Raw genomic sequence first — 81,034 nt, 5'->3', positions numbered from 1 at the left:
AGGCAGGAACTGTGGGGTATCCTGCTGAGTTATAACCTTATTCGTTACCAGATGATCAAGATGGCGTTCAGCCTGAAGGGAGATTATCTGCCTTATCAGCTGAGTTTTAGCGGTGCAGTGTCGGAGATATTACGGTTGTTAATCGGGCTGCCGTGGGCATCAGCGGGAGCCATCCCGGGTCATCTGAAGCATTTTTACAGCAACGCAGCGATGCTAAAGCTGCCCTCGAGGCGTGAGCGTGAATATGCGAGGGAAGTGAGAGAAAAAAGGTCAAAATATCCCTTAAAAAACAATGCCGGTCACCTTAAGTGACCGGCATTAGGCTAAAGCCCCTTAATCATAAAGCCATTTACCCGCCTTAGCCGATTCTGCGAACATTCTTACAGTTAAGGGCTTTCTGGTCTTTTCTATGTCCTTACGCTTAACCTTAAACCAGCGAGTGAAAAACGGAAGGTTTTCCCAGGGAAAGTAGAAGGACCAATTTACGACTGACAGGTCCACTTTAAAGGTTTTTTCATAAGCTTCGAGGGCATATACGAAATCATCACCTGGAGCAAAATCTTGTAGCTCGGTATCAAACTCAAGCGGAACCTCTCTTTTCAAATCGAAATCGTAGTAGCCAGGTATTTCCTCGCGGAACATTGATAAGACTTTTTCTTCCATTAAAAGTATGTCCATGCAATACGATCTTCTGGACGGGCTATTAAATTATATTTTGATCTGGTTTCGGCGGCCACCTGCTGGATTAATATGACCGCCATTGCATATCCAACAAAGGGGACATATCTATCTATCAGTGCAGCCCATTTTGTGGTTTTTCGCATAGTCAAGGTATTGAACGACTTACCAACCGGCGTCCACGCTTTAAGGCCAAAGGGCAGTTTCGCTTGCTTTAAAAGGGCCCTCGATAGCTTTGACGCCACGCTTGTTCCCGGTATTGCAGTTACCATCTTGCCCGGAACCGGAATGTAAGGCTGCCCTGTAATAATGAGAACTGTAGCCGTAGTATCTAACCCGAGGTGATTTGATAAGCTTTCAATAAAAATTAGACCAAATAACTCTTGATTACTCAGATTGGCGTGGCCGTGATAAAAGTACGTTCCGTTTAGCTCTTCAATAGTATCCATTTCAATATCCTTTTGATTAGAAGGGCTTTAGGATACTGCCGCATTTATTAGCAGGCAATATGCCCCCTCGCACTGGATATCATCATTGTTCCTTCCGTCACGTTAATCGCTCCGTTGATACCAGAAACTGGCAACGGTTTCTCAGACCCACGCACCCGCGGGCTATTTTCGCGAAGGTAACATCCGGATTAGCGTGTTATCGCGCCGGCGATAGTGATGCCAGAGGGCAGCCAGAGCATGTAATCCGATAAGATAATACCCGGCGTTCGCGAGCCATTCATGCAGCGTTTTAAACTGTTTCTGTAAAGGGAGATCCGGAAAAACACTTTTAGGCATAAGGATGTTAAACATCGTCCAGTCATGGCCGCCATAATAACGTGACAAGATGCCCAGCACCGGCAAGCTTAAAAACATCAGATATATAAGTACATGAGCCGAACCTGACAAATAATGCTGCCAGCGCGGCAACGCGGGTTTAACCGGCGGAGTGACATACATTGCGCGAACAAACAGACGCATACACATCAGGAATAATACGCAAAATCCCAGGCTGTAATGCGTAAGGGCTAATAACTCCCTCGCTGGCGTGCCTTTTGCAAACCACCCTTTTATATCCATCGTGGCATAGGTCAGTACGACTAACACAAACACCAGCCAGTGGAGCATAATTTGAACGAAAGAATATCGGGTACGCATAGAAGTTCCGGTAAACGAAGAGACGTTAACCTTACTTATGCAGACTTAAGCTTACCTTAAGAACAATGACGGAGAGTAATGAAAAGGAAAAAATCCCCAGAAACGCGAGAATTTTTAAAAGGGGGAACAGCAGAATAAAAACTGGCGGTGAAGTACGTTTTTCTGCCCGGCTAAAAAGCGGGGCAGAAAAGCGCAGCACATCAGCCGTGAGGTCAGCGCGCGATCAGGAAGCTTTCAAGTGTCGCGCCGCCATCCAGCGCTGCTTTAATGGCAGAAGGCGTGCGACCCTGACCCGTCCAGGTCTTTTTAGAACCGTCAGTGTCTGTGTACTCATAAATGGCCGGACGTGGCTTACGTTTGGCTTTAGTGGTTTCTTTCGCGCTCTGGTGGCCCAACAGGTCATCAATCGCGATGCCATCGTTTGCCAACATTTCGCGGTATTTCAGTAATTTTTCGTCGCGCTCTTGTTGCTGCGCACTGCGCGCTTTGGCATTTTCGCGAGTTTCTTCAACAATGGCAGTCAGTTTCTCAAGAATTTCTTCCAGAGTACTCAAAGGCATTTCGCGAGCCTGAGCCCGAAGTGTACGGATATTATTCAAAACGTTTAATGCGTTGTCCATGATGTGCTCACTTTAGATATGTGCCATTAAATTAGTGACTCTGATTCTACACAAACCAATATTGATATCAATTGCGTCAGGATAATATTACAACCTATTACACAATTCCTGCGTGAGCCTCTTTGGTTTATTGCGTTTTAATGCGTTAGTTTTATAAGTAATTATTGACTCTGGGTTAATAAATTTTCAGCGCACAAATCACCTGCAGAACTTCAAAATAAGCAGGAAAACATTATTAAGCTAAATTTACCTCTCTTTATAAGAGTATCAGTGCGTGAATAACATATGTTGCTATTATGTACAAATCGGGCCAGTTCTTTTCTTTTGATGCGGATCTCACGCTTACTCTTATTCATTTCGCTAAAAATTTTCCTGCCGGAAATCGACGAAAAGCATCTTCTGCACAAAAAATTTAAAGCGGTTTACGCAGCATCGCTTTAAAATGTGACTCACGTCACACAGGATGTTTATTTACCCTATGTTTAAGACCATTTTTATTGTTTGCGCCGCGTGTGTGGCGCTGAAGCTCGCACTGGACTGGCAGATTATTTTGCAGGTGGCGGAAGGTTAACCGTTAACTGAGAGGCCAGAGCCGCAAATTCTGTCAGATTGCGGGTTAATGCGCCGCGCCGCCATATCAGCCACGTTGTCAAAAAACGATAATTGTCGGCCAGCGGCCAGATGCTCACCGTGCTGCTGCCCGGCATACTTTCCAGCATACTGCGCGGCATCAGCGCCAGCCCGCCGCCGGCTATCACACAAGCCAGCATGCCGTGATAAGACTCCATTTCGTAGATTTTCCCCGGCGCAGCGCCATCATCCGCAAACCAGCTTTCGAAATGGCGACGATAAGAGCAGTTCGACCGGAACGCATACAGAATCTCCCCGTTAACCTCCTGCCCACGAGTCACAGGCGCGTGATGTAAGGGGGCGACAATCACCATTTCTTCTTTATACACTGGCACGCCATCCAGAACCGGATGCAGCACAGGGCCGTCGACAAACGTCGCTTCCAGCGCCCCTTCCAGCAATTTATCCAGCAATTCCCCTGAAGGGCCAGTGCTCAGCGCCAGTTCAACCTTGCTGAATTGCTGGTGATAACGCGCCAGTAAAGTGGGGATCCGCACCGCTGCAGTGCTTTCCAGCGCGCCCAACGCAAATATCCCCTGCGGTTCTGTGCCCGCCACGGACACCCGCGCTTCTTCGACTAAATCGAGAATACGGTTGTTGTAACTGAGAAAGTTTCGCCCTGCTGGCGAAAGGCGCAGACGCTGATTCTCGCGGATGAATAATTCGACGCCCAGTTCCGCCTCAAGCTGTTTAATGCGTGTTGTCAGATTCGACGGGACGCGATGCACCCGCTGGGCGGCGGCGCTGATACTGCCGGTTTCAGCAACGGCGCGAAACATCTCGAGCTGTGACAGATTCATAGTCTTTCTCAAAAAGTGAACGGTTTACTTATTTTTATTCATTTTTATTCATCTTCGCAAGTCTCTATGCTGAACGGACTGGATAAATGAGGAGCACATAATGACAACGCCCGACACACACGCAATTTCGCTCAACCCGTTCAACGGCCAGCGTATCGCAGAGTATCCTTTCGACACCGCACTGACTCTTGAGATGGCAGTCACACAAGGCAGCGCGGCCTATAAGCAGTGGCGCAAAACGGATATCGCTCAGCGCGCATCCCATCTGCATAATCTGGCGACTGAACTTCGCGAAGCCAGTGAAGATATCTCCCGCATGATCAGCCGCGAAATGGGTAAACCCATTAAACAGGCGCGCGCTGAAGTGGAGAAATCCGCAAGCCTGTGCGAATGGTATGCCCTGCAGGGCCCGGCGATGCTCGCACCTGAACCCACCATCGTCGATAACGGCGAAGCGCATATTCATTACCGCCCTTCCGGCATGATCCTGGCGGTTATGCCGTGGAATTTCCCGGTCTGGCAGATCCTGCGCGGCGCGGTACCTGCGTTACTGGCGGGAAATACGTTCCTGCTTAAACCTGCCCCTAACGTGATGGGTACGACCCGTCTGGTGAAACAGGCTGCGCTGAAAGCCGGTTTTCCGGCAGGGGCCTTTGGCGTAATTAATGTCGGGAATGCAGATGTTGCCGGGTTGATTGCTGATCCGCGCATTGTTGCCGTCACGGTAACCGGCAGCGTGCGTGCCGGTGGTGCTATTGCGGAGCTGGCAGGTAAATCACTGAAGAAATGTGTGCTGGAGCTGGGCGGCTCTGATCCATTTATCGTGCTCAATGACGCCAACCTCGATGAAGCGGTGAAGGCGGCTGTTGCGGGCCGCTATCAGAATACCGGACAGGTTTGCGCCGCCGCGAAACGTATGATTGTTGAAGAAGGTGTGCTGGAAGCCTTTACCGAGAAATTTGTGGCCGCCACGCGGGCACTGGTCATCGGCGACCCGCAGGACGACGACACCTACATCGGCCCGATGGCACGCTACGACCTGCGCGATGAGCTGGACAGGCAGGTTCAGGAAACGCTGTCAGAAGGCGCAACGCTGTTGCTCGGTGGTGAGAAAATTGCTGGCGAAGGTAACTTCTATGCCCCCACTATTCTGAGCAACGTGACGCCACAAATGACCGCATTCCGTCAGGAGTTATTTGGCCCGGTCGCAGCGATTACGGTTGCACGCGATGCTGAGCATGCGGTCGAACTGGCGAATGACAGTGATTTTGGTCTGAGCGCGACGATTTATACCGCCGACCTGGCACGGGCAGAACAGATGACTGGCGAGCTGGAAACCGGCGGCGTATTTATTAACGGCTACAGTGCGTCAGACCCGCGCGTAGCGTTCGGTGGCGTGAAAAAAAGCGGCTATGGTCGTGAGCTTTCACACTTCGGTTTACGCGAGTTCTGTAACGTGCAGACCGTGTGGAGCAACCGTAAATAACCGTTAACCGGTGGAGGTTTAAACTAATCACAGGATTTTATAATCCTGTGATTATTATTTTTTGCCAGCCTGTGAGTGAGGCCGGGCATCAATCGCCGTGACGGCCTGCTGATAACGAGACGCCTTTGTGGTTACTTAAACAGCCCCATCAGATGGTCCAGAATCAGCGAAGAGAGGGTGAAATCAGGGTCAGCAAATGTGACACCCTGCGCACCAAGATGTGAGAATAATGGCAACGTCAGTGCAGGTAACACACATAACAGCAGTCCGTTGATACCACTGGCAATAATCGCGCCACGGAAACCGCCGGTGGCGTTACCGAAGATGGCCGCCGCGCCTCCCGTAATAAAGCTCGCCATAATGCCCGGAACAATAATGGGCAATCCGACAAACGGGAAAATGAGAATACAGGCCAGTTCCACAGAGAAGCTCACCAGAAAACCAATCAACGTGGCATTTGGCGCTTTAGTGAAAAGCACCATGACATCCACCGCCGGGACCGCGCCAGGTGCGAAAACTCGTGAGAATCCTTTAAACGCCGGTACGATTTCCGCCGTAAATAAATTAACGCCCGCTTTGGCGAGATACAGACCGCAAGCAAATACAGCCGACTGCTCAAGAATAAAAATAATCGTATTTTTATCTGCCGCACCGGCGCCATACACAAGCGTCATCGCCGTTTTGATCTGCGGTTGCGTAGCGAATACACAGGATATCAGCAGAAGAACCAGCATCGTTAAAAGCGTGGCGATATTGGGTTCACGCAGGAAATCAAACTTGTTACTGATTTTGAGATGTTCTGTATCGGTCTTTTTATTACCGAACCATTTTCCCATATATGAACCGATGATATATGAAGAAATGGCTGCGTGAGAAATGGCATATTCGTCAGAACCGATGATTTCACGGCTAAATCTGTTCAGGAAAAACGGAGAAGCGGCCATATAAAGACCGATGAAAATCGACGAGATGATAATAATGGGATAATAGCTATAACCCAGTTGCATCAGCACTGCTGTTAATGCAAAGGACATAAACAGGACAAGATGCAGCGAGAGATAGATAAATTTCAGACGCGTAAAGCGGGCCAGAAGAATATTAATCACCATAGAGAACAACAGAATTATCGCTGCCGTTGAACCAATCTGATCGATGGTTGCTGCCATGATGGCTTCATTACTCGGCACCACACCAACAATGTTAAAGGCGTTAGAAAACAAGGTGCTAAAAGCCGTTAACACTTTCATTAAGATTGAGCCACCGACCTTTATCATGGTAAATCCGATAAAAGAAAGTGCCGTTCCGGTGATGATTCTTGATACCGATGCTTTTTGAAAAACCAATCCCAGAAATGCGATAATCGCAATGATAACAGCCGGTGTTTTAACCAAACTCAGAAATATTTCCATCTTCCCCTCTTTCATTGAATTTATATTGATTGAAAGTTGCGGCCTTTTTATAAGAAACTTTATCGTTACATTTTTTCAACATTCCTCATTCATCCTTGCTCAGACGTCATTCGAAATTTGTTTTTATGAAACAATGTTTCTTTTTATTTGGCACGGTGTTTTATATAGAGTTCGTGAAAGGGATGATGTGAAGTGACTCGCAATTAGTGGAGCAGAAGGCATTTTTTAACGTGTTTTGGAATGGACATAACAAGAGGACACCGGTCTGGCGCTAGCGCAATGCTGGCCGCCGCTTCCCGCGCCGTGGGTCTGAATCCTTCGACGCTATCCAGCGCACTCTCCGGACCGTGGACGAAAGGTGAAATGCGCATACTGCAGACAGGGCGTGAAATGTGCCCCTTCTTGCACTCATTTCAAAAATACATGACCTGTAACCAGGTGAAAATATCCTCTGTTACTTTCGTGTTAATTGTGGCGGGAGGTTGCCTAACAAAGAATTAGCAATTAAAGCTAAAGGTCATTACATGAAAAGGTATTTATTAACCTCACGCCCGTTAAATATCTCAGATGCGTCATCACACCGATCGATTAACGGTGCGGCTTAATATCCGATTTAGAAAAATGACCTGATGAGGAGTAAATCCATGAAAGGCTTAGTGAATGATGTCTTATCCATATTCTCACCCAAAGCGGTTAAGCCTGTTTTGGTCCGCTCAGGGTTATCACATCGCGAGATCGCCTCGCTGCAAGCTGTCGGCGTGAGCACGGTGTCCTGGGCTACCTCCATGGAAGAACTCAACAATGCATTTGTTAAAAAAGCACTGGATGCAGGCGCTGTCGGCTACCACATTACCAATGTGGAATCGCACAAACCGGGTAAAGAGCAGCAACACGTTATGGCTGCCACCGCGACCTTTTACCATATCAATCACAAAGTGGCCTATGGCTGATGTGCAGAGCAGAGTGTCATGAAATAAGAACGCCGCAGGCTTTAGGGTTTGCGGCGTTATTTATTGATGAGAAAGCATATTGAAGACCATTCATTAGCCGCGCGGTACACGGGTGGAGCGCCGCCCCATCAGCCTGGAGCATCATCATTCTCTTTTTCTTAATGATAATTACGGGTAAGATTAGTCCGAATAATAACATGTAAGGAAATAGAAATGGGATCTATGGTTTTTTGTAGAGGATGCGGAAAGGAGATCCACGAGTCGGCTAAATCATGCCCTCATTGTGGCGCCACTCAAAGTATTAATCCTCAGGGGACTAAAAGCAGGGTTGCTGCAGCATTGTTAGCTTTCTTCCTGGGTGGTTTTGGTGTTCATAAGTTCTATCTGGGTAAAATCGGGCAAGGGTTCTTATACCTCATCTTCTGCTGGACGTTTATTCCTTCAATAATTGCATTCATTGAATTCATTATTTATCTGTGCGATTCAGATGAAAACTTCGCCAAAAAATACGGTTGAGTTTAGCTATCTGATTATAAAAGCCGCTTTCAAAGTGGCTTTTTGAAATCTACTAAACATTAAAAAACCCACACCCACCTTTCGGCAGATGCGGGTTCGCATAATCTCTGTACGCTAAATCAGATTACATCTGAATCAGATGTTTGATTTTCACGTCAGGATTGGTGTCGGCAGCATAATCAACACCGTTCAGGCCAAAGCCGAACAGACGCATAAATTCGCTTTTGTAGCCTGCAAAATCAGTCAGTTCCGCGATGTTATCGTTGGTGACTTCATTCCACAGTTTACCCACTTCAGCCTGCACTTCTGGCGCGATCTCTTTCAGGTCAGCGCGCAGACGGCCTTCGTTGTCGACCAGCGGCTCAGCGCCGTACAGGCTGTCTTTGTACAGACCGTAAACCTGCTCGATACAACCTTCGTGCGTGCCCTTCTCTTTCATCACTTTGAACAGCAGTGACAGGTACAGTGGCATCACAGGAATAGCAGAACTCGCCTGCGTCACAACGGCTTTCAGTACGGAAACGCGTGCGTCGCCGCCCTGCTCTGCCAGTGTGCTACGGATATCCAGAACACGTTTGTCCAGATCCTTCTTGGCTTCACCGATAGAACCGTTCCAGTAAATGTCCTGCGTCACTTCTTCACCCAGATAGGTGAACGCGGTAGTTTTCGCGCCTTCAGCCAGCACACCGGCAGCCTTCAGATCGTCGATCCACATCTGCCAGTCTTCGCCACCCATCACTGCCACGGTGCCCGCGATTTCTTCAGGCGTTGCCGGTTCCAGCGTGGTTTCGTTGATGGTTTCTTTGTCGGTGTTGATGCCACGAATAGTGACTTGCTTACCGATTGGTTTCAGGGTGGAGTTGAACACTTCACCGGTTTTAGGATGGGTGCGACGTGGCGCAGCCAGGCTGTAAACCACCAGATCAACCTGACCCAAATCTTGTTTGATCAGCTCAATGGTCTTTTGCTTCACTTCGTCAGAGAACGCATCGCCGTTGATGCTTTTTGCGTACAGACCTTTGGCATCAGCAAATTCTTCGAATGCGGCTGAGTTATACCAGCCCGCAGTGGCGGTTTTGGATTCATCGCCCGGACGTTCGAAGAAGATACCCAGCGTTGCTGCGTCAGAACCAAAAGCAGCTGAGATGCGGGCAGCGAGGCCGTAACCGGTAGAAGCGCCGATCACCAGGACTTTTTTAGGACCGCCTGCGATTTTGCCTTGCGCGGTAACGTAGTCGATTTGTTCTTTAACGTTCGCCTTGCAACCTTCCGGATGGGCAGTAACACAGATAAAGCCACGGATGCGTGGTTTGATAATCATATAGACCTCATTGCAACTGTCTCAGTAAATTGGCCGATAGAATATAGGTTTGCGCCGTTTCAGGCAAAACCTGACGCTTCTTCGCCGTGTAAACAGAGTTCTCTGACCCGAAAACAGGCTCTTTTTCGGCAGAAAGCATAAAATTTGAGCCAAAAATTATCTCTGTAGTGTAACGCAGTCCCGCCGGGATGTTCATTTCAGGCCTCACGCATTCCAAAAGCATGGCGGCGGCATACCGCACATTCATTATCCTGCGCAGACCAGGCGGGAAATATGCAGCCACACACCCGGCATTGTGCTTGTTCAAGCCTGGAAACGGTTAACGTACTTTCACTGTTTTCACGCGCGGATACGGAGATAGCGCCATCAAAGCACACCGCCTCGCAGTTGCCACAACCGGTACATTTCACAGGATCCAGCGTTAATGCCAGATTATCCAGGCGGATGGCTTGTTCGGGACAGACACGGCTACAGGCGCCGCAGAGTACGCAACGGTGTTTATCGAGATCAACGTGATATTCACTGATCTGTGTAAAACGGGCGCGCCTGAACCGACGCCCGACAGGTACGTTACCGGCAGAAGCGCCTTCGTTTTTAAGATGCAACCACCGGCGGCGTGAACCGTTCATCGTTTGCCGGGACGGTGGCACAATATTCCACAGCGGTTCCTGCATTCGTTTCAGGCGAACATTCAGCGTGGCGATGGCCTTAAACCAGCCAGCCGCGCTTTCCGCTTTCATCTCAACAAAACGGATGCCGTATTCGCTGTGCCACATCAGCAATTCTTCAGTACAGGGCGCAACGCGAGTCAGCGGCATCACCAGCCGGTCAGCGCGATAATGCCTTTGCGGCGGTGCAATGCCCTCCGGCGCACCGGTGGGGCAGTTAAAAAGACAATAACCGCAGCCGATACAGGCCTGCGGATCCATCTCTATCATGCCTTCTTCATTGAGCGTAACGGCCCCTGTCGGGCAAACATCTGCACAGGCCACGCAGCGGCTATTTTTCACCGTATTGCGCACGCATGCCCGTCCGGCGCACATCATGCGCGGACTGGCATGAAGCGAAAACACACGCATCAGTGAATGCTGAAGAAGTTAAAACGCAGCATGATTTCTGCCAGTAACACCGCCGTCCCGCCCGTCACCAGCAGTAAGCGGCCAATACGGTGCGTTTGCAGGCTGCACGCCGTGATAATCGTGCCTACAGTCAGTATCACCCACGCCATCAACCGCAACCTGCCGGACTGTGCGAAAGCTATCAGCGGCTGATGCGGGAATGTCACCGCATCGCGGCTCACACCGTTCAGAGACTCAAGGTAGATCGGTTGTTCCAGCAGGCGCGCCAGCGTAACGGCGATCAGCGCGCCACCGCAGATAACCGAGATCCTCCTCGCCTGTTTCCAGGGCAGCCACGGGCAGCGGGAAAGCCGCCACAGCGCGGTGATGGCCCCCAGACTCAGCGCGGTTGCGTAAAACATCACGTAAGTATTGATGTGCATCCAGGTCGCGACAGACGCATGGACGTAAATCGCGCTCATGCAGAAGAGATCAATCAGGCCCAAAAGAGAAGCGAGCAGCATAAGAGAAGTCGCGACGCGTTTTGCTACCAGCCCAATCAGCGTGGTCAACCCCAGAATACCGAGATAAAGACTGGCGAAAACGATTTCCCGGCTCAGCCAGGAACTGCTGATATGACTCAGCGCATGAAAGGCATTCAGCGGATAGCCCAGATGCGCGGTTGAAGCGACAAGGCCCAGCGCACCGGCGACAAAAGCCAGCAACATGGCAGGTACTGCAACGCGCCATTTTTCCTGCGTATTCAGGCTGTCAGCGGCATACATCAGGATAAATGTGGTGAAAAGCGTGCTGCCTACGGAAAGCTGGATCAGCAACGTAAAGACGATCAGTGGCCATTCCTGCATGATTATTGACTCCCTTTTTCTGCACCCTGGTGCGGTTTGATGACCAGATTGGGGTGAGTGAGCGCTGAATCTGGCAATCCCTGAACATCACAGAGGCTGCCGTATTTCGTCCGTAATTCATCGATCGGACCAAATTTGATCGCACCTAACGGACAGGTTGAGACGCATACCGGCTGCTGACCGCTTGCCTGCAAATCGACACAGAAATCACATTTCGACATCTGACCGGTCTGCGTATTCAGCTGAGGAGCACCGTACGGGCAAGACCACGCACAGTATCCGCAACCGACGCATTTATCGGTATTCACCCGCACAATGCCGTCACCAGGACGTTTATGCATGGCCTTGGTCGGGCAATTTTTAGTACAAACCGGGTCTTTGCAGTGATTGCAGGAAATAGACAGCGTATAGGCGTACACGTTGTTGATCATTCCGCCCATGCCTGTGGGGATGAAACCGCCCCCTTTGATTTCATAGATACGGCGAAAACGCCTGCCCACTTCAAGATTGTTTTTATCTTTGCAGGCGACCTGACAGGCTTTACAGCCGGAACAACGTGAGGAATCGATAAAGAAGCCGAGCTGGCGGCCGCTGACCGGTGGATAATCAATAAACTGGCTCATGCCTTAACAACCTCCACAAGCATGGTTTGATGGGAATTCCCTTTCGCCAGCGCGGTAATACGCGCCGAACTGAGTACGTTGGCGCAACCGCCGTGATCGACACCGCTGGCATCCGGCTGCCACCAGGCACCAGCCTGCATCGCCACCACACCGGGCATAATCCGCTGAGTCACTTCCGCCGGAATTTGCGTCACACCACGGTCATTGTGAATACGTACGCTGTCGCCCTGCGCGATACCGCGCCGTTGGGCATCCAGCGGATTGATCCACAGTTTTTGTGTCTGCACTTCCTGCAACCACGGGTTGGCATACTGCGTCGAGTTCGCCCGGTTTTTGCCTTTCCAGGTAATCAGCTGCAACGGGAATCGCGCCGACAGTGCATCCTCCGGCCCTTCGTGAGCGGGCACATAGTGCGATAACGCCGGGATTTCCGGGTGATTCATGTCATAAAGCCTGCGCGAGAAAATCTCGATTTTGCCGGAAGGTGTCTGGAAAGGATGGTTTTTCGGGTCGCGGATATTATCTTCAAACGCCACATGCGGCGCGCTTTTGAAAAGATGTCGGCGGGTGACCTGCAATTGTTCAAAGGTCGGCAGTTCCTCCTGCGGCATCGCCTGACGGGTTTTCTCCCAGATGTGGACAATCCATTCTTTCTCCGTACGCCCCTGACTGAATTCCTGTTCGACGCCCAGTTTTGCTGCCACCTCGCGTAACCAGTCGTAATCCGACCGGCTTTCAAATGGGGGTTCAATCAGTTTTTCAGACAACATCAGATAATTGCCGGTGCCCCAGGTTTCACCGATATTCCAGCGTTCCATAAAGCTGGTTTCCGGCAGCAGCAGATCGACATATTTAGCGCTTGGCGTGAGGTAAAGATCGCTGGCAACAATGAATTCAATTTTCGATTCATCTTCGAGCACCTTTACGGCCTGATGGATATCCGGGTTCTGGTTAGCCAGATAATTACCCGCGAGAGAGAAAAGAATGCGGATATTGCTGTCGAGTTTTTCCCCGCCGGTCAGCCCGTCCTTTGGTGTGACAAGGCTCGCGTCATCGGCTGCCTGTACCCAGTTCATCACCGAGATTTTTTGTTTCACCGGATTGTCCGGCATCTCCGGCCCCGTGGTGAATTTACGGTTGCCAATGCCGCCGTAACCGCCCGCCCAGCCACCTTTGACCCCGACATTGCCGGTAAGGGTGGCCAGCAGCGTCGAGCCGCGCGCGGTACGTTCGCCACAATTATGCCGCTGTGGCCCCCAGCCCTGGATCAGTGCGGCAGGTTTGGTTGTTGCATACTCTCTGGCCAGCCGGCGGATGGTCTGAGCCGGAACATGGGTGATCACTTCCGCCCATTCTGGCGTTTTTTTCACGCCATCTTTAGCACCTGTCAGATACGCCATCAGCGATTCGTTCGGCGGCACGCCTTCCGGCATTGAGCTTTCATCAAATCCGAGCGTATAGCGCTCAATGAAGGCTTTATCGTGCAGATTTTCGCTGACGATGACGTACATCATCGCATCCATAAGCGCGTTATCTGTTGAAGGACGCAGCGGGATCCATTCATCCGCCAGCGAAGAAGCGGTATCTGAATAGCGCGGATCTACCACAATGAAGCGCGTGCCGTTTTGCTTCATCTGCTGAAAATAGTGATTGGTGTGACCAAAAATGGTTTCAGTCGGATTATGCCCCCACAGGATCACCAGCGGCGTATCTGCCAGCGTATCCAGCGTGTTACCGCTCGCCGCCGTGCCGTAGGTGTAGGGCGTCGCCGCCGCCGTATTTCCCATACTGACAGAATGGTAGGAACTGAGATGACCGCCGGTCAGATTCAATAACCGGCGGGCCATAGTATCGCCGGAGAATGCGCCGCCGCTGACTGCGGTCCCGACATGCACGTAGCGCGATGACGGGCCGTATTTTGCAGTAATACGTTGCAGATTTTCAGCAATAAGCGTCGTCGCCTCATCCCAGCTTATCCGGACAAATTTGCCTTCACCGCGTTTGCCAACGCGCTTCATCGGATATTTCAGACGATCAGGATGATAGACAAACTTCCGGTAACTCCGTCCACGGACACAGGCACGCATCACCGGCATGGCAGGGTCAAGTTCTGCATCAGGCCGCGTGGTAATTTGAATAACTGCGCCGTCCTGAACATGCGCCCGGATATCACATTTTCCACCGCAGTCAAACGTACTACATGTCGCCACCACGTTGACCGGAGATGGCGCTAATCCTGAAGGGGTAACAGAAGATTTATCGACGGCATGACTGAATTTGAATCCGGCCAGAGGAAGCGCAGCCACCATGCTGCTGACCTTGACGAAATCACGCCGGGTAATATTTGAAATTATGTCACATTTATTTTTCATAACATTGGCTCAAAAAGGAAAAGATCTTCCCACGCTTAACTCAAATTATTCCTTGTGGGATATCAAACCAATGCGCGCTGTGACTCACTTTTAGGTAAGAATAGAGGCCTCATCATCGTTTGATGGAGCCTGACATTTTTGATGTTTATTTGTTAAGCATTACTAATCACTTTTACGAATATCTCGTCACAAAAAAGTAATATTTCCCCCGTTAAATTCAGCGCCACCAGCCTTCGTTTCCCTTCATTTTTCCCGTTTCCTTTCAATATCCGGATTATGCGTTAGATTTATAATGTGTGACATGAGTCACACAAAAACCATAAGAAAAGTAATGATTAGGGAGCATCTGTGAGTGAGAAAATAAACAGTGGCGGTCGGGATGATGCGGCGAAAGCCTCGCAACCGACCGAACCGCTGGTGAAAGTAATTGCCTTTATTGCCACCCTGGGTGGCTTACTTTTTGGTTACGATACCGGGGTGATTGCCGGTGCTTTGCTGTTCATGAAGCACGATCTGCATCTGACATCGTTAACAACCGGGATGGTCACCAGCTTCCTGATACTGGGTTCGGCTGTGGGTGCAGTCTGTGCTGGTCGCGTGGCTGACCGTTTCGGGCGTAAGAAAGTCATTCTGGTGATGGCACTGATCTTTATGGCCGGTTCGCTCGGTTGTGCCACGGCGCCCAACGTCGTGATAATGATTATCTGCCGGTTTATTCTGGGGCTGGCAGTCGGTGGCGCGGCAGCGATTGTGCCCATCTATATCGCGGAAATCGTCCCCTCTCATCGCCGCTGGCAGTTCGTTACATTACAGGAACTGATGATCGTCTCCGGCCAGCTGATTGCGTATACCAGTAATGCGGCCATCAACGAAGTGTGGGGTGGCGAAACCACCTGGCGCTGGATGCTGGGTGTCGCCTGCGTTCCGGCGGTGGTGTTGTGGGTCGGGATGCTTTTCCTGCCTGATACTCCGCGCTGGTATGCCATGCACGGCCGCTATCGCGAAGCGCGTGACGTGCTGGAGCGTACCCGTAAGGCAGGCAGAGTAGAGAAAGAGCTGAGCGAGATCCGCAGTTCCATGAGTTCCAAAAGCGAGAAGCATTCCCGCCGCCAGAAGACTATCTCCGTGTGGATGAAACGTCTGGTGTTTCTGGGGATTGGTATCGCCATGCTGCAACAACTCTCCGGCGTGAACACCATTATGTTCTACGCACCGACCATGTTGCAGGCCACGGGGTTAAGCACTAATGCGTCTCTGATGGCGACTATCGCCAACGGGGTCATCTCAGTGATCATGACGTTTGTGGGCATCATGCTGCTCAGCCGTTTCGGGCGCCGTCCGCTGCTGCTGACCGGTCAGATCGGCTGTACCCTGACGCTGCTTGCCATCGGATTAGTCACCTGGCTGATGCCCGAAACAGTCAACGGTCATCCCGATGCGGTTCGCAGCTATCTGGTACTTGGCGGTATGCTGATTTTCCTGTGCTTCCAGCAGGGCGCGTTGTCGCCTGTTACCTGGCTGCTGCTGTCGGAAATGTTCCCGATGCGCATCCGCGGCATGGCTAACGGCGTATCGGTATTTGCCATGCAGATGACCAACTTCTCCATCGCCTTTATGTTCCCGATCATGCTGGAGTCTATCGGGCTGACGATGTCATTCTTCTGCTTTGCCGCCATCGGTGTCGCAGGCGGAATATTTGCCATTATCTTTGCGCCTGAAACGCAGGGTAAAACGTTAGAACAGATTGAGAAACACTTTAAAAAGCACTTGCAGGATGACCCTGCTCCGCAGGAAGCAGGAAGTTAAGCTGGTCATGTAATAACCCTGCCTGGTCAGCATGATATCTGGCCAGGCAGTCGCTTCAAAAGAAAGAAAAGGCTGCCCCCGCCATCCTCACATTTGATGCATCATGTTGTATAATCGTTTTCCACGGCCTCTTCCCAACTCCGGGTATGCGCACTCTCATTGCTACGGTGAACTTTTGAATTATCCCATCAACTCAATTAATCACGCCTATCTGGGCAGCAGCGTTTACGCCACCTTGCGCGAGGCACTGATTACCGGCCGCCTGAAACCTAATGATCGTTTACGTATCCGCGAACTGGCCGAACAGGTGGGTACCAGTGTCACGCCGGTGCGGGATGCGATTTTACAGCTGGCCAAAGAACAGGCGCTGGAAATGCGTACCCCGAAAGACATCCGCGTACCGCAGCTCGATGAACAGCAATATCAGGAAATTCGCACCTTACGGCTGGAACTGGAAGGTCTCGGGGCGGAGAAAGCAGCGCAATCGGTAACGGAATATGAGTTGCAACGGATTACGCAGAATATTAAAGATAACCGCAAAGCCATCAGCAGCGAAGATTTGCCCGAAGCACTGCGCCTCAACAGCGAGTTCCATCTGATGCTGTCACAAAGTGCGCGGATGCCCCTTTTAAGCAATTTCATCGACAGTTTATGGATGCGCACCGGCCCGCTGATTGCACAGGCTTATGCTCATTTCTCACAACGTATGGCCATTGAACATCACGAAGAGATTTTGATTGCACTGCGTAAAGGCGACGGCGCAACCGCCAGGCGTGCCATTCAGGAAGATATTCTCGACGGCAGCCAGAAGATGGTCGAGTTTCTGACCGTGAGTCGCGAAGTCCTGTAGCGTGCGTGCTAACGTATGCGCTGAGAAAAAAGGGTATTCAGGGGGTCTGAGATTATCTCGCAGAGTCTGTTTAATGTATTAAGTGAAATATCACTTATTTGACATATAGAAGAAAACATCAGCCAGTAGTAACTGGCATTATGTAACAACAGAAATTACCTGAGGATATCATTTTCAAAAACAACTTCATTTCTCTGACGCTTTGCCAGATAGAGATTCGTATCGGCTTTAGAAATGATTTCTTGTAATGTTGCATTCTGTTTCTCACACTGAGAGATACCGATACTTACTGATAAAGATAAATCATCAAGTTTTAAACTCTTCACTGAATGACGGATCCTGTTTGCGATTAATAATGCATCTGCAGGTGTGGTATCTTTAAGTATAACGATAAATTCATCGCCTCCCACCCTGCCAACAAAGTCAGTTCCACGTAAGCTCTTAAGTATTGTTTCAGCAATCAGAGAAATAGCCGTATCACCTTTGGCATGGCCATAGGTGTTATTCACGTCTCTTAAATGATCGAGGTCGATCACTAAAACACTAAAAGGCACGTTATTTTTCTTGGATTTTTCTAATTCGCAACTTGCTTTCGCGTAAAATGCCTCCCTTCGTAAACATCCTGTTAATCCATCTTTAGATGCATATTCATTGAGGACCCGGAGATATCCTCCTGCTATTAATGACAGTAAGTAGCTAATAACCATTGATAAAATGATAATAATTAATGCAGGCCAGACGTTCGAAAAATTCATTATAGATTTCGAGAAAGCGGGTTTTCCCAGAATGGAGTATTTACGTATTTTAACCCCGACTAAACTGTAGCCTTTATCATGCAAGGGTAAAATAGAAATGATGGTATTCTCATCAGCAAACCTTCCGATAGCAAATCCACGATTAGCACACACTTTATTTAATACAACGGGAATATTATGAGGCTGTATTTTTTTGACTGAAGTTAAAAACTCTCGGATTTTGGCGTTACATTCTTGCGGATTTCCTGACTTAGAGAACAGTAAAGTCTTAACTTGCACCTCAGTGTATTGTGAAGGATTCCTGATATAGTTTCCTGCTGAGATATCTCCTTGCAAATTATCTGAATCATAAAAGCTGCCCATATTTTGAATGTTATTAATATTGCCTTTCCACTCCTGAACATCCTGGCTGTACAATAAAGGGAAAATAATAAGTGAAGAGACCACACCACCAAATAAAACAAATGAAACAGGTTTTGTAAGTAACGGGAGTAATACTACCCACTTCCAACTTGAATAAATCATTCTTTACTCCCTGAGTAACCATCACATTCTTAATACATTCAAGTAATTTATAATTCCCTCATGTGATTTTAAAATACCACTCACCAGGTCTTCAACAAAGATCTTTTTGATAAAGAGTTAACTCTGTTTTTGTTATGAATTGACTAAGATTTTTAAATCGCTACATTCAAGACCCGACATTCAGTACCTCATCAGCTAAAGGCGCATACATTACGCGGATAGCCGATGTTCCTGAATTCTATAGCACATTCGGTTTCGCAAATGTGCGTTCATTATCCCGGCATCTCCGCCAGCACGCTTGCCAGTGTTTGCAGCAACAGCGTCGCGTGTTCCGGCTGGAAGACCAGCGGCGGGCGAATTTTCAGGACATTCGCCGCCGGTCCCGTAGCACTAATCAAAACCTGTTTCTGGCGCATTTCATTGACGATAAATGCCGCCAGTTCCGGCGCAGGCGTATTGCGCTGATCGCTCACCAGTTCCACACCGATAAACAAACCGTCGCCGCGTACATCGCCGATGACCGGATAACGTTGCGCCAGTTTTTGTAGCCCTTCACGCAAGATTGCGCCGGTCATCTGCGCGTTCTGCTGCAACTCTTCACGACGCAAAATCTGTAAAACGGCATGCGCGGCGCGGCAGGAAACCGGGTTACCGCCGAAAGTATTGAAATAGCGCTGACGGCGGCCAAATTCCGCGAACAGTTCCGGTCTGCCGACCAGCCCGGCGACCGGATGACCGTTACCCATCGGTTTGCCCAGACTGACCAGGTCAGGCGTCACGCCGTAGCGGGCGAATCCCCAGCGCTGGCTGCCGGTACGGCCAAAACCGGGCTGCACTTCGTCTGCGATAAATAATCCACCCGCCGCACGCACCAGCCCGACGGCGCGCTGCATGTCCAGCGGGTCCGGGCTGAATACACCATCACTGGAGAAAATCGTGTCCACTAACAGCGCCGCCGGTTTCACGCCCGCGTGTTTCATTTCTTCCAGCGCGCGCTCCACGCCCGCAGAGAATACGCCGGGATGGCGGAACGTGTCCGGCGCATCAGTCAGCCAGACATTTTTGCCTTGCTCAAACCCGTCACCAAGCGAGGGGGAAAGTTCTGCCAGCGCGCTGGTCACACCGTGATACGCCCAGCTCGTCACAATAACGCCCTGCCCGCCGGTAATTTGTCGTGCGACACGCAGCGCCAGATCGTTGGCTTCGCTGCCGGTGCAGGTCATGGTCAGGTTGCGCAGCTCAGGAGGAAACTCGGTCAGGAAATCTTCAGCAAATTCGACAATCGCATCATTCAGATAACGCGTGTGTGTATTGAGTTGCGCGGCCTGCGTGGTGATGGCTTCAACCACCGCCGGATGGCAATGACCGACAGACGCAACATTATTGTAAGCATCCAGATAGCGCCGCCCTTCGCTGTCATATAACCAGACGCCTTCGCCGCGCACCACATGCAGCGGTTCCTGATAAAACAGCCGGTAACCGCCGCCAAGAAATTGCTGACGACCTTCTAAAACCTGTTTCGGAGTGAGCATATAACGGCCTCTTATTTCTGTTCAAACGCGCATGACTGACGAAATATCAGGTCAGTCTGCGAAAACGGCAGCGCCATCAGACGCGATAAACTTCCCCATGCATGCACCTGATTACGCAAAATATAATCACGGTTTTGCGGATACAGCACCGCACGATGCTGGGCAATCAGCAGACTCAGCGCCAGCCGTGACGCCACCAGTTCCGGTAAAACATCCAGCTCGGCACCGGTGAGTTGCAAACGCGCGGTATACGCAGCAATCATCGGACGGCAATAGAGGAAAAGATCGTCGCCGTCGCTATCGAGCTGATAAGCCAGGGCGGTAGCCAGTTCGTTAATCAGGGGCGCGTGAAGGGCGTCACCGAAATCAATAATGCCCGCGAGACGCTGCGGATCAGCGCTGTTTACCAGAACGTTATGGGCATTCAGGTCATTGTGGATCACTTGTCTGCGCAACCGCTGGCTGGCCGGAACCACTTTTTGCCGGTGGGTTTCCAGCACGCGGGTAATGGTGCGGCGCTGCTCAGGGTCAGTGAGTTGCGTTAACCAGCCCTCGAGGCGTGACATGTCGCTGATGTCCCACAGCAGATCACGCTGTGCGCCGGGATGGTTAAAATCGCTCAGCGCGATATCCAGCCGTGCCAGCGTGTCGCCAATTTCCCGCATCAGCACCGCTGAACGCGACACCTGATATTGCGCGATACCGGGCAGATAACTGACGGCACGCAGCGTCAGCATTTGTCCGTCAACCATCACTTGCGGCGTAAGTTCACCGTGGCGACTTTCCTGCAACCGAGGCACCGGCAACTGGCTGTCGCGTATCGCCAGATGGCTGAGAATGGCGGTCTGGAAAGCCACTTCTGCGGGCACTTCCGCCGGATTAACAAACCGCAACATGTAAGCGTGGCCAGGCCCCGTGGTCAGGCAAAAATTGCTGTCGCGTTCGCCGCCCAGCACCTCCGCTTTGCCTTCCAGCCCGTAAACCTGCGCAGCAATATTTTCTGCCTGCGACCTGCTGACACGCGGTACCTCCGTGGTGAGCAATGACGGCGCTTCAGACATGCTGACCGCCGTTCACATGGATTTCAGCGCCGTTCACGTAAGAAGCGCCCGATGTGCACAGGAAATGGATCAGTGAAGCGACTTCTTCAGCCTTACCCAGTCGCTGCAACGGCACGCTGCGCTCGACAATTTCCTGCGTGCCCGGCGAGAGGATCGCGGTATCAATTTCCCCCGGCGCAATGGCATTTACCCGTATGCCGTGCGGGCCGAATTCGTGTGCCATTTCGCGGGTCAGCGTCGAGAGCGCCGCTTTAGAACAGGCATAGGCCACACCGGCAAACGGATGCACTTTGCTGCCCGCAATCGAGGTTACGTTGATAATGCTGCCCTGTGCGGTTTTCAGTTCATCAAATAATCCGGTTGCCAGAATGGCGGTTGAAAACAGGTTGACGTTAAACACCTGCAACCAGGTGGCGTAATCACTGTCGAGCACACCGAGACGGCCACCGGTGGGGGTTTTCGGTGAAATACCCGCGTTATCGACCAGCGCATCCAGCCGCCCGCCGAGGCGTTCTTTGATCATCGGCAGGGCTTTCTGCACGCTGTCGATGTCTTCCAGATCCAGGTGAATATGATTGAGAAACCCCTCTGCCCACGGACATTCATCCACCCAGTTCTGCCGCGATGCGGTGAAAATCTGCCACCCCGCGGCATAGAAATGTTTGACCGTCGCGTGACCAATGCCACGGCTTGCGCCGGTCAGCAAAAGCGTTTTTTTCTGAGTTGTGTCAGTCATGAGAAATGGCTCCCGTTACTTTTGATATTTGATGCATCAGGAATAATCAAAAAAAGAGGACCTGTAAAGTCCTCTGATGAATTTAACGTCAGTGTGTTGCCGTCGAATGACGCAGGCGTTCGCCACGGCGGCGCAGCAGTTCCATCACCAGCAGCAAAATCAGCGATGCACCGACCATCAGCGACGCCGCCGCCGCAATGGTCGGGTCGAGGTTTTCACGAATACCGGCAAACATCTGGATAGGCAGCGTGCGCTGACGCGGGCTGGCAAGAAATAACGTCACCACCACTTCGTCGAATGACGCCGCAAACGCAAACAGCGCTCCTGAGAAAACACCCGGCGCAATCAGCGGCAGCGTAACTTTACGGAATACGGTCCACGGCGACGCGCCGAGGCTGGCGGCGGCGCGGGATAAATTGCGGTCGTAATTTTTGAGTATCGCCACTACCGTGATCACCACAAACGGCACGCCAAGTAATGCATGTGCCAGCACCAGCCCGAGATAACTGTTGAGCAGCGATACGCGGGCAAAGAAGAAGAACATGCCAACGGCGATAATCACTACCGGCGCGATCATCGGCGAAATCAGAATGGCCATCACCAGTGATTTACCGCGAAATTCACCGCGCACCAGCCCGACCGCAGCCAGAACGCCGAGAAGAGTGGCGAGCAAAGTCGCCAGTGGCGCAATCAGCAGGCTGTTACCCAGTGAACTCAGCCATTCATTGGAATGGAAAAACGTCTGATACCAGCGCAGCGAAAACCCTGTCAGCGGATAGCTGAGAAACGAACCGGCGTTAAATGACAGCGGCACGATGATCAGCACCGGCACAATCAGAAACAGCAGGACCGCCGCACTGTAGAAATTAAAACACCAGCGCCATAACCGCAGGATTAACGCCCCTTTTTGTCTCATTGCGTGTTTCATCTTCGGGCTCCTTAATGCGCTGCAATTTCAGCTTTGGTGCGCGTAACGCGGATGTAAACGATGTACAGCAGCACCACAATCACCAGCAACTGACTGCCCAGCGCTGCGGCCATGCCCCAGTTCATGGTCGTATTGGTAAAGAACGCCACGAAGTAACTGACCATCTGATCGCCCGGACCGCCCAGCAACGCAGGCGTGATGTAGTAACCAATCGCCATCATAAACACCAGCAATGCACCGGCAGTGACACCCGCGTAGGTTTGCGGCACGTACACCCGCCAGAAGGCGGAGAAAGGATGCGCACCCAGTGAAATCGCGGCGCGAACATAATTAGGCGAAATGCTTTTCATCACCGCATATAAAGGAAGGACGATAAACGGCAGCATGATGTGCGTCATCGAGATATAAACGCCGAGGCGGTTGAACACCATCACCAGCGGGTGATCGATAATGCCGGTGGAAAGTAACGCGCGGTTAATCAGGCCGCCCGATTGCAACAGCACAATCCAGCTGGCTGTGCGGACAATCAACGACGTCCAGAACGGCAGCAACACCAGAATCATCAGCAAATTCGCGCGTCCGGAAGGTTGTTTTGCCAGCCAGTACGCCAGCGGATAACCCAGCACGACGCAGCAAATCGTCACCACCAGCGCCATCCACAATGTGCGCAGCAGCACGTTGACGTACAGCGCCTGATCCGGTGGCAGTGCGACAATTTTGCCAGTATCCACGTCTACCTTCCGGTCGAACGCCGACAATAAATAGAGAGAAGTCACCGGCCCCGAAGCACGTTGCAGCGTCTGCCAGGTGCTGAGTTCACCCCACAGCGGCATGCTCTGGATTAACGGTTCACGGATCGCGCCCCCTCCCGCGGGTACTTGACGTAATGTGCCAGTGATCAGGCTGCGGTAACGGTTATCTTCGTAGCTTAAACGCTTGGCAATGGTTGCCATCTGACCGCTGCTGCGGGCATGACGCAAATCGGTGACCAGTGCAGTAAACGTCGCTTCATCCGGCACGGTTTTGCCGTCCCAGTGTGCAAGCTGCGCCACAGTTTCCGGCAGGGTTGCGCCCAGTTCCGGATTAGTCACACTCTTGCCCAGAATGGACGCAATCGGGAACAGAAAACTGACAATAACAAACAGCAACAGCGGCGCGATCAGCAATAAAGAACGACGCGTATACGCCGCTTCCACTTTACGCAGACGCTGACGCAATGTTGGCCCTTCTGCTGATCCCTCCGTCACCGGTGTGGTCAACATTTCGGTTTGACTCATGTTTTTCTCCCGCTGCGAGGTTTTTATGCTTTTATCGGGCTCACAGCCCAAAATCATTCGAGTTGCAGCAAGGCGGCGAACGAGACGGATCCCCGGGAGCATACTTGAGTATGTGACCGGGGTTCACGAGTGAAGCCAGCGCAGGTGCAGCTTGAAGGATGAAGGACCGACTACTTAGAAGACCAGGCGTTGAACCGTTGCTCGAGATCTTCACCATGCTCAATCCAGAAGTGAGTATCTACCTGCAAAGCGCCTGCCAGATTTTTCTCAGCAGTTGGCAGATTCTGAGCATATTTCGCGTCTATCATGCCGGTGACCGACTTCTCGGTCGGGCCATAGGGGATGGTTTCGGCAAAGACTTTCTGGTTTTCAGGTTTGTTGGCGAAGGCTATAAACTGTTCGGCCAGATCTTTGTGTTTGGAACCTTTGACAATGGCCCAGCTGTCGAGGTCGTAGAGACTGTTGTCCCAGACCATTTTGAAATCGTGGCCTTCACCTTGCGCGGCGCTGACGCGGCCATTATACGCAGAGGTCATGACCACATCGCCGGACACCAGCCATTGCAACGGCTGTGCACCGGATTCCCACCACTGAATGTTCGGTTTGATCTGATCAAGTTTTTTGAAAGCACGTTCAACGCCCGCAGGGGTTGCCAGAACTTTGTAAATATCTTCACGTTTCACACCGTCTGCCAGTAAGGCGATTTCCAGCGTGAATTTGGCGCTCTTGCGCAGTGCGCGTTTGCCCGGAAAATCTTTCACGTCCCAGAAGTCGGCCCAACTGGTTGGCGCTTTTTTCAGTTTACTGGCGTCATAAGTCAGCACGGTTGACCACAGGAAGATGCCCGCACCACATTCGGTGACCGCGCCCGGCACGTACTGCGTTTTGTCGCCCAGCTTGTTCCAGTCCAGCGGTTCGAACAGCCCTTCATCACAGCCGCGGATAAGCTCCGGGCTTTCCACTTCCACGACGTCCCAGCCAACCTGTTTGGTTTCAACCATGGCACGGATGCGCGCCATTTCGCCATTGTATTCTCCTGGCTCAATCGTGCCTTTTCCTGCTGCCGCAAAAGGTTTGTAAAATGCTTTGTCCTGGGCGTCCTTATTCAGGCCACCAAAAGAAATCACGGTCAGGGATTCCGCCTGAGCCTGAAACACCAACCCTGCTAGAAGCGTGGTAAGGGCTATTTTCTTGAACATGCTGTGACTCCTGGGTTAACGAAAAAGTAAGGAAAAACGCTAAGAGAACGGCATTGTTAAAAATATGATGCATCATATTTTATAATGAAGCATAAACCATGCCATTCCGGTTGAGTCCATCCGCCACGCACAGAACGGCGGGCGGACAGGGATTGAAGAGGCGTTATGTGATTTTTTTATGCCTCATGACACTCAGTTTCTTATTATTGGCACTGCTTTCGTGCATCTGTGCACTCTGTCTGAACGGCTAATCACTCAGCCCGATGCACAGGTTTCCTCAGTCAGCCAGCACACGGGACAAAATTGCCAGGGCTTCTTTAAACTGCACATCAGGAATGGTCAGCGGATAAAGGAAACGGATCACGTTGCCATGCACACCGCAACTGAGCATCAGCAATCCGGCGTCCAGCGCTTTGCGCAGATACTGTTTGGTCAGTTCAGAAGAAGGTTTTCCGGTCACGGGATCGTTAAATTCGGCCGCCACCATTGAACCACGCGCACGGACATCCACCAGTGCCGCACAATTCGCTTTGGCTTTCCCGAGTACTTCAGTCAGCTCTGCACCGAGACGATTTGCGCGCTCGCACAATTTTTCTTCTTCGATGATATCCAGCACTGCCAGCGCAGAGGCCACGGCCAGCGGATTACCCGCGTAAGTACCGCCAAGGCCGCCCGGCTCCGGTGCGTCCATCAGCCCGGCGCGCCCGGTTACGCCCGAGATCGGCAAACCGCCGCCGAGGCTTTTCGCCATCGTGACGATGTCCGGTTTGGCATCGGGATAGTATTCTGACGCGAACATTTTACCGGTACGCGCAAAGCCGCTCTGTACTTCGTCGGCAATCATCACGATGCCGTGACGGTCACAGATTTCGCGCAGCCCTTTCACGAAATCTTCCGGCGCGATATTGAAACCGCCCTCGCCTTGTACCGGCTCATACAGGATCGCAGCAATTTGCTGCGGCGCGATATCGCTGCGAAAAATACGTTCAATACTGTCGAGTGCCATTTCAGTGGTGACACCGTGAACGGCGTTGGGATATTGGGCGTGGAAGACCGAGGCCGGGAACGGCCCGAAGCCCACTTTGTAAGGCACTACTTTGCCGGTCAACGCCATGGTCAGCAGCGTGCGGCCATGAAATGCACCGGAGAAAGTGATGATGCCCGGGCGACCGGTGGCGGAGCGGGCAATTTTCACCGCGTTTTCGACAGCTTCCGCGCCGGTACTGAAGAAAGTGGTTTTCGCTTTGCCGCTCACCGGAGAAATCGCGTTGATGCGTTCAGCCAGATTCACAAAGCTGGCATAAGGCACAATCTGGTAGGAAGTGTGTGTGAACAGGTCGAGCTGGTTGCGGATGGCTTCAACGATTTTCGGGTGACGATGCCCGGTGTTCAGAACCGCAATCCCGGCAGTGAAATCGATGTATTCCCGCCCGTGTTCATCCCACAGCGTGGCATTTTCTGCTTTTGCCGCATAGAAATCACACATGACACCTACACCACGCGGCGTCGCTTCTTTACGGCGTTTTTCCAGTTCACTGTGACTCATCTTTCGCTCCTGCCTTCAGGTTGATGTTTTATAGATTGCCGGTTGCGAGATGAACAATTTGTCGAATTAGCAATCTGTACTTGTTTTTTATCCCGCCAGCGGCTCTATAATCCAGAACCAGTTTCATTTATTTTGAGGATCCACTTTTGCGCTCATTGCTTTCAGACCTCATTTTGCAACGTCTCACTGAGCTTTCAGATGCCCGGCCCGGCACGCTGAACAAGCGGGTTTATCAGGCATTACAACAGGCTATATTTGATGGCAGTATTGCGCCTGGCAGCCGCTTGCCCGCCTCAAGAGACCTTGCCAAAGAGCTGGATATTTCGCGCAACACGGTGCTGGCTGCCTACGAGCAGTTGCAGGCCGAAGGCTACATTCAGACCCGCACCGGAAGCGGAACCTTCGTTCCCGCAGATTTACCGAAAGACGGCGTGATCGCCGATAAAACACCTCTGCGCTGCGCACCGGTTCGCAGCCACGTGTCACTTTCCAAGCGCGGTTCTCAACTGCTGACGCGTACCGGCGTTGCCTCGCATCAGTGGGGCGCGTTTATGCCCGGGGTTCCGGACGTCACAAAATTTCCGCATGACATCTGGCGTAAGTTGCAGAACCGTCTGAGCCGTCGTCTGCCGCCCGAATTCCTCACCTACTCCCGCCATGGTGGCTGCCCGCAACTGCAACATGCGCTGGCAGATTATTTGCGTATAGCGCGTTCTGTTGACTGCACGGCAGATCAGATCCTGATCACCGCCGGCACCCACCAGGCGCTGGATTTGCTGGCGAAAATGCTCTGTGACCCGGGCGATGTTGCCTGGATTGAGGAACCGAGCTACTGGGGAATACGCAATGTGCTGACCATCAACGGCGTGGATATTCAGCCGGTGCCGGTGGATGAAAACGGGCTGAACCCGCCCGACAGCCCGCCACAGGACCGCGCACCTAAGCTGATATGCGTGACACCGTCACATCACTATCCGCTCGGTTCAGTGATGAGCCTGGCCCGACGGCAAAAAATTCTTGCCATCGCCAGCCAGCAAGGTAGCTGGGTAGTGGAAGATGATTACGACAGCGAATTTCGCTATTCGGGCAGTCCGATCCCCGCGTTGCAGGGACTGAGCAGCGATGCGCCGGTGATTTACATCGGTACATTCAGTAAAACATTGTATCCGGCAATGCGGATAAGTTATGTCGTCCTGCCGCGCCCGCTGGCCTCGCGCCTCAAAATTGCGCACTCCGAGTTGTACCGTGCCGGTAACGGACTGACGCAACTTACGCTTGCGGAATTTATTCGCGAAGGGCATTACGCCGCCCACATCCGCCGGATGCGATTGCTTTACGGCAGACGACGTAATGCCCTGATACGGCTTATCGGACAGGAACTCGGTCCGGAATTCCTGTGTGAAAACAGCAATGCCGGTTTGCATCTGATTTTGTCACTGCCTGATTCGATTGATGATGTGGCGCTGAGCGCAGAGCTGGAGCAGAAAAAAATTCTCACTCGGCCTCTGTCGGCATATTACCTGCGCCCTGCCCCGCGGCGCGGGCTTTTGCTCGGTTACGGTTGCGTTCCTGAAGAAGAAATTGAAACGGCTTTCGGGCACATCGTGGAGTGTTTACGACACAGGCTGCAAGCCGGTGGTGCAATCCCGGGGGCTGACAATAGGGTGCTGACCCTGCAAGGTGATTTGCCTGATCCTGCGTAAAACACAGATCTTACTGCTAGTAATAAACTCTTTTAAAATAAAAATAACAATAAGATTCATAAGCCTGCGAGATTTCTCTCAGGCTTATTTTTTGTGTTATTTTGTCAAAAAATGCTTGTTAGCGTCAGAAGCGGATGGTAAAGATTTTTAATAACGCCAGACAAACAATCCTTCTGAGGATGTTTTATGCACAAATTGTGCCGTGTCGCGTCATCCCATTTTCGATAATTTTATTTGCGGAGTGCCTGTGATGAGAACGTATGTCAGCTTCAAAAATATCAAAAAGAGTTACGACGGGGACAAGCTGGTAGTCAAAAACCTCAACCTTGATGTGCACGAAGGAGAATTTCTGACACTGTTGGGCCCTTCCGGTTCCGGCAAAACCACCAGTCTGATGATGCTTGCAGGTTTTGAAACGCCTACCCAGGGTGAAATCTTATTGCGCGATAAACCTCTGCATAATTTGCCACCACATCAGCGAGATATCGGCATGGTGTTCCAGAACTATGCGCTTTTCCCTCACATGACCGTGGCGGAAAATCTGGCATTTCCACTGACCATTCGACGGCTTAATAAATCTGATATCAAAGAGAAAGTTGACCGCATTCTGGACATGGTCAAACTCAAATCTCTGGCTGACCGCTACCCTGCCCAAATGTCGGGCGGTCAGCAGCAACGTGTTGCGCTAGCCCGCGCACTGGTGTTTGAACCTAAGCTGGTGCTGATGGACGAACCCCTTGGTGCGCTGGATAAACAATTGCGCGAACATATGCAGATGGAAATTAAGCAACTTCATAAAATGTTGGATCTGACGATTGTTTATGTAACGCATGACCAGAGCGAAGCAATGACGATGTCTGACCGTGTTGCGGTGTTCAATGATGGTGTGATCCAGCAGATGGACAGCCCGAATGTGATTTATGAAAAACCGGATAATGCATTCGTGGCTCAGTTCATCGGCGAGAATAACAGCCTGCTGGCCACCAACAATGCTGCCGAAGGCGACTATTACCGCGCATCACTCGATGACGGCACTCAACTGCGTGCAGTAAAAATTCGCCCAAGCTCGCCGGGCAAAAAGATTTTGCTCTCTATTCGCCCTGAGCGTATTCACGTAAATAATCCGCAACCCGGAATGGAACAGGTGAAGGCAAGAATTCAGCAATTCATTTATCTGGGTGATCACGTACGCATGATGACAGAAGTGGCCGGTCAGGATAATTTTATGGTTAAACTTTCTGCAGCAGCCATGAAACCGGAGTGGCAACCCGGCGCTGAAGTGCTACTTTCCTGGCAACCTGAACATCTCCGGGCACTTGATGTTGTCACGCATTAATCACCTGATTGTATGATTGTATGATTGTATGATTGTATGATTGTATGATTGTATGATTGTTGAATCCTAAGATTCTTTATCTTGGGATTCAATGATTACCAGATGTCAGGATTCACCATACCTATATTCTACTATCTCCTCATCTTGCACTCTCAGAATCCTGAAATCCCTGCATCTTCGAATCCGGTGATTTGCTATTCCCACTATCTTTTAATCCCAATATCTCTGAATCATTTGTACAGGTGAATGACCAATCATAATCACAGGATTCTATCGAGACACTAACCACATGGTATCCTGCAATCGAAGATCCACCACAGAATCCTGTAATCATACAATCCTCAATGGGAATCTCAGGATTATGTAATCCTTTAATATAATCCTGTAATCACAGAATCATAACATTAAATAAAATCACTATAACTGACTTAACTACATGTAAAACATCAACTAATCATTAAATCCTGTAATCCTACCTGCGATTTTAATCCTGAAATCCTGTAATCACATAAGCATCCTGGCATTCCAGGATTCTCTAAATTGCATCTTATGATAGCCAGGCAGCAGAGTATTTAATTAATGGAATCCTGAAATCCTATAATCTTAACGAGGATTCTACTATCCTGTAATCATAGAATACCTGGAGGCTGGTACAGGATAATCTTAGCCCGTCTTTCATCCTAAGATAGCAGCCTTACAGGATTTAGAGATTCCAGGATTCAAAGATATTTAGCCGCTGGTTCATGATAATCACAGGATTCCAATACTTCCAGGATTAAGAGATTATGTCCGGTTGAATGAAATCCTGAGACTGGAAAAATCCTGTAATCAAACAATCCTGCCACTCCTGAAATCACGAAATCCGAAGATGGTGAGATGGTGAGATGGTGAGATGGTGAGATGGTGAGATGGTGAGATGGTGAGATTTTATAGCAGGATGTTCATATGTCTGGCGTAAAACTGTATGCACTTAAGACATAAAAATTCATAAATAATCATTGAATCCTGAAATCCTAAGATTTAAAAATCCTAAAATCCGGAGATGTACATTGATGACTCTGCTTTTGCCCGACTTGCTTTGACATCACAACTGCGTTCCAACCGGAATCACTGAATCATATAATCACAGGCTTTAATCATCCTGGAATCACAAGATTGACTACTAATTGGCTCCACGCATCATAATCTCATAATCTTGAGATTTCATAATCACAAGATATTATAATTCGATAATCCTAAAATATTGAAATCCCCGGATGCAAACTTTATAGTAGCAGCACAATCCTGTGATTCATGGATTTAAAAATCTCAGAATCCTATGATTACAAAGTTTATGAATCCTGAAATCTTATGATTTTAGAATCATGTTATCTTCACTGAACGCTTCATCAGAGGTTGTCATGGCAGCGAAAATTATTTCTTTCCTGAACGGGAAGGGCGGAGTAGGGAAAACCACGACGTCTATAAACATAGCAACCTGTCTTGCCCGGCAAGGGCACAAGGTCGTAATGGTGGATACCGACCCGCAGGGGAGTATCAGCAACTGGTATGACGAAAGCAAATGCCTGTTCGATCTTGCAGAAGCGGCTTCAGAAAAAGAAGTCTATACCGTCCGTAAGCAACTGAAAGAATACGATTACGTGGTGATCGATGGTGCGGCTGCAATATCAGCTATTTCTTCCGCGGCGGTAATGGTGAGTGACCTGGTACTCATCCCCGTGACACCGTCACCTTTAGATTTTGCTGCCTGTGGCGCTATTCTGGCCGTCGTGGAAGCTCGCGAAAACTTGCAGCCGGTGATTGCCCGTTTTCTTATCACCAAAAAAGTCGCGTCAGCTAAAATGCTTGAAGTGTTGAAAGAATCCATAGCCGATACCGGCGTTCCCGCATTGCGTACTGGTACGACACAGCGCCAGGTTTACATCCGCACAATGATGGATGGCGGCACCGTTTTCGATACGACAGACGGAAACGCGAAAGGTGAAATTGAAATTATGACCAAAGAAATTACGGAGTTGCTGAAATGAAAATGAAACTTGGCCAGCACAGACAACTGACGACTGCACTGGAAGCGGTATCTAAACCACCCGCATCAGTGAAGAAATTGCAGACCAATATCGATGAAGAGCTACATCGCCGCTTTAAAACCAGTTGCTTCCTGCAAGATCGCGAAATGAAAGACGTCCTGACAGAGCTGATCGAAGCCTGGCTCATCACCAACGAACGGTCATAATGTGCTGATTACTGGCTGGATCGGGTCTCCCAAGGCCCGTTTCTGATGACATCTTGCCTGAGAACATTGCTCTGTCTGCCTTCAACGCTAACTTATCCCTTCTTGAATTATCTACTCCGGGGTGATCAGATCCCAAGATCGAATAATGTTTTGTTTATTTTTTAAGTTTAGATCTTTCTCTTTAGAGACGGTTTTTACTATTCATTATCAATAGGTTACTACACGTATTGTGGAGGTATTTCCTGCTTCAGGTGGAGATCCTTCCTGTTGGATGTGGATCCTTTTCATGCCAAATGTAGAGTCTTTTTCTGTGGATAATTTCTTTACGGATCAATCTATTATCTATGTGGAATGATTTTCTGTGGATATCTCGGTTACCCGCCAGCCAACAGCCACAGTAAGCTTAACATCTGCCTAACCGACTGTCACAACAGGCGTTTCTCATAAGTGGAAGGATTTCCTGATCCCATAGCTAACATTAATATGTGGAACAATTTCCTGTGACAGCGTCACGTTATGTCACGTACTCCGATAACGGATCCCAAATACCTGCAGACAGGGCAGACCCATTCTCTTTGAGGCGGTCAGGGAAGGGGATATGTGGAAGCTTTTCCTGATCCTCCCTATGTGGAAACATTATCTGATCCCTTGAAAGCATCTCCTCATCGCTTCTGCATAATAATTGTTATAAATCAGCAAATTAAAATAACTGTGACAACGTCACGTCTCTATATGTGGAATGTTTTCCTGATCAAAGATGATGATATTCACGATGCTTACCCGGCGAAAAACCACATTGCATGACTTTAGGTGGAGAAATTTCCTGATCCCATCCCGGTCTGTATGTGGAAACATTTTCTGTGAGCGCCATCGGGTTTCTTATGTGGAGTAATTTCCTGCTGACGCGATCATTGCCTCTTAATGTGGAGACATTTTCTGATCCCCATGCTGGCTATACGTGGAAAGTTTTCCTGTGCATCAGCTCAGGGTGAGAAACCCTGGACCGGAACGAAGTGAGAAGGGGATCACAAAGGTAAATTTGATGGTTTTATGTGCATGGGCGCTTCAAATGTGGAATGATTTTCTGATCGCGGTTAGGGTCTGGTTGCGCATTGCTGATAAAATTCAGCGAAGGTTATCACCCGCATATGTGGAATAATTTCCTGTAAAAAAACCGACGATCCAACGTATTAGAAAAAGGATCCCTGGAAGCGCTGAAAACAATATGTGGAGATTTTTCCTGATCAGGTTTTTCGGATCCTTATTTAAAGTACTGATTTTAAGGGGATAAATAACCCTTGTTTTTACTTTACGTCGGTATTTTTTATGTGGAATAATTTACCTACTTTCCACTTATGGATCCTGCTACATGGAACTGAATAAACTCACCGTAGTTCAGGGGAATGATCTTCTTGAAGGCGCTTACAGCGTCACTCTGGATGAAATGCGCCTGCTAAATCTGGCGCTGGCACAAATTGATAGCAGGAAACCTCAGCCAGATACGCTTTATCGACTTTTCCCTCAGGACTATCAGCGGATCTACGGGGTAAACCCGACCAGCAGCCACCGCCAGTTGCGCGAAGCCGCTGAAAGCCTGATGAAAAAGCCGGTCACCATCTACAAACCGGACGTAAAAACCGGCAAGGTTCGCACTGTACAACTCTCCTGGTTTTCACGTCTTGAGTATGTGAGCAGCGACGATCACAGCGCAGTGGTTCTGCGATTCGGACAGGATGTTGCCCCGTATCTTTATGAACTTAAAGAGTCTTTTACCAAATTGAATTTTGCCAACATCGCAAAACTTGATACGCCGTTCTCCGTAAGGCTGTATGGCTGGCTCATCAAAGCTAAGAACCTCTACGGACGTCGCAGCGGTAAAGCCATAGAAGTGACGCTGGATCTCAACTGGATGCGCGAGAAGGCCGGTTTGGCGGGCAAATACGAGGACTATCGTGACTTCCGTCAGAAACTCCTTGAGCCGACGATCAACCGGATCAACGCCAATACCGATATTTCGGTGGTCTGGGAGCCAGTAAAGCAGGGCAGAACCGTGGTATCCATCAAGTTTGCCTATGTGGATGAATCTGCACCGGAAGCCAGCAAACCGCTGCGCCCGCGCTTACCGCGACGTCCGCGAGCTGTCGCCGGATCGGCGCTGGAAGGCGAGTGGGCGCGCCGTTGCATCACGATCTTCGAAGAATATCTCGACAAACTAAGCGCTTACGATGTGGATGAGAAGGCCACCTTGCCGGACCTGCGTAAGCTTTCTGGATGGTATAAGCTGATCGGCGAGAAGAGTAAGCATAAAGCGATCCTGGCAGAAGTCAGTTCGCGTAGCAAAAAAGTCGCTGCCTGATTCCCCTTAAGCAGAAATAAAAATAAACGGCGTATCTTTCACGAGATACGCCGTTTTTCTTTTGTCCAAAATGCAAGCATTCACCGCACATATCCTTCTGAATAAGGCTTAATGGGTTAGTAAGCGCTTACTGGGTGATATCAGGAAATCTTTCCACATTAGCCGTTTTGGCGACTTTTTCTGCGTACTGTTTAAAAGCTATAAGCCTTACGTTCTAAAAAAGTAGCACATGAGGCATAAAACCCAGGGCGGAAGCCTGTTTCTAACGTATATGCAGGCTTGAAGTGTAAGTGGGTACTGACATTACCGGCCACGTTTGCCCTTTAATTGCCACCATGCACCATTTGCACCGCCATTTTATCGCCATTTAAGCCAGAGGGTTTAGCCTCACTGCTTCCTCAAGATGCTCGGGTGCAAAGTGGGCATAACGCATTGTCATTTTGATATCGGTGTGGCCTAGAACACGCTGCAAAACGAGAATGTTCCTCCCCTTCATCATGAAGTGAGAAGCGAACGTGTGGCGGAGCACATGCGATGATTGACCGGCTGGTAACTGTATATCGGTGCGTTGCAGGGCAGAGCGAAATCAAGATTGATCGTTTGTGGGGTGATCTTCTTCACTCTGTTGCCGCGTGAAAAATCCCCTAAAAGTCTCTTTTCCCGATACCGGGAAAACATCTTTGCATCGAATTCCCTGGCAATCGCCGGTATGGCACAGGCTTTTAATGTCACGCAGATGTACTGGACAATATTGCAAAGGCAAGCTGGATGCCGTTTCCGCGATCGCTGCCATGTCGCGCCCGGTTAATCCGGACTGGTGGTTACGCCAACTGAAAGGCCAGCGCACACGCTGGCGTGAATCTTTACGGATCGCCATCGGCAAAGTGAACCGCGACGCTTCACCTTATGCCAGTAAGCAGGCTAGCGCCTCGGAGTCCTGTCAATAACTGTGGGTTAGGTGGAAAGAAACAACTTACAAATTGGCATTACAGGCAGGCTGGGAGCACTGCTACGGCGTCCACTTCTGACAACCTGCGAGTTTTGACTGGACAGACACTGCCGCCGTGAGGGCGTTTGTGGCGCGTATACGGGAAGAAACACCGAAGGTGAGTAGGTGACAGCGAAGTTTTGACCTAACAAAGGGACGCAATGTTGCTCCATCAGCAAGATTAACGCCTGAAGAACGGGCGCGATTGCCTGAAATTGAGCGAGAATTGATGAAAAGCAAAATCATTGCTGCGCGCTGGGAGTTGGAGGTGTAAGTATCCCACCAAAACGGCCCATTCATTTTTAGAGATCTTCCGACATACTGATTATGTCCCCTGAGGAGATCGCTATGCGTAAGATCCGATTCACTGAGCACCAGATCATCGCCGTCCTGAAATCAGTCGAGGCTGGCAGTACCGTCAAAGATGTGTGCCGCGAGGCTGCTATTTCTGAAGCCAGCTATACAACTGGAAAGCAAAATATGGCGGGATGGAAGCCGCTGATATCAAAAAAATCAAAGACCTTGAGGACGAGAATCGTCGTCTGAAGCAAATGTTTGCCGATCTGAGTTTGGAATGCCGGGCGCTGAAAGACGTCATCGAAAAAAGCTTTAAAACCAGCGATAAAGCGTGAGCTCGTCAACTATCTGACCACGCAATTTACGATGAGCATACGCCAGGCATGCAGGACGTTATCGCTAAGCAGGACGGTGTTTCGTTATCAACCGGATACGCGACGTGATGAAGCGGTGATCCAGAGGCTGACCGAGGTCGCTGAGCGCTATCCCCGCTACGGTTTTAAGAAGCTTTTTCAGGTACTTCGCAGGCAGGGGCACGTCTGGAACCACAAACGTGTCTACCGGATTTACTGTCTTCTCAAACTGAATTTTCGTCGTAAGGGTAAACAACGCCTGCCGGTGCGCAATCCGGCTCCGCTGGCAACGCCGGAAGCACTCAACCAAAGTTGGTCAATTGATTTTATGCACGACGCGCTGACATGTGGCCGACGTTTTCGGACTTTCAATGTTGTCGATGATTTTAACCGTGAAGCGCTGGCGATAGAAATTGACCTGAATATCCCAGCGCAGCGTGTCGTCCGGGTGCTGGACAGAATAGTAGCAAACCGTGGATATCCGCTGAAGATGCGGATGGATAATGGGCCGGAACTGATATCACTGGCGCTGGCGCAATGGGCTGAAGACCATGGAGTGATGCTGGAATTTATCAAGCCGGGTAAGCCAACACAGAACGCGTTTATAGAACGGTTTAACCGAACATATCGGACAGAAATACTGGATTTTTACCTGTTCAGAACACTGAATGAAGTACGAGAAATCACAGAGCGCTGGCTGAATGAGTACAACAGTGAGCGTCCTCATGAATCCCTGAATAACCTGACGCCGGAAGAGTACCGGCTGATGGCTGAGAAACCGGAAATCTCAAAAAGTGCCTGGAACTAAAGCTGGGATACTTACAGGTGGGCGGAGCGCTAATGGAGAAAATCACCGGCATCGTCAGCCGATTAGATTTCGTAATGATTCAATCAGGCCTTGAAATCATAATTTAATTTGGCTGATCTGATTGAACGCTTTTATTATAAGCCTACACATTACAAGGTTATAGGGTGATCTATGGCATTGCATGGAAAGTTGATTCTGAATGGTGCTGATTACGCACCTTTCAATCTGTACGGCGTTGGCGTGTTTATGGCCTTCTCGGGAAAAGGTGTTTACCGAAATAAAGGTGCGTGCGGTGCAATACCCAGTGATGGACCGTTACCACCAGGTAAGTACTGGATAGTGGAGCGTGGTGCCGGTGGCTTAGGCTCGTGGGTTAAGGCTAAATCCCAAGATATGTTCAACAAATTTTACTATGGTGCTGAATTTGGGCGTGATGAGTGGTTTGCATTGTACAAGGATGACTGGGGCATTGATGATGGAACTTGGGTCAATGGTGTTTTCCGTGGGTTGTTTAGGCTTCACCCAGGCCATGTTTCAGAAGGGTGTATAACCATAGCGCATAACTCAGATTACGCTCTAATTAGAAATGCACTTTTGAGAACAACACCTATGCAGGTTCCTTGTATGAGATCTCTCATGGCTCGTGGCTGGATTGAGGTGATAGCCGGTGACTATAACAACACTTGCCCGTAGAGTTTCAAAAATCACTTTCTATATTCTTTTGTCACTGGTTGTTGGTCGTACATTGGGAAATCCTGAAGTATGGTTTGATCATAGTTTAGCAAGCTACATAGGCCATATGATTTATGGTGCTGGTGAGATTGGGGCAGATAATTTTTATGACCTGTACTTTTACATCTCCGTAATCACGGTTTTTTCTGTCACAACTCTAATTTACATTTTAACAATGAAGTTAATCACAAAAATAAGGAACAAATAAAATGCCAATTCCTCCATACATGTGGCTTAAAGACGATGGCGGTGCCGATATCAAAGGGTCTGTAGACGTTAAGGATCGCGAAGGAAGTATTGAAATCATTGGATTAAGTCATGGCATTAACTTACCAGTGGACAATGCAAACGGCAAAATAACAGGCACGCGCCAGCATTCATCCATGATGATTGAAAAGGACGTTGATAGCTCAACACCTTATCTGTATAAAGCGGCAGCCACTGGTCAGACGCTAAAAAGCGCGGAAATTTGTTTCTATCATATTAACGACGCAGGACAAGAAGTTTGTTATTACACCGTATTGATGGAAAATGTAAAAATTACTGGCGTTAACTGCGGAGTGCCCAATGTGAAATTAGCAGGCAACGATAAAATGAACCATGTCGAGAGTGTCAGTTTGCAGTATGAAAAAATAACTTGGCGCATTGTTGATGGAAACATTCAATTTGCAGACTCTTGGAACGAACGTCATACCGCATAAAAATATGTACTGTGGCTAATTCATAAAAAAGCCCCGTACATGTGAACGGGGCTTTTAGTATCGACATGGTCACGATGTGGACGCTACTAGAAATAAATCCTTTTATTTCATATTTTTAAGCTATTTTTAAAGCGACTTCTCCGTCGCCTTAAAAAATTATTCCGCCAGCGCCGCTTTCTGCGCCTACGCCACGCAAAAGGCCGCCATGCGTGCAGCCCAGGCAAAAGGGGACAAACTCCAGCGCGGTGTCGGGTTTTAAATCCGTGATCGACGCGCAGCCCTGGCTAATCAGCAAGGTGACACACAACCTGGACAGCAGCAGATTTGTGACGATGTTGAATCTGGAAGTATTGCTGTCGGATGTGAGTTATGAGGCGACGGAAAGCGACGGTGCTGAATAAGCTGAATATGTAAATCACTGTAATGTCAGATGTATGTTTTAGCGAATGACATACAATGATTGTATCTGATTAAAATGATCACATGGTGATTATTATGATGCACTGCCCGAAATGCCAGCACGCCGCTCACGCCCGTTCCAGCCGTTACCTGAGCCTCAACACCAAAGAGCGTTATCATCAGTGTCAGAATATTAATTGCAGTTGCACGTTTAAAACTCATGAGTCGATTGCGGACATCATTGTTGAGCCTGGGACGGTTCACGCCGTGCAGTTGCATCCGGACAAACATCAGCAGCAATCTCTACAGATGCACTAAAACAAGAAACCCGCCAATGGCGGGTTTCTTGTCTATTGTGCCTTATCAATGATTACAGGCTGTGATTGTTCGCCGCATTAAGGAGGGCGTTAGCTCTACCGCCATTTCATCGCCATCATAAAGCGTATAGCTAAAAATCAACTTAATTAATCAAAAAATAACATTATGAATTTATTGAATTTAACTTGATTATTTGAAGTTATTTTTTGGCATTAAGAAATAAAAAATAGCTATAAGCCATATTTTTTCGTTGTTAGACAAGGGTAAACGGCATCCTTACTCTTTGTCATGTTTTGTAAACCGTTTGCACACTTATGATGAGGATGTCTTTTGGCTACGTTATTACGCTCTGCATTCGCGCCAGCCGCACAACGCGCGCACCGTACTGCTTCTTTCAAAATCGCATTACTGGCCAGCGCCGTGATGCTGTCTTCTTTTGCATTCGCTGATGATGTATTAAAGGAAGGCATCACACCGGCAACAGATGTCAGCCAGATTCCTGCGGCTGCAAAACTGCGCACTGATACAGTGATCGCCGGGATCTCCGAACCTCAGGGGATTTTTAACCCGTATTTCTTCGTCAACGGCTGGGATGAAAATGTCACTAACGTGATTTTCGCCCGTCTGATTGACTGGGACAGCCAGGGCAAGCTGGTTCCCGGCTTGGCGCAAAGCTGGACCGTCAGCCCGGATGGCAAAACCTATACCATCAAACTACGTCCTGACCTGAAATTCAGTGACGGTTCACCACTGACTGCAGAAGACGTCGCGTTCACGCTGACGGTGTTGTATGACCCGAAATACGATGGTGATACCGATATCACGCTGGCACACATTGCCGGTGGTGATGAATATAAGCAGGGCAAGGCGGACAGCATCAATGGTCTGAAAGTGATTGACCCGTTGACGTTGCAGGTCACCACCACTCAGCCGGGAGCCACCACGTTGCAAAAAATCGGCGGGCCGGTGCTGTCGAAAGCGTATTACGGCAAAGGCTATCAGCGAGGAAATCTCGATTACCTGCGCACGCTGCATGGCAAACCGTTGGGTAATGGCCCGTATGTGTACGATAAGTACATCCCGGGGCAGGAGATCCGTTTCCACGCCAACACCAATTATTATCGCGGCGTACCGCCGACTCCGCGCTTTATCTATCGCGTGACCAATCCGTCGACTAACTTCCAGTTATTCCAGACCGGCGATACTGATTACGATGCCTTCACTTCCCGACCGGATGACATCGAGCAGCTGAAAATGCTCGGCTTTGCCAACATCAACCTGTACGGATCCAGCGATTACAGCAAAATTGAATTTAACGTTCACCGCCCTGCGTTGCAGGATGTGAAAGTGCGTCAGGCGCTGATCTACGGGCTGGATCGCCAGAAACTGATCGACGTGGTTTATCAGGGTTACGGCTCTGTGGCGATTGAGCCGATCGCGCCTATCTCCTGGGCGTACAACACTGATGGCGTGAATCCCTATAAATTCGATCCGGCGCAGGCCAATAAATTGCTGGATGAAGCAGGGTGGAAAGTTGGCGGTGATGGTATTCGTGTGAAAGACGGTAAACGTCTCGAACTGACGCTGCTGGTCAGCAAAAAAGTGCTGAACGATGCGCTGATCCCGATCGCAAAAGAAGACTATCAGAAAATTGGCGTATTGCTGAAACCGCAGGTTGTGGACTTCAACGCCCTGATGTCACAGCGTAAAGCGGGTAATTACGATCTGGCCTCGTTCAGCACCAGCACGCTTAACGATCCGCACGATGGCGTGTGGGATTATTACAGCACCGAGGCTACCGAATCCGGCTACAACAACCCTGAAGTCGATAAGCTGATCAACGAAGGGAACGCGACACTGGATATCGAAAAGCGTAAGCCGATTTACCACGAGCTGTACAAAGTGCTGGCAAACGATCCGCCGGCGATCCTGCTCGGTAACCGCAAAATTCTTTCAGCCAGCAGCGCCCGCGTGACCGGTTTTAAACCGGACATCTACAACGGCCTGACCGGCAGTCTGCCGGATGTCAAAATTGTAAAATAATCAGAAATAACGCCGCTGCCGGGATCTTCCGGCAGCTTCAATGAGAAAGTCATGAGAAATTTCATTCTGCGTCGTTTACTTCAAACCATTCCGATGTTGTTCCTCGCTTCGCTGCTGATTTTCATGCTGTTTGCCAAAACGCCGGGTGATTTTATCGATGGTAATATTACGCTGACTGCACAACGCGCTGCTGAACTGAAAGCCTTATATGGCCTTGATCAACCGCTGCTCAGCCGCTATCTGCACTGGCTGGGGAATCTGTTGCGGGGGGATCTGGGTTTTTCGTTGCAATATCAGATCCCGGTCAGCCAGTTGCTGAATCAGTACATCTGGAATTCCTTCCTGCTTGCGACCATTGCGATGGTGTTGTACTGGGGGATCGCGCTGGCAGTTGGCATTGTCTCGGCGATGAAGCCTTATTCCCTGTTCGATCATGTGGTGAGTGTGATCATTTTCGCCGCGATGTCCTTCCCGACGTTTTTCCTCTGTCTTCTGCTGATCAAATGGTTTGCCGTTGATTTGCACTGGCTGCCGGTGGGTGGGATGACTAACACCGGCAGTGATGCGACCGGCTGGGCGTGGGTGATGCAGGTGGCCGCGCATCTGGTGTTGCCGGTCGTTGCGCTGGTGATGCTGCAGGCGGGCAGCCTGACGCGTTATTTTCGCGCCAGTATGCTGGACGTCGTGCGGATGGATTTCATCCGTACCGCGCGTGCCAAAGGGCTTCGTGAACGCACGGTTATCCTCAAACACGCGTTGAGAAACGCGCTGCTGCCAATTATTACGCTGCTCGGATTTGAGTTGCCGGGGCTGTTTTCCGGGGCGCTGATCACCGAAAAAGTTTTCAACTGGCCGGGTGCAGGGCACATTCATATTGATTCACTGGCAGCGCGTGATTACCCGGTACTGATGGGGTTCACGCTGTTTCTGGCGGTTTTGACCATTCTTGGCAATCTGATTGCCGACGTGTTGTATGCGTGGGCTGATCCGCGTATCCGTGTGAGGTCGTAATGTTTGGCTCTTTATTTTCAACCAACCGCCGTCTGCGCGAAGCGCAAATTCCGGTGCTGGCTCAGGTGACACCGTCACCCTGGCGACAGGCCTGGCGGGCGTTGCGCCAAAACCGGCTGGCAATGTTTTGCTTAGTTCTGCTGCTGGTTATGGCCGTCTGGTGCATAGCGGGTCCTTACTATTCTCCCTGGCGCGATGATGCCACTGATGCGCTGATGATCAACAAAGCGCCGAATGCAGAACACTGGCTGGGTACCGATTTTCTCGGGCGTGATGTCTATACGCGGCTGCTGCTGGCGGGGCGCATCTCGCTGATTATCGGCATGCTGACCATGTTGCTGTCTGTGACACTCGGGTATCTCATGGGCGCGGTGTCCGGCTATCTCGGTGGTGTGACTGATAAAATCATCATGCGTTTTGCTGATCTGGTGATGACTATTCCGAGCCTGCCGCTGCTGATCGTGATGGGCGCGATGCTTTCTGAACTGGATTTTTCGCCGGATTCCCGTGTGTACATGGTGATCGTGATGCTCAGTTTGCTGGAATGGCCGAAGCTGGCACGTCTGGTGCGCGGGCAAATTCTCTCCCTGCGTGAACGTGATTTCATGCTGGCGACACAGGTGCTCGGCTTGTCTTCACGCCGTCGGCTGTTCGGTCATTTACTGCCAAACACGGTGCCAATTCTGGTGGTGATGGCCACGATGGCCGTGGCGAACGCCATTCTCAGCGAGTCTGCACTCAGCTATCTGGGATTAGGCGTGGTGCCGCCGACGCCGTCTTGGGGAAATATGATGGATGCGGCGAACAGTCTGATCGACTTCCAGCGTCGCCCGTGGTTGTGGATGCCGCCTGGCGTGGCGATCTTTATTACGGTGATTGCGATTAACGTGCTGGGTGATGGGCTGCGTGACGCGCTCGATCCAAAACTGAAACGGAGCAAAAAATGACACAACCGTTGATCCGTTTTAATCAGCTTTCGCTGTCGTTCTCCAGCGATCAGGGCCGTGTGCGCGCGGTACAGGATGTCACCTTTGACGTTCAGGCAGGTCAAACTGTCGGTATTGTCGGGGAATCCGGCTGCGGGAAAAGTGTCACGGCGATGTCGCTGATGGGGCTGTTACCGCCACAGGCCGCACGTATTGATGGCGGTGAAATTCTGTTTCAGGGGCGTGACCTGCTTAAACTGCGGCCGTCACAAATGGCGGATTTGCGCGGTAACCAGCTGGCGATGATCTTTCAGGAACCCATGACCGCGCTGAATCCGGTGCTGACCCTCGGTGAGCAACTTGTCGAGCCGCTGATCCGCCACCGCCGTGAATCGCCGAAACTGGCGTGGGCACATGCGACGGAGATGATCACCAACGTCGGGCTGGCGCGTGCGGAAAGCCTGATGACCAGTTATCCGCATCAGCTTTCGGGCGGTATGTTACAGCGCATCATGATTGCGATGGCGCTGAGCTGTAAGCCGCAGTTGCTGATTGCTGACGAGCCCACCACTGCACTGGACGTCACCGTACAGGCGCAGATCCTGCGTTTATTACGTGAACAGGCGCAGCAAAATCATATGGCACTGATGCTGATCACTCATGATTTGGGCGTGATCGCGCAGATGGCCGACCACGTGGTCGTGATGTACGCCGGTAAAATTGTCGAGCAGGGGGCGACCGCCGATGTGCTGCGCAATCCGCTACATCCGTATACCCAGGGACTTATTGCCTCGAGGCCGACACCGGGCGAACGCCGCCGCCGCTTGTATTCCATTCCCGGTCAGGTACCGGATCTGGTCGCGCTGCCGCCTTACTGCGCATTCACCGAACGCTGTTCCCGCGCCACGGAAAGATGTCGCCAGGGCATTCCGCCGCTGGAAGGTCAGTTCCGGCAGGCCGCATGTTTTTATAGCGGACTGAACGCGGTCAGTGAGAAGGAAAACTGGGGGTTACAGCCATGAGTGCTGAATATCTGATTGAAGTGGATGGCCTGAAAAAGTATTTCCCGATCCGTGACGGCGTATTCGGACAGGAAACCGGGCAGTTGCGGGCCGTGGATGGCGTCAGTTTTAACATCCGCAAGGGCACGATTTTTGGGCTGGTCGGTGAATCCGGCAGCGGTAAAACCACCGTAGGACGCACGTTGCTGGGGCTGTATGACAAAACGGCGGGCAGCGTAAAATTTCGTGGCGAAGACCTGCACGGACTGAAACCTAAGCAACTGAAAGCGTTACGCCCGAAAATCCAGCTGGTCTTTCAGGATCCTTACAGTTCGCTGAACCCGCGCATCCGCATTGGTGATGCTATCGGTGAAGCGATGCTGGAACACAAGCTGTGTACGCGGGCGCAACTGCACGGGAAAGTGGTGGAGGTGATGAAGATCTGCGGGCTGTCGCCGCTGCATTACAACCGTTTCCCGCATGAGTTTTCCGGCGGTCAGCGCCAGCGTATCGGCATCGCCCGCGCACTGATCCTGCAACCCGATTTCATTATTGCCGATGAACCCATTTCGGCGCTGGACGTGTCGATTCAGGCGCAGATCATTAATTTGTTCGCGGATTTACGTGACGATCACGGCGTGACGTTTCTGTTTATCTCGCACGATCTCGGCGTGGTGGAACATCTGTGTGATGACGTGGCGGTGATGTATCTCGGCCAGTTAGTGGAAACGGCCAGCCGTGATGCGTTGTTCTGTCAGCCCCTGCATCCGTATACGCAGGCGCTGCTGGCGGCGGTGCCGACGCTGGATCCGGACAGTGAGCCGGTGGCGATGGTCAGTGGTGAAATTCCGGATCCGTCAAAACCGCCTGCCGGTTGTCGTTTCCATACCCGCTGCCCGTGTGCAACCGACCGTTGTCATAAAGAAATTCCGTTACTGCGTGAGGTAGAAAGCGGTCATCACGTGGCCTGCCATCTGGTGTAAAAACAAGCCCGCCGGATTTCAGTCTTCCATGATCCGGCGGGCCTCCATCTGCATTTTTTGCCCAACGCTTTTGGTCACGTCGATCACTTTCTGTGTGGCCGGTGAAAGAAACGCACCTTCCAGCCAGGTGATCCCGACCCGGCGTTCCATCACTAACTGGTCGTTATCGATACGGATCAGCCGCGAAAGGAATTCTTCTTCGACCAGAATATTCTCCGACAAAAAGCTCAGCAATCCGCTTTTCGCAATCAGCCCCGGCACCGACGCCAGTGAGCTGATTTCCACTTTCACGTCTGGCGGTGAGCAATGATTTTCATAGAACATTTTATCCAGCCACTGGCGCATCGACACGGTTTTCGCCGGTAAAATCCAGCCATAACGGCTGAGTTCACGCAGGCTGGCGGGTTTACCGGCCAGCGGGTGATCGCGTGACGCGGCGACGATCACCCGGTCGGCGGTTACCGGCAACTGCACCACCGGGCTGTCGTAGTTGACCAGCGGACCGATGATCACATCGATCGCATGACGTTCCAGCAACGTAAAAAGCACATCGTTCATGCCGATCTGGATTTCCAGTTTCATATTCGGCACCTGCGATTGCAGCATTTTACAGATTTCAGGCAGTAAGAATTGTGTCGCAGAACCTGAGACACCCACGCGAACGATACCGCCCGCGCCGCTGCTCAGTTCATTCATGATTTCCCCAAGCTCAAGATAGGAACTTTGCAGCGCTAAACCACGCTGATAAAGCACCCGTCCCGCCTCGGTCAGTTCCAGCCCGCGACCTGCCCGTTTGAACAGTTTGATGTTCAGTTCTTTCTCTAAACGGGTGATGGATTTCGAAAGCGCAGGCTGAGTTATATTTAAATTTTGTGACGCAAGTCTCAAATTCATTATCTGCGCAGCCGTCACGAAATACTCTAAGTCTCTGTTATTTAACATTGATTCCTGAAATTCATCAATTTGATAATAAAATATAGTAGAAGGCATGAGAGGCAGGGTCAATAATCACGCCAACGTTGTGACCGGCACGCCGTTTTCGCAACACGAACGCCAGCGAATTTACCTGTTTTAAGTAAAATAAGAATCTAAGTGCATCTATGAAAATTGTTAATTTCACCATCAATAAAGACCACACCAAAAGCTTCGGTATCTACCAAAAAGAGGGGATTGTCGACGTCGGCAGTCACTCAGGATGCCGCGATATTAACGAATTCATGGCACGCCATTCACTTGCAGAACTGCAACGCTATGTTGAGTCCCCTGCGGATCTTCAACTGAATGACATCAGTTTCCTGCCGGTTATCGACAGGCCGGGCAAAATTTTCGGCGTGGGCATGAACTACGCGGAAAAACGCAAAGAATTTAATGAAACCAGCGACGCGCCGACATTGTTTGTCCGCTTCGCGGATTCGCAGGTCGGTCACAACGGCACCATCATTAAACCGGCTTCTTCTGAGCAGTTTGATTATGAAGGCGAACTGGCGATTATTATCGGCCGCACGGGCCGCAATATTTCAGCAGAAAACGCACTCGATTTTGTCGCTGGTTACAGCTGCTATATGGATGGTTCAGTACGCGACTGGCAGCATAAATGGTATACCGCAGGTAAAAACTGGCCATCGACAGGCGCATTTGGCCCGTGGATGGTGACGCCGGATGAAGTCGGCGACCCGCAAAATCTGAGTATCAAAACCTGGCTGAATGACCGGCTGGTGCAGGACGACACCACAGCCAATATGGTGCACACCATTCCGCAGATGATTGCCTACATCAGCACCTTCACCCAGCTTTCTCCGGGCGATGTGATCATGACCGGTTCACCGGGCGGTGTGGGTAAAACCCGCGTACCGCCGTTGTTCCTGCATGAGAATGACAAGATTGAAGTGGAAATCGAAAATATCGGGCGTCTGACCAATCTTATTCAGAATGCACCGTTGTCTGAGCTTACGCATTCAAAGACAGCGGCCTGATAAATCTCAGCGCGTTTGATTCACCAAAGGCACCGATTGTTCGGTGCCTTTGTTTTTGACGACCATCAGGTAGGTCAGCGTAAACGACAGCCCCAGTGACAGCACTACGCCCATCAGAATGTAAATGAAATAGGGACCGATGTAGGCGGGCAGGCTGAAAATGCTCGACAGAATATAGCCGTACAAACGCACTCCGAAGAACGCGATAAATGCCGACGCCACGGAACTGCTGATGGTGGTGGCGATAAAGGCTTTTTTGTAGCGCGTCAGCACGCCGAATAATGCCGGTTCGGTGATCCCCAGCAAGCCGGAAATCGCCGCAGAGAGCACCACGGATTTTTGTTCACGGGTTTTAACGTGGAAATAAATCGCAAAGGTGGATCCGGCAATCGCCATGTTGGCCATAAACATCATCGGCATCAGCATGTCCCAGCCCTGATCGGTAAAGTTCTGCAAGGCAATTGGTGTCATGGCGTGATGCATGCCGGTGAGGATCGCCACCGGGCGGATCGCGCCGACAATAAAGCCCGCAAACACCGCCGATACATCGAACAATCCCTGGATGCCAAACGCCAGCAACTTACCGAGATAAATCCCCGCCGGACCAATCAGCGTCAGTGATACCAGCGCTGCGATAAACAAGGTCAGCGTCGGCGTAAAGACGGTTTTCAGCACATCCGGCATGATTTTATCTACCCAGCGATGGATATAACTCAGCGCCAGCACCGAGAAAATCACCGGAATCACACTGGCCGAATAGTTGAAAACAGACACTGGCAGCACATCCATAAAGTACAGCGCGGTCGGTGCCCCGGCCGTGTGGCTGGTGAGTGCTTTCGCCGCGTCCATCAGCGTCGGGTACATCAGGCAGGCGGCTACGGCAGCGGCCAGATATTCATTGGTTTTGAAGATCTTCGCCGCAGAAACCGCGAGGAAAAACGGCAGGAAGTAAAAAACGCCGCTGGCGATCAAATCGATGATCATCACGGTTTCGCTTTTGGCCGATATGACTTTCAGGGCAATCAGTCCGGCCAGTAAACCTTTAATCATCCCCGCGCCCGCAATGGCCGGAACGATCGGGCCGAACACGCCGGAGACGGTATCCATGAACATCGATACCAGGCTTTTTCTTCCTTTTGTGGAAACATTTCCTGTTGGTGTTTCGGCGTTGCCGCTCACCGGATCCAGTTGCGACACGATGGCCTCGTACCAGACATTCACCTTTGGTCCGATGATGATTTGCACCTGATCACTCTGGCTTTGCGCGCCGAGCACGCCGGGCAGATTTTTAATCTCATCCCAGGCCACTTTATTTTCGTCGCGTAAATCAAAACGCAGGCGGGTCATGCAGTGCCAGACTTTATTAATATTTCCCGCACCGCCCACCAGTTTAATTACCGAGAGCATTATTTCTGTATTCACCCTAAACCCCGCGACGAAAAAATCAATTATTCTTTATTTGAGTGAAGAGGAGTGTAATGAGGGATATTTTTAAAAACAAACCAATAAAACAGGATCCCCGTCACAGAACTTCACTGATCGGTGCGGGTTTAGTGCATCATGGTTAAATTGGTCTGTTTTTTTGTGATATTCAGCCATGCTTTCAAACCAAAATAAAAGCCTGAATTTTAGGTTTACAAGCAGGATGAAAATACGTTGAAATAACCTCTATACGAATATTCCCGCCGCCTTTTTGTGAAAAGGAATTACGGTCTTTATTAAGGATTTATCATGCAGCCTGTGCTGATTACTCATATCGAATGTCAGATAACGCGCCCTGATCGTCATAATTTAGTGGTGGTCAGAATTGAAACTGATCGTGGTATTTTCGGTCTGGGCTGCGCGACATTCCAGCAGCGCCCGCTGGCGGTCAAACTGATGGTGGATGAATATCTCAAACCGCTTTTGATCGGCCGCGATGCCAATCACATCGAAGATTTGTGGCAGATGATGATGGTGAACGCTTACTGGCGTAACGGACCGGTGATCAATAACGCCATTGCGGGCATTGATATGGCGCTGTGGGATATCAAAGGCAAGCTGGCAGATATGCCGCTGTATCATCTGTTTGGCGGTAAATCGAAAGATGCCGTCACGGCCTACAGCCATGCGGCCGGTGAAACGCTGGAAGAATTGTACGGTGAAGTGGATCGTTTACTGGCGGAAGGTTACCGCCATATCCGCTGCCAGCTAGGTTTTTACGGCGGTAATGCGCGTGATTTCCACAGCACCCGCCAACCGACGGCGGGTGCGTATTACGATCAGGATCAGTACATCGACAACACGCTGGCGATGTTCAAAGCGCTGCGTGAAAAATACGGCAATCAGTTCCACATTCTGCACGACGTTCACGAACGGCTGTTCCCGCAGCAGGCGGTGCAGTTCGCCAAAGCCGTCGAGCAGTACCGGCCTTACTTTATCGAAGATATTCTGCCGCCGGACCAGAACGAATGGCTGGCGCAAATCCGCAGCCAGACTGCGGTGCCGCTGGCGACCGGTGAATTATTTAATAATCCGGCGGAATGGAAAGATCTGGTTATTAACCGCCGCATAGACTTTATCCGCTGCCATGTTTCGCAAATCGGCGGTATCACACCGGCATTAAAACTGGCGCATTTCTGTCAGAGCTTTGGCGTGCGACTGGCGTGGCATTGTCCGCCTGATATGACGCCGATTGGTGCAGCCGTGAATACGCATCTGAATATTCATCTGCATAATGCGGCAATTCAGGAATTTGTCGCGTATCCGGCTAACACGCAGCAGGTCTTTCCGGGCGCACGGGCACCGGAGAACGGGTATTTCTATCCGGGAGAAGAAGCGGGCATTGGTGTGGGCTTTAACAGCCAGGCTGCGGCTGAATTTCCGGTGGTGTACCGTCCGCATGAATGGACGCAAAGCCGCCTGCCGGACGGCGTGATCCACACGCCCTGACAACAGGGTGTTACTTCTGGCGGAAAGCCAGATTGTCCTGATTAAACGGGATGACGTAGGTACAGGAATAATCGATGTCGATAATGTCGCTGAACGCATAAACTTTGCCGCCCTGCAAAATGCCTCTGTTGGTAATGTGCATGGCGGCAATGCCTTTTTTACATCCCAGGATGTGCGCCTGTTCTTTATTGACTGTCACCGCCTGATAGCGGGTGAGGGAATGTGAAATCGCATAGCCCTTGCTCAGAACATATTGCTGAATGGAATGTTCGATGGTCTTCTGATTCAGATCACCAAATTCACGGGCAGGCATACGGGAGTATTCAATCTGTACGTTGCGCTGGCTGATACGCCGCAAACGGATGAATGCCCAGATAAAATCATCCACATTCAGATCGAAAACCTGCTGCTCTTCTTTATCCGGCCGCCGCTTGTGCAGCTCCAGCATTTTAAAGCTGATCTCGGCGAATTTCTTTTCGGTGATCGAGTTGTACACCAGCGGATTACTGCTCACGCCGGGATTAATGTAAATTCCCGAGCCCTGCACAATGCGCACCGCCCCGATGCTCACCAGTTTTTCCAGCGCCTTGCGCACGGTAAAGCGCGAAACCCCGTATTCTTCCGCTAACTGGCGCTCCGGTGGTAACTTCTCCGGCAGCGATCCGCTGTTCTGATAAATCTTGCTCAGTAAATCCTGAGCGATAAATTCGCTTTTTTTCATGAGGTTTCATCCGTGCGTGGAACAGGTATTTGAGCATGAGGAGGCGGTAGCGGGCAAATTACAGCGTATAAACTGTATTTATCTTTTACAGCTTTCAGGCTGTATTATCCCCTAAAAGGGATATTTTAATTTTATTTGCTTTAAGGGATAAAAGTTGATTTATCCCTTACAAGGGATACACTGAGATTATCCGCCAGGGAGGATAATATGAACATTACATCTGCAAAAATGCTCGCCAATGCGCTGCGTAATGAGCGAAAAAAGCGCAAACTCAGCCAAAGTAAAACGGCTGAAACCATTGGCCTGAAGCAGTCTACGGTTTCTGAGTTCGAAAATTATCCGGACGGTACCCGTCTGGAAACACTGTTCAAATTATTGGCGGCGCTGGATTTAGAGCTACAGATCACGCCAAGGGATAGCAATCCGCAGGAAAAGTGTACCTGGGATCAGGAGTGGTAATACATGGATAAGTTAACGCTCGCATTAAATGGCATTGCTGTCGGTACCCTGGAAAAAGGCGGCAGTGGTGAAATGTCATTTGTTTACCATCAAAGCTGGCTCGATCGCCCCGGAGCCCGCGCCATTTCATTATCATTACCTCTTCAGGCAGATAAATTCCGTGGCGCAGTGGTATACAACTTTTTTGACAATCTTCTACCCGATAACGAACAGATACGCAGCCGTATTCAGGCACGTTTCCACATCCCGACGAAGCAGCCTTTCGATTTGCTTTCGCGGATCGGTGGTGACTGTGTCGGTGCGATCCAGCTCTATCCTGAAGGTGATCAGGTTGCACCTGTCACGGAAATTCATGCCCAACCGCTTGGCGAAAAGGATATTGAGCAGCTTCTGCAGGGATATAAGGATGCACCTTTGGGCATGGAAGCTGACATTGAAGACTTTCGAATTTCTCTGGCCGGTGCACAGGAAAAAACGGCTTTGCTCTGGTATCGCGACCAGTGGCATCGCCCGCAGGGAAGTACGCCTACCAGCCATATCCTTAAACTTCCTATTGGTTATATCGCTAACAATGGCATTGATCTCAGCGAGAGCGTGGAGAATGAATGGTTGTGTCTGAAGATAGCCGAAAAATTTGGATTTCCTGTTGCACGGTCTGAGATTGCCAGTTTTGGCGCTCAGAAGGTGTTGGTCGTTGAGCGTTTTGACCGCCGCTGGTCGCAGGATGGATCCTGGCTGATGCGTTTACCTCAGGAAGATTTTTGTCAGGCGCTGGGTGTTGCTCCCGCATTGAAGTATGAATCTGATGGCGGCCCCGGAATTGCACGCGCAATGAAGCTTTTACTGGGTTCTCAACGGGCGGGGGCGGACAGGGATATGTTCTTTAAAAGCCAGATCCTCTTCTGGATGCTGGCCGCCATTGACGGTCATGCTAAGAATTTCAGTGTTTATATCGAGCCGGGCAGCGCATACCGCATGACACCGTTTTATGACGTGATGTCAGCATTTCCTCTGATGCATCTGCAAGGAATTCCGGCGAAGAAAGCCAAAATGGCGATGGCTGTATTAGGGAAAAACCGGCATTTTCATTGGGACAGAATTCTTCCCCGCCATTTTGTGACGACGGCGCAACGGGTCGAGTACTCGAAAGAAAACGTCTCTGCGATGATGACGGAAATGAAGGAAAAAACTGAGCAGGTGATTGCAGATGTTGAAGCAATAATACCTGCTAATTTTCCGGCAAAAATCAGTGATGCAATTTTTGCAGGCCTGCGCCATCAGGCTGCACGTTTGCCTTAATCTCTTCAATAAAAAAAAGCCCGCCGGTCTGCACCGGCGGGCTTTGTCATTGACTGCTAAATCTTACTTCTGATCAGGCAGTGCGTAGGCGATCACGTAGTCGCCGCGTTCTGCGGACTGACGTGCGCCACCGGCGCTGATGATGATGTACTGTTTACCGGTTTTCGGTGAAACGTAGGTCATCGGGCCAGACTGGCTGCCGACCGGCAGACGGGATTTCCAGATTTCTTTACCGTTTGCGGTATCGAACGCGCGCAGATAGAAATCCTGCGTACCGGCGAAGAACAGCAGGCCGGATTGCGTTGACAGGCTCGCGCCCAGCGTTGGCATACCGACTTCCATTGGCATGCGCATTTTGATGCCCAGCGGACCGGTGTCTTTCACCGTACCGACCGGCACCTGCCAGACGATTTTGCCGGTTTTCAGGTTCACTGCAGACATGGTACCGAACGGTGGTTTCTGGCAAGGAATGCCCAGCGGAGACAGGAAACGCTCGCGGACTGCGCCATAAGGTGTGCCGTCCATCGGTACCAACCCCATCTCGATGCCGCTCGCGCCGGTCGGAACCTGGGCACGCGGAACCATGTAGTTCGCCAGACCCAGACGCATATCATTCACGAACATGATGGCGTTGTTCGGGTCAACCGAGACGCTGCCCCAGTTCATGCCGCCCAGAGAACCCGGGAATTGCAGGGAACGATCCAGACCCGGAGGCGTGTAAACGCCCTGGTGACGCATGCCTTTAAACTCGATGCGGCACAGCAGCTGATCCATTGGTGTCGCGCCCCACATATCAGACTCTTTCAGCGTCTGGTTGCCGATGTTTGGCATACCGACAGAGAAAGGCTGCGTTTTGGAGTAGCGTTCGCCAGGGACATTACCCTGCGGTACTTCGCGGTTTTCCACTTTGGCGACCGGCTGGCCGGTTTCGCGGTTCAGCATGAAGATCATGCCTTGTTTGGAGGTCTGCACCAGAACCGGCGTGCTGCCACCTTTCCCGTCCGGCAGGTCATACAGCAGCGGCTGAGACGGCAGGTCGAAGTCCCACAGATCGTGATGGGTGGTCTGGAAGGTCCAGCGGACTTTACCGGTGGCCACATCTACCGCAACAACAGAAGAACTGTATTTGTCATCCAGCTCGGTACGCGTGCCGCCGAAGAAGTCTGGCGTCGCGTTACCGGTAGGCATGTAAATCAGACCCAGTTTTGGATCGTAGGACATGGCCGACCAGACGTTTGGCGTACCACGGGTATAAGTCTGACCTTCCGGTGGCAGTTTGGTGATGTTCGGATTACCCGGATCCCATGCCCACACCAGTGCGCCGGTGTGCACGTCGAATGCACGCACCACGCCCGGAGGTTCGCCGGTAGAGAAGTTATCCGCTACGCGACCGCCAACGACAACCACGTTACCCGCGACCAGCGGGGTAGAGGTTTGCTGGTAGTAGCCAGGTTTCACTTCGCCCATGCCGACTTTCAGATCCACCACGCCGTTGTCACCGAAATCAGCGCAAGGCTTGCCGGTGTCGGCGTTGATGGCGATCAGACGGGCATCAATGGTTGGCAGGAACAGACGACGTTCACAGGTGGCGCTGACGGTACCGCCGGTGGCAGCAGGCGTTTGCGGTGCGTTAGTGGCAGGCGCGGCGGCTTCTGAAGCAGCGGTCGGGCTTGCCGGTTCAGCAGCAGGCACAGCGGCAGGTTGTGCCGCCGCAGCCTGTGGGGCGGCGCTGTTCTCGTAATAGCCCAGCCCGCGGCAACGCTGCCAGTTAGGTGCGGTGGAGTTGGAATCGTAAGACCACAGCTTTTTACCGTCATCCACATTCAGGGCGATCACTTTGCTGTAAGCGGTACACACAAACAGCTTGTCACCGATTTGCAGCGGCGTGTTCTGGTCTTCAGCGCCGGAGCCGTTGCTCTGTGGGATATCACCGGTATGGGCAATCCACGCAACCTGAAGTTTATCCACGTTGGTTTTGTTGATCTGATCCAGTGCAGCAAAACGGTCGCCAGCGGTAGTGTTACCCCAGTTTTCCCAGTTCTTCTGCTCTGCACCTTTATCTACCGGTTTCACCGGCACCTGATCGCTGTCGGCGCTGATGATTGGCGTCGGCACGAAGGTATTACCGAATGCGGCAATCAGCGCAACGGCCAGAACAGCCGCCAGCGAGAAGCCTGGCCCTTTACGCACCACCAGGCCCGCGCGTGCCTGAAGCAACGGATAGGCCAGTGCCACCAGGAAAGCCAGCACGCCGAAAGTGAACAGGCGGGAGAACAGCGGCCAGAACGTGAAGCCCGCGTCCCAGACAGCCCAGATAATAGAAAGCACAAAGGCCACGGCATACAGCCATGCGCCTGACGGCTTACCTTTAAAAATCAAAACGGCGGAAACGATGAGCGCCAGACCCATCAGCAGGAAGTAAACGCTTCCTCCTAATGTGGCCAGGTACGCACCACCGATACCGAGTGTCAGGCCGATGACGACCATCAGCGCACTCAGTAACCAGAGGAGCCACGTCCACTTGTTATTTGTTGTTGGCATGATTTATCTCACTGCATTGGTTTGTAGAAAATAGGTTGTAGAGAACTGTTGATGAAAAGCTGGTACCACTTAATGACCACCCGTTATTAAATGAACCAAATAGAACAATTTCGCGCAAAGAGTAATACTTCTCATCGAGGTTGTGAATGTGTAACGAAGAGTTTGAAATTAGGTAAATTATTATAGATTAGATTATTATTTATGCAGGTAAATTTTATTCATTGATTTTAAAGAATAAAATAAAGTGTTTTATTCGTTATTTTGATAACTGAAGTGTTTGATATACGTTTTTCATCTAATTAAACGTACCAGCCGTCCGCAGACTTCTCACCATAAAGGGGAGAAGGGGAACACGTTGGACTCACTGGTACGATTTTGGCGAACCTGACGGGGGAGTTTTACAAATAGCCTTCAATTAATGTCTTCATTTCTTTGGTGATATGTTCCACCAGACGGCTTTTCGGGATCTGCGGCGGGAAAACGGCGAGATAGGCGATGCTGATATCTGGCGTAAACGGCTTAAGCACGATATCGCTTTTGTGGCTGCGAGCCGTGATGAAATCCACCACACCGATACCCAGATTATTCCCCGCCATCACACAACAATTGTTCAGCGACGTTTCAATCGGGTTATTCATATATAAGTCGAGGCGGCTCATCACCTGATCGAGCTGTTCACGCAGCGGCGTTTTGCGCCCGGGTATAATAGGGCGGTAACGCGTCAGATCCATCGCGGTGACGACATTCTGTTTGGCCAGCGGGTGACGTGGTGACATCACGGCAACGGCATTGGCCCGCGCCAGCATTTCCGCTTCCAGCCCCTTCACATCCGGCTTACCGAAAATGAACCCGACGTCGTACTGATTGCTGGTCACCACATCGGTGATGTGCGTCGTGCTTTCGATATCCAGAAACAGCGAGATATCGTCAATACTCTCAATCAGCGGCGGCAAAATGTGTTCGACGCACAGCGCGGAAAGCGCCGCAACCGTACCAATGCGCAAAACGCTGCCTTTTGAATGACGTATTTCGTCGGCGATACGTGAAATATGTTCAAGTCCGAGATACAAACGCTCGACTTCACGATACAACTTGATGGCATCGTCGCGCGGGATCAACCCGCGTCCGTCGCGGTCAAACAGCTTCAGATCAACCGCATATTCGAAATCGCGGATCAGGCGGCTGACCGCAGGCTGCGTAATGTTCATCATATTGGCGGCGGCGGTCATGCCACCGGTAAGGATCACCTTGTGAAAAGCTTCTACCTGTCTGGGATTAATTTTCATATGCATCCTCAAGATCCATAACATTTGTTTATGGATGTAACACAAAATACAATTTTCAATTCAGAAGTCCACCCCCTAGACTCCAGTTTACGATCTGATACACATTGCCTGAAAATCTAAAATAATTAAGGGTTAAATGAATGAGAAAGTCCGTTTTGGCAGGAGTGCTTTCCTCAGCACTGGCCACGCTTTTTGCTTTACAGACCGTACAGGCTGCTGATCTTAATATCGGCCTTGCCGCATCAACCACGTCTATGGATCCGCAGTTTTACGTCGGCGGTGCCAACAGTGCGATGGCACGCAACATATTCGACGGCCTGGTGAATCAGGACGAAAAACAACACATAACGCCAGCGCTTGCAGTGTCATGGAAAGTCATCAACGACACCACCTGGGAATTTGCCCTGCGTCCCGGTGTGAAATTCCACGATGGCAGCGATTTCACTGCCAAAGATGTGATTGCCAGCGTGAAACGCGTGGCGCTGGCCTCAAAAAACAGCCCGAGCGCCTATACGCCGTACGTCAACGATATCGCTGACGTCACCGAAGTGAATCCTTTAACGGTGAGAATTGTCACCAAAGCGCCAACACCATTATTACTTAACAACTTAAGCCGTGTTGCTATTTTACCGGCCCGGCTTGAGACGGTCGGATCGCAAACCCTTAATGAAGGGAAAGATGTCATCGGTACCGGCCCGTTCAAATTTGTCAGCTGGACACCGGACGATAACGTCGTGCTGGCGCGTAACGATCAGTACTGGGGCGGAAAAGCGCAGTGGGATAACGTCACCTTGCGCGTGTTCAAAAACCCGAGTGCCCGCGTGGCGGCAATGCGTTCAGGCGACGTTGATATGATTGAAAGCGTGCCGACGGCAGACGGGCGGGATCTGGGCAAACAAGCCAGTCTGCATCTGGAATCTGTCGCCGGTAACCGTATTTTGTATTTACATCCGGATCAGGATCGCGATGTGTCGCCATTCGCCAAAGGGCCGGATGGCAGCAATCCGCTGAAAAAACGCGAAGTGCGTGAGGCGATGTCGCTGGCGATAAACCGTCAGGCGATTGTGGATCGCATCATGGACGGGCAGGGCGTTCCGGCGTCGCAACTGGTGCCGAAAGGTTACTTCGGCTATACGCCGTCGATTGCCGCACCGGTTTACGATCCGGTGAAAGCGAAACAATTGCTGGCGCAGGCCGGTTATCCGGATGGTTTTACGCTGACGTTCCATGCGTCGAATGACCGTTATCCGAACGATTCTAAAATTGCGCAGGCGCTCGGCCAGATGTTCAGCCGCGTTGGCATTAAAACTGACGTCGTGACCATGCCGGGCAGCGTGTATTTCTCCCGTGCATCCAAACGCGATTTCAGCCTGATTATGGGCGGTGCGGCGATTGAAACCGGTGAAGCCTCCGGTGTGCTGGGGCCATTGCTCGAAACCTTCGGGCCGAACGGCGGACAAGGCAATCGCGGGCGTTACTCGAACCCTGAATTTGATAAAACACTGCTGCAGGCGCGGGAAACTCTCGACGATGGCCAGCGTGAAAAGTTACTGCAACACGCCACAGAGATTGCGATGAAAGACGAAGGCACCATTCCGCTGTTGTTCCTTTCATACACCTGGGCGATGAAAACACCTTATACCTACGTTGGTCGCTCAGATGGCTATACGTTGCCGTACTTTGTCCATAAGAAACAGTAAGTAAACGCAAAGTGCATACCAAACCCAGGCGGGAATACAGCACCAACACCAGGGCTGTACTAAGGTAGTAGTTTACTAAAAGAGAGAGAAGCTATGACTTCTTTTAGCGGTGTGTATCCCTATCTGGTTTCGCCGGTCACTGATGGCGGCCAGATAGACAAACCAGTGTTAACCGCGCTGGTCGAACACCTGATAAACAGCGGGGTGCATGGTCTGACGCCGCTCGGCAGTACAGGTGAATTCGCTTATCTCAATGCAGAACAACGCACGGAGATAGTGAAAATTGTCGTTGAAGCCGCTCGGGGCCGCGTTCCGGTTATTGCCGGTGTCGCAGCCACCACCATTCAGGACGCCGTAGCGCAAACCGCTCGCTACGGCGCGCTGGGTGTCGACGGTATTCTGGCGATCCTCGAGGCCTATTTCCCGGTGCCCGAACAGGGCGTCGAGGATTATTTTCGTGCCATCGCGACCGCAGCCGGAAAGCTGCCGGTTGTGCTGTATACCAATCCGCAGTTCCAGCGTTCTGATCTCAGCCTGCCTGTCATCGAGCGGCTCAGTCACGTGGAAAATATCAACTATATTAAAGATGCCTCGACCAATACCGGCCGGTTGTTGTCGATTATCGAACGCACGCAGGGGCGGATGCAGGTATTTGCCGCATCGGCACACATTCCTGCCTGCGTGATGCTGATTGGCGGCGTGGGCTGGATGGCAGGTCCGGCCTGTATTGTGCCGAAGCAAAGTCTGGCGCTGTATGAGGCCGCGAAGCAGGGCGACTGGAAAAAGGCGATGGAGTTGCAGCGTCCGCTGTGGCGTATCAATGAAATCTTCGCCAAATATTCTATCGCCGGTTGTATTAAAGCCGCGCTGCAATTGCAGGGTTTTGAGGTCGGCGATCCGTTGCCGCCGCAGGTGCCATTAAATCAGGCCGCGCGTCAGGAAATCGCTGACGTTTTACGTTCCGTGGGGGCGCTGTGAAAACCCTGCCGGTGATCATTGACTGCGATCCGGGCATTGACGACGCCATTGCACTGCTCAGCGCGTTCGTCGCGCCGCAACTGAACATTCTCGGCATTTGCACCGTGTGTGGCAATCAGCCGCTGGCGAATACCACACGTAATGCGCTGCAAATTACCGAGCTGGGTTACCGGCTGGATATCCCGGTGTTTGCCGGTTGTCATCAGCCGTTGCTGCGCGCGCCGATCCACGGCCAGTTTCACGGCGAAAACGGTCTGGGTAATACCACCTTTCCCGCGCCACAGAAACAGGCTGACGCCGTTCATGCCGTTAACTTTCTGATCAGCCGCTGTGAGCAGGCGATTGAACATAATCAGCCACTGACGCTGTGCGTGCTCGGGCCACTGACCAATCTGGCAACGGCGCTGCGCATGAAACCTGGGATCACTGAGGGTATTGGTCGCGTGGTGCTGATGGGCGGTGCGTATCGCGAAGCCGGTAACCGCACCATGACCTCTGAATTCAATATGCTCGCCGATCCCCATGCCGCGCATATTGTGTTTTCCTCGGATCTGAACATCACGGTTTTACCGCTCGATGCCACGCATCAGGTGATTCTGACGCCGGAACATGTGGCGAAATTTATCAAAGTCTCCGGGCGGATCTCCGTTCAGTTGGGCGAATTAATGGCGTTCTGGGATCGCAACGACGTGCGCCGTTACGGTTCACGCGGCGGGCCGTTACACGATCCGCTGGTGATTGCTTACGTACTGGCGCCGGAACTGTTCAGCACCGAAAAAGCGCGGGTGTTTGTCGAACACGACAGCGAGTTGTGTATGGGGCAAACCGTCGCTGACTGGTATGGCAAGTCGGGACTGACACCCAACGTTGATATCGTCACGCACGCAGAGGCCGACAAAGTCTTCGCGCTGTTTTACGAACTGCTTTCACGTTATGCCGGGAAATAAAATTATGAGCCAGCGCATCATTATCGATACCGATCCTGGCGTGGATGACGCCATCGCGTTGTGGCTGGCGCTGGCCTCGCCGGAACTGGATGTGCTTGGTGTGACCGTTGTCGCTGGCAACGTGGCGCTGCAAGACACCGTGCGCAATGCCTGCAAAATTGTCGCGTTGTCTGGCAGAACCGCTACGCCCGTTTATGCCGGCGCACCCGGTCCGCTGGTGCGTGAACAGGTTTATGGCAAATACGCACACATCGGCGCATTTAAAGATGAACTGGTGCCTGACACGGAACTGCAACCGCAGGCCGAACACGCGGTGGATTTTCTCGTGCGGACATTACGACAGGCCGCCGGAGAGAACTCACCGATCACCTTGTGCGTCATCGGTCCGATGACCAATATTGCGCTGGCGCTGGGAATGCACCCGGACGTCGCGCGTGGCATTAAACAGATCGTCACCATGAGCTGTGCTTTTACCGCTCTCGGCCATCGCGTGCCGTGGGCTGAATTTAACGTCTATGCCGATCCGCATGCCGCCGAAAAAGTGTTTAACAGCGGCGTGCCATTGATCATCATGCCGCTAGATATGACTTTTCAGGCGCTGATCAGCGCAGATGATATTGAAGCATTAAAACAGGATGGCGGCCTGCCGGGCGAATCTACTTCTGCTTTACTTAATGCGTTTGACCGCAGTGATCTCAACCGGTTTGGCCGCGAAGGCGGGCCGGTGCATGACGCCACCACCGTTGCGTGGATGTTGCAGCCAGGCCTGTTTGAAGGCCAGCCCGCGCGCGTGGGCGTAGCGGTTTCCGGTACTACCGCCGGATATACCTACGCGGATTTCTGGAACAAACTGTCGACGCCGCCTAACGCCACGGTCATGCAGAAAGTGGATGAATACGGCTTTTTCAGTCTGCTGCGCCGTGTTTTCTCGCGATACGGCAGCCGCGATGGCGACGCAAACGCATGAGCCGTTACCTGCTCGGGCGTTTCGGGCAAACGTTGCTGACGCTGCTGGTGATGTCGTTGCTGGTTTTCGGCGGCGTGTATCTGGTCGGCAATCCGGTTGACCTGCTGCTCAGCACGACCGCGACGCCTGCTGAACGCCTGAGTGTGATCCAGTCTTTTGGCCTCGATAAACCGGTGTGGGAGCAGTATGGCCTGTTCGTGGTCAATGCCCTGCATGGCGATATGGGTAACTCCTTCATCTACAATCAGCCCGCGCTGCACCTGATTTTCCAGCGTATGCCCGCCACGCTTGAACTGGCGCTGGTGGCGTTTATGCTGGCGCTGGTGATTGGCATTCCGCTCGGCGTATACGCCGGTCTGCGCCCTGACGGCTGGTTATCGAAGTCGATCATGACCGTCTCAATTTTAGGCTTCAGCCTGCCGACGTTCTGGATTGGCCTGATGATGATCATGCTGTTCAGCGTCAAACTCGGCGTGCTTCCGGCCTCCGGGCGCGGTGCCACGGTAGACATTTTCGGCGTCCCCGTCAGTCTGTTTACCGCCGACGGTCTCGCGCATCTGATCCTGCCCGCCCTGAATCTGGCGCTGTTTAAAATCTCGCTGATTATCCGTCTGACCCGCGCGGGTGTGCTCGAATGCCTGCAACAGGACTTCATCCGTTTCGCCCGCGCCAAGGGTTTACCGGAAAGCCGCATCGTGCTGGTTCACGTATTGAAAAACACCCTGATCCCGCTGATTACCGTCATCGGCCTTGAGCTGGGTTCGCTGATTGCTTTCGCAGTAGTCACTGAAACCATTTACGCCTGGCCGGGCATGGGCAAGCTGATCATCGATTCTATCGCCGTGCTGGATCGTCCGGTGATCCTGGCCTATCTGATGATCACCGTGGTGATGTTCAGCCTGATTAATCTGCTGGTGGATGTGCTGTATGTACTGGTGGATCCGCGCGTCCGGCTGGGGGGCGAAAACTGATGGCGTCTGATTCCGTACATTCGCGCAGCGCTGTGCAGGGCAAACCGCATTCCGCGTTTTACCACACCGTGCGTGCGCTGCTGCGCAACAAATTCTCCTTATGCGGTCTGATCATTTTAGGTATCGCCATTGTGCTGGCGGTGCTGGCGCCGTGGATCTCGCCACAAAATCCGTACGATTTATCGCAGCTCGACATCATGGATGGCCGCCTGAAACCGTGCACCACCAGTATGAGTGGCATGATTTACTGGCTGGGCACTGACGATCAGGGGCGCGATTTGCTGAGCGCGATTTTGTACGGCACGCGAACCAGTCTGCTGGTGGGTGTCTCCAGCGCGATGATTGCGCTGACCATTGGCGCAGCACTGGGGCTGATCAGCGCTTACGTTGGTGGCAAAACGGACGCGCTGATCATGCGTATTGTCGATATCCAGCTCAGCTTCCCGCCGATCCTGATTGCGCTGATTTTGCTGGCGGCACTCGGGCAGGGTGTCGATAAAATCATACTGGCGCTGGTGGTCACGCAATGGGCGTATTACGCACGCACCATTCGCGGCTCGGCGCTGCTGGAACGTCGCCGCAGTTACGTGGACGCTGCGCGCAGCATGGCGCTGTCGAACCCGCGCATTCTGTTCCGTCATATTCTGCCCAACTGCCTGCCGCCGCTGATTGTGGTGGCGACCATGCGTATTGCTTACGCCATTATGCTCGAAGCCACGCTGTCGTTTCTTGGCATCGGTTTGCCGGTGACCGAGCCTTCGCTCGGCCTGCTGATTGCCAACGGTTTTGATTACCTGATGTCCGGCGATTACTGGATAAGCTTCTTCCCCGGCGTCACGCTGCTGGTACTGATCGTCGCCATCAACTTAGTGGGTGACGCCCTGCGCGATATCCTCAACCCGCGGAATAAAGATTGATGATGCAACCCCCGGTTTTACAGGTCGATAAACTGAATACCGCGTTTTCCGTGGGCGGCGAATGGCTGAATGTGGTGCGGGACCTTTCGTTCTCGATTGGCCCGAAAGAAACGCTGGCGCTGGTGGGCGAATCCGGTTCGGGTAAAAGTGTGACGGCGATGTCCGTCATGCGTTTGCTGGATGAAAAGCAGACCCGTTATTCCGGCAACATCCGGTTTGACGGTCAGGATTTACTGAGTCTCAACCGTTCGCAGATGCAAAGCATTCGCGGCAACCGCATCGGCATGATTTTTCAGGAGCCGATGACCAGCCTGAATCCGGTGCTGAAAATCGGCGTGCAAATCACCGAAGTGCTCAAACGCCATCGCGGCATGGACGATAAAACCGCGCGCGCCGAAGCCGTCCGGTTGCTGGAGAAAGTACGTATTCCGGCGGCCACCGCACGACTCAATGAATATCCGCTGAGTTTTTCCGGCGGCATGCGTCAGCGCGTGGTGATTGCTATCGCGCTGGCCTGTAATCCGCGTTTGCTGATTGCGGATGAACCGACGACGGCACTGGATGTCACCATTCAGGCGCAAATTCTGGCGCTGATCAAATCCTTGCAGGAAGAAGAGGGCATGTCCGTGCTGTTCATCACCCATGATATGGGCGTGGTGGCGGAAGTGGCGGATCGCACGCTGGTGATGCACCGTGGCGAAGCCGTGGAACAGGCAACCACGCGGGAAATCTTCCATCATCCCACACATCCTTATACGCGCGCGCTGCTGTCGGCGGTGCCGCGACTGGGCGCGATGAACGGCGTGGCGCTGCCGAAACGCTTCCCGCTGACCGACAGCCAAACCGGCGAAGTGCTGCCGGTGGCGGAGTCTGTCGATACGCTGCGCACCGGTCAGCCGGTGCTGGAGGTTAAAAATCTGGTAACGCGTTTTGATGTCAGATCCGGTCTGCTGCGCCGTGTTTCTGCCCGGGTGCATGCGGTGGAGGATCTGTCATTCAGCCTGCAACCGGGCGAAACGCTGTCACTGGTGGGGGAATCCGGCTGCGGGAAATCCACCACCGGACGCACGATTTTACGTCTCACTGAAGCGACTTCCGGTGATGTGCTGATCCGCGGGCAGGATATCCGCCGGGCTGACAGCGCACGGCTGGCGGATATCCGCACCCAGGCGCAGATGATTTTTCAGGATCCGTATGAAAGCCTGAACCCGAGAATGCGCATTGGTCAGGCGATTGCCGAACCGATGATAAGCCTCGGCTTGCATGATGCCGCCAGCGCCAGCATTCGCGTGGCGCAACTGCTGGAACAGGTCGGCTTGCAAAGCAATATGGCGACGCGCTTTCCGCACCAGTTTTCCGGCGGTCAGCGGCAGCGTATCTGTATTGCCCGCGCACTGGCGCTGGAGCCGAAAATGATCATCGCTGATGAAGCCGTGTCGGCGCTGGATGTGTCAGTCAAAGCGCAGGTGATTAATCTGATGCTCGATCTGCAACAGGAACTCGGGCTGGCGTATCTGTTTATTTCGCACGATATGGCGGTGGTCGAGCGCATCAGTCACCGTGTGGCGGTGATGTATCTGGGCGAAATCGTCGAAATCGGTTCGCGTGCCGATATCTTCGAAAACCCGCAACACGCCTATACCCGCAAACTGCTGGCCGCCGTGCCGGTGCCCGACCCGGATGTTCACCGCACACGTCCCGTGGTACCGGAAGAGCTTGCCAGCCCGCTGCGCTCAGCCACTTATCAGCCGCCGGTGCGTAATTACCGCGAAGTCAGCAACGGTCACTTTGTACAGCTATAACAGCTCCGTTTGTACGCTGTTCTTTCCGATTTTCCCTCCTGAACACTCATAACATTCCATTTTTGGGATTCAAAAATGGGAATTCCTGCCCTTTAAGCAATTGCAGGCAAAAAAGACGTTTTTTTTCTGGGATTATGGACTGCGTTTATAATAACTCTAAAATAATTCCCTGTGAGAATATATGTTGCCACTTAATGATTTATGCTGGTTGCCTGGTCGTATCTCTTTAAGGCCATTAAGTACGCTTGAATCATCTCATAATTTAAAAACAGGCGCGCGTAAGGTACTTGAACGTTATTACTCTCTGCACACAGTGGGAATGTTCTCTGGTAGCCATACAGAAATGTTACACGAAACCCTTTCAACTCTGGTGAATGAAAATCTGAATGTCGCTAAGGGGCGGGGATATTTGGTCTATGCAAAAACGCAAACGCATAATACTTTTTTTGATGACTGCTGGCTTGATGAGATAGCGGCCCGTTGTGGAATCGGGCATTGGGAAAAATTAACAATTAGTCTCAATCATTGCGCATCGGCTTTGTCGGCGATTCATTTATTAAAGAACCGGGTAATAAAAAGCCAGTTGCCGATGATCCTCATCACCGGTGAAAAGGCTTTCCACTGTGATATTAATAAGCTTGATAATAGTGTTATGGCGGAAATTCCTGCTGCCATGCTCCTCAATGCGGGGCATTCACCGTGGCAAATCAAGCAAACCGCCGTGCGGCATCTGTCTTCATTTTATAATAATCACAGAGAATTTCCGGCTGCCCGACGGCGGGAACTTTTCTCCTCACTCGAACAAGATTATTATGATTTCTATCTTTACGTACTGGATAAGTTTAGCCTTACGATTGACCATATAGATGCGATTGTTCCGGGTAATATAGATTTACCCATGCTCAGGAGAATTGCCGATAAACTGAACTTCAAGGGCGAGCTTTTTACTGAGCATATATCAGGATATGGACACGCTTATTGCTCCGATATTTTATTTAACTTGTCTTCTTTATTAAAGAGCTTCGAAGGTAAAAGAATTCTCTGTGTTGCTATGGGGATGGGGATAACGATGTCCTGTATCCTGATTGAAAAAAATGAAAATAATGAGGTAAACCATGTCACAACTTCTGTCAGCCGTTAATGATGCATTAAATGATGTCATGTCTGCAAAAATCAACATCACGCCGGAAACGGATTTTAATGAAGATTTGGATCTCGATTCAGTATTATTTGTGCAGTTCTTATTAACGCTGGAAGAAAAGATCCCCGGCCTGATGTTTGAACCTGATCAAATCAACCAGGATGCCTTCACCACTGTCGGGAAACTTATTCAATGGATTGAACAGCATCTGCAACTGGAGAGCTCTGATGTGTGAAGCAGAGTTTACCCGACTTTACTTTTTGTTCAGGGACCATGAGCCGGCAGAAGCCTTCCGGCAGATGCGGCAGAAATGGGCCAACCCGGCCAGCGGCGTATTTTGCGGCGGGTATCAGATTCTGGCAGCAGAAGGTGAAACCTGCGCGGAGCAGCACGCGGAGTCTGATCGTATTCTGGCGTCACTCGGGATTGCTTTGCAGCATACCGGCACAGAAACCATCACTGATGATCCGATCCCGCTGATGGCTTCTTTTGCGGCGCGCCTGGGGCTCCTGAGCCAGATCCTGGCGGTGAGCTGGAAGCACTTATCCGCGCGAAAAAGTTTTGGCATAAAAACCACCCGACATCAGTTAGTGAAGGCGGATTTTGCCGATCTGAGCAACCAGACAGATTTACTTTTGCTCCAGTGGCAGATGCGCATTACGGCGCAGGACTATGCTGACCCGGAAGCGGATCACTGGCAGATTACGGAGCTAACCAACCGGGCAGAAAAACTGATGGGCGGGCATGGCTATTTATCAGGCTCGACGCACAGCCTTTCTTACCTGTCGATGATGATTTACAGCCTGTACGGGAAGGTCGCAGACGCTGCCATAACCGTGTTGCCAGCACGTCAGGAGCGTAGAGTATGAATACTTCACCTGAGATGACGTTGCTACGGCGTAACAGCCTGAGCAAAGATATCGCGGACCTGCTGAAGTTAGCCTGGCCGATGATCGTGGTGGCCATTGCCGTCTCATTTTCGCAAAACATTCAGACCGCGATTCTGGGGCACGGGAAAGAAACCAGTTCAATTTATTTGCTTTCGATGCTCCAGCCGTTCAGTTTCTTATTCCTGGCTATTCTGGAATGCCTGGCTATCACCAATCAGGTTTTCAGCGCCCGTTCGCTGAATATGTGGTCCCGCCAAAAGGTACTGGCGGCGACCTCCCTGCTGGCGACACTGGGCATCGTGATTGTGGCGCTGCTGAGCGGCGTGACGGCGCTTTGCGCTCCTCTTTTGCAAACCCTGTTGCCGGTCGCCGGCAATGCATTTTATTCCTCGGCATTACCGCTCTATTTCCTTTCCATGCTGCCGTTTATTCAGCTTGAGATGTGTAACAGCGCATTGCGCGGGCAGGGGAAAAGCGCGCTAAGCATGCTGTTAGTCATCGCGTATATCGTGCTGAATGCGTTGATCTGCTACACCGGCTATCAGGTTTATGGATTAGGCTTCAATTCGATTATTATTTCCAACGCCCTGGCTTCTGCTCTGCTTATCCCTGTCGCGCTTTGGCTGGTATGGCGTACCGGTCGCCATGCGGAAGATGACCGCCCCGGCGCATTTATTCCGCGTCTCAGCGGGCTTTTGCTTCAGGTGGGGATGCCCATTTTTGCCTCGTTAGTGGTACTGTTTTTCAGTTCTCTGCTGATATTCCCGTTAATCGGCACCCTGGGTGAGCAATATGTCGCCGGTTTTCTTATTGTGACCAAGATTCGGATGTTTATCGTCATCCCCGCCGTGGCCTGCGGATCCGCGCTGGCGATATTAATTAACCAGCGGCTGGCCATCAGCAGCGGAGAAGAATTAAAACGATTGCTGCACCGTGGGTTAGCCTTTATTTGCATTATTTACCTTCTGCTGACCTCCGGCGTCTATTTCACCGAAGTGAGTCTGATAAAAATTCTGTCCGGTGACCGAATAATTCAGGATGTCAGCAGCCAGATTTTACTGATTCTGTTACCGACGTTTTTCATGACCTCTTTTGTTGCCTCGCTTCAGGCATTGCTGGAACAATTAGAACAGGCCCGGCGGGTATTGGTATTAACCGTTATCATCGAATTGCTGACTGTCATCACCTTGCTGGTGGGATGGGATAAGTTCTCGCAACTGCAAAGTATTATGAATCTGATCATTGTCTTTAATGTGGTGTACTTTATCGCGTTCGGCAGAGAATACTGGCGGCTGGCCAATAAAATAGGAAGTGAGAATGTTTTATAGCTTCTTTTATCCTGTCCTGTTGTTTTTATCGCTGGTTCACCAAAATTATCTGCGGGTTTTGGTCATTATGCGATTGCGTCCGACGTTACTGATGAAAGCCAAAATAAGGCCTGCGACGCATTATACCCGGGCATGCAAATTAATCAGTTTATTCGACTTATATTCCCTGCATGCCATGTCTTCCTATCTTTCTGCGTTATACGCGTTGCGTCTTTTCGAAAAGACCCGCCCTTTACCCTATAAGCAGGGGGAAATCATGCTGCTCAGTCGCTGCGTGCAGGAGGAGCTTTATTGGCGCAAATCTTTTGTTAAGGTCTTCATTTATCCGCAAGAGGATCCCCAGGCAGAAAAAGTGTTGCTTCTTCACGGGTGGGATGGCCGGAGTATAATGTTACGGCAGATGGCGCAGCGGTTGCAGGAAAAAGGCTATACGGTTTTTGCGCCTGACCTGCCCGCACATGGTATTTCTCCCGGAAAAAAAGTGTCTTTCTATGATCTGTCGCGGGCCGTCATGGAGATGGAAAAGCATTACGGGCACTTCTCTGTGATCATTGGTCATTCGACCGGAGGATTAATTGGCTGCATGGCCGCGCTACAGGGACTGCTTTTTAAACGGATGATTTTAATCGGCAGTCCGTGCAGTTACGGGAAAATGATGGACAGATATGTGCGCAATAATAAACTGCCCAGGCGCATTGCCGTATCGATGAAAAAGCTTTATCAGCGCCGCTATGGTGTACATCCTGATGTTATTGGTCCCGAGCTTATCGGTTCAATAACGCAACCTGTCATGATATTGCATGATAAGAATGATCTCAGTATTGAACTGGATGAGGCCGAAATACTGAGCCATTCATTGAAGAAAAGTGAATTAATCGTTACAGAGGGAAAGGGCCACAACGGCGCATTACGTGACCCTGTTGTTTTCAATTATATTTCAAACTTTCTGAGGGATACTTTGCATGAGGATTTTTCATCTTTCCATGAACCAAAACTGATATTGCGTGTAGAGAATAATAAAAAATGGCATAAGAAATCTTATTAATAATTATAAGAAGTGCAGGTTGCTGATTAACATACTTCTTGAAAAGTTGTTTCTCTGGATACCGAAAATGAAATCATAATCTGATGATTCTTTTTTTATTTCCGGGCGTGTTGTCCTGATGACATTCTGTTTGAATTTGAGCGGAGACTCGTTATAGGTCTTGCTGAAACTTCGGGAAAAATGCGGCAGCGACGAAAATCCACAAGCATAGCTGATATCTGTCAAAGACCACTCAGGGGCTAAATGGATAAATTCCCTGGCCAGCGCCAGCCGGACCTTCCACATCCACTTTATAGGCGTGACATCATAGAAATGTTTGAATATGCGGCAAATATCAAAGCGGGTTTTACCACATATTTTTTCCAGATCTTCAAGTGTGATCTCGTCAGAAATATTCTCCAGCATATAATTAATAATCTTAACAATACATAATGCTTTGTCTGTATGAGCGTGCTTACCATAGATAGTCAAATGACGATTATCGAGATCCTCGGTTATTTTCTGTGTGAAAAGACTTTTTTCAGCGTTCGATAGTTTGCGTTCCCACATACACACCCCTTCTGCGTAATTAATGAGTGATGAACAAATTTTTAAAATTGGAATACCGTCCCCGCTATTCTCTAAGCAATTACTATGCCATGTTTTTATTTTTTTCAACTTATTGTTTATAATGGATATTATTATTCTTTCCTGTTATGTAAATAGTAAAATCCCATTTTCGAAACACACTAATTAACTTGCCAGATTTAATATCCCAATATTGGGAATGCATGATATGCGTGGGGTTTCGCAGGCAAAAGAGGGTAATCAGGGCATGCCGTCCCGATTTTCGTTCCATTAATGAGATAGAAAATGATTAAGGGAAAAGGTGTAATTGGCGACTTTTTAAAAAACACATAAAAATCAGTTGGTTAATTAAATTTTAAAGGTTGGCACGATTTGTGCTCATCGGTAAGGAGTTATCAGAAAAGGTATTATTATGGACATATCAATCCCGCAACCCGGGAATAAATTCATACTGAAGCGATACCGCAAATTTATTGTTGCGGGCGCACTCTTTTTAGCCACGCTGGCGGCAATCTATAATTACCGTTTTTCGCCTTATCAGATCTCCCGCGGGAGTATCGCGGTCGGGCAGGTTCAATATGGCAGTTTCTCGGTTGAAGTGCGGGGTAACGGGGTACTGTTACCGCGTGATATCAATTGGGTTGCGGCCAATGTCGATGCCCGTGTGGAAGAGGTCATTTACAAACCTGGCATGAAGGTGAATAAAGGCCAGTTATTGGTCAGAATGAGTAACCCGACGCTGGAACAAAAATTACAGGAAAACCGGCTCGAGCTGGATGCCCGCCGGGCTGAGACTGACGCCACTAACGCAGAATTACAAAATAAAATTCTGAGTCAGGAAGCCTTGGTATTGGATGCGAAAAGCCGGTTACTCAGCTCTACGATGCGGCTTGCTGCGCAAAAGAAATATATTGCGGCAGTGCCGATGCTGGAATACGAAACGACCCGTATTAATACTGAACAATATCGTCAGCAAGTTGTGCTTGAGGAAAAACGATTAAAAACACTCAAGCTGAGCATTGATGCTGATATCAAAGCCAGTGCGATGCGCCTTAACAAACTGGAATCTTTGGTGCTGCTGAGCCAGCAGGAAGTCGATTCGCTGAATGTTACCTCACCGATTGAAGGCATTTTGCAGGATGTGAAAGTCCAGGTCGGCCAGCGGGTCACCACCGGCACCAGTATTGCCCGTCTGGCGAAAGAAAAGGAACTTTATGCTGAACTCAAAGTGCCGGAATTACAGTCCCGTGATCTTGCCGTCGGGCAGCAGGTTACCATTAACACCGGACGCAGCCAGTTCACCGGGGTATTGTCACGGGTGGATCCTGCGGTGACCAATGGCACCGTTAAAGTGGATGTGACATTCAATCAACCACTGCCGCAGGAAGCCCGACCTGACCTGAGCGTTGATGGTTTAATCGCAGTGACAAAAATTAATGATTCCCTGTACGTTGAGCGGCCACCGTTTGCCCAGAATAATTTACCTTCGATGCTTTACCGGCTCGATGAAAAGGAACGCTTTGCCACCAAAATGAAGGTCAACTTTGGTCAGGGATCTGCGGATTATATTCAGGTGACCAGTGGACTGCGTGCGGGAGATAAAATTATTCTCAGTGACGGCAGCGCCTGGCAAGGGGCAGATCAAATTGAGATTACTAAATAATGCCGGCTCACCTGCAAAAGACGCCAGCTTACAGGACAATGCGATGGAGATGAAAATGATGGAATCACTGGTAGAACTCACTGACGTGAATAAGATTTTTTTGACCGATGAAATTGAGACACACGCCCTGAGCAAGATCACGCTCAGCATTTCCAAAGGGGAATACGTGGCGATTTCCGGGCCTTCAGGCTGTGGTAAATCAACGCTGCTTTCGATTTTGGGTCTGCTCGATGTGGCCTCTACCGGGACCTATCAGCTGGCCGGGCACAACGTGGAAAATATTTCTAAAAAGCAGCGTGCCCTGGTGAGAAATCGTGATATCGGCTTTATCTTTCAGTCATTTAATCTCATCAGCGATTTAACCATTGAGGAAAATGTCTCTCTGCCACTGACTTACCGCAAGGATATTTCTAAAACTGAACGGCAGCAGAGAGTGGCGGAAGCCTTAGACAAGGTCAATATGTCCCACCGGGGACGCCATTATCCCTCGCAGCTTTCCGGCGGACAGCAGCAGCGCGTGGCCGTCGCACGGGCTATCGTGGGCAATCCCTCCATCATTCTGGCGGATGAACCGACCGGTAACCTGGACTCCCACAATGCCGAGGCGGTGCTGAATATTCTCGATAAGTTACATCAGGAGGGCGCCACGATCTGCATCGTCACCCATGATCCTCGTTCAGCCGAGCGGGCGCAGCGCAGCATCGTGCTTTCTGACGGGCAGGTCGTCGGAGACGGACATGTGGCACGGGAACTGACCCTGATAAAGGAAGCATAAAATGCTTTTTGATATCCGATATGCCTTACGCCTGTTACTCAAAAGCCCGTCATTTACCTTTATCACCGTGCTCATCATGTCCTGCGGTCTGGCACTGACGCTTTATATGTTTTCAGTTATTAACACCATCATGTTTACGCCGCTTCCTTACCCGGACGGGAAAAACATGGTGTTAGTAAACCCGACGGTCAACGGCGTCAGTCTGAGTGACTCCGGGGTCAACTTCCTGGACTACCAGGAAATTAAGGCCCGCAATACCACGCTCAATGACGTGGGTTATTTTTATGCTGAACGTGCCGATATCAGTGACGGCACCAAAGCGGTTTCCTATATGGCGATCCGCAATACGCCGGAGATGTTTTCTTATACTGGCATCCAGCCTTATCGTGGCAGGGTGCTGAACAGTGAAGATGTCCAGCCTGGCGCGACACCGGTTGCCGTTATCAGCTATGGCATGTGGCAAAACTACTTTGCTGCCGATGCGCAACTCATTGGCAGAGATGTCCTGATCAATGGGATACACACGCGCATTGTGGGCATCATGCCCGCCAATTTTGCCTTTCCTTTCTTTCATGATCTCTGGCTGCCTTCTAAGCTGGATCCTGCACAGTATCTGGTCCGCAAAGGTGCGCCGGAAGTATCCGTTTATGCGCGCCTGAAACCCGGTGTTCCGCTCGCCGATGCTGACGGTGACCTCGCTCAGGTGATGCAGTCGCTGGCCTCTGAGTATCCTGAAAGCAATAAAGGGCTGTCGGCGCAGGTACTGACATTCCAGGAAAATTTCATGGGTGAGGAGACCATGCCGATCTTCATCGTCATGCTTTTTGCCGTGGCTTTTGTGCTGGTGCTGGCGTGTTGTAATGTCGGTAACTTATTGCTGGCAAGAACCACAGAGCGTTCAAAAGAAATCGCTATCCGCGTTGCTCTGGGCTCACCTTCCGGTCGTCTGGTCATGCAAATGATGTGGGAAAGCTTATTTATTTGCGCCTTCTCGGGCATCATCGCCGTTCTGCTCGCCGCCTGGGGACTCGAGATCACCAATACGTTACTGCCGACGTTTGTACCGAACAAAATTCCGTTCTGGTGGCATTTGTCACTCGATAACGTCATGATCCTCAATGCGTTAGTACTGGTCATCATGACGGCTGTCGTTACCAGTGCATTGCCTGCGTGGAAAATCACCCACGGTAATTTCAACGATGTTTTGCGTGATGGAACGCGGGGCGCGCAAAGTCGCGGGGCAGGCAGGGTGTCCCGTATTCTGGTGACGTTTGAAGTCGGATTATCCTGTTCCATTTTATGCATCAGTGCGCTGCTGGCGCTGCTGGTTTACCAGGCGACCCGTGCCGATTACGGGGTGGCGACGCAGGGCTATCTCACCGGTCAGATTAACCTCAATGCCAACCAGTATCCTGATGATGCGAGCCGGATCCTGTTCTATCAGCGCCTGCAATCGTCCCTCAGCGGGATCCCCGGTGTTGAAAAAACGGCCATCACCACCAGTGCCGTCGGACAATTTACCGTACCCCGTCAGGTGGATATCGATTCGTCTACCAACAACAGCAAAGACCGCTGGTCTTATCCTCTGGTCAATGATGTCCAGGTGATGCCGGGAAGCCTGACAGCAATGGGGATCACGCCGGTGGCCGGACGGGAGTTTGCCAGCAGTGATACGCAGGACTCACAGCCCGTGGTGGTGGTCAGCCAGTCGTTTGCGGAGCAGTTCTGGCCCGGTGAGCGGGATGTCATCGGTAAACGCCTGCGTTTTCGTGATACGGATGATCAGCGCTGGTTCACGGTTATCGGTGTGGTGCCTAACGTCATTCATGGCCGGCCTTTCAGCGCGTTCCGCCAGCGGGTCACGGTTTACCGCTCGCTGGCGCAAATACCCGCGGCGTCATTAACGCTGGTGCTCAGAGCTCAGAATCCTGATACGTTAGGGCCTGCGCTCATGAATGCGGTTCGCCAGATTGACAGCACGCTCTCCGTTAATCAGGTGCAAACGTTGAATCAACGTCTGGCCAGGAATACCGCCGGGCTGCATTTCATTGCCAACCTCTTTATGTTGTTTGGTCTGGTCGCGGTCATTCTGGCGGCCACCGGTATTTATGCCGTGATGCGCAATGTGATCAATCAACGTATTCAGGAGATCGGGGTGCGTATGGCGATGGGGGCAACGGAAGGCGTTCTGTTACGGATGCTGATGCTTCAGGGCAGTAAGCAATTATTCATTGGCCTGATTATCGGGTTGCCTTTGGCCTTCTTTGTCGCACCCAAGTTGACGCGTATATTGGGCAACGGGCATACCTCCTTTGCACTGCTCTTTTGGGGTGTCGCCGTCATGATTTCTTTAATTGTGGCGTTAGCGGTCTGGTTGCCTTCCCGACGCGCCATTCGGATGTCGCCTGCGGACGCCATTCGCTATGAATAATCTGTCGCCGTGCCTGACGGGTGCGGCGGCACAAGCCGGATGCTTTAATGAACGAAAAAAAACGTATTCTTGTCATTGATGATGACGCGGGCATTCTGACCAGCCTCGACATGCTGCTCCGTATGGAAGGGTATGACGTGACGCTGGAAACGCAGGCCAACCGTTTATTGTCACATTTGTCCGCAAAGCCCTTTGATCTGGTACTGATGGACATGAACTTCCAGAAAGACACCACGTCGGGTCTGGAAGGTTTGCAACTGCTGGATGAGTTAAAAAAATTTGATGACTGTCTGCCCGCTGTAGCAATGACGGGATGGGGAAGTGTTGACATCATCGTCAGCGCCATGCGGGCCGGTGCGGCGGATTTTATTCAAAAACCCTGGGATAACGAACGCCTGTTAAGCATTGTTCAGCAACAGATTGCACTGAGCCAGGCGAGACGCTCCGGGAATTGCCTGCGAGAAGAAAACAAGCTGCTGAAAATGGCGCTTGAAGATGACATGGGCAATGAATGGGTTGTCCGCTCTCAGGCCATGAAGCAGTTAATCAACGTGGTGGAAACCGTGGCTGCCACGGATACCAGCATCCTGATTCTGGGTGAAAATGGCACCGGCAAAAGCCTGCTCGCCCGCTATATCCATCAGCTCTCATCCCGCCGTGAGCACAGCATTGTTGAAGTTAACATGGGGTGCATCAATGAGCAGTTGTTTGAAAGTGAAATGTTCGGGCACGTAAAAGGCGCGTTTACCGATGCGCGGGAAAATCGTATCGGACGCTTTGAACTGGCCGATAAAGGCACATTATTCCTCGATGAAATTGGCAATTTGCCCTTGTCCCAGCAGGTAAAATTACTGCGTGTCCTGGAAGAACGGCAGTTCGAACGCGTGGGTTCATCACGGACGCAAACCACACAGTGCCGCATCATTGCGGCCACCAACACGGATCTTGAAAAAGCCGTGACTGAAGGGCGGTTCCGGCAGGATTTGCTCTACCGGCTGAATGTTATTCAAATTCCGTTACCGCCGCTACGTGAACGGCAGGAAGATATTGAGCCGCTGGCTGAACGTTTCCTGCAACGTTTTGCCCGCAAATACAGTAAACCTAAACCGGTATTATCGGCGATGGCGCGACAGGGGCTGCATGAATATTCATGGCCGGGGAATATCCGCGAACTGAGCCATTTGCTGGAACGCGGCGTATTGCTTTGCCGCAATAATACGATCGACCTGGCAGATCTTTGCCTGCCGCTGCCTGTGAAGGGGCAAAACAGCGGTCATGAGCCCCAGCAAAAACCGGTAACGCAACTTGAGACGGGCACGCTGGCAGAAGTGGAAGAAACTGTGCTCTTACAGCGCCTGCGTCACTATGACGGGAATGCAGTGAAAGCGGCAGAATCGTTAGGGCTGAGTCGCAGCGCTTTTTACCGACGACTGGATAAATTAAAAATCTGTCATGAGTAAACTTTTTCGATCCTTTGAGTCACGTCATTTAATACTGTGCAGTTTGTCCCCGCTGGGGGGCGTTGTTGCCTATCTGCTGCTGTGGTTTTTCCCACAGCAGTCTCTCTACCTGAAATTTCTCACGCTCTTTATTCTGTGCGTCACGTTAGTGTATTTTTCCTATCACTTTTTCCAGCAACTTCTCTACAAAATCAATGTGATTTCTAACCTGTTAGAAGCCGTTGAGCAGGAAGATTTTAGCCTTCGCGGTGTGACCAGCGGGGAAGGGGTGTTTGAAGGGGTCATTGAACAGATCAACGCCATTTCGGGTCAGTTATCCCGCCACCGCCAGCAGCAAAGAGAAATGGATTTTCTGCTGCAAAAAGTGATTTCTAATATCACGGTGGCAATTTTCGCGATTGACGGCAATAACCGGCTGATGTGGTGTAATGATGCGGCCTCGCGGATGCTGGGCACATCGCTGGAAAAGCTGATTGGCGAAAAATGCAGTCACTGGCAACTTGATACGTTGTTGCAAAATGCCAACCGGGAGCATCCGGTGGAGTCCAGTCATGCAGGGCGTCCGGGGCGTTATAAAGTGTCCAGTGACACCTATATAGTGGACGGGATCCAAAACGTATTGCTGTTTGTCAGTGATGTTGACGACATGCTGCGTAAGGAAGAACAAAAAGCCTGGCAAAACCTGCTGCGGGTGATCAGTCATGAAATAAACAATTCTCTTAGCCCGATTGCCTCCATCAGCCAGATGCTCCAGCAGCATTATCGCCGCCATACAGAAAACCTGCCGGAGGGCTTTGCGGAAGGCATCGATCTGATCAACCGCCGGGCCAAAGAACTTATCGCTTTTATCAGCAGTTACCGCCAGCTCAGTAAACTCGCCCCCCCCGTCAAAGCACCGCTTGATTTTGCCGCCCTGATTGCGGAGCTGCCGCTGTTGTTTGCGCACCGTAAAATTACCCTGAAAGGCCCGGCGCCGCTGAGGGTAAATGTCGACCGGGTGCAACTCCATCAGTTGCTTATCAACCTGATTAAGAATGCCGATGAGGCGATGAGCGATACCACGGCGCCGGTGTGTATTGAATGGTCAGAAGAAAAAGGCTGTCTGTTTGTGACCATTCTTGACCAGGGTGTCGGGCTGACCAATCCCAAAAATCTGTTTGTTCCTTTCTATACCACCAAACCCAATGGCAGTGGCATCGGGCTGATTTTGTGCCGGCAAATCGCTGAAAGTCATGGCGGGTATCTGTCTCTGGAGAATCGCCATGATCGAACCGGTTGCCGCGTTACCCTCAATCTCCCACTGTGATCCCCTGCCTGAACTGAAGGCAGGAGAGGGGCTTTGCCTGCTCCGTCACTTTGAGGCGTCGCTGTCAGGGCAACTGCTGCGACAGCAGGCGCAGTGCTGGCTGCGTCAGGTATTGTCGGGCTACTTATCAGTGACCGATGAACAGCTAAGTATCGCAAGAACGCCTCAGGGTAAGCCCTGGCTCCCTGATTTCCCGGGATTGCGTTTCAACTTATCCCACAGCGGAACTTCGGCGGCGATTGTGCTGTGTCGCGGGGCAGAGGTCGGGGTGGATTTGGAAAAAGTCAGCGGGAACGTTGAGGCGAAAAAAGCCATCGCCCGCCGGTTTTTCAACCCTGATGAACAGCACTGGCTGGCAGAAGATGAGGCGCATTACCTGTTGCGTTTTACCCGACTGTGGAGTGTGAAGGAAGCGTGGCTCAAAGTCAGGGGAACCGGCCTTACGCAGTCGCTCGCCGGTTTTTGTGCCATCCCGCAGCACAGTGGCATCGCGCACGTATTCGATGAGCGTAAAGAAGAGATCGGCCTGTTACATCACCGGCTGATTGAAAACGACGGGGTGTATTGTCTGGCGTATGGCGCCTGTGCTCCGCTGAAAGACCTGCCGGTCAGATGGCAGGTCTGTATTTTTCAGGCGGACAGTTAATCAGGCGCGTTAAGCACAGCCAGAAGTGGAAATCTCGCTGGCAAATGAGCTGGCAGAACCGGTATCCACCTGAGCAGAGGCGCTGACGGAAACACGAGCGCCTGCCGCAAGCGTGCCCTGAATTTTGGGGATATGACACAGTGAGGATTCCGCGCCCATGCTCATGCGCACGTTAGCCGATTCCGCCGTAAAATTCTGAGGCTTCTTGTTAAAACTCCCGCCCATGGCCAGATCCAGATTCAGTTCAGCCGTTTTGCCTTCAGCGCGGATATCCGTGCCCATACTGCCGGAAACGGCCAGTGTTTTCGGATCCACCGCACAGGCCGGTGCGGCTATTTTAACACCCGCTTTTCCGGCCAGACTGTTCAGCGGGCCGCTGGTATACAGGGTGATATCCAGCGTGTGCGAGATAAAGCGATCATTTTCAGCGGCATCATTGACCAGCAGTAAAGCGTGATTGTCATGGGTGACTTTCAATTTATTCAGCGTGTCTTGCGAACCGGAGACCACCATAGACGGCGTTGCGGCACACTTAATGGTGAGATTAATGCCCTGTCTGGCTTCTACTGCGCTAAAGGCTTCCAGGGGGAATGTTTTTTCTGCGGCGAGGGCAGAAGTGCTAGTGACACAGGCGAGCAGGGTAAGCGCCAGGGTGATTTTTTTCATCATAGTTCCTTGATTTCATAACAATGTAGCAAGTGTCCGAAGCGTTTCTTCCACACTTGATTGAGGCATTCCAAAATCCATCAGGCACGCAACTTCATCGATTCCTTCCTGCCTGAGACGGGCAAGCTGATCTGCGCATTCTTGTGCAGAGCCAAATAAACCGCAGTGGTTGAGATATTTCTCCACTCCCCATTTCAGTGTGTAGGCTTGCTTCTTCTCATTTTGCTCCGCATCGGCGACCCGTGGTTGACTGAGATTGTCGGAAAGCGCCATAAATGCCTGCAGATAACCGGTAAGTGCCGGTTTAAGCCGTGGCAACAGCGTTTTTCGTGCTGCTCCGGCCTGCGTGTGCAGCATTAATGTGATGGTGCCTTCTGCGGGATCAAAACCCGCCTGACGGCGTGCGAGGCGATACGCCGCGCAGTTTTCCACCAGTTGCTCGCGGGTCTGCGAAACCAGATGGGTGAGCACATTCAGCCCGCGTTTTCCGGCCTCAGTAAATAAATCGGGATTACTGCCGGTGGTCAGCCAGACGGGGATCTCTGTCTGAAAAGGTGCCGGCCAGGTTTTCAGGCTGACCGGTTCGGGTTGCGCAGGCAGCGAAAGCTCGTGGCGTGTGACGGATTCACCGCGCCACAGCGCCTGAACCTGCGCCAGTGAGGAAAAAAGAACCTGTTGTCTCTGGCGGTAATTCTCAGCCCTGAGCACAAAATCATTACGCTGCCAGCCGCTGGCAAACGCCACGCCAGCGCGGCCATGAGACAGGTTATCGACGATGGCCCATTCTTCGGCAACCCGCAGAGGATCATGTAACGGCAGCACCACGCTGCCTGCCCGGATACCGATACGTTGCGTGCAGGCCGCCAGCGCCGCGCTGACCACCGAAGGATTAGCAAACATGCCGCCAAAGGTATGGAAATGCCGCTCGGGCGTCCAGATAGCATGAAAATTCAGCGTATCTGCCAGCCGTGCGGTACTTAATAATTGTTCATATTTATCAGCAAAGTTGTCTCTGGCCACATCGGCGAAGCAGAACAGGCTCAGCGCCGGGATCTCACGGGATGTGGTCATGCTGTTCAGCCTTGTTTGTGGACGTGAGAATGAAAGACAGGTCACCGCGCGGGATGACATTAAGCGCAAAAAGCGGGGTGAGGGCGGCAGGTGACGTCGAAGGGGCGAGCGAAAACTGAAAATGTTCGCACAGTGTCGCGACCGCCGTGGTCAGCTGGTCGAGAGCCAGAGTCATGCCCACACAGTTTCGTTTTCCGACGCTAAAGGGTAAAAAATGCTCCGGCGCAATTTTCTCTTCACCCAGAAACCGTTCCGGCCTGAAGCAAAGCGGTTCTGCCCAGCAGGCGGCATGACGGTGAATCAGCCAGGGGGAGAATAAAACCCGCGTGCCCGCCGTAATCACCACGTCATCCACCACGATATTTTCTGCCACCCGGCGCTCAAAAAACGCTGTCACCGGCGTCAGACGGAGCGATTCCCGGACAATGGCTGAGGCCATGTTTCGTTTGCCCTGAGCCGCTTCCTCACGTACGCAGTGCTGATAGTTCAGGTGCTGCGAAAGATGTGTCAGCGTCCATAACAAGGCAATACCCGTGTTATCGACGCTGGCGGCAAGATTGCCCAGCAGAAGATTGATCACTCTCTCACGCGCTTCGGGGTGCGCGCCGGGACTGAGCGCCTGACAAAGACGTTCCAGCATCGTGGTATTGCCGCCCCTGGCGTCATCCAGCAACGGGCCAAGCAGGGACTCAGCCTCCAGCCGGAAGGCGACCAGTGCCGGATGCCTGCACAGTGCCTCATAATCCGCGTCCGGTGCGGCGATAATCAGTTGCAGATAGATATCACGGAAATGGCCAATCAGCGTATTCAGTTGGGCCAGACTGATCTCCCGGCCAAAAAATCCTTCCGCCACACACATCAGCGCCCAGTGCAGGCAGATTTCACGCAATGAGGTCTGCTGCGGATCCTGCAGAATATCCAGCAGCCAGCGGGCGGAGAGGTCGGTGCTTTGTTTCAGCAACGGGGATTTAGGGTTCACCAGCGGTGTGGTGAGTTTCCTTGCCAGCCGCCATTCCTCGCCTTCTTTGGATGTCGTCAGTGACTGGCCCAGCAAGATGCGTCCGATAGTTGAGGCTGAGGAAAGATGTTCAAATTCCTTCACGAACTGGCTTTCCTGCTCAATCAGCAACCGGACATGGCGGGCGCCGGCAAGCAGCAGCACCGCATTGTCTTTTTCACCAATCCAGACTTTATCTCCGTGCTGACGACAGGCCATTTCGGCGATTTTAAGAAAACCGAGCCGGGCAAACTGCGAGGAAAGCGGGATGAAAAAAGGGATGGCTTGCGCGTTATCAGGCATCCTGAGGCTCCGCAAATGTGTCTGAAGTGATCATGGCGCTGCCCACCCAACCGCCGAGCCCGACAGAAAGTAAAATGGCTGGCTGGCCGGTTTCGGCTGGCGGGTGGGTATCGAGCAGTAAGAGAGGATCGGTGGCGTAACAATGTCCGCATTGCCCGATGAGATCGGTGGCGATCCGCTGATGGGCGCGATCAGGATGCCGCCGCCAGGTTTGCCAGCTCAGGCGGTTAATGTTGTGAGGCAGTAACCATGCGTCCTTCCGCTGTTCAGCCGGATACTGACGCAGCGCCATGTCGATCAGAGCGTCATGAGACTGATAAAAACGCTTAATATCTTCCCGGCTGCCGTCGAGGCCCTGCCAGAATGCGGGATGATG

73 protein-coding genes and 4 pseudogenes (1 of these 77 running past the window's edge) are annotated in these 81,034 nt (G+C 51.3%); 47 read left to right on the top strand and 30 right to left on the bottom strand.

Features of this window, described 5'->3' with window-relative positions:
• A pseudogene (locus tag HGO41_RS15560) lies at window positions 1-312 on the top strand (IS4 family transposase); the annotation flags it as partial.
• 21 nt (window positions 313-333) lie between these two features.
• Here the strand turns inward: HGO41_RS15560 and HGO41_RS15555 are convergent.
• The 5 genes from HGO41_RS15555 to ptrR all read right to left on the bottom strand — a co-directional run bounded on the left by HGO41_RS15555 (window position 334) and on the right by ptrR (window position 3,873).
• Window positions 334-678 (bottom strand): DUF1493 family protein, encoded by a 345-nt coding sequence (locus HGO41_RS15555; protein WP_037032727.1) that lies wholly within the window; start codon window positions 676-678, stop codon window positions 334-336.
• On the bottom strand, window positions 663-1,127 hold the full coding sequence (locus HGO41_RS15550; RefSeq protein WP_013578021.1) for an STM2901 family protein: 465 nt from the start codon (window positions 1,125-1,127) through the stop codon (window positions 663-665). The genes HGO41_RS15555 and HGO41_RS15550 overlap by 16 nt, the downstream gene beginning before the upstream one ends.
• Before the next feature lie 162 nt (window positions 1,128-1,289).
• Complete coding sequence (locus HGO41_RS15545) at window positions 1,290-1,823, bottom strand: cytochrome b (RefSeq protein ID WP_013578020.1); 534 nt, start codon at window positions 1,821-1,823, stop codon at window positions 1,290-1,292.
• Between the two features lie 212 nt (window positions 1,824-2,035).
• Entirely contained in the window at window positions 2,036-2,443 is a 408-nt protein-coding gene (locus HGO41_RS15540) for an H-NS family histone-like protein (protein WP_013578019.1), read from the bottom strand.
• A 545-nt stretch (window positions 2,444-2,988) separates the two neighbouring features.
• The gene (ptrR, locus tag HGO41_RS15535) at window positions 2,989-3,873 is read right to left on the bottom strand and encodes a putrescine utilization regulator PtrR (protein WP_013578018.1); all 885 of its coding nucleotides are present in this window, start codon (window positions 3,871-3,873) and stop codon (window positions 2,989-2,991) included.
• Between the two features lie 97 nt (window positions 3,874-3,970).
• Between ptrR and HGO41_RS15530 the strand changes: the two genes are divergently transcribed.
• The gene (locus HGO41_RS15530) at window positions 3,971-5,359 is read left to right on the top strand and encodes an aldehyde dehydrogenase family protein (protein ID WP_250981201.1); all 1,389 of its coding nucleotides are present in this window, start codon (window positions 3,971-3,973) and stop codon (window positions 5,357-5,359) included.
• 131 nt (window positions 5,360-5,490) lie between these two features.
• Here HGO41_RS15530 and ulaA read toward each other — a convergent pair whose 3' ends face one another.
• A complete protein-coding gene (gene ulaA / locus HGO41_RS15525; RefSeq protein WP_013578016.1) occupies window positions 5,491-6,768 on the bottom strand; it encodes a PTS ascorbate transporter subunit IIC in 1,278 nt (425 codons plus the stop codon).
• A 240-nt stretch (window positions 6,769-7,008) separates the two neighbouring features.
• On the opposite strand from ulaA, the gene HGO41_RS25760 reads away from it, so the two are divergent.
• The 3 genes from HGO41_RS25760 (at window position 7,009) to HGO41_RS15515 (ending at window position 8,234) form a co-directional block, all read left to right on the top strand.
• On the top strand, window positions 7,009-7,269 hold the full coding sequence (locus HGO41_RS25760; RefSeq protein ID WP_081481120.1) for a helix-turn-helix domain-containing protein: 261 nt from the start codon (window positions 7,009-7,011) through the stop codon (window positions 7,267-7,269).
• 143 nt (window positions 7,270-7,412) lie between these two features.
• A complete protein-coding gene (locus tag HGO41_RS15520; protein ID WP_014416631.1) occupies window positions 7,413-7,718 on the top strand; it encodes a YdgH/BhsA/McbA family protein in 306 nt (101 codons plus the stop codon).
• Between the two features lie 213 nt (window positions 7,719-7,931).
• The gene (locus tag HGO41_RS15515; RefSeq protein WP_013578013.1) at window positions 7,932-8,234 is read left to right on the top strand and encodes a TM2 domain-containing protein; all 303 of its coding nucleotides are present in this window, start codon (window positions 7,932-7,934) and stop codon (window positions 8,232-8,234) included.
• A gap of 124 nt (window positions 8,235-8,358) precedes the next feature.
• Here the strand turns inward: HGO41_RS15515 and fabV are convergent, their stop codons facing one another.
• From fabV to HGO41_RS15490, 5 genes are all read right to left on the bottom strand, one after another.
• Window positions 8,359-9,555: an enoyl-ACP reductase FabV gene (fabV, locus tag HGO41_RS15510; protein WP_013578012.1), complete on the bottom strand. Its 1,197-nt coding sequence runs from the start codon at window positions 9,553-9,555 to the stop codon at window positions 8,359-8,361.
• A 197-nt stretch (window positions 9,556-9,752) separates the two neighbouring features.
• Window positions 9,753-10,634 carry a 4Fe-4S binding protein gene (locus HGO41_RS15505; RefSeq protein WP_013578010.1) on the bottom strand — a complete coding sequence of 294 codons (882 nt, stop codon included), beginning with the start codon at window positions 10,632-10,634 and terminating at the stop codon, window positions 9,753-9,755.
• Window positions 10,634-11,479 (bottom strand): dimethyl sulfoxide reductase anchor subunit family protein, encoded by an 846-nt coding sequence (locus tag HGO41_RS15500; RefSeq protein WP_250981198.1) that lies wholly within the window; start codon window positions 11,477-11,479, stop codon window positions 10,634-10,636. The genes HGO41_RS15505 and HGO41_RS15500 overlap by 1 nt, the downstream gene beginning before the upstream one ends.
• Window positions 11,480-11,481: 2 nt before the next feature.
• The gene (locus HGO41_RS15495) at window positions 11,482-12,102 is read right to left on the bottom strand and encodes a DMSO/selenate family reductase complex B subunit (RefSeq protein WP_250981197.1); all 621 of its coding nucleotides are present in this window, start codon (window positions 12,100-12,102) and stop codon (window positions 11,482-11,484) included.
• Complete coding sequence (locus tag HGO41_RS15490) at window positions 12,099-14,474, bottom strand: DMSO/selenate family reductase complex A subunit (protein WP_112197649.1); 2,376 nt, start codon at window positions 14,472-14,474, stop codon at window positions 12,099-12,101. Before HGO41_RS15490 ends, HGO41_RS15495 begins: the two co-directional genes overlap by 4 nt.
• A gap of 348 nt (window positions 14,475-14,822) precedes the next feature.
• On the opposite strand from HGO41_RS15490, the gene HGO41_RS15485 reads away from it, so the two are divergent.
• Both HGO41_RS15485 and HGO41_RS15480 read left to right on the top strand, forming a co-directional pair.
• A complete protein-coding gene (locus tag HGO41_RS15485; protein ID WP_013578006.1) occupies window positions 14,823-16,280 on the top strand; it encodes a sugar porter family MFS transporter in 1,458 nt (485 codons plus the stop codon).
• 175 nt (window positions 16,281-16,455) lie between these two features.
• Window positions 16,456-17,130 carry a GntR family transcriptional regulator gene (locus HGO41_RS15480; RefSeq protein ID WP_014416624.1) on the top strand — a complete coding sequence of 225 codons (675 nt, stop codon included), beginning with the start codon at window positions 16,456-16,458 and terminating at the stop codon, window positions 17,128-17,130.
• Window positions 17,131-17,285: 155 nt separating this feature from the next.
• Here HGO41_RS15480 and HGO41_RS15475 read toward each other — a convergent pair whose 3' ends face one another.
• From HGO41_RS15475 to HGO41_RS15440, 8 genes are all read right to left on the bottom strand, one after another.
• Window positions 17,286-18,410, bottom strand: coding sequence for a GGDEF domain-containing protein (locus tag HGO41_RS15475; protein WP_250981196.1), 1,125 nt, complete (start codon window positions 18,408-18,410; stop codon window positions 17,286-17,288).
• A 272-nt stretch (window positions 18,411-18,682) separates the two neighbouring features.
• On the bottom strand, window positions 18,683-19,942 hold the full coding sequence (locus HGO41_RS15470; RefSeq protein WP_013578003.1) for an aspartate aminotransferase family protein: 1,260 nt from the start codon (window positions 19,940-19,942) through the stop codon (window positions 18,683-18,685).
• An 11-nt stretch (window positions 19,943-19,953) separates the two neighbouring features.
• The gene (locus HGO41_RS15465; protein ID WP_131637391.1) at window positions 19,954-21,003 is read right to left on the bottom strand and encodes a phosphotransferase; all 1,050 of its coding nucleotides are present in this window, start codon (window positions 21,001-21,003) and stop codon (window positions 19,954-19,956) included.
• Window positions 20,996-21,739 carry an SDR family NAD(P)-dependent oxidoreductase gene (locus HGO41_RS15460; protein WP_013578001.1) on the bottom strand — a complete coding sequence of 248 codons (744 nt, stop codon included), beginning with the start codon at window positions 21,737-21,739 and terminating at the stop codon, window positions 20,996-20,998. The genes HGO41_RS15465 and HGO41_RS15460 overlap by 8 nt, the downstream gene beginning before the upstream one ends.
• An 88-nt stretch (window positions 21,740-21,827) precedes the next feature.
• Complete coding sequence (locus HGO41_RS15455; RefSeq protein WP_131637575.1) at window positions 21,828-22,655, bottom strand: ABC transporter permease; 828 nt, start codon at window positions 22,653-22,655, stop codon at window positions 21,828-21,830.
• A 23-nt stretch (window positions 22,656-22,678) separates the two neighbouring features.
• Window positions 22,679-23,944 carry an ABC transporter permease gene (locus HGO41_RS15450; RefSeq protein ID WP_013577999.1) on the bottom strand — a complete coding sequence of 422 codons (1,266 nt, stop codon included), beginning with the start codon at window positions 23,942-23,944 and terminating at the stop codon, window positions 22,679-22,681.
• Between the two features lie 170 nt (window positions 23,945-24,114).
• Window positions 24,115-25,143, bottom strand: coding sequence for an ABC transporter substrate-binding protein (locus HGO41_RS15445; protein ID WP_013577998.1), 1,029 nt, complete (start codon window positions 25,141-25,143; stop codon window positions 24,115-24,117).
• A gap of 277 nt (window positions 25,144-25,420) precedes the next feature.
• Window positions 25,421-26,689: a 4-aminobutyrate--2-oxoglutarate transaminase gene (locus HGO41_RS15440; RefSeq protein WP_013577997.1), complete on the bottom strand. Its 1,269-nt coding sequence runs from the start codon at window positions 26,687-26,689 to the stop codon at window positions 25,421-25,423.
• A gap of 146 nt (window positions 26,690-26,835) precedes the next feature.
• Here HGO41_RS15440 and pdxR point away from each other — a divergent pair, with 146 nt between their 5' ends.
• The 6 genes from pdxR (at window position 26,836) to HGO41_RS15410 (ending at window position 34,317) form a co-directional block, all read left to right on the top strand.
• On the top strand, window positions 26,836-28,392 hold the full coding sequence (gene pdxR / locus HGO41_RS15435) for a MocR-like pyridoxine biosynthesis transcription factor PdxR (protein WP_112151480.1): 1,557 nt from the start codon (window positions 26,836-26,838) through the stop codon (window positions 28,390-28,392).
• 250 nt (window positions 28,393-28,642) lie between these two features.
• Window positions 28,643-29,728, top strand: a complete 1,086-nt coding sequence (locus HGO41_RS15430) for an ABC transporter ATP-binding protein (RefSeq protein ID WP_013577995.1) — start codon at window positions 28,643-28,645, stop codon at window positions 29,726-29,728.
• Window positions 29,729-31,128: 1,400 nt separating this feature from the next.
• The gene (parA, locus tag HGO41_RS15425; RefSeq protein ID WP_013577994.1) at window positions 31,129-31,755 is read left to right on the top strand and encodes a ParA family partition ATPase; all 627 of its coding nucleotides are present in this window, start codon (window positions 31,129-31,131) and stop codon (window positions 31,753-31,755) included.
• Complete coding sequence (locus HGO41_RS15420; protein ID WP_013577993.1) at window positions 31,752-31,961, top strand: plasmid partition protein ParG; 210 nt, start codon at window positions 31,752-31,754, stop codon at window positions 31,959-31,961. Before parA ends, HGO41_RS15420 begins: the two co-directional genes overlap by 4 nt.
• A 600-nt stretch (window positions 31,962-32,561) precedes the next feature.
• Window positions 32,562-32,765, top strand: a complete 204-nt coding sequence (locus HGO41_RS15415) for a hypothetical protein (protein ID WP_147423489.1) — start codon at window positions 32,562-32,564, stop codon at window positions 32,763-32,765.
• A gap of 565 nt (window positions 32,766-33,330) precedes the next feature.
• Window positions 33,331-34,317: a replication initiation protein gene (locus HGO41_RS15410; protein WP_013577992.1), complete on the top strand. Its 987-nt coding sequence runs from the start codon at window positions 33,331-33,333 to the stop codon at window positions 34,315-34,317.
• A 323-nt stretch (window positions 34,318-34,640) separates the two neighbouring features.
• Here HGO41_RS15410 and HGO41_RS15405 read toward each other — a convergent pair.
• Window positions 34,641-34,903, bottom strand: a pseudogene (locus HGO41_RS15405) (tyrosine-type recombinase/integrase); the annotation flags it as partial.
• A gap of 139 nt (window positions 34,904-35,042) precedes the next feature.
• Here HGO41_RS15405 and HGO41_RS25855 point away from each other — a divergent pair.
• The 12 genes and pseudogenes from HGO41_RS25855 (at window position 35,043) to HGO41_RS15350 (ending at window position 44,877) form a co-directional block, all read left to right on the top strand.
• A complete protein-coding gene (locus HGO41_RS25855) occupies window positions 35,043-35,264 on the top strand; it encodes a replication endonuclease (RefSeq protein ID WP_309247398.1) in 222 nt (73 codons plus the stop codon).
• 368 nt (window positions 35,265-35,632) lie between these two features.
• A pseudogene (locus tag HGO41_RS25850) lies at window positions 35,633-35,937 on the top strand (transposase).
• Complete coding sequence (locus HGO41_RS15395) at window positions 35,927-36,763, top strand: IS3 family transposase (protein ID WP_353050900.1); 837 nt, start codon at window positions 35,927-35,929, stop codon at window positions 36,761-36,763. Before HGO41_RS25850 ends, HGO41_RS15395 begins: the two are co-directional and overlap by 11 nt.
• A gap of 171 nt (window positions 36,764-36,934) precedes the next feature.
• Complete coding sequence (locus HGO41_RS15390; protein WP_153376840.1) at window positions 36,935-37,456, top strand: DUF2778 domain-containing protein; 522 nt, start codon at window positions 36,935-36,937, stop codon at window positions 37,454-37,456.
• A gap of 248 nt (window positions 37,457-37,704) precedes the next feature.
• Window positions 37,705-38,196, top strand: a complete 492-nt coding sequence (locus HGO41_RS15385) for an Hcp family type VI secretion system effector (protein ID WP_121019854.1) — start codon at window positions 37,705-37,707, stop codon at window positions 38,194-38,196.
• A 184-nt stretch (window positions 38,197-38,380) separates the two neighbouring features.
• Window positions 38,381-38,597, top strand: a pseudogene (locus HGO41_RS15380) (phage late control D family protein); the annotation flags it as partial.
• A 94-nt stretch (window positions 38,598-38,691) separates the two neighbouring features.
• Complete coding sequence (locus HGO41_RS15375; protein WP_014341711.1) at window positions 38,692-38,913, top strand: DNA-binding transcriptional regulator; 222 nt, start codon at window positions 38,692-38,694, stop codon at window positions 38,911-38,913.
• 423 nt (window positions 38,914-39,336) lie between these two features.
• Window positions 39,337-40,956, top strand: a complete 1,620-nt coding sequence (locus HGO41_RS15370; RefSeq protein WP_223510035.1) for an ABC transporter substrate-binding protein — start codon at window positions 39,337-39,339, stop codon at window positions 40,954-40,956.
• Between the two features lie 51 nt (window positions 40,957-41,007).
• A complete protein-coding gene (locus HGO41_RS15365) occupies window positions 41,008-41,967 on the top strand; it encodes an ABC transporter permease (protein ID WP_014416615.1) in 960 nt (319 codons plus the stop codon).
• Window positions 41,967-42,914 carry an oligopeptide ABC transporter permease gene (opp4C, locus tag HGO41_RS15360; protein ID WP_013577989.1) on the top strand — a complete coding sequence of 316 codons (948 nt, stop codon included), beginning with the start codon at window positions 41,967-41,969 and terminating at the stop codon, window positions 42,912-42,914. The genes HGO41_RS15365 and opp4C overlap by 1 nt, the downstream gene beginning before the upstream one ends.
• Window positions 42,911-43,915, top strand: a complete 1,005-nt coding sequence (locus HGO41_RS15355) for an ABC transporter ATP-binding protein (RefSeq protein WP_250981195.1) — start codon at window positions 42,911-42,913, stop codon at window positions 43,913-43,915. The genes opp4C and HGO41_RS15355 overlap by 4 nt, the downstream gene beginning before the upstream one ends.
• The gene (locus HGO41_RS15350) at window positions 43,912-44,877 is read left to right on the top strand and encodes an ABC transporter ATP-binding protein (RefSeq protein ID WP_013577987.1); all 966 of its coding nucleotides are present in this window, start codon (window positions 43,912-43,914) and stop codon (window positions 44,875-44,877) included. Before HGO41_RS15355 ends, HGO41_RS15350 begins: the two co-directional genes overlap by 4 nt.
• A gap of 18 nt (window positions 44,878-44,895) precedes the next feature.
• Here HGO41_RS15350 and HGO41_RS15345 read toward each other — a convergent pair whose 3' ends face one another.
• The gene (locus HGO41_RS15345; protein WP_013577986.1) at window positions 44,896-45,819 is read right to left on the bottom strand and encodes a LysR family transcriptional regulator; all 924 of its coding nucleotides are present in this window, start codon (window positions 45,817-45,819) and stop codon (window positions 44,896-44,898) included.
• Window positions 45,820-45,977: 158 nt separating this feature from the next.
• Between HGO41_RS15345 and HGO41_RS15340 the strand changes: the two genes are divergently transcribed.
• A complete protein-coding gene (locus HGO41_RS15340) occupies window positions 45,978-46,850 on the top strand; it encodes a fumarylacetoacetate hydrolase family protein (RefSeq protein ID WP_112151483.1) in 873 nt (290 codons plus the stop codon).
• A gap of 6 nt (window positions 46,851-46,856) precedes the next feature.
• Here HGO41_RS15340 and HGO41_RS15335 read toward each other — a convergent pair whose 3' ends face one another.
• A complete protein-coding gene (locus tag HGO41_RS15335) occupies window positions 46,857-48,257 on the bottom strand; it encodes a PTS transporter subunit EIIC (RefSeq protein ID WP_250981200.1) in 1,401 nt (466 codons plus the stop codon).
• A 324-nt stretch (window positions 48,258-48,581) separates the two neighbouring features.
• On the opposite strand from HGO41_RS15335, the gene HGO41_RS15330 reads away from it, so the two are divergent.
• Window positions 48,582-49,781, top strand: coding sequence for an enolase C-terminal domain-like protein (locus tag HGO41_RS15330; protein ID WP_112197112.1), 1,200 nt, complete (start codon window positions 48,582-48,584; stop codon window positions 49,779-49,781).
• A gap of 10 nt (window positions 49,782-49,791) precedes the next feature.
• Here the strand turns inward: HGO41_RS15330 and HGO41_RS15325 are convergent, their stop codons facing one another.
• On the bottom strand, window positions 49,792-50,502 hold the full coding sequence (locus HGO41_RS15325; protein WP_250981194.1) for a GntR family transcriptional regulator: 711 nt from the start codon (window positions 50,500-50,502) through the stop codon (window positions 49,792-49,794).
• Between the two features lie 207 nt (window positions 50,503-50,709).
• Between HGO41_RS15325 and HGO41_RS15320 the strand changes: the two genes are divergently transcribed.
• A complete protein-coding gene (locus HGO41_RS15320; RefSeq protein ID WP_013577981.1) occupies window positions 50,710-50,961 on the top strand; it encodes a helix-turn-helix domain-containing protein in 252 nt (83 codons plus the stop codon).
• A gap of 3 nt (window positions 50,962-50,964) precedes the next feature.
• Window positions 50,965-52,260, top strand: coding sequence for a type II toxin-antitoxin system HipA family toxin (locus tag HGO41_RS15315; RefSeq protein WP_013577980.1), 1,296 nt, complete (start codon window positions 50,965-50,967; stop codon window positions 52,258-52,260).
• Between the two features lie 63 nt (window positions 52,261-52,323).
• Here the strand turns inward: HGO41_RS15315 and HGO41_RS15310 are convergent, their stop codons facing one another.
• Window positions 52,324-54,801, bottom strand: a complete 2,478-nt coding sequence (locus HGO41_RS15310) for a membrane-bound PQQ-dependent dehydrogenase, glucose/quinate/shikimate family (RefSeq protein WP_121019850.1) — start codon at window positions 54,799-54,801, stop codon at window positions 52,324-52,326.
• Between the two features lie 398 nt (window positions 54,802-55,199).
• Window positions 55,200-56,087 carry a LysR family transcriptional regulator gene (locus HGO41_RS15305; protein ID WP_013577978.1) on the bottom strand — a complete coding sequence of 296 codons (888 nt, stop codon included), beginning with the start codon at window positions 56,085-56,087 and terminating at the stop codon, window positions 55,200-55,202.
• Window positions 56,088-56,227: 140 nt separating this feature from the next.
• Between HGO41_RS15305 and HGO41_RS15300 the strand changes: the two genes are divergently transcribed.
• From HGO41_RS15300 to HGO41_RS15245, 12 genes are all read left to right on the top strand, one after another.
• A complete protein-coding gene (locus tag HGO41_RS15300; protein WP_013577977.1) occupies window positions 56,228-57,787 on the top strand; it encodes an ABC transporter substrate-binding protein in 1,560 nt (519 codons plus the stop codon).
• A 93-nt stretch (window positions 57,788-57,880) separates the two neighbouring features.
• On the top strand, window positions 57,881-58,765 hold the full coding sequence (locus tag HGO41_RS15295) for a dihydrodipicolinate synthase family protein (RefSeq protein ID WP_013577976.1): 885 nt from the start codon (window positions 57,881-57,883) through the stop codon (window positions 58,763-58,765).
• The gene (locus HGO41_RS15290; protein ID WP_013577975.1) at window positions 58,762-59,712 is read left to right on the top strand and encodes a nucleoside hydrolase; all 951 of its coding nucleotides are present in this window, start codon (window positions 58,762-58,764) and stop codon (window positions 59,710-59,712) included. The genes HGO41_RS15295 and HGO41_RS15290 overlap by 4 nt, the downstream gene beginning before the upstream one ends.
• Window positions 59,713-59,716: 4 nt before the next feature.
• Complete coding sequence (locus tag HGO41_RS15285; RefSeq protein ID WP_250981193.1) at window positions 59,717-60,679, top strand: nucleoside hydrolase; 963 nt, start codon at window positions 59,717-59,719, stop codon at window positions 60,677-60,679.
• Window positions 60,676-61,650, top strand: coding sequence for an ABC transporter permease (locus HGO41_RS15280; RefSeq protein ID WP_250981192.1), 975 nt, complete (start codon window positions 60,676-60,678; stop codon window positions 61,648-61,650). Before HGO41_RS15285 ends, HGO41_RS15280 begins: the two co-directional genes overlap by 4 nt.
• A complete protein-coding gene (locus HGO41_RS15275) occupies window positions 61,650-62,567 on the top strand; it encodes an ABC transporter permease (protein WP_250981191.1) in 918 nt (305 codons plus the stop codon). Before HGO41_RS15280 ends, HGO41_RS15275 begins: the two co-directional genes overlap by 1 nt.
• 2 nt (window positions 62,568-62,569) lie before the next feature.
• Window positions 62,570-64,369: an ABC transporter ATP-binding protein gene (locus HGO41_RS15270; RefSeq protein ID WP_250981199.1), complete on the top strand. Its 1,800-nt coding sequence runs from the start codon at window positions 62,570-62,572 to the stop codon at window positions 64,367-64,369.
• A gap of 181 nt (window positions 64,370-64,550) precedes the next feature.
• Window positions 64,551-65,510 (top strand): 3-oxoacyl-[acyl-carrier-protein] synthase III C-terminal domain-containing protein, encoded by a 960-nt coding sequence (locus HGO41_RS15265; protein ID WP_121019847.1) that lies wholly within the window; start codon window positions 64,551-64,553, stop codon window positions 65,508-65,510.
• The gene (locus tag HGO41_RS15260) at window positions 65,485-65,745 is read left to right on the top strand and encodes an acyl carrier protein (protein WP_013577969.1); all 261 of its coding nucleotides are present in this window, start codon (window positions 65,485-65,487) and stop codon (window positions 65,743-65,745) included. Before HGO41_RS15265 ends, HGO41_RS15260 begins: the two co-directional genes overlap by 26 nt.
• A gap of 64 nt (window positions 65,746-65,809) precedes the next feature.
• Window positions 65,810-66,379, top strand: a complete 570-nt coding sequence (locus HGO41_RS15255; protein WP_225444954.1) for a hypothetical protein — start codon at window positions 65,810-65,812, stop codon at window positions 66,377-66,379.
• Complete coding sequence (locus HGO41_RS15250) at window positions 66,376-67,728, top strand: MATE family efflux transporter (protein WP_051930981.1); 1,353 nt, start codon at window positions 66,376-66,378, stop codon at window positions 67,726-67,728. The genes HGO41_RS15255 and HGO41_RS15250 overlap by 4 nt, the downstream gene beginning before the upstream one ends.
• The gene (locus HGO41_RS15245) at window positions 67,718-68,773 is read left to right on the top strand and encodes an alpha/beta fold hydrolase (RefSeq protein ID WP_250981190.1); all 1,056 of its coding nucleotides are present in this window, start codon (window positions 67,718-67,720) and stop codon (window positions 68,771-68,773) included. Before HGO41_RS15250 ends, HGO41_RS15245 begins: the two co-directional genes overlap by 11 nt.
• A gap of 3 nt (window positions 68,774-68,776) precedes the next feature.
• On the opposite strand, the gene HGO41_RS15240 is transcribed toward HGO41_RS15245, so the two are convergent.
• On the bottom strand, window positions 68,777-69,322 hold the full coding sequence (locus HGO41_RS15240) for a helix-turn-helix transcriptional regulator (protein ID WP_013577965.1): 546 nt from the start codon (window positions 69,320-69,322) through the stop codon (window positions 68,777-68,779).
• 430 nt (window positions 69,323-69,752) lie between these two features.
• Here HGO41_RS15240 and HGO41_RS15235 point away from each other — a divergent pair, with 430 nt between their 5' ends.
• From HGO41_RS15235 to HGO41_RS15210, 6 genes are read left to right on the top strand one after another with little or no spacing between them, the layout of a single operon-like run.
• The gene (locus HGO41_RS15235) at window positions 69,753-71,003 is read left to right on the top strand and encodes an efflux RND transporter periplasmic adaptor subunit (RefSeq protein ID WP_121019845.1); all 1,251 of its coding nucleotides are present in this window, start codon (window positions 69,753-69,755) and stop codon (window positions 71,001-71,003) included.
• Window positions 71,004-71,061: 58 nt separating this feature from the next.
• Window positions 71,062-71,778: an ABC transporter ATP-binding protein gene (locus tag HGO41_RS15230; protein WP_037033254.1), complete on the top strand. Its 717-nt coding sequence runs from the start codon at window positions 71,062-71,064 to the stop codon at window positions 71,776-71,778.
• 1 nt (window position 71,779) lies between these two features.
• A complete protein-coding gene (locus tag HGO41_RS15225) occupies window positions 71,780-74,209 on the top strand; it encodes an ABC transporter permease (RefSeq protein ID WP_013577962.1) in 2,430 nt (809 codons plus the stop codon).
• Window positions 74,210-74,256: 47 nt separating this feature from the next.
• Window positions 74,257-75,669: a sigma-54-dependent transcriptional regulator gene (locus HGO41_RS15220; protein WP_013577961.1), complete on the top strand. Its 1,413-nt coding sequence runs from the start codon at window positions 74,257-74,259 to the stop codon at window positions 75,667-75,669.
• Window positions 75,662-76,975, top strand: a complete 1,314-nt coding sequence (locus HGO41_RS15215; RefSeq protein WP_250981189.1) for a sensor histidine kinase — start codon at window positions 75,662-75,664, stop codon at window positions 76,973-76,975. Before HGO41_RS15220 ends, HGO41_RS15215 begins: the two co-directional genes overlap by 8 nt.
• A complete protein-coding gene (locus HGO41_RS15210; RefSeq protein ID WP_037033177.1) occupies window positions 76,932-77,621 on the top strand; it encodes a 4'-phosphopantetheinyl transferase family protein in 690 nt (229 codons plus the stop codon). The genes HGO41_RS15215 and HGO41_RS15210 overlap by 44 nt, the downstream gene beginning before the upstream one ends.
• 9 nt (window positions 77,622-77,630) lie before the next feature.
• Here the strand turns inward: HGO41_RS15210 and HGO41_RS15205 are convergent, their stop codons facing one another.
• The 4 genes in view from HGO41_RS15205 to HGO41_RS15190 are tightly spaced (at most 15 nt apart) and all read right to left on the bottom strand, a layout consistent with a single transcriptional unit that may run on beyond the window.
• Complete coding sequence (locus tag HGO41_RS15205) at window positions 77,631-78,287, bottom strand: GIN domain-containing protein (RefSeq protein WP_013577958.1); 657 nt, start codon at window positions 78,285-78,287, stop codon at window positions 77,631-77,633.
• 15 nt (window positions 78,288-78,302) lie between these two features.
• On the bottom strand, window positions 78,303-79,358 hold the full coding sequence (locus HGO41_RS15200) for a MupA/Atu3671 family FMN-dependent luciferase-like monooxygenase (RefSeq protein WP_112151491.1): 1,056 nt from the start codon (window positions 79,356-79,358) through the stop codon (window positions 78,303-78,305).
• On the bottom strand, window positions 79,342-80,658 hold the full coding sequence (locus HGO41_RS15195) for a cytochrome P450 (RefSeq protein ID WP_119262385.1): 1,317 nt from the start codon (window positions 80,656-80,658) through the stop codon (window positions 79,342-79,344). Before HGO41_RS15195 ends, HGO41_RS15200 begins: the two co-directional genes overlap by 17 nt.
• A protein-coding gene (locus HGO41_RS15190) for a beta-ketoacyl-[acyl-carrier-protein] synthase family protein (RefSeq protein WP_250981188.1) crosses the window boundary here: on the bottom strand, window positions 80,651-81,034 show its 3' portion. It continues 561 nt past the right edge of the window; the window shows 384 of its 945 coding nt (coding positions 562-945); the start codon falls outside the window, past its right edge; it ends in the stop codon at window positions 80,651-80,653. The genes HGO41_RS15195 and HGO41_RS15190 overlap by 8 nt, the downstream gene beginning before the upstream one ends.

This window comes from Rahnella sp. CG8, assembly GCF_023701875.1.
Lineage (GTDB): Bacteria > Pseudomonadota > Gammaproteobacteria > Enterobacterales > Enterobacteriaceae > Rahnella > Rahnella aceris.
This window is presented reverse-complemented; position numbering and strand designations above follow the sequence as displayed.

Bases quoted from the DNA above. Each gene is read 5' to 3' on its own strand.
- HGO41_RS15555 (WP_037032727.1), bottom strand. From the start codon at position 678: ATGGACATACTTTTAATGGAAGAAAAAGTCTTATCAATGTTCCGCGAG.
- HGO41_RS15550 (WP_013578021.1), bottom strand. From the start codon at position 1,127: ATGGATACTATTGAAGAGCTAAACGGAACGTACTTTTATCACGGCCAC.
- HGO41_RS15545 (WP_013578020.1), bottom strand. From the start codon at position 1,823: ATGCGTACCCGATATTCTTTCGTTCAAATTATGCTCCACTGGCTGGTG.
- HGO41_RS15540 (WP_013578019.1), bottom strand. From the start codon at position 2,443: ATGGACAACGCATTAAACGTTTTGAATAATATCCGTACACTTCGGGCT.
- ptrR (WP_013578018.1), bottom strand. From the start codon at position 3,873: ATGAATCTGTCACAGCTCGAGATGTTTCGCGCCGTTGCTGAAACCGGC.
- ulaA (WP_013578016.1), bottom strand. From the start codon at position 6,768: ATGGAAATATTTCTGAGTTTGGTTAAAACACCGGCTGTTATCATTGCG.
- HGO41_RS25760 (WP_081481120.1), top strand. From the start codon at position 7,009: ATGGACATAACAAGAGGACACCGGTCTGGCGCTAGCGCAATGCTGGCC.
- HGO41_RS15520 (WP_014416631.1), top strand. From the start codon at position 7,413: ATGAAAGGCTTAGTGAATGATGTCTTATCCATATTCTCACCCAAAGCG.
- HGO41_RS15515 (WP_013578013.1), top strand. From the start codon at position 7,932: ATGGGATCTATGGTTTTTTGTAGAGGATGCGGAAAGGAGATCCACGAG.
- fabV (WP_013578012.1), bottom strand. From the start codon at position 9,555: ATGATTATCAAACCACGCATCCGTGGCTTTATCTGTGTTACTGCCCAT.
- HGO41_RS15505 (WP_013578010.1), bottom strand. From the start codon at position 10,634: ATGCGTGTGTTTTCGCTTCATGCCAGTCCGCGCATGATGTGCGCCGGA.
- HGO41_RS15500 (WP_250981198.1), bottom strand. From the start codon at position 11,479: ATGCAGGAATGGCCACTGATCGTCTTTACGTTGCTGATCCAGCTTTCC.
- HGO41_RS15495 (WP_250981197.1), bottom strand. From the start codon at position 12,102: ATGAGCCAGTTTATTGATTATCCACCGGTCAGCGGCCGCCAGCTCGGC.
- HGO41_RS15490 (WP_112197649.1), bottom strand. From the start codon at position 14,474: ATGAAAAATAAATGTGACATAATTTCAAATATTACCCGGCGTGATTTC.
- HGO41_RS15475 (WP_250981196.1), bottom strand. From the start codon at position 18,410: ATGATTTATTCAAGTTGGAAGTGGGTAGTATTACTCCCGTTACTTACA.
- HGO41_RS15470 (WP_013578003.1), bottom strand. From the start codon at position 19,942: ATGCTCACTCCGAAACAGGTTTTAGAAGGTCGTCAGCAATTTCTTGGC.
- HGO41_RS15465 (WP_131637391.1), bottom strand. From the start codon at position 21,003: ATGTCTGAAGCGCCGTCATTGCTCACCACGGAGGTACCGCGTGTCAGC.
- HGO41_RS15460 (WP_013578001.1), bottom strand. From the start codon at position 21,739: ATGACTGACACAACTCAGAAAAAAACGCTTTTGCTGACCGGCGCAAGC.
- HGO41_RS15455 (WP_131637575.1), bottom strand. From the start codon at position 22,655: ATGAGACAAAAAGGGGCGTTAATCCTGCGGTTATGGCGCTGGTGTTTT.
- HGO41_RS15450 (WP_013577999.1), bottom strand. From the start codon at position 23,944: ATGAGTCAAACCGAAATGTTGACCACACCGGTGACGGAGGGATCAGCA.
- HGO41_RS15445 (WP_013577998.1), bottom strand. From the start codon at position 25,143: ATGTTCAAGAAAATAGCCCTTACCACGCTTCTAGCAGGGTTGGTGTTT.
- HGO41_RS15440 (WP_013577997.1), bottom strand. From the start codon at position 26,689: ATGAGTCACAGTGAACTGGAAAAACGCCGTAAAGAAGCGACGCCGCGT.
- HGO41_RS15430 (WP_013577995.1), top strand. From the start codon at position 28,643: ATGAGAACGTATGTCAGCTTCAAAAATATCAAAAAGAGTTACGACGGG.
- parA (WP_013577994.1), top strand. From the start codon at position 31,129: ATGGCAGCGAAAATTATTTCTTTCCTGAACGGGAAGGGCGGAGTAGGG.
- HGO41_RS15420 (WP_013577993.1), top strand. From the start codon at position 31,752: ATGAAAATGAAACTTGGCCAGCACAGACAACTGACGACTGCACTGGAA.
- HGO41_RS15410 (WP_013577992.1), top strand. From the start codon at position 33,331: ATGGAACTGAATAAACTCACCGTAGTTCAGGGGAATGATCTTCTTGAA.
- HGO41_RS25855 (WP_309247398.1), top strand. From the start codon at position 35,043: ATGTCACGCAGATGTACTGGACAATATTGCAAAGGCAAGCTGGATGCC.
- HGO41_RS15390 (WP_153376840.1), top strand. From the start codon at position 36,935: ATGGCATTGCATGGAAAGTTGATTCTGAATGGTGCTGATTACGCACCT.
- HGO41_RS15385 (WP_121019854.1), top strand. From the start codon at position 37,705: ATGCCAATTCCTCCATACATGTGGCTTAAAGACGATGGCGGTGCCGAT.
- HGO41_RS15375 (WP_014341711.1), top strand. From the start codon at position 38,692: ATGATGCACTGCCCGAAATGCCAGCACGCCGCTCACGCCCGTTCCAGC.
- HGO41_RS15370 (WP_223510035.1), top strand. From the start codon at position 39,337: ATGCTGTCTTCTTTTGCATTCGCTGATGATGTATTAAAGGAAGGCATC.
- HGO41_RS15365 (WP_014416615.1), top strand. From the start codon at position 41,008: ATGAGAAATTTCATTCTGCGTCGTTTACTTCAAACCATTCCGATGTTG.
- opp4C (WP_013577989.1), top strand. From the start codon at position 41,967: ATGTTTGGCTCTTTATTTTCAACCAACCGCCGTCTGCGCGAAGCGCAA.
- HGO41_RS15355 (WP_250981195.1), top strand. From the start codon at position 42,911: ATGACACAACCGTTGATCCGTTTTAATCAGCTTTCGCTGTCGTTCTCC.
- HGO41_RS15350 (WP_013577987.1), top strand. From the start codon at position 43,912: ATGAGTGCTGAATATCTGATTGAAGTGGATGGCCTGAAAAAGTATTTC.
- HGO41_RS15345 (WP_013577986.1), bottom strand. From the start codon at position 45,819: ATGTTAAATAACAGAGACTTAGAGTATTTCGTGACGGCTGCGCAGATA.
- HGO41_RS15340 (WP_112151483.1), top strand. From the start codon at position 45,978: ATGAAAATTGTTAATTTCACCATCAATAAAGACCACACCAAAAGCTTC.
- HGO41_RS15335 (WP_250981200.1), bottom strand. From the start codon at position 48,257: ATGCTCTCGGTAATTAAACTGGTGGGCGGTGCGGGAAATATTAATAAA.
- HGO41_RS15330 (WP_112197112.1), top strand. From the start codon at position 48,582: ATGCAGCCTGTGCTGATTACTCATATCGAATGTCAGATAACGCGCCCT.
- HGO41_RS15325 (WP_250981194.1), bottom strand. From the start codon at position 50,502: ATGAAAAAAAGCGAATTTATCGCTCAGGATTTACTGAGCAAGATTTAT.
- HGO41_RS15320 (WP_013577981.1), top strand. From the start codon at position 50,710: ATGAACATTACATCTGCAAAAATGCTCGCCAATGCGCTGCGTAATGAG.
- HGO41_RS15315 (WP_013577980.1), top strand. From the start codon at position 50,965: ATGGATAAGTTAACGCTCGCATTAAATGGCATTGCTGTCGGTACCCTG.
- HGO41_RS15310 (WP_121019850.1), bottom strand. From the start codon at position 54,801: ATGCCAACAACAAATAACAAGTGGACGTGGCTCCTCTGGTTACTGAGT.
- HGO41_RS15305 (WP_013577978.1), bottom strand. From the start codon at position 56,087: ATGAAAATTAATCCCAGACAGGTAGAAGCTTTTCACAAGGTGATCCTT.
- HGO41_RS15300 (WP_013577977.1), top strand. From the start codon at position 56,228: ATGAGAAAGTCCGTTTTGGCAGGAGTGCTTTCCTCAGCACTGGCCACG.
- HGO41_RS15295 (WP_013577976.1), top strand. From the start codon at position 57,881: ATGACTTCTTTTAGCGGTGTGTATCCCTATCTGGTTTCGCCGGTCACT.
- HGO41_RS15285 (WP_250981193.1), top strand. From the start codon at position 59,717: ATGAGCCAGCGCATCATTATCGATACCGATCCTGGCGTGGATGACGCC.
- HGO41_RS15280 (WP_250981192.1), top strand. From the start codon at position 60,676: ATGAGCCGTTACCTGCTCGGGCGTTTCGGGCAAACGTTGCTGACGCTG.
- HGO41_RS15275 (WP_250981191.1), top strand. From the start codon at position 61,650: ATGGCGTCTGATTCCGTACATTCGCGCAGCGCTGTGCAGGGCAAACCG.
- HGO41_RS15270 (WP_250981199.1), top strand. From the start codon at position 62,570: ATGCAACCCCCGGTTTTACAGGTCGATAAACTGAATACCGCGTTTTCC.
- HGO41_RS15265 (WP_121019847.1), top strand. From the start codon at position 64,551: ATGTTGCCACTTAATGATTTATGCTGGTTGCCTGGTCGTATCTCTTTA.
- HGO41_RS15260 (WP_013577969.1), top strand. From the start codon at position 65,485: ATGTCACAACTTCTGTCAGCCGTTAATGATGCATTAAATGATGTCATG.
- HGO41_RS15255 (WP_225444954.1), top strand. From the start codon at position 65,810: ATGCGGCAGAAATGGGCCAACCCGGCCAGCGGCGTATTTTGCGGCGGG.
- HGO41_RS15250 (WP_051930981.1), top strand. From the start codon at position 66,376: ATGAATACTTCACCTGAGATGACGTTGCTACGGCGTAACAGCCTGAGC.
- HGO41_RS15245 (WP_250981190.1), top strand. From the start codon at position 67,718: ATGTTTTATAGCTTCTTTTATCCTGTCCTGTTGTTTTTATCGCTGGTT.
- HGO41_RS15240 (WP_013577965.1), bottom strand. From the start codon at position 69,322: ATGTGGGAACGCAAACTATCGAACGCTGAAAAAAGTCTTTTCACACAG.
- HGO41_RS15235 (WP_121019845.1), top strand. From the start codon at position 69,753: ATGGACATATCAATCCCGCAACCCGGGAATAAATTCATACTGAAGCGA.
- HGO41_RS15230 (WP_037033254.1), top strand. From the start codon at position 71,062: ATGGAATCACTGGTAGAACTCACTGACGTGAATAAGATTTTTTTGACC.
- HGO41_RS15225 (WP_013577962.1), top strand. From the start codon at position 71,780: ATGCTTTTTGATATCCGATATGCCTTACGCCTGTTACTCAAAAGCCCG.
- HGO41_RS15220 (WP_013577961.1), top strand. From the start codon at position 74,257: ATGAACGAAAAAAAACGTATTCTTGTCATTGATGATGACGCGGGCATT.
- HGO41_RS15215 (WP_250981189.1), top strand. From the start codon at position 75,662: ATGAGTAAACTTTTTCGATCCTTTGAGTCACGTCATTTAATACTGTGC.
- HGO41_RS15210 (WP_037033177.1), top strand. From the start codon at position 76,932: ATGATCGAACCGGTTGCCGCGTTACCCTCAATCTCCCACTGTGATCCC.
- HGO41_RS15205 (WP_013577958.1), bottom strand. From the start codon at position 78,287: ATGAAAAAAATCACCCTGGCGCTTACCCTGCTCGCCTGTGTCACTAGC.
- HGO41_RS15200 (WP_112151491.1), bottom strand. From the start codon at position 79,358: ATGACCACATCCCGTGAGATCCCGGCGCTGAGCCTGTTCTGCTTCGCC.
- HGO41_RS15195 (WP_119262385.1), bottom strand. From the start codon at position 80,658: ATGCCTGATAACGCGCAAGCCATCCCTTTTTTCATCCCGCTTTCCTCG.